Genomic DNA, 115,343 nt, shown 5'->3' with positions numbered 1-115,343 from the left:
TGGACGTGCAGCGCGCCGACAAGCTGATCCCGGGCCGCATCAACGAAGTGCATCTGGCAAGCGGCGCGGTCCTGAAGGCAAAGACCATCATTCTGGCGACGGGCGCGCGCTGGCGCGAAATCAACGTGCCGGGCGAGCGTGAATATCGCGGACGCGGCGTGGCCTACTGCCCGCACTGCGACGGCCCGCTCTTCAAGGGCAAGCGCGTGGCGGTCATCGGCGGCGGCAATTCCGGCGTCGAAGCGGCCATCGACCTCGCGGGTGTCGTTGCGGCGGTGACGCTGATCGAATTCGGCAACGAGTTGCGCGCCGATGCCGTGTTGCAAAAGAAGCTGCGCAGCCTGTCGAACGTGACCATCGTCACGAGCGCGCAGACCACGGAAATCACCGGCGACGGCAAGAAGGTCGACGGCCTGAACTACACGGACCGGGCGACGGGCGTCTCGCACCGCGTGGAACTCGAAGGCGTGTTCGTGCAGATCGGTCTCGTGCCGAACACCGAATGGCTGAAGGGCACGATCGAGCTGTCGAAGCATGGCGAGATCATCGTCGATGCGAAGGGCGCGACGTCGATCCCCGGCGTATTCGCTGCCGGCGACGTGACGACGGTGCCGTTCAAGCAGATCGTGATCGCGGTCGGCGAAGGCGCGAAGGCATCGCTTGGCGCGTTCGATCATCTGATTCGCGCGTCGGTCGAGGAAGAAGAGACGGTGGCCGCGTAAAGCTTGCCTTGCGGCGAAGGGGAAAGGCGAACGAGCGCTGCTCGTTCGCCTTTTTTTGTATTGCGCTTGCGGTGGAATTGGCGCTTGAAGCACGCGTCAATTCGGCTCGCTTTTCCAGCGCGCTGCCGAAATAGACGGCTGTGGCAATGAGTTGGCGAAGTTGGCAATGACGCTCATGAGCAAAAACCCGCTCATGCCGAAAACACCGCCCCACCGTCAGCTTGCCGACTTCGCTTTCGGCTCGAGCACCAGCGGGAAGATCACTTCGAACACGCTTCCATGTCCTTTCACCGACTGGAAACGCAACTCGCCCTCGAGCGCACGCGACAGTTCCTTCACGATGGCAAGCCCAAGCCCCGTTCCGGGAATATCGTCCTCGGCCGCGCGCTCGAATTCCTCGAACACGCGCTCCTGATCCGCCGTACCGATGCCCGTACCTGTGTCCGTCACGCGCAAGCGCCAGCGGTCGTCCGCCACGGCGTCGATCGTCAACACGATTTCGCCCGCCGACGTGTACTTGATCGCGTTCGAGAGCAAGTTGATCGCGACCTGCTTCACCTTTAGCCGGTTCGATGTCACCGTGCCGAGCGTCGGTTCCAGATGCCCGACGAGCTTCAGCCCCTTTGCTTCGGTGCCGACGCGGTTCAACTGCATTAGTTCGTCGAAGAGACCGACGAGGTCGAACGCTTCGACTGTCAACAGCGAATCGTCGCCGAGGACCTTCGAATATTCGACCATTTCATCGACTAGACTCGCCATGTCGGACACTTGCCGGTTGGCGAGCCCAAGCGCCGTCTCGCGTTTCGCGGGCGAGCGGCCGAGCAGTTGCAGCGCCGTCGAGAATACGTTGAGGAAATTGCGCAGATCGTGCGCGACGCGGCGCGTCACCTGCATGCGCGTTTCGTAAAGTTCGCTGATCAGCTCCTGACGCAGCGTGAGCTCGTAATTCGCGCGCTCCAGCATGCCGGTGTATTCGTCGATCTTGCGATCGCGCTCGCCCACCGCTTCACGAATCGAGGCCAGCGTGACGAAGCTCACCACTTCATCTGTCATGAGCCGTGCGTGTTCTTCGTCCGTGCGCGAGAGATCCGTGTGCGCGGCGGCGTAATCGCCAATCGCCTGAAGCAGAATTTGGCGGAACAGGTCGAGCTCACGCACCAGTTCGTCGATGCGATACCCCTGCTGCCAACGCCATTGCCCGTGCTGGCGCGCGTTTTGTTCGATGACGCCTTCCTGATCGCGCAAATTACGCGATTCGAGCACGACGCAGATTTCCTCGAAGACTTCCGGCAAGTGGTCCGCCAGTTGCCGGTACGTGAGCTGATCCGAGTGTTCGACTTCCTGATCCCCGAACACGAGCTTCATCCATTTTTCAGTCAGCGCGGTCCGCTGCTCGCGCAACGAAGCCACGAGACCGTCCAAGCCGTTGGCTGCCGTTTCGGCCATCTGCGATTCCTCGATTGCAACGCCCAGTTGCCGCTCGTGCGGCGCGTGGTGCTCGTATGGAAGTGCTGGTAAGGAAGTGCTGGGGTGAAACCGCCGTGGAGCGCGAAGCTCGAAGGCCGCGATGCCACGCCAGTATAGGCCCAGCTTCAGGCAAAAAGTTCGAGTACCCGACTATCGTAAACGGGCAAAATTGCTAACGCATTCGCTAATTGACAAGGTGGACGGGCGCGACGCACGCCTCAATGCGGGCGACCTTTTTCACGCAGCATCTGCACGAACTGGCGCGCGGCAGGCGACAGCGCGCCTCCCTTTCTCGTCACGATGCCATACGTCTGCGACTTCGATTTCATGCGGATCGGCAAGATGCGCAACATGCCGTAGCGCTCGAAAAGTTTCGCGACGCTCGCCGGCAATATCGCCACCATATCCGCGCTCTGCTGCAAAAGCGTGACCGTCACGAGCGGCGACGCGGTGGAGATGGGGTTCGCCGGCATCGGCAAGCCGGCGAGGTCGAGTTCGCGTTCGAGCAGCGCGCTCATCGGCAGATAACTCGGATACGTCACCCAGCGATGACCCGCCAGTTCCGCGAGCCCGACTTCGCGTCCCGCCGCGCGCGGATGGTCCTGTCCCACGACAATGGCAAGCGGTTCGTCGGCGAGCGGCTGATAGTGGTACTTTGTCGGCTGGTCCGACACGCTTGCGCGGCCGATCACGAGATCGACATGGCCGTCGTCCAGCATGCCGAGCATGCGCGCGCTGGTGTCCTCGACAATTTCGATGGCAAGGTCCGGATGCTTCGCGTGCATCTCGCCGACGATCGGCGCGACCACGCCCGGCACCGCGCCCATGATCGTGCCGACCGTCAGCCGCCCGCCCGTGCCCGCGCGAATGTGCGCGACTTCCTGGCAGAGCGCGCTCAGATCGGCGGCCAACAGACGCGCATAGCGCACCACGGCGCGGCCGAACGGGTTGGGAATCACCCCGCTCTTGGCGCGCTCGAACAAGGGCGCTTCCAGCATCGATTCGAGTTCGGCGAGCGCCTTGGAAGCGGCGGACTGAGTCATCGCCATGGCGCTCGATGCTTTATGCAGCGATTTATGGTCGTCGAGCGCGATCAGCAACTGCAATTGCTTCATGCGCAGCCGCGACATCAGGACATCCAGGGTGTTTTTCATGCGACAAACGATGCGGAAGAAAAAGGCGGGGTGATTCCATAAAGCGATCACTCGATGGAAAGGATTCACTATACAGCGGCGCCTCTCGCGCCGTATAGTCGGCGCAGCGCGACGCTCGCATCCGCCGCAGTCGCTACGACTCACTCAAGTCAAGGACGAGACACCATGCAACTCACAGGCAATCTGCTCATCGGCCAGCAATCCATTTTCGGCAGCAACGGCTCGATCAAGGCCGTCAACGCGTCGACGGGCGCGGCCATCGAACCGGCATTCGGGGGCGCCACGCTCGCCGATCTCGACCGCGCAGCCGCCCTCGCCTGGGCCGCGTTCGACGTATATCGCGAAACCGCGCCCGAAGCGCGCGCGAAATTCCTCGAAACCATCGCGCAAAATATCCTCGACATCGGCGACGATCTGGTCGAGCGCTGCATCATCGAAAGCGGATTGCCGCGCGGACGGATCGAGGGCGAACGCGGCCGCACGGTCGGTCAACTGCGTATGTTCGCGGAAGTGGTGCGTAACGGCGACTATCTCGGCGTGCGCATCGACCCGGCGCAACCCGAACGCAAGCCGCTGCCGCGCGTGGATCTGCGTCTGCGTCACATCGGCGTCGGCCCGGTCGCCGTGTTCGGCGCGAGCAACTTCCCGCTGGCGTTCTCGGTCGCGGGCGGCGATACAGCTTCCGCGCTCGCCGCCGGCTGCCCGGTGATCGTCAAGGCGCACTCGGCGCATCCAGGCACGGCGGAACTCGTCGGCCGCGCGGTGCAAAAGGCCGTGAAGGACTGCGGCATGCCCGAAGGCACGTTCTCGCTGCTGTTCGACAGCGGTCGTGACATCGGCCAGGGCCTCGTCAAGGACAACCGCATCAAGGCAGCAGGCTTCACGGGCTCGCGCGGAGGCGGTACGGCGCTGATGAAGCTCGCCGCCGAGCGTAAGGAACCCATTCCCGTCTATGCGGAAATGAGCAGCATCAACCCGGTCGTGTTGTTCCCGGCCGCGCTCAAGAACCGTGGCGAAGCCATCGCGAAGGCATTCGTGCAATCGCTCGTGCTCGGCGCGGGCCAGTTCTGCACGAACCCCGGCCTGATCCTCGCCGTCGATAGTCCTGACCTGGACAAGTTCATCGCGGCGGCATCGGCGGCGCTGACGGAGACGGCTGCGCAGACCATGCTCACGCCGGGCATCCACAAGGCGTACGAAGGCGCGATCGACAAGGCTTCGAGCCAGGCGGACGTGAAGACGCTCGCGCGCGGCGTCGAAGCGAAGAGCGACAATCAAGGCCAGTCGGCGCTGTTCTCGACCACGGCTGCGAACTTCCTCAAGAACCACGCGCTGCAGGAAGAGATTTTCGGCGCGTCGTCGCTGGTGGTGCGCTGCCCGGATCAGAAGACGATGCTGGAACTGATCGAATCGCTCGAAGGCCAGTTGACGTCGGCGCTGCATATCGACGAAGCCGATTACGCCGAAGCGCGCGATTTCCTCCCGGCGCTCGAACGCCGCACGGGCCGCATTCTGGTGAACGGTTTTGGCACGGGCGTCGAAGTGGGCCACGCGATGGTTCACGGCGGCCCGTATCCGTCCACGGCGGATGGCCGTTCGACCTCGGTCGGCAGCCTCGCGATCAACCGCTTCCTGCGTCCGGTGAGCTATCAGGACCTGCCGGATGCGCTTCTGCCCGACGCGCTGAAGACCGAGAATCCGCTGGGTCTGAATCGCCGCATCGACGGCAAGTTGCAACTGGCTGACTAAGCCGGTCGCATAAGCTGCAAATCGAGGCCGCGGCGCTGAACTTCCGGGTTCGCGTCGCGGCCTTCCGCTTATCGCGAATTGCTTCGGATGGCTAAATTGTCCGCACTTTCGCCACGCACGGCGCAAACGTTCGCGCCGGCGCGCGAGGCAGTTCGTATCCGCCATGCAACGTGCGAACGGGTTTCATTTCGGGCCCTAACCGCTTTTGCATCAGTGGGTTATCGCGCGGTCGTTCGCCCTTGTCGGTTATTGGCTAAGGATTGGCGTCACGAAACCGCCGCCGCGCGCCCAGAATGTCAAAAACATTGTGAGAGAGCGATGCGTGGCGCTTGGCCGCGAAGCCCTGAAACGGCGACGCGGGCGCACCAGTCCCGGCCGCGTTTTCGTATCGACACGAGGGCCAGCGCCATCAAAAGGCGCGGTTACGAGGCGCGCTGGGAGCACGGAGTTTCGCGTGCCGCCGGCGCGATGATGTAGTCGCTTAAATTCAGGCGGCCCGAGGTAGGTGCGAAACGCGATTGACGTCCGAACTCGCTTCAACGATATTCGGACTTTCGTTTTTCGGACGCACGCAGTCGATGTTCATTCGACATACATTCGCGCCCGACAAACGATACGAAGGATTGTTGCCGCAGGACTTCGCGCGCGCGATTGCGGGCGGTCCGAAGCCAGTATAGGCACTCAAGCGGCCACGTTATCGCACATGTCCTTCGAGGGCTTAAAAGCATGACCACGCGTCTGACGTTTCCTGCATCCATGTTCTCCGTCGTCTGCCAGCGTTGCGGCAGCACGATGCGCAAAAACGCCGACAGTTGTCCAAACTGCGGCGCGGATCGTAACGCCGCGTCCGCTCAACCGCGCCAGGCCGCCGCACCGCAAGAACGGCCGCGCGTCAATATGTTCGAGCAGACGCTTTCCAAACCGCTTCCGTCGATGTCGACCTCGGCAACGGCTTCCGCCGCCGCATCGGTTGGCGCCGGCGCCTCCGCTTCCGGCGCGCTGCCGGAGGAGCCCGCAACCGAACGCGGCTGGCCCGCGGGTTGGGACCCGAAACGCGCGAGCGAACGTATCGCGCAAAAGGCGGCGGAGCATCGGGCGAAGCGCCTGGAGGAATCCGCGCGCAGCGCTTATGCGAACACCGGCCGCGATCCCGACGCGCTGCCCGGCTCCGAATCCTGGTCGAAGCGCAAGACGGTCATCGCGGGCGTTTGTTCGGTCGTGCTCGCGCTCGGCGCAGCCGCTTATCTGCAATACGGCGATTCGAACGATGACGACGCCTCGCCGTCCGCCGATCACAGTGTCTCCGGCGCGATCGATTCCAGATTCAGCTCGCTCGTGCCGGGTACCGCGCCGAACGTGAACCCCAATGTGGCGACAGGCGCGGGCAATGCCTCGGCCGATGCCCGCGCGTCCGTTTCCGGCGATACGCTGCGCAGCGTGCGCCTTGCGCTGGATCAGCACGACCTGACGCTGGCGCGCGCGCGCCTCAAGACCGTTCCCGCGTCATTGCAGACGCGCCCCGACTACGATTCGATGAAAGAAGAACTCGCGAAGCGCGAGTTGCAACGCGACGCCGCGCTGCAATTGGCGCGGGCCTGCGAGCGGACTTCGGCATGGTCGTGTGTGCAGCAGAACGCGGGCGAAGCGCTCGCTATCGATGGCGGCAATGGCGAGTCGCAAGCGATGCTAGAACGCGTCATCTCGCACGCGGGCTGGATGGTCGCGACGCCTGCGGGCGCGAAGAAGCCGCTGCCATCGGCGGTGACGGCTGCTGCCCCGGCGCCCGCCGCGCCTGCCAGCGTGGTTGCCGCCAATGTCGGCAAGCCTGCGACCACTGCGAACGTCGAAGTTGCGACGCCGCCAGTCAAGACCGTGACCATCGCGCCGAAGAACGTGGTTGAGCGGCACGCCGCGCAGCGCGGAACGGCAGCGGCGGCACGGCGGGATGCCATCGACGAAGCGCGGGATGCATCGACTGATTCGCGCGCGGAGAAGATCGCGCGGGCTCAGGCGGCTACGAATGCCATTACCGCGGCGACGGTTGGGCCTGCTGCTACGGCTAATGTTGCCCCGGCCAATGCGCCTGCGACTTCGGCCGTTGAATTGCCTGCCGCGAAGATGTTCGCACCGTCCGCTGCGACGGCGACTGTGGCACCCGCGACTTCCGGCAATGCCTTGCCTGCCGCAAGGACTACGGCAGCGACGACAGCGCCTGCCGTGCCTTCTTCCACGACGCCCGCGCCTTCCGCTGTTGCAGGCACGGCCGCTCCTTCGGTTGCTGTGCAGACGCCCGCGCCCGTGACGACCACGGCGACGCGCACGGCGCCCGCCAACGCTGCGCCGCCTCCGGGGACGAGTCGCACCGCGCCCGCCGCCGTGGCAGCCAACACGCGGCCCGCGCCTCAAACCGGCGCGACGCGCAACACTGCGTCGACCGGCCTGTACGATGCCTCTTCCGCCAATCACGCCAACGCAAGCGATGAGATGTACGTCGCGCCGCAGAATCGCGGAGCGACCGCGACGGGCGGCGGCGCATCGAATAACGGCATGTACGATGCGACGTCCAATCGCGGCGGCACGTCCAACGGGATGTATGTTGCGCCGTCGGCGTCGGGTGCCGCACCGCATGCATCGACGTCATCGACGGCGACTGGCGCGACGCCTGTCGCCGTGCGCAATACCACGCCGCAAGCTCAACTCGCCGCCGCGCCCGCGATCAGCCCGCCCGCAGCAAGCCCGCGCGCTGCCGCGTCGTTTGGCGCATCGAACGTATCGGCGCATATGGACGCGGACAAGACCGAAGAACTGGAACGCGCCATCAAGCAATACGGTTGGACGAGCGGCGGCGGGGCTTCGAAGTCGGCGCCGTGAAGATGGGGAGATAGAAACATGGAAGAGCGCATTGACTGATAATTCGGCGCTCTGCGGGTGAAAGGCAACCACGCAAGCAAAGCGTCTTGCGAAATTGAAGCGGCTCCAAAGAGAGCGCTTCAGAAATAGAAAAGTCTCGGGTAACGACGCGAATCTGAAGAAGCCCGACTCGGGAAACGAAGCACCTTTGAAGGAGCGAGGTCTCGAATATCAAATCGCTTCCAAAGCGGCGATGTCTCGGGAGACGAGACTCGACGGAAGAGACGACGCACATCGGCGGGTGTGCGAGCAAGAAACAAGCATCCAAAGAACGAAGCAAATCAGGAAAAAAGCATTTACGGAGACAAAGCTTTTTTGGCACAGCAACGTGCCCGGAAAGAACCCGGCATCTCGCGAACGGAAAGAGTCGCCAGAACAAACTGCATCGGCTAAAACTAGCCCGCGCGCAGAAACGCATAACCGATTTCGCACGATGCGACGCTCTCGCATCGCGCGTGTTCCACAGCACCCGTCCAACTCAAGAATCGAGGGTCAATCATGTTCTCCACGAAAATCATGCGGAACGCCGCGCGAGGTGCGCTCGCCCTCCTTGCCGTAATCGGTCTCGCAAGCGTCACGGGGACGAGCTTCGCCGCCGACGCCGTGCCCTACAAAATCACTACCGGGCCGGATCGCGGCACGTATATTCAGATCGGTCAGGACCTGTCCAAGTACGTGGCCGACCCAGCTGGCATGGAGTTGGAAGTGCTTTCTTCCAAGGGATCGGCGGAAAACGTGCAGCGCATGCGCTATGAACCCGGCGTGAAATTCGCACTCGTTCAGTCGGACGTGTATCAGGCTTACGTCGATATGGCCGCGTCCGGTAACGCCGATGCCGGCAATATCATCAAGCCGCTGCGCCTCATCATGCCGCTTTACGACGAAGAGATTTACTTCGTCGTGCGTTCGGATTCGCCGCTCAAGTACATCCAGGAAATCAAGGACAAGAACATTAGCGTCGGGCTGCTCGGAAGCGGCACGGCGCAGTCGTCGGCGACGCTGTATCGGCTGATGTTCGGTGAACCTATCGCCGATCAGAACGCGCAGCACTATAGCAACGAGGACGCGCTCGCGAAGCTGATCGTGCGCAAGATCGACGTCGCGGTGATCGTCGCGGGACAGCCTGCCAAGCTCTTTCAGGACATGAACCCGGAACTGCTGCAGCAGATCAAGCTGTTGCGTCTGGACCCGGCCGCGCCTGAAACCGCGCGCGCCAAGCAAACGTATTTCCCGGCGACGATCCGCACATCGAGCTATCCGAACTGGATTCAGGAGGACACGCCAACGCTCACCGTCAAGGCGTTCCTCGTGACGTATGACTACGGTCTGCGCGGCACCGTCGGCGCGATGTCGAAATTCGCCGATTCGCTCTGCACGAACTTCGACACGCTGCAGGCGAGCGGGCATCCGAAGTGGAAACAGGTGCATCTCGAACTGCCGCCGCTGACGAAGGGCTGGAAATACTATCCGCCGGTTGAAAAGCATTTGCGGTCGTGCATCGCCAAGCGCGCGGCGCTCGCGCAGCAATCGCAAGGCGGCGCGCAGACGGTATCGGCGCGTTCGACGGATGGCGCCGCGCCAAAAATGAAGAAAGCAAGTTGCACCGCGCAGGAGAAGGTGTTGTTGCTGTGCGATCAATGACGTGAACGCACGCGCTGTTGTCTGCATGACGACAGCGCGTCGCGCGATACGCAAACAAGCGCCTACGCCCCCATCGCCGCCATAACCCCCGCCAGCCGCTTCAACCCACGCTCGATAGCCGGGACGCTCGTCCCGCCATATCCAAGCAACACGCCTTGCAAGAGCGGCTTGCCCGCATAAAACGGCGCGATGCCGTACAACCCCACTTGCGCCTCGCGCGCCGCCGCGACCACGCGCGCTTCCTGCCACGGCTCTAAAAGCCGCGCGACCAGATGGATGCCGGCCGTCGATGGCATCGGCTCGAACCAGTGCGCAAGAGCGCCCGTCAGATGCGCGATCAACGCGGCACGGCGTTGCGCATACGCCTTGTGCATGCGGCGCAAATGTTTCGCATATTCGCCATCCAGCATGAAGGCGCCGAGCGCTGTCTGCGTGAGCATGCAGCCGTGCAGATCGCAAACTTGCCGCGCGTTCCAGAGCGGCTCGGAAAGCGTCGCGGGCGGCACCACGTAGCCAATCCGCAAATCCGGAAAAAGCGTCTTCGAGAACGTGCCGACATACGCGACCAACCCTGCATGATCCAGGCTCTTCAGCGACTCGACCGGCCGCCCTTCGAAGCGAAACTCGCCGTCGTAGTCATCCTCGACGATCACCGCGCCGCGTTTGGCTGCCCATTCGAGCAGTTCGATCCGGCGCGCGAGACTCATCGGCATGCCGAGCGGAAACTGATGCGACGGCGTCACGTAGACGAGCCGTGTATTGCGCGGCAACTTGTCCACGACGATCCCGTGCTCATCGACGGGAACGTGCGCAATGCGCGCGTGCAGCGCCGAGAAGATGGCGCGCGCAGGCGGATAACCCGGCTCTTCCATCGCGACGACATCGCCCGGCTGGACCACCACGCGCGCGAGCAGATCGAGCGCCTGCTGGGCGCCTTGCGTCACGAGGACGTCCTGCCAGTTGCACACCACCGCGCGGCTGAACGCCAGATAGCGCGCAATGCCGAGCCGTAGCTCCTGCTCGCCGGCCGGATCGCGATACGACGCCACGCCGCCGCCCGTGCGCGCCTGCGTGCGCAGCGCCTGGTTGACGCAGCGGCGCCAGGCATCGAAGGGGAAAAGCGTCTTGTCGGTCACGCCGCCCTTGAAATCGCAGTCGAGCGTGATGTCGGCGGGCGGCATGGGCATCGACATGCGTTCGGGCATCTTGCGCCAGATGCCGGTGGCGCGGGCGCGCGCCGAGGTCGGCTCGGCGCGGGCGGCGGGCAGACGCGTGAGGCCATCGGCGACGAAGGTGCCATCGCCGGCGCGAGTGCGAAGAAAACCTTCGGCGATCAGGCGATCGAATACATCGAGCGTCGTCTTGCGAGACACGCCGAGCTGCGCGGCGAGACCGCGCGTGGACGGCAGGCGCGCATGAGCGGCAAGCCGCCCCTCGATGATGCCCGCGCGCAACTGGCCGTAGATCTGGCCCGTGAGGTCGTGACGGCCGTGCAGGGTGATGTGGATGTCCAAGGTGAAGCACCGATTGAGCGTGGCTACCTAGGATGAATGGATTTCGATGCTTTCACAAGACCAGCGCCGCGTTCGCCTCACCCTTCCGCCCCAAACACGGCCGCACACAACGTCACCCCTTCGGCGCTCAACCACGCACTTCCCGCGCCCTCTTCCGTGATCGACATCTCGATCAGCCCCGCATCCGCGAGCCCGGTAAGCTGCCGCCGCAACGCGCTCATCGGCAAATCGGACTGCTTCGCCAACTTCGCAAGCGACCACGGTTTCTCCGGGCTCTCCCGACGCGCGCGCCAGAGTTGCGCCAGAACGGCGACGAGTATGGGATCGATGTCATCGCTCATCTATGTCTCCTTTTCTATGTCGTCTCGTGCCGCGCGCCGATCGATTTCGCCGACGAGTTCGCCCAAACGCTGCAATGCCGCCTCGCTCTGCGCGGTCCACGGATAGCTGTAGTTCAAGCGAATGAAGTGGCTGAAGGCATTGCGCGTCGAGAACATATAGCCCGGCCCGACCGTGATACCGCATTCGAGCGCCGCGCGATAAAGCTGCATCGAATCGACGCGCTCCGGCAATTCGACCCAAAGCACATAACCGCCCTGTGGCGCGGACGTGCGCGTGCCCGCCGGAAAGAAGCGCTCGACCATCGCACGCATGATGCGCGCCTGTTGCTGATAGAGCTTGCGCACGCCGCGCAGATGCCGGTCGTAACCGTCCTGACGAAGATAATCGGCGACGGCGACTTGCGGCACCGAAGGCGTGGTCAGCGTGTTGAGGAACTTGAGCTTCTCGACTTGCGCGCGAAAACGTCCCGGCATCGCCCAGCCGATTCGATACGACGCCGTGAGACTCTTCGAAAACGACGCGCAGTGAAGCACGAGCCCCTTGGTATCGAAACTTTTGAGTGTCGTAGGCCGCGCATCGCCGAAATAGAGCTCGTGATACACGTCGTTTTCGATCACCGGTATCTCGTGCTCGCTCAGCAATTCGACGAGTTGCCGCTTGCGCGCATCCGGCATCAGAAAGCCGAGCGGGTTCTGGAAATTCGGCATCACCATGCAAGCAGCAATCTTTCTTTTGCCGATGATCTGCGCCAGCGCCTCGATGTCGATGCCATCGACGGCATGCGTCGGCATCTCGATTGCGCGCATGCCGAGCCGCTCGATGGCGTGCAGCATCGCGTAATACGTTGGCGACTCGACGGCCACGGTATCGCCCGGCTTCGCGACCGCCTGCAAACTCAGATTGATCGCTTCCGTTGCGCCGACCGTAATCACGATTTCGGCCGGGTCCACGCTCACGCCGTTCTCCGCGTAGCGCCGCGCGATCTGGCGGATGAGCTCGGGGTTGCCGGGCGGCAGATCGTCGATGAGATTCCAGCTCGTGTGCCGCCGCGCGATGGCGTTCGCGTACTGGTTGATGCGCCGCCAGGGGAACGGCTCGGGATCGGGATACGGCGAGCCGAACGGCACGGCGTCGTGCGCGCGGATGCTGCGCAGCGTGGCGAGCACGAGCCGGCTCACGTCCACTTCGGAAGCCACCGCCACGGGACGCGCGCGGCGCCTCGTCTCGTCACGCGGCGTTTTGGCCTTGGGTCTGGCACGCACGAAATAGCCGGATTGCGGACGCGTTTCCAGCACGCCGCGGCCTTCGAGCAACGCATAGGCATGCAGCACGGTCTTGATGCTCACGCCGTGCTGCTGGCTCGCCTGCCGCACCGACGCAATGCGCTCGCCCGGCGCGAACACGCCACGGCGCACGGCGGCTTCGATCTCATCGGCGAGCTTTTCGTAGAGGGTCACGGCGGCGGTCGTGTCGAAACAAGGAGGACGTTCAGTCTACCAACTGTATCCCTCCTATTTCACGTTTTCTGTGCGCCGCGCGCCATTTGGGAAACAGTAGGATCGACGTACCGAATCGTCCTGTGCGTCGACACGCCACACCATGAAGAAGCCCGAAGCTCGCATCGAACCGTACACGCACCCCGCCGCAGGCTGGGGCGCGCTCAAACAGGTGGCTATCAATCTCGTCAAGGAGAAGGTCGCGGGCGGCACTTACCGGACGCTCTTCAAGCAGAATCAGCCGGATGGCTTCGACTGCCCCGGGTGCGCGTGGCCGGACCGGGCGCATGCATCGACATTTGAATTCTGCGAAAACGGCGTCAAGGCGGTTGCCGCCGAAGCCACGGCGAAGCGCGTCACGCCCGCGTTCTTCGAGGAGCACACGGTGACTTCGCTGATGGCGCAGTCGGACTACGAACTCGAACAGCATGGCCGCCTGACCGACCCGCTTGTCTACGACGCCAAGCGCGACCGTTATGTGCCGATAGAATGGGACGCGGCGTTCGAGTTGATCGCATCGCACATCAACAAGCTGGACCATCCGGACAAGGCCGCGTTCTACACGTCCGGCCGTGCAAGCAACGAAGCCGCTTTCCTTTATCAGCTCTTCGTGCGGATGGTCGGCACGAACAATTTCCCCGACTGCTCGAACATGTGCCACGAGGCAACGAGCCGTGGCCTGCCGCATACCGTGGGCGTCGGCAAGGGCACGGTGACGCTCGACGACTTCGAACACGCCGACACGCTGCTGCTCTTCGGTCAGAATCCGGCGACCAACCATCCGCGCATGCTCGGCGAGTTGCGCGACTGCGCGAAACGTGGCGCGACCATCGTGTCGATCAATCCGCTGAAAGAACGCGGCCTCGAACGGTTCGCGAGCCCGCAGCACACACTCGACATGCTTTCGCCCAAGGGCGTGAAGATCAGCTCCGTGTTCATCCGCCCGAAAGTGGGTGGCGACTTCGCGCTCATCAAGGGCGTGGCAAAACGCGTGATCGAACTCGACGATGCCGCGCTCGCCAATGGCCAGGCCCGCGTGCTCGATGTCGATTTCATCGCGCAACACACGGTTGGCTTCGACAGCTTCGCCGCCGACTTGCGCGCCGAGAACTGGGAGATGATCGTCGCGGAATCGGGCGTGGCCATCGACGACATCTTGAAGCTCGCCGATATCTACGCGCAAGGCCGCGCCGTCATCTCGACGTGGGGCATGGGCCTCACGCAGCACAAGAATTCAGTGCCGATCGTGCAGTTGCTGTCCAACCTGATGATGATGCGCGGCAATATCGGCCGGCGCGGCGCGGGGCTTTGCCCGGTGCGCGGCCATTCGAACGTGCAGGGAGATCGCACGGTGGGTATCGAGGAAAAGCCGACGCAGGCGTTTCTCGACAAGCTCGGCGCGGCATACGACTTCGAGCCGCCGCGCGAGCACGGTTACGACGTGGTCGAATCCATTCACGCGATGCTCGAAGGCCGCGTGAAGGTGTTCATCGGCCTGGGTGGCAATTTTTCGATCGCCACGCCCGACACGCCGCGCACCTGGGAAGCAATGCGTTCGTGCGACCTCACCGTGCATATCACGACCAAGCTGAATCGCAGCCATCTCGTGCATGGCCGCGACGCGCTCATTCTGCCGACGCTCGGCCGTACCGAGATCGACATGCAGAACGGCGTGGCGCAAGGCGTGAGCGTGGAAGACTCGATGAGCATGGTCCACATCTCGTATGGCATGAACAAGCCCGCTTCGCCGAATCTGCTTTCCGAGGTGGCGATCATCGCGCGCATGGCGCATGCGACGCTCGGTTCGGGCAAGGTGGACTGGCTTGCGCACGCGAACGACTACGCGCTGATTCGCGACGGCATAGAAAAAGTGGTCGAGGGCTTCGAGCGCTATAACGAGCGGTTGAAGCAACCCGGCGGCTTTCATTTGGGCGTGGCTTCACGCGAGCGCGTCTGGAAGACGCCGAGCGGCAAGGCGCAGTTCATCGTGCACCCCATTGCCGTCGATACGCCGATTCACCGCGCCCGCGCCCTGCACGGCGAGCGCCTGATGACGCTCATGACCACGCGCTCGCACGATCAGTACAACACGACGATCTACGGACTCGACGACCGCTATCGTGGCGTGTACGGACAGCGGCGTGTGCTCTTTGCGAACCGCGAGGATATCGACATGCTCGGCTTCGAACCGGGCGACCTCGTGGATATCACGAGTGTCTGGGATGACGATGTCGTGCGCCAGGTGGACGGCTTCACCCTCGTTGCGTACGACATTCCTCGTGGATGCCTGGGCGCATACTATCCTGAGACCAACCCGCTAGTGCCGTTGTCGTCCACTGCTGATGGTGCCGGGACGCCGACTTCGAAGTCCATTCCCGTGTTGCTGAGTTCCGCGAACGAAATCCGCCAGAGCGCTGCTGCTTGAGATCGAAGTTGATGCCGCACCGGGCCACCGCGTTGTGACGCGCGCGGGCGCGTGCGTTCAGGCGGCGCTCCAGTGCATCGGGACCCGTGCACCAGCGGTGAATGACGGCGCCGAGCGCGCCCAGAATGCCGACGCCCGCCATCCAGCCGAGCGCGATGCTTTGCAGCGTGGCCGACACGTAAGCGCCGCCCAGCATGGCCGCCGCGAACACCACCACGACCATTTTGTAGGGCGGACTGTCCTGATTTTCGGTCCGTTGGCGGGTTGCGGCGCCCCATTCGGTCTGATAGCCGCTGACAGAATATCCTTGCGTAGTTTGTTTCATTTTTATCTCCAAACCGTCCTCAAGTTTGCGTTTTCGCAAACTTACGCAGATGGAGACGCAAGCGATATACGACTTTTCCTAACTATCGGCCGGATGGCAGAGGTTGACTTTTAGCGACGATGACGGACCGTTACTTGGCGCCAGCAAACTCCTGCACCTCGGCATCGGTTTCGCCGGCGAGCGGCACGACGCCTGACGGTCCCATCGCCAAGGGCTGCAACAGCAACGCGACGAGCCCGCTCCAGCCGGTCTGATGCGATGCGCCCACGCCGCGTCCGTTGTCGCCGTGAAAGTATTCGTGGAACAACACGAGATCGCGCGAACGCGAGTCCGCCTGGAGTTGCGGATACGCCGCCATCACCGGACGTTCGCCGTTCTTGTCGAGCAAGAAGAGCGTGGTCAGACGGCGCGCGAGTTCGTCGGCGATCTGTTTCAGCGAAAACTTTTGTCCCGAGCCGGTCGGATACTCCACGCGAAAATCATCGCCGTAATAGCGATGAAATTCGTGCAGCGACGCAATCAGCAGATAGTTCACCGGCATCCAGATCGGCCCGCGCCAGTTCGAATTGCCGCCGAACACGCGCGAGTTCGACTCGGCCGGCAGATACTGCACCGAGAAGCTGTCACCGTTGTGATAGAACACGAACGGATTGTCGCGATGCACCCGCGACAGCGCGCGCACGCCGTGGTCGGAGAGAAACTCGCTTTCGTCGAGCATGCGTCTGAGCAGCGCCTTCATGCGATGCCCGCGCAACAGCGACAGCAGCACGCTATTGCCCTGCCCCGCGATATTCCAGCGCGACACGAGCCGCGCGAGATCCGGCCGATGTTCGAGGAACCAGTGCAGCCGGTCGCGCAGTCCCGGCAGCGCCTTGTGCACGTTCGGTTCGAGCACGTGCACGGCGAACATGGGAATGAGCCCGACGATGGACCGCACGCGCATCGGTACATTCGAGCCGTCCGGCAGACGCAGCTTGTCGTAGAAGAACTCGTCCTCGCCGTCCCACAAACCCGTGTCGCAGTCGTCCTCGCAGCTCACGGCTTCCGCGATATACAGGAAGTGCTCGAAGAACTTCACCGCGATATCCACGAACACCTTGTTCGCGTAGGCCAGTTCGAGCGCGATACGCATGAGGTCGAGCGCGTACGCGGCCATCCATGCGGTGCCATCGGCCTGATCGATATGACCGCCTGTCGGCAGCGGCGACGAGCGATCGAAGATGCCGACGTTATCCAGCCCGAGGAAGCCGCCCTGGAAGATGTTGCGGTCGTCGGCGTCCTTGCGGTTGACCCACCACGAGAAGTTGAGCAGCAGCTTGTGGAACGCGAGTTCCAGGAAGTCGCGGTCGCCCTTGCCGGTGATCGCGCGGTCGATCTCGTAGACGCGCCACGTCGCCCACGCGTGCACGGGCGGATTGGCGTCGCCGAAAGCCCATTCGTAGGCGGGCAACTGGCCATTCGGATGCTGATAACGGTCCTTCACGAGCAACAGCATCTGGCGTTTGGCGAACTCCGGATCGATCAATGCGAAGGCGGCCGCATGGAACGCGAGATCCCACGACGCGTACCACGGATATTCCCACTTGTCCGGCATCGACACGATGTCCGCGTTGCACAGATGCCGCCACTCCGCATTGCGCCCGCGACGGCGCGATTGCGGCGGCGTAGGTTGCAGCGGATCGCCGTCGAGCCAGCGCGTAACGTCGAATTGGTAATACTGCTTCGACCACAGCATGCCAGCGAGCGCCTGACGTTGCACGAGCCGCTGATCGGCGTCGGTGATGTCGTGCTGCAACGCGCCGTAGAACTCGTCGGCTTCCGCGATACGGCGCGCGAAGAGCGCGTCGGCATCGAGCGGCACGGTGTCGGGCGCGGATTCGGGACGCCAGCGCATGAACACTGTCGCCGTCCCGAATGGCGCGATCTCGAGATGCGCGCGAGCCGTCGCGCGCGTGCCGGTGTCGCGGCGAATCGCGTGTTCGTCCTCGTGGACGATGTAGTCGTTCACGCCATCCTTGAACGGACCCGGACCCTCCATGTTGAAAAGACGCTTGACGTTGGTGTCGTTCTCGCAGAAGAGCCATTCGACATCGGGCGTATCCGGCGACCATGCCGTGAGTACCATCTGTTCGTGTGCGCCGTGTTCCGCCGCGACATAGGTCACGCCGTTCACCGTCTGAAGTTTCAGCGAGGGTTTATCGGACACCTTCTTCCACGACCACGTATTGCGCGCCCACATCTGCGGCATGACGTCGATGGTAGCGGCGCAGTCCGCGCGATTCTCCACTTTCACGCGCATGACGATGTCGTCCGCCGTGTGCTTCGCGTATTCCACCTGCACGTCGAAGTAGCGGCCATCGTCGAACACGCCGGTATCGAGCACTTCGTATTCGGGCTTGTCCGCGCCGCGCCGCGCGTTTTCCTCGATGAGATCGGAATAAGGAAACGCCGCATGCGGATACTTGTAGAGCATGCGCATGTACGAGTGCGTCGGCGTGCCGTCGATGTAAAAGTACAGCTCCTTCACATCCTCGCCATGATTGCCCTGCTCGTTGGTGAGCCCGAAAAGCCGTTCCTTGATGATCGGATCGGCGCCGTTCCACAAGGCGAGCGAGACGCACCAGTTGAGCTTGTCGTCGCCGAATCCGGCGATGCCGTCCTCGCCCCAGCGATACGCCCGGCTGCGCGCGTGATCGTGCGGAAAGTAATCCCACGCGGTGCCGTTATCGCTGTAATCCTCGCGCACCGTGCCCCATTGCCGTTCGCTCAGATACGGTCCCCAGCGTTGCCAGCGCGGGCAATCGCTCGAATGCAGACGCGAGCCTTCGACGGTGTCGATCTGATTGACGGCGCGCGATTTCGGCATGGATATTTCTCCTGATGAGCGGCGTTCGATGCCGCGGGTAAGACTCGTAATTTAGCGTGTTTCGGTCAGAAGCTTTTCTATGCGCAGCAATTCGCCGAGCGACCACGCCTGGAAAGGTGTGCCGCCAGGCGTATGGGGTGCATTGCCGTCGGCGACTTCGGACAGATGATCGAGACCGTACCTGTCCAGATGCGCTTCGAGCGGCGCAATGAAGCGCTCGCGCGCGCCCGCTGCGCCATGCACACGAATCCACGCCTCGATGAACGGCCCGATGAGCCAGGGCCACACGGTTCCCTGATGATAGGCGCCGTCGCGTTCCAACACGCCACCCGCATAACGCGGACGATACGCCGGGTCGGCCGGCGCGAGCGTGCGCAAGCCGAGTGGTGTCAGCAGTTGGGTTTCCACTTGCGCGAGCACGGCTTGAGCGATGTCGCCATCGACGAGCGCGAAAGGCAGACCGCCCAGCGCAAAGATCTGATTCGGACGGATCGAACGATCGAGCTTGCCGGCTTCGTGATCGGCATCGACGACATCGTACAGCGCGCGTGTGTCGGGATCGACGAAGCGCGCGAGGAAAGCCGCGCGCGCAGCGTCGCGCGGCGCGGTCCAGCGCGCATTCCACGCGCTTGCTATCGACAGCGCGTTGAACCACAGCGCCTCGACTTCCACCGGTTTGCCGATGCGCGGCGTCACCACCCAGTCGCCCGCCTTCGCGTCCATCCACGTGAGCTGAACGCCCGGGACGCCCGCGCGCAACAGACCGTCCGCGTCCGCCGCGATGCCAAAGCGCGTGCCGCGCGTATAGCCTTCGAGAATGGAGTCGACCGCGTGTTGCAGGCGGCTCGCGGTCGCGGCGCTGGCGTGGCCCGTCGCCAGGTAATCGTGCACCGCCACGGCGAACCACAGCGAGGCATCGACCGAGTTGTATTCGGGCATGCCGCCGCCGTCCGGGAAGCGGTTGGGCAGCATGCCGTCCGAGAGCGTATCGGCCCATTCGAGCAGAATCGATTCGGCATCGGCGAAACGGCCCGCCGCGAGCAGAAGACCGCGCATCGAGATGAAGGTGTCGCGGCCCCAGTCGGTGAACCACGGATAGCCCGCGATGACCGTCTTGCCAACGTTGCGATCCACGATATAGGCGTCGGCGGAACGCGCGAGCCGCGAGCCGAACGCGGCGCGCCTTTGGCTCTCTCGCGTGGCGAGTCGGGTGGCAAGCGCTACCGCATTGCCCTCGTGCGCCTGTTCGCGGCCGGTGTCGGCATGAAAGATCAGCACCGCATCGCCGCGTACGAGATCGAAGCTGAAGACGCCGGGTGCGGCGAGGTCTTCGGTGAAATCGAGCCCGCGGTCGCGCTCACGCGCATAGCTGAAGTTGCGATACCAGTCCGGCGCGTGCCGATAAGCCCCGTTCGACGTCGCGCCGATAGCCGGCAGATCGGCGTACGGACGCCAATGCACACGCTCCACGTCGACGGTTGCATCGATGGAAAACGCGCCGTTCTCGTGATGCAGCGCGTGATAGTCGCGGCCCGAAAGAAGCGGCCGCACTTCGAGCGTGGCTTTCGGCACGGGCGTTTCGAGCCGCCAGCGCAGCACCGTCTCGCCGCTGTCCTTCACGACGAACACTTCCGCGCTCGCCACCGTTTCGTCGCCAATGCGAAAGCGCCACGTGGGCCACGGCGAAGTATCGAAGGAGCGGAGGCTGGCGGAGATGTCCGGGTACAGCACGTCGGGCGCGTAGCGTTGCATCGTGAGCGCGTGGCGCTTTCCGTTTACATCGAGCCATGCCTCGACGCCATTCACCAGCACGACGCGCCCGGCGGGCGGCGCGGTGGCGGCGAGCAGCAACGCCTGATAGCGCCGCGTGCGTAACGTGCCGACGGTGCCCGACGCGAAGCCGCCGAAGGCATCCGGTTCGAGCCATTCGTCTTCCAGGCGCGCGGCGTCGAAAGGCGCGTCCCGATTCGCTTCGATACGCGTCATGTCGCCGCCTTGTTCCGATAATCGCTGAGCGCGCGCCGCGCCTTCTTCTGGATCGTCGCGCGCATTCGCGGTGTCCAGCCGAGCAGCAAACCGCTCGCGCCGAGCGCCTGACGGCTCCAGCGCCAGAGATCGAAGGTGTCGATGTGTTCGACGATGAAGCCATCGCGGATAGCAAAGCGCGACTCGATACGATTGACGACCGGCCGGCCCGTGGCCGAATAGGTATAACGCGCGATGGCGACGGCGCTCGCGGTCTGCCCGATCGAGCGGATTTCATCCACCGTCAGCGAGAAATCCGCCGCGCGGCCGAGCAACATGCGCCACATGTCGCCGACCTCACGGCCGTGCAGCAGGCCGAACGCGGGGTCCTGAAAGCGGATGTCGGGCGCGTAACACGCGGCCATCCCCTCGGCGTCGCGCTCCTGAAAGGCGCGGTAGAACCGCTCGATGAGTTCGGTGTTTGAATTGGGCATGAGCTTCCGGAAGGGCCGCTGGCGCGTGCAAGTTCGCATTCTCTCCCGGCTCGCGCAATGCTGCAGCGCTAATTCTTCGCGACTGCGTGCTTTGTTCGGCGTCTTTTAAACGCGATAGATGCGAAAAAGCAGGATTTCAGTCGAGTGATATTCAACTTGTCTTCAAATGCATCTGCAAATGACTACCCACCCATGCACACCCCCCGAAAAAAGGCGAAACCATAATTGACGCCGAAAAATTGTTTATCTAAATTCGTGTCACTTCCTACTCTCTTTAGAAACCTTCGTTCTAGCCGATACAGCATCGCAATGAAATTGCGGTGAAGCGTCTACACGCTTATTTGGTTTAGTTTCCCGTTTGCGCTTCCAAAAGCCGATCATTTCACAACCGCCCGCTCTCGAGGCAGTCATGCGATTCCGAACACCAAGAAATGCGCTGGTCAATGGGCAGGCCGAGTCCTTTCTCATGGATACCCGAAGCGGCTCGATTATCCGGTCGATCGATAATACGGATTCTGATTGCGTTACCTACGTGCTTAAAACCCGCGAGAACACACATTATTGCGCGTTATTGAATAAACTCGATCACCCCTACCGAAACGCATTACTGCAGCTTTCAATGGCGCTTGGCTTGCCGGTATCGATCAATGCTAATTGCCAACGATTTATTGACGTTGTTTCCGTAGGCTTGAAACACATGCGGTTATCCGAGACCTCGCTCTTCAAATGGAACCTGCTGAACGACGTCAGGACCGGACTCATCGTGCAGATAGACGATGCCGACAGCCTCGGAACCTTCGGCTATATTCTGCGCTGCCCCGACGGTTCGCATTATTGCGCGCAAATGACGCCGGATGATAACCGCAATCGCCATATGCTGATGCTCATGGCGTTCAGATCGGGCTTGCCGGTGACTATTCGCGCCAGCGCGGATTATTACGTCACGGGCGTTTCGATCGGCTCACGGCGCTTCGGTCCGAATATCGAGTGCACGGCCGAGCCGCTCGGCAATACGCCGCGTACAGGTTTCATCGAAGAGATAATCGATACCGAAACCTGCGACACGCTCGGGATCGTTCTAAAAAGCGTGGATGGCGCGCGTTATCACGCTCGTCTGGAACGGCGACCGGACGCTGAAAAACTTGGGTTAATGATAATGGCAGTGGGTGCCGGCCTGCCACTTACCGTATATGGCAATGAATACCATTATGTCACCGGCCTTTCAATCGGCACTTATCTCGCCGAAGAAACGCCGCCGCTGATCTGTTTCAGTCTCAGGCTGACCGAAACGCGTACCGGCTTTCTCACTCGCATAATCGATTACGACATGCTCGATCGAGTCAATTACCTTTTGCGCGCGTGGGACGGCCGCCAATATTGCGTGCAAATGAACGCGAAGATCTGCCCTCACCGCCACCACATGTTGGTCCGCGCGCTGGCGTGGGGGTTGCCGGTCAGTATCACCGCAGACGTCAATTCCGTCGTAACAGGCGTCGCGGTCGGCCTGCCGCGCGCGGGCAGTCCCAGTTTTCATTGTGGTGACGAACGTCATGCCGGCACGAAAACGGGCAATGTCACGCGCTTGATCGATGCCAACTGCGCCGGCGACCAGCCGAGCTACGTGCTCCAGACACCCGACGGCATGGAGTGGCGCGTGCGGACCGCCGCGAACGCCGACGCGAACCGCAACGCGTTGCTGGAAATAGCGCTCACTTCCGGCTTGTCCGTGACCATCGATGACGCCGGCGGCAGGCGCTCCGCCGGGCGTCTGAGCGTGGAGCGGCGATAAAGCGTCAGGCCGTAAGAACCGTTACCGCATGAATCAGCAGCCCGACCGCGCCGCCCACGAGCGTGCCGTTCACGCGAATGAACTGCAGATCGCGGCCGATATTCAGCTCGACATCGCGCACGAGCGTGGCGTCGTCCCATTGCTTGACGGTCGCGGCGATGTGTTTCGCGATCCCCTCGCGCAACTCCGGCGCAAGCGCTTTCAGCGCGTCGCGCATGTGTTCGTTGATCGAATCGCGCAAGGCCGGATCGCCGCCCAGCGCCTGCGCAAAGCTGCCGGCCACCGCCACGACGCGCGCGTGCAGCGTCGAGTCCGGGCGCTTGAGATCGGCGTCGAGCCAGCCGATGAACTCGTCCCAAAGACCGCTCACGTAGCCGCGCAACTCCGGCCGCGCGAGCCACTCGCGTTTGTGGTCGTCGATACGCGACTTGAACGCCGGATCGCTCCTAAGACGCTCGATGAAGCGCGCGACCGCTTCGTCAAAAGCCTTGCGACGCTCGTGTTCCGGGTCCTCGCTGACATCGTGCAGCCATTGATTCGCGCCGCGCACGAGACCTGCCGCGAACTTCGCGCCGAGTTCCTCCGCGTTCAGTCCGACGAAACCCAGCATGCCGATGAGCTTCGGATACTCCTCGCCCGCCACGCCGACGATGCGCGCCGCCAGCATCTCCTGCACTTCGGGCTTGTCGAGCCACGCGGCCATCTGCTTCAGGCCTTCGTCGAGCAGCAACTGATGACGGCGATCCTCCGTCAGCGTCGACAGTACTTCGCCCGCCGCGCCCGCGAGATCGAATTGCTCGGCGCGGCGGCGGATGGCTTCGTGAAGCATCGACTTGACACGCTCGTCGTCGATCAGGGACAGCAACTGACCGACCGCCGTCACTGCCTTGTTGCCGAGCAACGCGGCGTTCTTGGGCTCGGCGAGCCAGAGCGACAGGCGGCTTGCCGGGTCGAAGGCGTTGACGCGCGCGACGAGCGCATCGGTGCCGAGAAAGCGGTCGCGCACGAATGCGGCGAGGTTGTCCGCCACCCGCGCCTTGTTCGCGGGAAGGATGGCGGTATGCGGAATCGGTACGCCGAGCGGATGCCGGAACAGCGCGACGACCGCGAACCAGTCCGCGAGCGCGCCGACCATCGCGGCTTCCGCGAACGACGAGACCCACGCCCACGCGCCGGCATCGTGCTGACTTTTGGCGAGCGCGAAAAGCGCGCCCGCCGCGACGAGCAGCGCGGCTGCGAACCACTTCATGCGCTTGAGCGCGACGGTTTTATCCTGCGTATCCATGCTGTGCTATCGAGTTGGCGGGTTTGACGAGGGCGCAAGCTTATCAGCACTTCGCTGCAAGGCTAAGAGGGTGTCGATTGCGCGCCCGGCATGCTCCACCGGCACGAAGATGTGATCGTGATAAGCCGCCGCAAGCACATTGCAACTGATGCCCGCGTCGCCGAGCGCCCGCGCGAACGCAGCCGTCAGCCCGACTGCGGCGAGGTCCGAATGCACCGTGAGCGTGATCCACGCGGCGCGAAACAACGGCGCGATGTTCGCCGCTTGCGCCGCCGCTTCCTCCATCACGACGGTCATGCCTTCGCGTTCACGGAACGTGGCGACGATGCCCGCGCCGCTCACCACCGCATCGTGCGGCAGGGACGCGAACACATAGACGCCGGGCTGAAGCTCGGGACGCATCGAAGCGAGCAGCGTGTTCAGATCCGAAATGGCTTGAGACATGATTGCTCCACCCAATGCGACGGCGCGGGCTTGACTGCAAGCCCGCGCCAGATCGCGATTTTCAGGCCGCGTTTTCCGTCGCGCGCGTTCGACCGAGCACGGGCCGCAGCGCCGTTCCGGTGTGACTGCGCGGATGGCTCGCCAGCGTTTCCGGGTCCGCCGCCGCGACGATCGTGCCGCCGTTCACGCCGCCTTCGGGTCCAAGATCGAGCACCCAGTCCGCTTCGGCGATCACATCGAGATCGTGCTCGATGACGATCACGCTATGCCCGCCATCCACCAGCCGATGCAGCACGCGAATCAGCTTGGCGACATCGGCCATATGCAGACCGACCGTCGGTTCGTCGAGCACGTAGAGCGTGTGCGGCGGCTTCTGGCCACGCCGCGTGATGTCGTCGCGCACCTTCGACAACTCGGTGACGAGTTTGATGCGCTGCGCCTCGCCGCCCGAGAGCGTCGGCGACGGCTGGCCGAGCGTGAGATAACCGAGGCCCACGTCCTTCATCAACTGCAACGGATGCGCGATGCTGTTCATCGACGCGAAGAACTCCACGGCTTCGTCGATCTCCATGGTCAGCACTTCGCCGATATTCTTGCCGCGCCAAGTCACCGCAAGCGTCTCCGGATTGAAGCGCTGGCCGTGGCAAACATCGCACGGCACCTTTACGTCCGGCAAGAAGCTCATGGCGATAGTGCGCACGCCCTGGCCTTCGCACGCCGGGCAGCGTCCGTCGCCGGTGTTGAACGAGAAACGCGATGGCGTGTAGCCGCGCGCGCGGGCTTCGAGCGTATCGGCGAAAAGCTTGCGGATGGTGTCCCACATGCCGATATACGTAGCCGGACACGAACGCGGCGTCTTGCCGATGGGCGTCTGATCCACTTCCAGCACGCGATCGATCGACTCGAAGCCGGTCACGCCCGCGCAGCCTTGCCACGCGTGCACGACATCGAACTTGGGGCGCGGCGCTTCGCGTGCCAGCACGGAAGCGCGCGACTTCGCGGGCGCATCGGTCTGCACGGCGCGGCGCGCGCGCCGCACGGCGGGCGACGAAAGCACCGAGCGGCCGACGGCATCGAGCAGGTTGGTCATCAGCACGTCGCGCGCGAGCGTGGACTTGCCCGAACCGGAAACGCCCGTGATGGCGACCAGACGATTGAGCGGCACGCTCGCCGTCACGTTGCGCAGATTGTGTAGCGTCGCCTTTTCGACCGTGAGCCATTGCTCGGGCACGGCGGGCCGCTTGCCCGCGGCCGCGCGCACTTCCCGACGCGGCTGCAACGGATGCACGATCGGGTTCGCGAGCATCTGACCCGTGAGCGAGTCCTTGTGCGCGGCGAGGTCCGACACCGTGCCCTGCGCGACCACCGTGCCGCCGCGCTTGCCCGCGCCCGGCCCGATATCGATGACGTGATCCGCGCGGCGAATGGTGTCCTCGTCGTGCTCGACGACGACGAGCGTATTGCCCTTGTCGTTGAGCTTCTTGAGCGCGGACAGCAGGATCAGATTGTCACGCGGATGCAGTCCGATGGTCGGTTCATCGAGCACGTAACACACGCCTTGCAGGTTGCTGCCAAGCTGCGCCGCGAGCCGGATGCGCTGCGCTTCGCCGCCCGACAGCGTGGGCGCGGCGCGATCCAGACTCAGATAACCGAGGCCCACTTCCTCGAGAAATTGCAGACGCCCTTCGATCTCGCTGATGACATCGCGCGCGATGTCCGCATCGCGGCCTTGCAGCTTGAGCGCCGCGATCCATTCGCGCGTGTCGGTCACGGTCCAGCGACCGACCTCCGTGATCGGATAATTGCCGAACGTGACGGCGCGCGCCACGTCGTTCAGACGCGTGCCTTCGCACTCGGGACACGGTTGATCGACGATATCGTCCGGTTCCTGATCCACCGAACCGATGCTCTGTTCGCGGCCGCGATCGTCCTGCGCGAAGACCGTATCGTCGAATGCGGCGCGCTGTTCGCGCGTGAGTTTCACGCCCGTGCCCACGCATGTGTTGCACCAACCGTGCTTGCTGTTGTACGAAAACATACGCGGATCGAGTTCAGGGTAACTCGTGCCGCAACTGGGACATGCGCGCTTGGTCGAGAACACGATGGTCTCTTCCTTGCCGCGCTTCTTGCCATTGGACAACGCGCCGTGCAGATCGTCGAGCGGCGCGCACAAATGCATCACGCCCTTGCCGAGTTCGAGCGCATCGTCCAGCAGGCGGCGCAGTTCCGCTTCGTTATCCGCCGATACCACGAGGTCCGCCACGGGCAGTTCGATCGTATGTTCGCGGAAACGATCGAGCTTCGGCCACGGATCGACGGAGAGGAATTCGCCATCCACACGCAGATGCGAGTTGCCGCGCGCCTTTGCCCATTTCGCGAGATCGGTGTAGACGCCCTTGCGATTCACGACGAGCGGCGCGAGCAGGCCGACGTGCTGACCCTTGTAGTCGCGCAAAATCTGCGCGGCTATCGACTCCGAACTTTGCGCCTGCACCGGCGTGCCGTCGTTGACGCAGTGCTGTATGCCGAGCTTCACATAGAGCAGCCGAAGGAAGTGCCAGACTTCCGACGTGGTCGCGACCGTGCTCTTGCGGCCGCCGCGCGAGAGACGCTGTTCGATTGCCACGGTCGGCGGAATGCCATAGACCGCATCGACTTCCGGCCGGCCTGCGGGCTGCACGATGGAACGCGCATACGCATTGAGCGATTCGAGGTAACGGCGCTGACCTTCGTGGAAAAGAATGTCGAAGGCGAGCGTCGATTTGCCCGAGCCCGACACGCCCGTGACCACGTTGAACTTGTTATGCGGGATATCGACATCGAGCGACTTAAGGTTGTGTTCGCGCGCATTCACGATACGCACCACGTCCTCGCCCTGCAGAGCACGGCGCGCGCTCGCCACTTCCGCGGCTAGTTGCAGCGGCACGCCCGCGCGCTTGTCGGCGGCGCCGGGCGTCATCGCTTCTTCATAATCGACGAGCGCGCGGCCCGTGTGCGAATGCTCGCACGCGGCCACTTCATCCGGCGTGCCGACACATACCACCTGACCGCCGCCGTCGCCACCTTCCGGACCGAGATCGATGATCCAGTCGGCCGCGCGAATCACGTCGAGATTGTGTTCGATGACGATCAACGAATGCCCGCGTTCGAGCAGACGGCCCAGCGCACGCATGAGCTTGGCGATGTCGTCGAAATGCAGGCCCGTGGTGGGCTCGTCGAACATGAAGAGGCGGCCGTGCTTCGCTTCGCTCTTGCTCGCGGGCGACGCGGTTTCCGCCAGAAAACCCGCGAGTTTCAGGCGCTGCGCTTCGCCGCCCGAAAGCGTGGGCACCGGCTGACCGAGCTTCACGTATTCGAGGCCGACATCGACGATAGGCTGCAACACACGCAATACTTCCGCATCCTTCGCAAAGAGCTCGACGGCTTCGCTCACCGTGAGTTCGAGCACGTCCGCCACGCTCAGATGCCGGCCGCCGCGCTCGATCTTCACATCGAGGATTTCCGCGCGATAACGCCTGCCGTCGCAATCGGGACACCGCAGATAGACGTCGCTCAGAAACTGCATCTCGACGTGTTCGAAGCCCGAGCCGCCGCAAGTCGGGCAGCGGCCATCGCCGGAATTGAAGCTGAACATGCTTGCGCTATAGCCGCGCTGTGCGGCAAGCGGCGCTTTCGCAAAGAGCTTGCGCAACTCGTCGAACGCGCCGACGTAACTCGCCGGATTCGAGCGCGCCGTGCGGCCGATAGGCGATTGATCGACGAAGACCACATCGCTCAGTTGCTCCGCGCCCTTCAACGCGCGAAATGCGCCCGGCGTCTCGGTCGCCTTGCCGAAGTGACGCATGAGCGCGGGCGCGAGCACGTCCTGAATCAAGGTCGATTTGCCCGAACCCGATACGCCTGTCACGCAGACGAGGCGTTGCAACGGAATCTCGACCGTCACGTCTTGCAGGTTGTGATCGCTCGCGCCTTCGAGCACGAGACGCGGCGTCTTCGCGTCGGTCGCGCGACGATTCCAGTTCGACGCGTGCGCCACTTGCTTGCGGCCGCCGAGATAGGCGCCGGTGAGCGTGTCGCTCGACTCGATATCGCCCGGCGTGCCGTCATAGACGATCTGCCCGCCGCGTTCACCCGGCCCCGGACCCATGTCGATGAGACGATCCGCCGCAAGCATCACCGATGGATCGTGCTCCACGACGACGAGCGTATTGCCCGCATCGCGCAGACGATGCATGGCCTCGACGATGCGGTTCAAATCGCGCGGATGCAGCCCGATGCTCGGTTCATCCAGCACGAAAAGCGTATTGACGAGCGAAGTGCCGAGCGCGGTCGTCAGATTGATACGCTGCACTTCGCCGCCCGACAGCGTGCGGCTCTGCCGGTCCAGCGTGAGATAGCCGAGCCCGACATCGCAGAGATACTTCAGACGCGTGCGCACCTCGGCGTGCAAGAGCTTGAGTGCTTCATCGAGCAAGGTCGAGGGCAGCGTGAGCGAATCGAAGAAGCGGCGGATGCGCTCTATCGGCATCAGCATGAGATCGTGCACGGTGAGACCGGGCAGCGCTTCGAGCTGCTCGCGTGTCCAGTCGACGCCCTTCGGCATGAAGCGACTGGCCGGCGCGAGCACGGCATCGGCCTGCTCCTTCGTGCCGAGACGCCACAGCATGGATTCGGTCTTCAGACGCGCGCCGTCGCATGTCGGGCACGTCGTATAGCTGCGGTACTTCGAGAGCAGCACGCGGATATGCATCTTGTACGCCTTCGACTCCAGATAGTCGAAGAAGCGCTGCACGCCGTACCACTGGTTCTGCCACTTGCCGGTCCAGTCGGGCGATCCGTGGATGACCCAGTCGCGTTCCTTCTGCGTGAGTTCGTTCCATGGCACGCCGAGACGAATGCCCGCCTTCGCGCCGTAGCGCACGAGATCGTCCTGATTTTCTTTCCACGCGGGCGTTTGCAGCGTCTTGACCGCGCCCTCGCGCAGCGTCTTCTTTTCATCGGGAATGACGAGGCCGAAATCCACGCCGATCACGCGGCCGAAACCACGGCACGCTTCGCACGCGCCGTAGGCCGAATTGAACGAGAACAGCGCGGGCTGCGGGTCCGCGTAACGCAGATCGCTTTCGGGGCTATGCAGACCGGTCGAGAAGCGCCAGATTTCCGGCTCGCCTTCGTCCTTCAGCATGTACACATTCACGCGACCGGTGCCGCGCAAGAGCGCGCTTTCGATCGCTTCGAGCGCGCGCGAGCGTTCGGTGTTGTGCAGGCGAAAACGGTCCGCGACGACGTCGAGCAACTGGCGCTTGCCGCTTTCGGTTTCGATGTGACGTTTCGCCTGAACGCGCGTATAGCCGCTCGCGGAAAGCCATTGGGCAACTTCGTCATCGCTTGCGCTGTCCGGCAATTCGACCGGGAACGTGATCGCGAGACGCGGGTCGTCCGTGCGCGTGCGCTCGAGCAGTTCGGCGTAAATGGTTTCCGGCGTGTCATGACGCACGCGCAGCGCGGACTTCTTGTCGAACAGTTCGGCGGCGCGGGCGTAGAACAGCTTCAGGTGATCGTTCAGTTCGGTCATCGTGCCGACGGTCGAGCGCGAGCTGCGCACCGGGTTCGTCTGGTCGATGGCGATGGCGGGCGGCACTCCATCCACGCGATCCACCTGCGGCCGGTCCATGCGATCGAGAAACTGCCGGGCGTAGGCGCTGAAGGTTTCGACATAGCGCCGCTGGCCTTCGGCATAAAGCGTGTCGAACACGAGACTCGATTTACCCGAACCGGAAGGGCCGGTGACGACCGTCATCTGGCCGGTGTGCAGGTCGAGATCGAGATTCTTGAGATTGTGTTGCCGAGCGCCGCGGATGCGGATTGCGTTGTTCGATGCCAATTTTTCAACCGGTTCAATGAGTTGGACGGCTGTCACGAGCCGCTTGCAGCGGCGCGTCGATTGCCCGAAACGCGCCTCTTGCAGCGAACAGTACTGTACACGCATACAGTATTCGCTGCCAAACGTCGCGGAAGTGTCAGCCGGGGTGTTGGGTAGTGTCGCAAAGTTCTCGCCCGGCGATCGGCGAAGAGAGCGGCCGCTGTTCGGTTGCGTTCGGCCTGCGAGCAAACATCTTAGTGTCATTGGCGAACGTCGTCGGCGCCGGGGTGGGTTGCGCACTATGCGGGAAAGTCCCAACCCGACGCTGCCTGACTTTACTTGACCAATGCCTGACAACTTCGATATCGTAAATCAGGAAAACGATTTCCCGAAGCTTCGTCTTGATCCATTTGCTGCAGCGCAAGCATCCGGTTAACCGTTCTACGAAGACTTCACCGAATCTACAAAACCGGCCGCGACCGGATCCAGGAGACAACAAATGAAATCCCCAAAACCGTCAGCAGGTTCACTATCACGACGTTCTTTCGTCAAACTCGCGGGCGTCTCTGTAAGCGCCCCACTTTTCGGCGGAATCAGCGCAATGAGCCTTCTTAGCGCCTGCGGCGGTCATGACGATTCAGCGCCCCCCACCGTGCAAGACGCGATCTGGGGCCCGTCCGGCTCCGCCACGCAAATCGTCAATGCGCTCAAGGGTGTATCGACGTCGATGGTGCCGAGCCGCCAGTTCCTGGTCACCGATTACGGCGCGAAGCCATGCGCTGTCGTGGCGGCGGTGAATCCTTATACGGATGCCACGAAGTCGCCCCTGAGCAGCGGCGCCGATCAGACGCAAGCGCCCGGCTCGTTCGATTCGCGTCCCGCCTTTTTCGCGGCCATCGCGGCGTGCAGCGCGGCGGGCGGCGGACGCGTCGTCGTGCCAGCGGGCAACTGGTATTGCGCGGGGCCGATCGTGCTGCAATCGAACGTCGACTTTCATCTGAGCGCGAACTGCGAAATTTTCTTCAGCCCGAACCCGGCCGATTACGCGAAAGACGGCCCGATCGACTGCGGCCCGAACGGCAAGTTGTTTTACAGCCGCTGGCAGGCAAACGATTGCCTCAACTACGGCCCGCCCGTCTATGCGCGCAATCAGACCAACGTCGCGCTCACGGGCGAAGGCGATACGTCCGTGCTCAATGGCCAGGCAATGACGCCCTTTGCCGGCAGCGGCAATACCGCGACGAGCTGGTGGACGTGGAAGGGCAATAACGGCGTGTATGGCTGCGTCAATTCGTCGACGCCGTCACAAGCGTCGAGCAACTCGAAGAACGTCGATCTCAAAACGGCCGCGCCCGGTATCTCCGATGCGCTCTACGCCGAACTCACCAACCCCGCCACGCCGTGGCAGCAGGACCAGAACTATCTGCCCGCGCTGTCCGAGGCGGGTGTCGCCATCGAGAAGCGCATCTTCGGTCTCGGGCATTATCTGCGGCCTTGCATGGTGGAGTTCATCGGTTGCACGAACGTGTTGATGGAGAGCTACCGCACCATCAATACGCCGTTCTGGCAGCATCATCCGACCGACTGCAAGAACGTGGTGATGCGCAGCGTGACGGTGCACAGCATCGGTCCGAACAACGATGGCTTCGACCCCGACGCCTGCGACATGGTCCTGTGCGAAAGCGTCGTGTTCAACACGGGCGACGACTGCATCGCCATCAAGTCGGGCAAGGATCTCGACACGCAATACGGCCCGGCGCAAAACCACGTCATTCAAAACTGCACGATGAACAGCGGCCACGGCGGCATCACGCTAGGCAGCGAAATGGGCGGCGGCGTGCAGAAAATCTATGCGCGCAATCTGCAGATGCTCAACAAGTTCTGGGCGACCAACTCGCTGAACATTGGGATTCGCGTGAAGACGAACATGAATCGCGGCGGCTTCGTGAAGGACTTCTACGTCGATAACGTGACCTTGCCCAACGGCGTCAGCCTCACGCCGTCCGGTTACGGCAGCAGCCTGCTCGCGGGCAGTCCGATCAACGCGACCGTGCCGCTCGGCGTGGCGACGGCCAGCGCGGCGAATCCATCGGCGGCGCAGGGCGGCATCATCACCTTCGATTGCGATTATCAGCCGTCGAAAGACGCCATCCGCACGCGTCCCGCCCTCGTGCAGAACGTGAACATTTCCAACGTGAAGGCGAGCAACGTCACGGCGAACGGCGCGACGGGATCGTGTTTTCAGGCGATCGTCGCGCAAGGACCGGTCGCGTTCGATTACAACGGCCCCGCGCCGGTGCCGGCCATTCTGGCCATCACCGGGGTGACCATCACCGATTGCGATTTCGGCACGCCCGTTGCGGCCGGACCGGCGACGGCGGCAACGCCCGGGCCGATCTATGCGTACAACGTGCATGACATCGTGTTGAAGAACACGGTGATCGCGGGGCAGACGTTGAATCAGACGGTGAGTGACGCGCGGTAAGAAGCTTTGGGCTGCGGGCTTCGAGTCCGCAGCCGCTTGCCGTTATGTGCCCATTCGCGGCATGTTGAAATGCGCGCCCGCTTTCATCTGGTACGACGATGCTGTTCGACGGCATGAATAAGGCTGCGCCTTACTCGACATGCAAATGCTGCGCGAAACCGAGCGCCCTGTGTGGACTCACCGACTTCTCGCGCGGTGGCGCGGATCATCTGGATGGATATAAAGTCGATCCGTATTTCGGCACATCGATCTACTACTATCGTTGCGAGCAATGCGGATTTATCCACGCGCCCGCCTTCGACGACTGGACGCCGAACGACTTCAGCGAACACATCTATAACGCGGCTTACGAACGGCAAGATCTTGACTACACCTTCGCGCGGCCAAATGCCAACGCACGAACGATCGCCGAGTTTTTTCCCGGCCTCACGCAAGAAAAGCTTCTCGATACGGCGCCGGATCAGGGATTCTAGAACAGCAACTTGGCTTCGCGGGTTCGAACGAATACGCTCGTACGATCCCTTTGGCGAAGCGTCCGACCATACGTCACTGATCGACCGATACGGCGTCGTGCTTGCATTCGAAGTCTTCGAGCATCACGTCGAGCCGCTTAGACTCGTCGATACATCGGCAAGCCTTATCGACGGCAACGGCGCAATGCTCATCAGTACGCTGTTCGTTCCTCAAAGCAATTTGCGCGATGATCGGACAGTGGTGGTATTGCATGCCTCGCAACGGCCATGTGTCGTTTTATACGGCGTCTGCACTGCGCTACTGGCATTAGTGAACGGTCTCAAAGCCGCGACATTCAGCGAAGGCCTGCATCTTCTTTATCGCGGCGAATTTCCGGATTGGGCGAGGCACGTCCACCACACGCTCTTGCACTAACCCACCTCACGCCCCGATCAACACCCCCGTCCTGAACGCCGTCTGCCCCGTCACCCGCCCCATCGGTGCACCGGCCTGCGCGAAACGGATCGCACGCCGCATATAAAACACGCCATCGTTTTTCGTCGCGACCGTGGTCACGGCATCCGTCAGTGGATCGACGATATCGAACACCGCGTCGCCAGCCTTCAACCTCGCCCCGACCGACGCGCGATACACGACGATGCCGCTCACCGGCGCAATCAATTGCTCGCTGCCCGCAAGCGGCGTAGCGCCGAGTACGAGCGACGGCAACGCGCGCGCCTCGCCTTCGATCACGCCGCGCGCGATCAGAAAGTCAACGATGGCATCCGCATCGTGTTGCGCCGTCTCGTAGCTCACGTCGCGCTGCCCGCGATGCTCCACCGTCGCCGCGATGTTCGGCGCACCGAGCGGCACGTCGCCGCCGAGCAACGCACGGACTTCGTTCCACAAGAGCGCGTGGATTTCGTCGAACGACTGCCCGCCCGAATCCGTTGCGAGCAGCACGCCGTTCGCGCCGAGATAATGTGCAAGCGGTTCCAGCGCGGGCCAGCTTGCCGGGCTCGTGTAGAGATGCATCGTGGCTTCGAGCGAACAATGCAGATCGAGCACGATGTCGGCATCGGATGCGAGCGTCAGCAGCGTCAGCCGCAGCGACTCGAACTCGTTCTTCGCGCGCATTTCGCCGAGCATGTCCCGCACGGCGCGACGCAAGAGGCGCGCGTTGTATGCGGCGTCGCTGCTCGACCACGCCATGCCGATACGTTCGATCAACGCCTGCGCGGGCGGCATCGGAAAACCGCGGTTGAAGTTGTGGCCGCTATTCGCATCGAAGCGGCCAAGGAATTGCCCGAGCACATGCTGCGACAAGCCGACAGGATTCGCCACCGGCACGAGGACGATCTCGCCACGCAAGCGCCCTTCCCCTTCGAGTTGCAGCAGACGCTTCTTCAGCTGCCACGCCGTGAGCATCGCGGGGGTTTCGTCGGCATGCAGCGAGGCCTGGATGTAGACCTTCTCGCCGCTTCGTTCCGCACCGAAATGAAAGCTGACGAGTTCGCGCGCCGTACCGAGCGTCGTGGAAACGAGCGGCGTGTGTCGTGTTTGCATCAATGAAAAAGTCCGTGAAAGATGGGCTCAGTCGCCGTAGACGTCGAAGTCGAAGTACTTGTGCGCGATCTTCTGATACGTGCCGTCCGCGCGCATGTCGGTCACGGCCTTGTCGACCTTCGTCTTCAGCGCGGCATCGTCCTGGCGCATGCCCATGCCCACGCCGTGGTCGCCCATGGAAAGCGGCGCGCCGACGAACGCGAAGCCCGCGCCGCGCGCGGTCTTCAGGAAGCCGTGCTCTGCTTCGACGGAGCCGAGCAACGCGGCATCGAGCCGGCCCGCGACGAGATCGTTGAACACACCCTCCTGACTCTGATACGCAACGATTTCCACGCCGCCCGGCTGCCAGTTCTTCATGGCGTAGGTCTCGAACTGACTGCCGCTTTGCACGCCGACGCGCTTGCCGGCGAGACCCTGCGCGCTCGGCGCGAGCGACGCGCCGCTCCTTGCGATCAGACGTGAGCGGAACTGGAACAGCTTCGTCGAAAATGCGATCTGCTTCATGCGCTTGTCGGTGATCGCCATCGACGACATGATCCCGTCGATCTTGCGCGCTTGCAGCGCCGGAATCATCCCGGAGAATTCCAGCTCGACCCACTGGCAGCGCATCGCGATGCGGCGGCAGATTTCATCGCCGAGATCGACGTCGAAGCCCGCGACATGGCCGTCGGGCGTCTTCACATCCATCGGCGGATAACCAGGGTCGATGCCCAGGCGCAAGGTATCGGCGTCCTTTGCGCTTGCAACGAACGGAGACATGGCAAGCGTGGCGGCAAGAGCGCTGCTGAGCATGAACGTTTTGAACATGGGTCGGCGGGATATTTTCGGGGTTGGAGCGCTCATGCTAAGCGGACAAAGCGCCCTTAAAAAGAGGCATTTTAATTATCATGATCACTTTTCGAGATCGCCGATGGAATTGACGCTGACCCAATTGCGAATCTTCGTGGCCGTTGCAGAGGCGGGCAGCCTGCGCGCGGCCGCGCGGCGTCTGACAACTGCGCAGAGCGGCATCACTCAGCAGTTACGCAAGCTGGAAGCGCTAGCGGGCGGGCCGCTTTTCGAACGCGATGTACGTGGCGTGCGGCTGACGAGCGCCGGCGAACGCCTGCGTGTGCGCGCCGATCTAATACTCGGCGAATGTGCGAAGACCGAAGAAGAGATGCGTCAGATGCGCGGCGAATTAACCGGCAGCGTTGCGCTTGGTCTGGCAGCCGATGCGACCATGCGGCTGTTTCCCGCGCTGCTCGCGAGCTTTAGAGAGCGCTGTCCGCGTATCGATGTGCATTTGACGAGCGCGACGTCGCGCGTGCTGACGTCATGGGTGCGCGAGGGACGGCTCGATTTTGCCCTCGCACTCATTGCGCCCGACGCGGACATCCATGATATGGAGACGACACGGCTTTTCGATTCCAATGTCGCGGTGATCGCGCGGAAGGGGCATCCGCTTGCACGCGCGCGCAAGCTTTCGAGTCTCTGCAATGCCGAGTGGGTGAGCACGCGTCACGCGGGCAACAAGCTGTCCGCGCTATTCGATACGGCCCGGCTCACGCCGCCCAACGTCGCGGTAACCACCGAAGCGGTCTTCGACACGCTTCATTGCATTACCGCAAGCGACTACCTCGCGCTCGAACCGGCGAGCCTCGTGGCGCATCCGTTTTTTCGGGAACACATCACCGTGATCCCGATTGCCGAACGCGCCGCGCCGACGCCCGTCTGCCTGCTTCGAAGAGCGGGCGTGCCGCTCACGCCCGCGGCGCAAGAACTCGCGATGATGGCCGTATCGTTCGCGCGAATGCTCCCGCGCGCGGCGGATCAACGTGCCGAGTGACGCGCAGATGAACCCTTCGATGCAGCGCTGGCGTTCTTGCGCCGCGTTGCCCAGCCCTTCTTCGCGGCAGCCGAGCGATCCGCCGCCGAGCGCCGGCTTGCGCTTGCATGCGCCTGCCGCGACAGCGACTTGTGCGATGCCGCCTTCGTGCTTTCGCGCTTCAGCACGCGCGTGGACGTCGCGGAACGCTTTGCCTTCGACTCCGTGCTCGGACTCTTTCTCGTGCGATGCGCGGCTTTCGTGTCTTGTGCGGCTTTCTTGCGCGTGGCCTCGGACGTGGTGGCCTTCTTCGGCGTCTTGACCTTTACGCCGGAGCGGCGGGCTTCGGATAGACCGATGGCGATGGCCTGCTTCGCGGACTTCGCGCCATGCTTGCCCTCGCGGATGTGATCGATCCGTTCTTTCACGAAATTGCCCGCCTGGGTGCTGGCGGACTTGCCTGCGCGCTTCGCCTTGGTGGCGTTTTCGACGGTTTTCTTTTCGGGCATGTCGGTACTCCTTGGGAAGTTGACTTGCACCGGGGAAGGCGAGCAACGCACGTGCCCGCCAAGGTCCATTAGAAGACGCCCGCGATCAGCCTGTAACGCACGCGCTTCGCATATGCGAGATAGGTATCGTCTTTCGAAAGCAGCCGCTCTTCGTTGATGATCCGTCCCACTTGAAGACACCAGTGCACCGCTAGCACGATGACATTCTGCAAGCCGAAGTTCGGCAGCAAAAACCCGATGTCTTTCACGAGATAACCGAAGTACATGGGATGGCGCACGAGCCGGTAAGGTCCGTGCATGACCACGCCGCGATTGGCGGGCAGGATACCGAACGAGCGACGCAACGAAAGCTTCGCGCTGATCTGAATGCACATACCGGTCACTTGCAACCCCACCGCCAGCCATTCCGGAATGAGATGCACGCCCGGTTCGATGCGAAACGCGAGGAAGTAAAACGTCGCGCACGTGGCCATCAGAACGCTCACGATGTTCCAGTCACGCACGCGCGGCACGCGCGAGATCAGCGACATGGCGATCGTCACCACTTCCGAAAGCACGAGCAAGAGCAGCGTGACGCGCGACGGATCGCGCGAATACTGCACCAGTGCATTGACGAGAAACGTCCCGAGCAACGTCACGGTTGCTCCTCGAATGGCCACCTCGATTACTACCTGCCCGCGCGTGAGCGCGGGCTCTCGCGGTTCGCTCGCTTGCTTATCCGCGACGAGCGACGGCACCGTTACTGTGTCCATGGAAGTCATCTCCCGGCCTCGTTGGGTTGCGTGTGAATGACGCGACCGGCGCATGCGATCGCGTCCAACGTTCATTGCGTCAGGCGCAGCACGCCAAGATTTCCGGCGATCTGCTGGAAAATCTGGTTAAGCGTGGCGTTGTCCGGCGCATGGTAATAGTTGCCCGAGCTTGCGCAGTTCTGCATAGTCTGCTGCGCCGAAATGCTCGTCGAGTCGGTGCCATAGGTGCCGAAAGTGATTGCGTAGATAGTGATTCCGCTTTGCTTCATCGCCGAACACACGCCGAGTTGGAACGTATTGATGTCGTCGGGACTGGCCATCGAGCCGTTGAGGCCCAGCGCCGACGACTTGAGCGATGCGTTGCCCACCCCGGAAAGCTGGTTGAAATACGGCGGAGGCATGACGCCGGTCGTACCGCCCGGATCGTTCTCGCCGTCCGTCAAGATGATCGCCACGCGCTGCAGGCCTTGCGTCGTTTCAGGACGCGGCAGCGTGTTGTCCGAAGAGATCCAGCCGTTGCCATTGGCCTTGGAGTTAGACCAGTCTGACGACAACATGCGCCAGCCCCAGAGAATGCCGGTCGGAATCAGCGTCGAGCCGCTTGCCACCATGTTGTTGATTGCCGTGGTGAGCGCGTTCGTGTCCTTGGTGAGGAACACGGCGGGCTGGATCGAACACGGTCGGTTGCCGCTTGTATCGCTGCCGTTCTGATCCCACGAGATGGTAGTCGCCCGGCTGTAAGGCACTTGGCCCCAGTAGTTCGCCGGCTGTGGCGTCGTTGAGCTCGAGCAGTAGGACGTCGTGCCGTTGCTGGTATAGCTCATCGGCACACCTCTGTAGACCGTCGTACCGGTGACCTTGCATTGGCTGCTGCCGTCGTAGGTCGTCACCGTGAAGCCGCTCTTCGGCACGTTGTAGTAAAACGGTGTGAAGCCCGGCGAGCTTGCAGGCGCGTATGCTGCCGCCGTCACGTTGCCTGCCGCGTCATGTGGCTCGACTGCGCATCCGCCCCACGACTTCATGGACATGCCGGTCGTGTTGTAGGCAAACTGGGTATTGGTGGCTTGCGACATCCAGCTGCCGGTTCCGTTGAGCGCGGAGCCGACGTTGACCATCGTCGTAAACGGCACGAGGCCGATGTAGGAGTCGTTGCCGGTAACACCGAAGATGTTCGTGACGAAGGTCTGCGCCGCGCTTTTCAGGCCGTCCAGCTTCGTGCCTTGCGACTTGCTGGAACTGGCGTAATCGGCCATGGAACCGGTGTTGTCGAGGACCATCACGAGTTCGAGCGTGCTCTTCGGCACGCGTACCGCCGTATTGCTCGCGCTGACGACTTGCGTGGTCGCGGGACTCGAACTCGACCCGCCGCCCGAACCCGAGCCGCTGCCCGAACCAGACCCCGATCCGCTCGTTGTCTTGTTGGCCGAGAGAAAGACGGGCGCATAGAGCGACAACGTGCCCGACACCGAAATCTTGATGGTCTGCCCCGTTGCCGGGGTGCCCGACACGGTCGCCTGGAAATTGCTGTCCGGCATGACAAGGCCCATGTAACCGGCCGGCACGTTGGCGTTGTAAAACGCGCGTGCGTCGGCTTGCCATTGCGCGAGGTCGGCGCCGGTGGTCGTGGCGTAGTGCGACAGGCTCGCCGCTGCGGACAGTGCCGCCACGTCGGCACCCATCTGCATACGCGTCTGCGTCTGCGCCTCGTCGATCGTGTCCAGCGCCGTGCAGAGCGTGCCAATCATCATGCTGGCCGTCACCGCGAAAATCACCGCGACGGCGCCTTCGCCACCCGCCACGAGATTCATCACCGTACGCGACGCCGCAGGCCGGCCGAAGTTCCTAAAGAACGCCTTGTCCCTGCGCATTTTAAAGATGCGTGGCTTCATGACGCCGCCACCAGTTGCAGAGTTTGGCCCGAACGCGAGCGCACGTAAACGCGCTGATAAAGCGTCTGCGTGCCCGGCGCATTCCTCCAGAACGCGGCGGTCATCGAGAACGGGGTGTACTGATAAAACACTTCCACGACGATGGCCGAATCCCCCACCCGGAACGGCCACGTAGAAGGCAGCACGCTGGTCTTCGTCACCTGCGACGCGAAATTGGAAAGCGTCCACGGCGCACTCTTCTGCCAGAGGATCGAAGGCGTGCCCGCAGTCATCGATGCCGTCGAGGGTGGCGTGCCGCACGGCGAAGTCTTGCTGTCGCACACGGACGTGATGATCACGCCGCCCCTGCTCGACAGCGTGTTGGGTGCGGCGAGCAGCGTGGCCGCATTCCAGATCGAGCCGAGATTATTTGAACTGCTCGTCGTGTTGTCGTTGACCACTTGCTGCATCTGGCCGATGGAATCCGCCAGCGCGAACGCCGTATGCTCGAGCACGCTGACCGCGCGGACATACGCATAGATTTCGACGAAGCCGCTCAGCACGAAAAGCATGAGCGGCACGATGATGATGAACTCGACGGTGACGCTGCCGCGCTCCGAACGCAACACGCATGTCAGCAGTTTCCGCGTAAGACGCCGCGGTGCGAATCGGCGAATGTTCATTTTTCGTTCTGTACGATGTAGTTGCGCTGAAAGACCATCTGCTGAATGCCAAAGAGCTTCGGAAGTCCGGTGAAGCCTTTCGGCATCGTGACGGCGATGTTGTACGACACGACATCGCCGTATCCGCCCATGCCAGTCGTGACGTTCGTCGTACCTATGTTGGAGTAGGTGCCGTAGGTGAGCATGGTGATGCTGAGCGTGGTCCCGCTGATGTTGGTCCAGCCGCCCAGAATCGTATTGACGATCTGTTGTGCCTGGTCGGAGCGCGAGCCGCTCGACGGCGCGGATGTGGTAAGACCGACGCGCGAGGCCGCCTGCGCCGCGATCTGCACGGAGGCGTCCACCATCATGTCGAGCGCGAGTTCCACGGTCGCAAGAATCAGAACGAACACAATCGGCGTGAGCACGACAAATTCGATTGTCGATGCACCACGGTCGTCCAGAGCGAAGCGCGCGAAGCGGGCAAGGCGCGTCATCTGATGCTCGCTGCCGTCACGCGCGTCGCCGCGAGCGGCGTGACCTGCGCCGCGGAACTTGACAACCCGAGCTGCTGACGCTGGATCTCATAGAAGCGCAAATTGTCCTGCACCGATGCCTTCGGCAAATCGCGGCCCAGGATTTCCGCCGCCGCCTCGTCGTTACCGAGCAAGCCGTAGGCGAGCGCAAGATTCTGACGGGCTTGCGGCGGCGCGGCCGGGAACCGCGTGACGTCCAGCAGCACGTTGGCGCCGTCACGCGGATTGCCGGCCATGGTGAGCGAAAGCCCGAGGTTCACCGACAGCGCGGTATCGCCGGGATTCTTCCGGAGCGCATCACGCAAGACGGTCTGCGCCGCCGCGTGTTCGCCCTTCATGTCGAGCGCGGCGCCCAGCCCCGCCGATGCCAGAGGATCGTCCGGGCTGATGGCAAGCAAACGCCGATAGGTCGAAATAGCGTCGTCGAAGCGCCGCTGATGAATGGCCACGCGTGCGAGACCGATGAGCGGCGCGGGCGCGGCTGCGTCGACCTGCGTCGCCTTGCCGTAGTAAACACCCGCGCGCGTGTAGTCGCCGACCGCGTAGAGCGTATTGCCGAGGCCCGTCAAACCCTGCACCGAACGAGGGTCCGCCTGCACGATCTTCTCGAACAGCGAAGTCGCCATCTCGATGTTGCCGGACTCGAGCGCGGTATCCGCGATGCGAAGTTCGCTCATCGTGCTCGGCGCGCTGTTTCGCGTGACCGGCCGCACTTCCGAACTCGGGTGCACGGTGGTCGAGCAGCCGCTCGCCGCCATCGCCACTGCGACCGCACAGAAGAGCACACAGGCGCGGCGGGAAAAGATGTCGAAAGTCTTCATTTGGAATGGTCGATGAAAGCGAGTAGCTGGATAACGGCCGGCCCGGCGGCAATGGCGATGATCGCGGGAAGGATGAACATCATCATCGGCACGACCATCTTTGGCGCGAGCTTGGCGGCCTTTTCTTCGAGCGAGACGATGTGCGCCACGCGCTCCGTGCGCGAAAGCGTGCGCAGCGCTTGGGTAATCGGTGTGCCGTAGCGCATCGACTGCGTGAGCGTCGAGATGAGCGCGCGGATGGACGGCAAATCGATACGCTCGGCCAGTCCATACAGCGCGCGCGTGCTGTCGCCAGAAAGCTTCAGTTCGTCGGCGGTCAGCGCGAACTCATCGGAGAGCGGCGGGCAGATGGTCTTCAATTCGTCCGCCACGCGGCGAATACTCACGCCAAGGCTGTTGCCCGCGTTGGTGCAAATCACGAGCAGGTCGAGCGCGTCGGGCAGGCAGCCCGCCATCTCGCGACGGCGGCCGGCAGCCACGAAGCCGACGACGTACTCCGGCACGATCATTCCGACGATGAACACGAGCAGCATGGCCACGCCGCGCACGGCCGGATAAGTACCGATGAATGGAATGTGCGAGCCGAGCATCACCGTGAGCGTCGCGAAGATCAGGCCCATGCAGAATTTGGCGGCAAGCAGAATCGACACCGCGTGATTGCTCCGGTAGCCGCTGCGGATCATTTCCTTCTTGAGCTTGAGACGATACTTCGCGTCGAAGAGCGGCAGCTTGTCGCCGATGCGCGCGAGACGATGCATCAGGCGTTTGCGCAGGCTCACGTCTTCTTCTTCGATATCATCCGACACGTCCGTACGATGGCTGAGCGCCGCAAGTCGCGCGCGTTCCGCGATGCGTCCGCGCTGGCCGCCATGCTTGGTCATCCACCAGATGGCGAGACCCGCGAAGAGCGCGAACAGCATCAAGAGATTGATGATCGTCTGGAATAGTTCGGGCTTCATCGCGAGGTATCAAGACTAGAGATCTTGTTGATCACCATGAGCCCGATCCCGATTGAGATCACGCCGAAGGTCATCAGTTTCTGACCGGCTTCCGAGTCGAATAAGATCATCAGATAGTCGTGGTTGAGGAAGTACATGCTGAACAGAATGCACACCGGCACCGCGGCCAAAATCTTGGTCGTGATACGCGCTTCGCCCGTCAGTGCTTTCGTCTTGGAACGAATCTCGCGACGCGTACGCACGATCCCCGAGAGGTTCTCCAGCGTCTCGCCAAGCTGGCCGCCGGTTTCGCGCTGCAGCAACAGACACACGCAGAAGAACGAAAAATCCGCGATCTCGATGCGCTTGACCGCTACCGCCAGCACTTCTTCCAGGTCCTGACCCACTTGCAACGAGTCGCTCATCATCTGGAATTCGGTCCGCAGCGGTTCCGGGCATTCGTCGGCGGCCGTGCTGATGACGTGTGTCACCGGCACGCCGGCACGCACCGCGCGCACGATGAGATCGATGAGATCGGGAAAACCTTCGAGAAAGCGCCGGCGAAAGCGATCGACCAGAAAGCGATACGACTTAGCCAGCGTGAAGATCGGCAAACCGACGATCAGAAGCGGCTTCACGAAACTCGGCAAGGTAAGCAGATGCGTCATCGTCAACGCAAGCACCTCGCCGAAAATGGCCGAAACGATCACAATGCGCAGGCCGCCCGCCCCCGCCACCGTCTTGAGCCGCGAAATCTTCGGTCCGAAAAAGCGCGTGAGCAGGTTGTCGCGCTTGCTCACCTTGAACAGGTCCGAATCGATATCGCTGGCTTTCTTCATGTTCAGGCCGTGCGAAACGAACGATTCCGCCATGCGTGCACGAATGCGCGCGTGCGGCTGATTGTTGCGCATGTCCTGAATCGTGAGCAACATGACGCCGGACAAGATTACGACGACGAACGCGCAGACGGTGATGAGGTTGATCAGGTTCATGGCTTCATCGCTTCGAGCAACGCGTCTTCGAGACCGTAATATTGCGCGCGCGCCGAGAACGCCGGCCGCACCGCCGCCGATTCGTAGACACCCTTCACTTCCTCGCTATACGCGCTCGCGTCATAGCGGAACGTGAAGAGATCCTGCGTGATGATGACGTCGCCTTCCATGCCCACCAGTTCGGTGATGCGCGTGACGCGGCGCATGCCGTCGCGCATCCGCTCGATCTGCACGATCAGATGCACCGCACTCGCGATCTGGCGACGAATGGAAAGCAGCGGCAGGTTGCCGTTGGCCATCATCACCATGCTTTCCAGACGCGTGATGCCATCGCGCGGCGTGTTCGCGTGGATCGTGGTCATCGAGCCGTCGTGGCCCGTGTTCATTGCCTGAAGCACGTCGAAGGCTTCAGGACCGCGCGTTTCGCCGAGGATGATGCGGTCGGGCCGCATCCGCAGCGCGTTTCGCACGAGGTCGCGCTGATTCACCGCACCGAGCCCTTCCGCGTTTTCAGGCCGAGTTTCCAGACTCACGACATGCGGCTGTACGAGTTGCAGTTCGGCGGCGTCTTCGATCGTCACCGTGCGCTCGCCATGCCCGATGAAATGCGACAACGCATTGAGCAACGTCGTCTTGCCCGAGCCCGTGCCGCCGGAGACGATCACGTTGAGACGGCAGGTGCTCGCCAGCTTGAGCACGGTCGCCATGGCGCCCGACATGTTGCCCTGCTGGGCCATGCGGTGCAGCGTGATGTTGCGTTTCGAGAACTTACGAATGGAGATAGATGCGCCGTGAATCGCGAGCGGCGGCAGTACCACGTTCACCCGGCTGCCATCGGCAAGGCGCGCATCCACCATCGGACTGCTTTCGTCGACACGCCTTCCCACGCCCGCGGCGATGCGCTGCGCGACGTTGGTCACGTGTGCGTTGTCGCGGAACTTGCAGTTCGTGAGTTCGAGCCGGCCGTGACGCTCCACATAGACCTGATCGGGACCGTTCACGAGCACGTCGGTGATGCTTTCATCGGCAAGCAACGGCTCGATGGGACCGAGGCCGAACATGTCGTTGAGCAATTCGCCGACGATCTGCATCTGCTCGGAAATGGTGATGTTCAGCCGCTCGCGCTCCGCGATTTCCACCACCAGCAATTCGATGCCCGGCTTCATCTGTTCACGCGAACGGCCGACCACCGCCGACGCGTTCATCGCGCCGAATACGCCGGTGCGGATGACCTTGAACAGGTCCGAGCGCACGAGCGTGTCGTTGCCCTCGGCCGCCGATGCGCGCGCGGGCGCGTCCGGCACTGGCGCGGCAGGCTCCGCGACCGCAAGCGCGGCCTCGTCGGAAACGGCGGTCGGTCGGGCGACTTGCTTCTGGCCGAACATCAGCCTCTCCTCAGCTTGAACTTCTTGAACAACGCCCGTTCGACCACCGCGTGCTGCCCGGTCAGATCGCTCGCAATACGTGCGATGGCCTGGCTAAATCCGTTTTGGGCTTTTTCCTTGGGTGCTTCGCCGAGGTTTTCCGCGGTCGCGAGCGCCTTGGTCTCGAACTGGACTTCGTGCAGCACCGAGCGGCCCACGGCCGAGATGAAATCGGTAGACTGCACCTTGCCGGCCGTCGCGGCGTTAGGGTTGTTGAGCAGAAGCGAAGTCGGCGGATTGTTGTCTCGGTCTTCGATGTGACGCAAGAGACGGATGGTTTCACGCGTCGAATGCACCGACCGGTCCGTCACGAGATACACGCGCGATGCGTGATCGAACGCTTCCTGTGAGATCGGCTCGCTGGGATCGCCGATGTCGATGATCACGTAGTGGAAACTGTCGCAAAGCAGTTCGATGACGCGTTGCAGCGCGCCCTTCGCATAGGATCGCGGCGCGCCGTATTCGAGGTCGGCGGTCAGCATGAAGAGCCGGCTGCCATTACCGACGAGCGTGCGTTCGACATATTGCGGGTCGAGCCGGTGCTCGTTTTGCAGCACATCCGAAAGTCCGTTGTTGCTCTGCATGCCGAGCATGCTGTTAGCCGCGCCGCCCGTGAGGTTCAGGTCGACGTAGGCGACCCGCCGATGCGTGTCCTCCGCCAGATGGCGCGCGAGATTGAGCGCAAGCGTTGTCACGCCGACGCCGCCGCGCGAGCCCGCGAAAGCGATGGTCTTGCCTGCGCGCGCCAGCGTCACCGGACTCACACGACCTTCCGAAACGTTCACCGTGCGCTTGAGCAGTTCCACCGTCACCGGCTTCACAAGATAGTCGCGCACGCCGATCTTGAGCAGGCTGCGGAACAAGCCGACATCGTTTCGCTCGCCGAGCGCGACCACTTGAACCGACGGCTCGCAGACTTCGGCCAAACGGCCAAGATCGGACAGCGGCATCACCGAATTGTGCAGGTCGATCAGGAGAAACAGCGGCGAACGCTCGAGCTTGGCGAGGTAGGCGATCGCGTCCTCCACGCTGCCGACGGCGATATGCGCATGCGGCATTGCCTGCTCCAGCACGAAGCTCTTCAGAACCTGCTCGGTCGCCCGGTCGCCGACGAACGCGATGAAATCCGCGGCGCGGACGCCGGACTTTCCTTTGATCAGCGTGAATTCTGTGGTGCTCATGGTCTATGCGCTGCTATGTGATGTTATTTGCTGTTGCGGGACGTTGCTGTATCGAGCGGAATGACCTGCCCGGTTTCGTAGCGATGCACCGCGCTCGCGGCAACGGCGGCATCCGCCGGACCAAGCGTGCGCGGATGCACGAGGTCTTCCGGACGCGCGAGTTGCGCCGCGAGATTCGTATAGGTGGCGCAGCCCCATTGCATCGACGGGCGACGAATACCGGCGTCGGTCAAAAGCGACGGACGTGCGAGGCTGTCGCAATCGGGCGGCAGCGCATTCTTGCCGTCGAACTGGATGACGGTCTCGTCGGGCATGCCGCGCGGCGGCTTGAAGCAACCGGTGAGCGGCAGCGCAAGCGCGCACACCACGAGGAGCGGCGTGACGGATCGGCGTTTCGGAGAGTGGTTCATGGCGTGAGACTCAATAGACATAGCCGGCTGCGCCGACGAGACGCGGCTGACCCGATGCCGAGGCTGCGGGCGTGGATGCGCTTGCGTCGCTTCGCTTCGAGAAGCTGTATTCGACATCGCTGCTAGGCGACACCAGCGATTCGAGGGGCGTCCGCAACTTCGCCGGATCGGTCGGCTCGACGATATACGGCGTCACCATGATCACGAGTTCGGTCTTGTTATTGATGTAATTGGTCGAAGAAAAGAGCTTGCCCAGGATCGGCAGCGAGCCGAGGCCCGGCACCTGCGAAACAATGTCGCTCGTGTTGGTCTGCAACAGTCCACCGATGGCGAAGCTCTGACCGCTTCCGAGTTCCACGGTGGTATCGGCGCGGCGCACCGAGAGGCCCGGCACCGTGACGCCGCCGGTCGTGACGCTCGCGGATGTATCGATCTGACTCACTTCCGGACGCACCTTTAGGCTGATGCGGCGGTCGTTGAGCACGGTCGGCGTGAAGTCCAGCTTGACGCCGAACTGCTTGAATTCGATGCTGATTGCGCCGTTGATCTGCGAAACGGGAATCGGGAATTCACCACCCGCAAGGAAGCTCGCCGTCTGTCCCGACAAGGCGACGAGATTCGGCTCTGCGAGCACGGTAAGCAAGCCTTCCTGATTGAGCGCATCGACGAGCGCGCGAATATCCGTGCTGCCGGTCTTGAAAGCGCCAAAGATCGAGTAGGCATTGTTGGTCGGCAGATTCACGGGATACGATACTTGCCCCGTCGAACTCGTGAGCGGCTGGTTGTAGTTGTAGAGTTGCCGGCCGCTAAAGACGCCGCCATAGAAGTTGCCCACGGTGTTACCCAACGCCTGCCAGTTGATGCCGAGCTGCTGCGTGATATTGCGGTCCACCTCGGTGATACGCACGCGCAACTGCACTTGCAAAGGCCGGTCCACCGTCATGCGATTGATCAGGGCTTCCTTTTCGGCGAGCATCGGCAGGACGGCCTGCACCACGGCATCCGCATCGGCTGCGCTGTGCGCCTGGCCGGTCAGCACGAGCGAACCGGGCGCGCCGCTTACATCGACGTTCATATTTGGAAAGCGCGCCTGAAGCATTGCGCGCAACGCGATCGTGTCGCGTGTCACTATCACCGTGCGTTGCAACAGTGGACGATTGTTCGCGGCCATCGCGTAGAGCGTGGTCGAGCCGCCCTTCTTGCCGAGCACGTAGACCGTGCGAGGCGACGCCACTTGCACATCGGCTACCGCTGGATCGGCGACGAATACCGAGACCGCGTCCTCCGACAGATGAAGCATCGTGCCCTTGCCCGCATCGAGCGTGAGCATGCCTTGCGGCGCATCGGCTGGCGTAACGCCGGGCTTCTGCGCGGCATTGAGCGGACGCGCGGCGACATGGACCACGGCGGGTTCCGCGCCTTCCGCGAGCGACGTCAGCGCGAAACCCGCGAGACCGCCGGCCGCGACAAGCGCACGCCACGTTTTCGATCTCGGGCTGAACTGCGTTTTCATGAGATTCTTTTCCTTGGTCGCCGGGTCCGTCGGACGGCTCGGCATTAACGCTGAACGGGGACGGTCGGCAGCGGGGGAGCGTTTTCAGTGACGACGCCGCCGGCTTGCGCGACGCTCGTCTGGCCGTCGCTCTTTTCCGATCCGCGATAAACCGTGACCGTGCGCGGCAGCGGCGCGGCGCTGACGCCAGGCGCGCTTGGTTGCGGCGCGCGGGCATGCGGCAGAGCACGCACGGCGCGGGAGATATCGCCCGCCCAGATCGGCGGACGCTCGGCCGAGGGCGCGCTAGCCGCAGCAGCGTTCGCCGGATCGCGGCTCGCCGTGGCAAAGCTGCGCAGCGCGAGCGATAGGCTGCCAAGACGCGCGGCAACAGCCACGACTTCGCCCATGCGCGGCGTGACTTCGAGCGTGACGGTGCGGGCGCGCGTGACGTTATCGGGGGCGTCGCTATTCGCCTTCGGACGTTTGATTTCGGAGCCGACAGCCAGCACGCGGACATGCTCGACCACGGTTTCGCTCGACACGGCGAGGTCCGGCGAATCGGTGCGGCGGTCCATCTGCTGAGTGAGAAGCAGATCGACATAGTCACCCGGCTGTATCAGACCCGCGTTGCCTGAGACGTCGTCCACGGCAACCGACACGGCGCGCATTTCAGGTTTGAGCGTCGCGGCAAGAAAACCCGGCGCGCTGGGCAGGATCACATCGTCGGTGACGAGGATCGCGCCGCTATCAACCGGATGGCGCAACAGCGCCCCTTTCAGTTCCGGCGCGTTTGGCGCGCCGGAAACAATGGCGTTTGGCGGAATCTGGTTAGCGGGCGTCGCCTTCCAGGTGATGTCCTCGTCGCGCAGCAAAAGGCCTTGCGGCAGAGCGGCGGCGCTGACGAGAACCTTTTCGGTGGTGATCGCAGGCGTGGATGGCGCGGACGCGTTCGCCACGACCACACGCACGATCAGCGCGATAAGGAGGGCGCCGACGAGCAGCACCGCAAATTTGATGATGTTGGACATGGGAGCGTTGTCCTATCGCGTCGATAACAAGGGCAGCGCGGCCGGAAGCACGATCACGAGACCGCCGCCGAATGCGAGCGCTACACCGTAGGGCACACCACGCGTGCCGGAGAACATTGCTAGTGCGCGCATGGGCCGCGACGATTGTTCGGGATTCATGTTGCGAGTCACGAGACTGACCAGCGAGACCACCGTGCCGATCACCGAAATGAACGTGAGCGCGGGCAAGGAAAGGCTGAGTCCTGTCCACAGGAAGATGACCGCCGCAAGCTTCGCATCGCCTCCGCCGAGCATGTTTGCGGCGAAAAGCGCGGCGCAGACCGCGAACACGACACAGGCCAGCACGAGATGCGCGATAACATCGTCGATCGGGCGTTCGAGCAGTACAGCGTCGATGAAATAGAGCGCGCCGATCACCATGACGATCCGGGTTGGCAGGCGGCGAGCGCGAACGTCGACGACGGCGAGCCACAGGAGCGCACACAGCACGACGAGACGAATGGCGAGGGAGGCGAACTGCACGGTCGATGGCTTCTGAAAGAGGGAGGAACGAGAAGGAGATCCGCGCGACTCACGCGGATCTCGGCCGCTCGCTTAGCCAGCGTTGCCGGTCGCGGTCGTGACCTTCGCATTCAGGCCCGTGAACCAGGTCTGGATGTTGCCGCTAAAAGTTGCAGCCATCGCTCCGAGCGCGACTGCGACGATCCCAGCCAGAATCGCGTATTCCATCGCGCTGACGCCACGTTCGTCGCGGATGAATTTCTTGAGAAACTTGGTCATTTTGGTCATTCCTTGTTTTTGCATTGAGTAGGTAGGTGCGGCCCGGCATTAGGGGTACCGGGTACAGCAATCCTAGCTAGAGCCACAAGGAATTACTTCGCCATTTAGAGGCCGGAAATGGCCTTAATTCGACGTTTTAAAATGAATGAACTAGACCGCTGTCGGCAAACGACGCTAAAACTTTATAGAGAGAAATTTTTCTTTTAGCGTGTTTAAAGCGTGTCTTGAAAGCGAGCGCGCGACTCTCCGTGCCTTTGCATTTTTTTCAGAAAACGTTTGCGAGGCGTTCGGGCTCCGCCTTTGCATGCCGGGGCTTCGACGGCGTTCGAGGCCGTCGCTCCGACCGATGCCGCTTATTATTCAAGCATCGCTAAAACCGGATATCGCGCTGTAAGGTTAATGCTACAACCATTAATACCTGCTTGTCACGCGCTTTAGCACGTTCTGCAAACTTTTTGTTTAACCTTAAGCGCGACTGTCATCGGGCGCAATATCCAACTATTTCTTTTCCTTGCGTCGGGCATCGTTCGGGAAAATCGGCATGTCGATATCCTTGCTCGCCGAGCGCAAGTCGTCACGCGCTTCCTCCGCCAGTTTTGCATAGCGCTTACGAAAAATGGCCAGGTCTTTCTCGTCGAGTTCTTCGAGGTCGAGTAAAGCGTTATGCGCGTTGTCCACTGCACGGATCAATTCATCGAGCTTGATCTGCATAGCGGCGGTATCGCGGTTCTGGGTGTTCTGGATGAGGAACACCATGAGAAACGTGACGATGGTCGTCGACGTGTTGATGACAAGCTGCCATGTGTCGCTGAAGTGAAAGATCGGACCGGAGACGGCCCACACGATCACCAGCACGACCGCAATGATGAACGTCGACGCATGTCCCGCCACGCGCGAGAGACCATTCGAGAACTTGAGGAACCAGGAAGACTTCATGTGAGCATCTCTCCGTCGTTATCTTGTGCGCGGTTAGAATACCTTCTGTGAAAGCCAAGCCCACACTCCATTCTGCTATCGACTTCAATGCCGCGTCGGACATCGTGGCGCGGCAGCTGATCGGCGCCATCGTCACTTTCGATGGCGTCGGTGGACGTATCGTCGAAACCGAAGCATACGACCGCGAAGATCCCGCTTCGCATACTTTCTCGGGTCTCACGCCGCGCAACGCGGTCATGTTCGGACCGTCCGCTCATGCTTATGTCTATCGATCCTATGGCATCCACTGGTGTCTGAACTTCGTTTGCCGCGAAGAAGGTCATGGCGCCGGCGTGCTGATTCGCGCCATCGAGCCGCTCGTCGGACTCGATCTCATGCGCGAACGACGCGGGCTCGAACCCATCAAGCTGCTTTGTTCCGGCCCGGGCCGCCTTGCGCAAGCCCTGGGCATCACGCATAAGCAGAACGGCATGTCGCTGCTCGAAGCGCCGTTCTGCGTCGAAGCACCGGACGATGCAGTCGATATTGTGAGCGGGCCGCGCATCGGCATTTCCAAGGCAATGGACGTGCCCTGGCGCTTCGGCCTCGCCGGGTCGAGGTTCGTGAGCAAACCCTTTCCATCCTCTTCTTGAAACATCATCCACTCGATTGAGACGCGCGAGCATCTTTCCGAGCCTGGAGAGCATTCACGCGATTCCGGCAAAGACATACAGTGCATCCATGCCACGACACATGGCAATCAACCAAAAGGAGCACACCATGTCCCGCATTTCCAAAGTCGATGTGAACGAAGCCACGGGTGACACCGCCGAACTCTTCGCCAAGATCAAGAAGGCCGCAGGCCGCGTACCCAATGCGTATGCAACCGTCGGCACGCATAGTCCCGGCGCGCTCGCGGCATCGCTCGCCAATGACGCGACGCTCGCTAAAAGCAGTTTGAGCAAAGCCGATATCGAAGCCGTGAAGCTCGCCGTCAGCGGACAGGCAGGTTGTGACTATTGTGAAGCCGCGCACACGGTCGTCGGCAAGCTGGCCGGTCTCACGCAGGAAGAAACGAAGCAGATTCGCGCGAGTACCGCCACCGGCAACGATAAACGCGATGCGCTCGTGCGCTTCGTGCGCGAAGCCACCGGTTCACGCGGCACGGTGAAAGCCGAAGTGCTCGATGCCGTGCGCGCGGCAGGTTACAGCGACGCGCAAGTGATCGACGCGCTCTTCGCCGCGAGCGTCATCAACTTCACGAATCTCTTCAATCGCGTGAACGACACCACGCTGGACTTCCCCGCGCTGGTTTAACTCTCGCGGCCACCCTTGCCGATCTTGTCGAGCACCGCGCTCACGATATCGATCGGTATGGGGAAGACGATCGTGGTGCTCTTGTCGCTGGCGATCGTCGTCAACGTCTGCAAGTAGCGCAGTTGCATGGCTTGCGGCGCCTGCGCCAGCATCTGAGCCGCTTGCAGAAGTTTCTCGGATGCCTGCAACTCCCCTTCCGCATGAATGATCTTCGCGCGGCGCTCGCGCTCGGCTTCGGCCTGGCGCGCGATGGCGCGGATCATCGTCTCGGCGATATCCACGTCCTTGATCTCGACATTCGATACCTTGATGCCCCAGGCATCGGTCTGGGCATCGAGCACGCGCTGAATGTCGCTGTTCAGGCGCTCGCGTTCCGAAAGCAGATCGTCGAGTTCATGCTTGCCGAGTATCGCGCGCAAGGTGGTCTGCGCGAGCTGACTCGTGGCTTCCAGAAAACGCGCGACCTGAATCACCGCTTTCTCCGGGTCGACGACGCGAAAGTACACCACCGCATTCACCTTCACCGAGATGTTGTCGCGCGTGATGACATCCTGCGGCGGCACGTCGAAGACGACGGTGCGCAGGTCCATCCGCACTACTTGCTGCACCGCCGGAATGATCAGCACGAGCCCCGGCCCCTTCACTTTCCAGAAGCGGCCGAGCGTGAACACGACGCCGCGTTCGTACTCGCGAAAAATGCGCACCGACGAAAGCACGAGAATGATGACGAGCGCAATGACAATGCCGCCAAACCCAAAAGTAAGCCCCATTTTTAATGCCTCGTTAGTGTTGATGCGATTGCCGGTCGCGCTCCAGCGCTTCGACCATGAGCGTCAGTCCGTGCCGCGACAGCACACGCACGAGCGCGCCCTCGCCTGGAAGTTCTCGCGAAGAAGCCGTCTGCACGCGCCAGCGTTCACCGTGCACACGCGCCCAGCCACTTGCGGGCGCGGCGCCGGTTGCATCGAGCATCACGCCGATACTGCCTGGCATCGCTTCGCTGCCGCTCACCACGGGCCGCTTGCGCGCCTTCAAGGCGACGCTCGACACGCCGAACACGAAGAGCGCGGCTACGATAGCGAACCCCGTCAAGAGGCTCAAGGGCATGCCGAAGGCAGGCACTCCGTTATTGACGAGCATGAGCGCGCCGGTCGAAAACACAATGATTCCGCCGATGCCGAGCGCGCCGAAGGTCGGCAGGAACATTTCCGCGACGAGTAAGCCGAGCCCCAGCACGACGAGACCCAGACCGGCGGAGTCGAGTGGCAAGAACGTGGCCATCAGCGACATATGACTGAGCCACTCGCAAAGATGGGTTTTCATGGGCGACGACCGCCGGGGACGATGCTGCTTTCAGCTTACGCGCGAATTGCGCGCTCAGGGCTGCGTTGTCGTCCGGTCGATGATCTTTTCGACATCGGCGGTCTCGCCTAATTCCGATACGAAGCGCGCTTTGTCGAAATCGCGCGTGACGCAGCCGTCGAGATAGATGAAGCGGCGCTGGATCGTGAGCCACAGGCTGGTGTGCTCGCGCCACTGCAGCGACGCGTTGAGCGCGTTGAGGCGGCGCGTCGTGCTCTCGGCGATTTCCCGGTCGTACGCGTAGCTGTTCGAGAGGCGGCAGCGTCCCGCGATCCAGCAGCTATTGCCGCGCTCGATGCGGTAATGCGCTTCGTCGCGCCATTCCTGTTCGGTTTCGACGGGACCGCGCGGGGTCGGGCAATTCGCGATTGCTTTCGATACTTGCATGAACGGGTCGTCACCGCGATTGACGCGTGCGTCGTCGGCGAGTGCCGCAAGCGTGACGGGCAGCAGGCACGCCAACGCGGTCAGATAGCGCCATCCGGGCGGGACTTTCGATGTCATCGCTCTTTGCTCCCTTGCCAAAAGCATAGCCGGTAGACTGACAGAAGCATCTTCCCGCATCTTTCGCATCTTTTCGAACGGGACCGACATGAAACAGGCACTTCAACATCTGACGGTTGCAACCGGCTCGCGCGGTTTGCACGAAGTCACGCGCGCCATCGACCGCTGGGTCGATCATCAGGATATCCGCACCGGCTTGCTGACCATCTTCTGCAGACACACGTCCGCGTCGCTCTTGATTCAGGAGAACGCCGATCCCGACGTGCGCACGGACCTCGAACGCTATTTCGAAACCGTCGCGCCCGAAGCGCCGGGCCGCTATGTCCACGACGCCGAAGGTCCCGACGACATGCCCGCGCATCTGCGCACCGCGCTCACCACCGTCCAGCTCTCGATTCCGGTCGAAGCGGGCCGCATGGTGCTCGGCACGTGGCAAGGCATATACGTATTCGAGCACCGCACGGCATCGCATGATCGCGAACTGGTGTTGCATCTGATCGGCGAGTGACCTAATATACGCTCCGTGTACATTCAAGGAGCGACGACCGTGAGCCAGCAACAGACCGTGCTTCGCGACGCCATGCGGCGTCTGAACATGACCCGCGATGCCTTCGCGGCCCGCATCGGCGTGTCGCGGCGTGCGCTGGACACATGGCTTCTGCCGGACGAGTCGCCGGAATCGCGCGCCATGCCGGAGATCGCCGCGCGCTATGTCGGCGAGATTCTGGACGGCATGCCCGAGGGTGGAACATCTACGCAAAGCGTATATCCGTCGATTGCATACGAAAGCCGCCCGCAGCTCGTCTCCATCGATCAGTTCTCGCGTGAATCGGCCGAAGCGCTCTTTCGCACAGCGGACATGATGCAGCCCATCGCGCGGCGCCGAAAAATCACGCGCGTGCTGGAGGGCGCGGTGCTGGCGAACCTGTTCTTCGAGGCGAGCACACGTACCCGTGTGAGTTTCGGCTCGGCGTTCTGTCGGCTCGGTGGCTCGGTGGTCGACACGACCGGCTTCACGTTCTCGTCGATGGCGAAGGGCGAATCCATCTACGACACGAGCCGCGTGATCAGCGGCTATGCGGACGCTATCGTCGTGCGGCATCCCGAGCAAGGCTCCGTCGCGGAGTTCGCGCGTGCGACCAACATTCCCGTGATCAACGCTGGCGACGGCCCCGGCGAGCATCCGAGCCAGGCGCTGCTCGACCTCTACACGATCCAGCGCGAGTTTTCGCGGCTCGGGAAAATAGTTGATGGCGCGCATATCGCGATGGTCGGCGACCTCAAATATGGCCGCACCGTCCATTCGCTTGCCAAGCTGCTCTCGCTTTACAAGGGCCTCAAGTTCACGCTGATTTCGCCGGGTTCGCTGGAAATGCCGGCGCATATCATCGAGCGAATCGCGCGGGGCGATCATGTTATCGAACAGACGAGCGATCTGCGCGCGGGTCTTGCGGGCGCGGATGTCGTCTATGCCACGCGCATTCAGAAAGAGCGTTTCGCGGACGAGTCCATCGAAGGCTATACGCCGGACTTCCAGATCAACCAGGCGCTCGTGAACGAAGCCTGCGGACGCGACACGCTCATCATGCATCCGCTGCCGCGCGACAGCCGTCCCGGCGCGAACGATCTCGCCACCGACCTGAATCACGATCCGCGTCTTGCCATCTTCCGGCAAACCGACAACGGCATTGCAGTTCGAATGGCGATCTTTGCCGTTCTGCTGGGCGTTGAGCATCAGGTGCGGCATTCCATGCGCGACGCGACGTGGAAATCGCCGGCTTCCATCGGCCCGGACGACGCGGTTTTTCAGGGCTTCGATTGATGAGATTTTTACGCGCCGCATCTGTTTCCTGATACGGCGTTGACAAGGCCCCGCGTATGCTTATATCAAGAAAAGACGCGATGGAGCCCGATCATGGATATGACACTTGCGCAGTTTGCCGGCCATCACGGCGGCGCTTGTCAGCGGTTACGGATCATGGCGCGCGCCCGCATGGCGAACGACGATGCATCTTGCGAGCGCATCCGCCAGTTGTTTCACTCGCCTCTCGGCGTATATGTCAGTCAGGCGCAGCGCGAAGGATGCGCGCTAAGGCTCGAATTCGATGTAGCGAGCGAAGACCTTGCGTTCACATTACGCACTTTGCGACGGGTCATGCCGGAAGCGCGGGTCGAAGGCGTCGGTCCGCGAGTGTTCGCGCATCGAGTGATAAGCCGTGAAGCGCATTGACCCGTTGCCGCGCGACTGACTGGGGAAGTCAGTCGCACAAGCAGGACGTCAACGCGGCGGCGTAACTTGGTTTGCGGTTAATTCACCGGACTGGCTGTCTGCCCAGCGCATGGCGGCTTCGAACTCGGCGTCGGACATGACGTAGGTGTCAGGGTCCATCTGAATGCCCCGTTCGATCTCCGCCTCCTCTTCCGGCGTATTGCGGTAAAACCTGTACGATGCTTCGCTCATATCTCTCATTCTCCCGGTTATTGGCGCGACGCAAGCTGATGATTCGCAATGCGCCGCCTCGCTGCGTGAACACCACGCAATGTACTTTCCCTTCTATCGGCACGAAGCCGACCTCGCGTACCTCGCCGTAGTCGCGACGAGCGTCTGCGTGACACATCACCTCTCGCCACGCGATTTCCCGCGTACGTTCCAGCGACATGCCATGACGATTGACGTTCGCCGCGTCCTTCTGCGGATCGAACAAGATGTCGATGTGCATTATCGTGACTACATGAAAGAAGTTTGACAAGAGGCGTTCAAGCGGCGTCACAAAATTTTTCTTCGTGATCCGAATGAAACAGCCTGCCGTCATTCTTGCTCTTTCGTCACGGTTTCTCTATAGACCGATCGGCTAACGCGCACGTGTGATCCTGCAGTTCTTCCGACGAAGCCCAGTCGCCCGGTTGCACATGATCGTTGAGAAGAAAGAATCCGGGCTTGCCATCGGGCAACCATGCGCCGGCCAGCAACAGCGTCTGGTCGCCCATCGTTTGTCCGCGACGCGCCGCGTAAGGCGCGAGCAGCGCAAAAGGATCGGTATGCGTAAGATCCGCGTCGTCGATCCGCATGGCGTCGTACCGATGCCCGCGCAAGCGCACCGGCAACGGCGCCCATTCGCGGCCGATGCCCGGCCCGACTTCGCGCAACGTCTGCGCGACGTCGGACGCGAGGCAGTCGATATGAATATGCAACTGGTTCTGCGTGCGCCCGCTTGCCGAGTTGATTGCAAACGACACTTGATCGCGTGGCAAGGAGCGGCGAAGCTTGTCATCGACATAACGGCGCGCTCGCCATGCGTCGCGCCAATAATTCGGCGTCTGCGGCTCCAGTATCAAGGGACTTTCGATGCCGCTCACACGCGCCGTCGGAATCAACAGATATTGCGCGACGCCCACGATATCCTTCAGCACCGCGTAGCCGTCCGTGAGGTTTACGTCGGCGCATTTCTGCTTGACCGGCGCGCCCTCGGCGGCGGGCTCGCAATAGTCGTGGACGATTTCCCACAGCGCGTTCGGATTCGCCGCGCGCGCAGTGGAAAGCGTCGTGCAGAAGGCCGTCGTGACAGCGAGAAGGCAAAGCTTGTGGAGGTTTCGCATCGGCATGATTCGGGCAGCGCTGGATAAGAGGACAGCGTGCCGGATTATGCTTGCAAGCGTGTGAACATGCTTCGGATGTGACCAAGCCCGGTGCAGCGTCGAGCCACACGAGGCCGGTTCGAACCACTCAGGCGGCCTTCATTGCCTTATCCCCCGCGCGCTCCACCGGATGCTGCTCCTTCAGCTTGTTCTGCACGCGCGCCGCCTCGAAGTACGACGAATTTGGCGGACGCTTCAGGTATTGACCCGCGCCGCGTACCGCGCGCAAATCGCCATCGGTCCAGGCGAGTTCGCCGCGCGTGAGCGTATGCGTGGCCACGCCTTGCACCGTCATGCCCTCGAACACATTGAAGTCCACCTTCTGATGATGCGTCTTCACGGAGATGGTCCGCGTCGCCGCCGGGTCCCACACGACGAGGTCCGCATCCGAACCCACCTGCACCGCGCCCTTCCTCGGATACAGATTGAAGATCTGCGCCGCGTTGGTCGATGTCACGCGCACGAACTCGTTCGGCGTGAGACGCCCCATGTTCACGCCGTGATGCCACAACACCGACATCCGGTCTTCCACGCCGCCGCAGCCGTTTGGAATCTTCGTGAAGTCCTCTCGCCCCATGGCCTTTTGCGATGCACAGAACACGCAATGATCCGTCGCCGTCGTGTGAAGCTGCCCGGACTGCAGCCCGCGCCACAGCGCCTCGCGATGCTCGCTCGTGCGAAACGGCGGGCTCATCACGTGCGCGGCGGCACGCGTCCAGTCGGGATCGCGATACACCGATTCGTCGATCACGAGATGCCCCGGCAGCACTTCGCCGAACACACGCAGGCCGTCGTTGCGAGCACGCGCAATGACATCGACGGCATCTTTCGCCGATACATGCACGATATAGATAGGCACGCCGAGCACCTGCGCGATGCGAATGGCGCGATTGGCCGCCTCGCCCTCCACTTCAGGCGGGCGCGAAAGCGGATGCGCCTCCGGTCCCGTGAAGCCCTTCGCAAGCAGTTGCTTCTGCAACTGGAACACGAGCTCGCCGTTTTCCGCATGCACGGTCGGCAGCGCGCCGAGTTCGAGCGAGCGCGTGAAGCTGTTCACGAGCACTTCGTCATCGGCCATGATCGCGTTCTTGTAGGCCATGAAATGCTTGAAGCTGGAGACGCCGTGCTCATGCACGAGCAGGCCCATGTCGCGATGCACCGATTCGTCCCACCACGTCACCGCGACGTGAAAGCCATAATCCGCCGATGCCTTCTCGGCCCAGCCGCGCCACTCCTTGAACGCTGCCATGAGCGGTTGCTTCGGGCTCGGAATCACGAAATCGATGATGCTCGTCGTGCCGCCCGACAAGCCCGCCGCCGTGCCGGTATAGAAGTCGTCGCTGGCGGTCGTGCCCATGAAAGGCAGTTCCATGTGCGTGTGCGGATCGATCCCGCCGGGCATCACGTACTGTCCGCCCGCGTCGACGATCTTCGTGCCCGCCGGTACTTCGAGATCCGGCCCGATCGCCAGGATCGTGCCGCCGGACGCGGCGTCGGCGCACAAGACATCTGCGCGATAGCTGCGTTCCGGATCGATGATGGTGCCGCCGCGAATCAGGGTTGGCATTGTCTTCTCCTTGCGAATCTTGGGCTTCGAAAATTCCTTCGGACGCTCATGCGCTCAGAACCCCGGCCTGCGGGCTGCCGCGCAGCTTCATCCACGAACCATACACGAGCGCGGCCAGCACGAGCCCGACGAACCAGGCATACGTATAAAGCATGTTGAAGAACGCCGGCACGTTAGGGAACGACGCGGGGAACGCCGTATGCAGGAAGCCCGGCAGATTGGGCAGCACGCCGACGAGCAGCGCCACCACCGCCGCGATATTCCAGCCGCCGCTATACGAATATTCGCCGTGTTCATCGAAGAGTTCGTGGTGATCGAGCCGGGTGCCGCGAATCAGGAAGTAATCGACCATCAAAATGCCCGCGACGGGCCCGAGCAACGCCGAGTAACCGACGAGCCAGGTAAAGATATAACCCTGCGTGGTGGCGAGAATTTTCCACGGCATCATGACGATGGCGATCGTCGCCGTGATCATGCCGCCCGCGCGATACGAAATGCCCTTTGGCCAGAGACTCGAAAAATCGTAAGCCGGACCGACGAGATTGGCCGCGAGATTGCAGCACATGGTGTCGAGCGTGAGGATGACGAGCGCAACGCCCACGCCGATGCCCGTCATGCGGCTCGTCAGGTCGATCGGGTCCCAGATCGCCTTGCCGTAGATCACGACCGTCGCCGATGTCACCACCACCGAAATCACGGACAACAAGGCCATCGGCGCAGGCAGACCGATGGACTGCCCGATCACCTGATCGCGCTGCGAGCGGGCGAAGCGCGTGAAGTCGGGAATGTTCAGCGCGAGCGTCGCCCAGAAGCCGACCATCGCGGTAAGACCCGGCCAGAACGTCGCCCAGAAGAGTCCTTCCTTCTTGCCACCCGCGACGAACTGCGACGGCGCCGACAACATGTTGCCGATGCCGCCCGCCTTGCTCGTCGCCCACCAGACGAGCGCGATGCACATCAGCACCTTGATCGGCGCGGACCAGCTTTCGAGCCAGCGGATCGAATCGGTACCATGCACGATGAAGTAAATCTGCAGCGCCCAGAACACGAGGAAGCACGCAAGCTGTCCGGCAGAGATGTCGAGAAGCGGCAGCGCCTCGCCGTGCAGCGCGTTGCCCGTGAGAATGTTGAGCAGCGTGTAGATCGCGCTGCCGCCGAGCCACGTCTGAATGCCATACCAGCCGCATGCGACGACGGCCCGCAACAGCGCCGGTAACTTCGCGCCCTGCGTGCCGAACGACGAGCGCACCAGCACCGCGTAAGGAATGCCGTGCTTCGCCCCCGCGTGACCGATCAGGAGCATCGGCACGAGCACGATCAGGTTGCCGAGCAACACCGTCACCACCGCCTGCCACGGCGACATGCCCTGCTCGGTGAGCCCCGCCGCGAGCATGTAGGACGCGATGTTCATCACCATGCCGACCCACAGCGCCGCGAAGTGATACCACTTCCACGTGCGCTGCGCGAGACCCGTTGGCGCGAGGTCGTCGTTATACAGGCTGCTCGCCTGCAAGTTGGCCGCGAAATTCGGATCGACAGATTGCGCTGTCTGCTTCATCGGACGAACTCCTGTTGATCGTTGCAATGACTTCAGGCGGCTTTGGCGGCTTCTTCCGCATCGACACGCGCCGGATTGTTCGGATGCGTGGTCCAGTTCGCGTACTCGCCGGCATCGACGCGTTCCATCGTGATGCATTGCTCGACCGGGCATACGTGCATGCACAGATTGCAGCCGACGCACTCGGCATCGACGACTTCGAAGTGACGCTTGCCGTCCTTCTCCTTGAGAATGGCCTGATGCGACGTGTCCTCGCACGCAATATGGCACAGCCCGCACTTGATGCACTTGTCCTGATCGATGCGCGCCTTGATGTCGTACTTGAGATTGAGGTACTTCCAGTCCGTCACGTTCTGCACCGCGCGCCCGCGAATGTCGTCGAGCGTGGCGTAGCCTTTTTCGTCCATCCAGTTCGAGAGGCCGTCAGCAAGATCGGAGACGATGCGAAACCCGTAGTGCATCGCCGCCGTGCACACCTGCACGCTGCCCGCGCCGAGCACCATGAATTCGGCGGCGTCGCGCCAGGTGGAGATTCCGCCGATGCCCGAGATCGGCAAATCGGGCGTTTCGGGGTCGCGCGCGATCTCGGCGACCATGTTGAGCGCAATCGGCTTCACGGCCGGGCCGCAGTAGCCGCCGTGCGTGCCTTTGCCGTCGACGGTGGGCATCGGCGCCATCTGGTCGAGGTCGACGGAGACGATCGAATTGATGGTGTTGATGAGCGACACGCCATCCGCGCCGCCCTTGAACGCCGCGCGCGACCCCATGCGAATGTCGCTGATATTCGGCGTGAGCTTCACGAGACACGGCAACTGCGTGCCTTCCTTCACCCAGCGCGTGACCATCTCGACATACTCCGGCACTTGCCCGACCGCCGCGCCCATGCCGCGCTCGCTCATGCCATGCGGACAGCCGAAGTTGAGTTCGACCGCATCCGCGCCGGTGTCTTCCACCTGCGTGAGAATCCACTTCCAGTCTTTCTCGTTGCACGGCACCATCAACGAGACGATCAGCGCGCGGTCCGGCCAGTCGCGCTTCACTTGCGCGATCTCTTTCAGGTTGATGTCGAGCGGGCGGTCGGTGATCAGCTCGATGTTGTTCAGCCCCGCCATGCGTTGCCCGTTCCATTGCACGGCGCCATAACGCGAACTGACGTTGACCACATGCGGGTCGAGTCCGAGCGTCTTCCATACGACGCCGCCCCAGCCCGCTTCGAACGCGCGGTTGACGTTATACGCTTTGTCGGTCGGCGGCGCCGATGCAAGCCAGAACGGATTCGGCGATGTAATGCCAGCGATAGTGCAGCGAAGATCGGCCATGTTTTTAGCGGCTCCGTATCGAATGCGTTGCGGGGTTTTTACGCGGCCTTGATCGCCGTGAGTTCGAAAGACGCGCCAATGGACGCCGCCGCGAGCTTGCCGTCCTGCACGGCCTGCACGGTGAGATCGAGTCCTTCGTGCGTCGCGCAGTCGCCGCCGGCCCAGACTTTCGCGAGCGTCGTCTGACGGTTCTCGTCGGTGACGATGCGCCCGCCATCGAGACTCAACAATTCCCGGTCGATACCCACCGGCACGAGCGTCTGCCCGATGGCCTTCAGCACCATGTCCGCTTCGATGATCAAGCGCTCGCCCGCGCGGTCGAACTCCACGCCCGTGACGTGTCCGTCCGCGCCGATCAGACGCACGGGGTTCGCATGCGTCACGATGGTCACGTTGTTGTTCTGCGCGAACTCCTGTTCCGCCCAGGTCGCGCCCATGTTCTCGACGCCGCGCCGGTACGCCATGGTCACCGAGGTCGCGCCGAGCTTGCGGCTTTGCACGGCGGCATCGACAGCCGTATTGCCGCCGCCGATCACCACCACACGCCGCCCGACCGGCACGCTCGCGAGGTCATCGGCCTGACGCACTTGCTCGATGAAATCCACCGCGTTCATCACGCCTTCGAGCGACTCGCCTTCCAGCGCCAGCTCACGCACACCCGCCAGACCGAAGCCGATGAACACCGCGTCGTATTGCTTGCGCAGTTCGTCGAGCGTCACATCGCGGCCGAGCGCCACGCCCGTTTTGATTTCGATACCGCCGATCGAATGCAGCCATTCGATCTCGCGTTGCGCGAAGTCTTCCACCGTCTTGTACGCCGCGATGCCGTATTCGTTGAGACCGCCGGGTTTGGCGCGCGCATCGAAAATGATCGCCTGATGGCCGGCCAGCGCGAGGCGATACGCACACGCAAGTCCCGCCGGTCCCGCACCGACGATCGCGATTCGTCGTCCCGTTTCCGGCGCGCGCTTGAACAAGGGTTCGCCGCGCGCCATCGCCGAATCGGTTGCATGGCGCTGCAACGCGCCGATTCGCACCGGCTCGTCAACCGGATGATTGCGCACGCAACTACCTTCGCACAGTATCTCGGTCGGACACACCCGCGAGCACATGCCGCCGAGCGGATTGGCCGAGAGAATATCGACGGCCGCGCCTTTGAGATTACCGTGACTGATCTTGCGGATGAAGCTCGGAATATCGATCTGCGTGGGACAAGCCTGCACGCATGGCGCGTCATAACAGTAATGACAGCGGCTTGCCGCGGCGGCGGCGGCAGTCGCATCGAGCAAGGGCGCGACATCCGAAAACTCGCATGCGAGTTGTTCCTGCGTGAGCCTGTGGCCCGCAATCTTCATGGTCATACGCGTTCCTTCTTCGATATGAGGACGTAGCGATTCCCGCCGTTCGCGCGGGACGACGCGAACGGTGCTTTGGAAAAAATCGACGAATAGCCGTTAAGAGACGGGTTCCGACGCGCGCTCGAGCATGGCGTGCAAAAGCACGTTCGCGCCCGCTTCGATCCATTCCTGCGAGGCGTCTTCTACTTCGTTATGGCTGATGCCGTCGACACAAGGAACGAATACCATCGATGTCGGCGCGACTTGCGAGAGGTAGCACGCGTCGTGGCCCGCGCCCGACACCATGTCGCGATGCGAATAGCCGAAGCGTTTGGCTGCCGCGCGCACGGAGTCGACGCACGCGGCATCGAACTTGACGGGTTCGTAGTAGAAGATTTGCTCGAGTTCGGTTGTGAGGCCGATGCCGCCCGCAATGCGCTCGACGCCTTCGCGCAGCGCGGCGTCCATTTTCGCGAGCACGGCGTCGTCGGGATGACGGAAGTCCACGGTGAAGAACACGCGGCCCGGAATCACGTTGCGAGAGTTCGGATAGACCTGCATCATGCCGACCGTGGCGCAGGCGAACGGCGCGTGATCCAGTCCGATGCGGTTGACGAGATCCACCACGCGCGATGCGCCGAGCAACGCGTCTTTGCGGCGCGGCATGGGCGTCGGGCCCGCATGCGCTTCCTGACCTGTCAGTGTGATCTCGTACCAGCGCTGGCCTTGCGCATCGGTGACGACGCCGATTGTCTTGTCCTCGGCTTCGAGAATCGGGCCCTGCTCGATATGCAATTCGAACGCCGCGTGCAGCTTGCGGCCGCCGCACGGAACGTCGCCTGCATAACCAATACGTTCGAGTTCTTCGCCGATGGTCTTGCCATCGACGTCCTTGCGCGACAACCCGTAATCGAGCGAGAACACGCCTGCGAATACGCCCGATGCGACCATCGCCGGCGCGAAGCGGGAGCCTTCTTCGTTGGTCCAGATGACGACCTCGACGGGATGCTCCGTCTCGATCGCGTGATCGTTGAGCGTGCGGATGACTTCGAGGCCGCCGAGCACGCCGTAGATGCCGTCGAAGCGGCCGCCCGTCGGCTGCGAATCGGCGTGAGAGCCCGTCATGACGGGCAGCGCGTCGGGATGACGGCCCGCGCGGCGCATGAACACGTTGCCCATCTGGTCGACGCTCACCGTGCAGCCCGCTTCTTTCGCCCAACTCACGATGAGATCGCGCCCTTCCTTGTCCAGATCGGTCAGCGCGAGCCGGCAGACACCGCCTTTGGGCGTTGCGCCGATCTTCGCCATCGACATCAGGCTGTCCCACAGACGTTGACCGTTGACCTTGATGGACGTGTCGAGACCAGCCTCTCTCATTGCATCCGTAACCGCGTTCATGCGCCTCGCTCCTTACGATGAGCTTCGTATGTCGGGGACTGCTTTTCGTGCATCCGGCGCGCGGCGGGTGCAGACTTGCACGCGCGCGGTGCATGCTTTTACTTGTACGATCGATGCTGCATTCGAGCCATTCGGCTTCGCTTCAAATCCTGTCCGACTGGACAGGTTGTAGCCGATTAAAATAAGCAAATCAACGTCTTTCGTGTTGAAGCGAACAGAGCGAGAAGCGTGCCATTGCGCTGCAGCATCACTTGGTCGAACTTGCTGAGGCATGCAGAATTGAGAACAGCGCGGCATGCACGAACGCCGCAAATCAGGCACGATGCGGCACACGAGGCCTACGGAAGGAACAATGAGACACGACGAAGCGTCGCCCGGCATCGAAGAAAGCAGTAACGCCGTTCCGCCTTTGCGGCGGCGCAAGGCACAAATTCGCGAGACCAACGAGGCTCACCTTTTGGCTTGCGCCGAAGCCGTTTTCGCCGAGAAAGGACTCGAAGGCGCGAGCACCGCGATGATCGCCGAGCGCGCCGGCCTGCCGAAAGCCAATCTGCATTACTACTTCCCGACCAAGCTCGCGCTCTATCGACGCGTGCTCGAAGACCTCTTCGAAGACTGGCATCGCGCGGCGGATACGTTCGAATGCAGCGACGATCCTGCAGAAGCGATCGGCGGCTATGTGCGCGCAAAGATGGAGTTGTCGCGGCGCCGGCCGCTCGGATCGAAAGTCTGGGCAAGCGAGATCATTCACGGCGCGCATCACATGCAAGACGTGTTGAACGAACGCGTAAAACCGTGGCTCGATACGCGCGTCACGGTAATCGAAGGATGGATCGCGCGTGGACTGCTTGCGCCTGTCGAACCGCAGACCTTCATGTTTCTGATATGGGCGATCACTCAGCATTACGCCGATTTCGACGCGCAGATTCGCGCGCTGAAGGGCAAGCGCGCGCTGACTCGAAAGGCGTTCGACGAGGAGACCGAGGAAGTCGTGCGGCTGGTGCTTCGCGCGTGTGGCGCGCGTTCGCCGGGCAACGAAATCCGATAGCCGCCTAGGTGGCGGCCAGCGTTATTTCAAAAACAGTGCAGGCACGCCTTTTTTCACTTCGCGCGAGTTTAATTCGACGACCTTGCTCGTGTTGTTTTTAATGCAGATCGCAATTTCAGGCGCCTTCGCGGCAATTTGCTGCTTGACGTATGCGTCGATGGAATTTATCCGGAGTTTATTAACGTTGTCGAGATAGATAGCGCCAACGGACTGCGGCGTGCAGGCACTTCCGGTAGGTGGCTTGTTTTGATCGTCCCAATTGGTTGCGGCGGCGAATAGGTACAAGTAGACCGCCGTGGAGTCGGTGACGTCGCCGCCCTGAGTCTGTATGAACGCGGTTTGATAGGTATAGTCCGTGATTACAGGCGTTGGAAACTTCATGAAAATAATGTCGCCCGGACCTACGCGCAGTTTCTCGTCTGCATTGTGCGGAGTGCCGCCGGAGTCAAGCCACGTATCCGAACTGGACTTTACATAGTAGGTCGGAATATCGCTGCTGCACGCGGTGTTTCCATTATTGGAACAATTGTCGGTTGCGTATTGAAGGCTATCCGGCTTCCATGCATTGATAAAGTCGGCGTGAGCGGTATATAAACTTCCCCATTGCGGCGTCAGCACGCCGTTCACCATGATCGGGTCCATCGACAACTGCGCGCCGTTCAGATCGCCGTTATTGCCAAGCGTGTATTGCAAGTTTAATTGCAGTTGCTGAATCTTGATCGGATACGCTTCGGGACATGAACCATCTTTGTTATTGTGGTAAGCCATGTTCTGAACGCCCGAGGAGAAATCCGGTTTAATGTGCTCGCCGTCCCAACAGTCCGGAAAATAGATCACGATGTCAAACTGCGCGTTGCCGTTCACAACGGGACAACTCGTCGGCGGATTCGCCATGTAGCCTACATTCTGGCAAAAATATGCAATAGCCGGATTTGCCGCGGTTCCGTGGTGGTCGCCGGCGAGCATCTCCAGACCTTGTGGGATAGCGGTAACGACCGGGAGCTCGGTGTTCTTTTGGTAGTAGGTCTTCTGGAAGTCGGGGACCACTATTCCGGCGGCGCGCTTCAATTGCGGCACCCAATAAGCGGACGCATCGGCCGTAATGTTACACGTCGTGGCTTTATTCACATTCAGCTTTGCGAGGTCGCTAAAGGCATCGGTCGACCGGTTACCGAAAAAATCGTGCTGCATGGCGAGTCCGGGTAATCCGTAACGAACAATGGAATCGTCGGGCTTCGTGTGAGAATACGCGCACTGTACGCTGAACTGACCGGCATAAACGCCGGTTGTCGTAGCTGCTAGGAGGATTAGCAATAGAAGTCGCAGCAAGGACGTGGCTTTTTTCATGACTATTCTCAGCTCTCTCGATAAAGTGAAATGCTCGCCGCAAGCATTGATTCACGTTGAATATCGACCGTTGAATTTATTGGCCGTCGTTCTGCCACATGAATTCTAGGATACCGGGACATCGAGAGAGCCTCGTTTTATTATTTTATTGACGCTCCTTTGCAAGTACGCGCGATATTTAACTCGTGCACATAAGCCGACTCATTTCGAAAGTGAACAAAACTGATCTGCGTTTCTTTTTTCGCGCCGATTAAATCGAGCGATCGCCACATTAAACAACGCGTCGAAATAAAAACGCCGGCCGCAAAAATCGCGGTCGGCGTTCCTGGTGCTGCTTACTGCAGAACTGCTCTACTACACTTCTCGCAAGTTACTACGCTTTCTGCCATCTACCTCACCTTCAACTGCCACTGCTACTGCCACCACCACTGCAACTTGCCGTTATTCGATCTCTTAATGACCGAAGTAGACCGAGTTACGATCCGACATCGACGCTGACGGACGTGCGCCCGCTTGCGACGAACCCGCAGTCGATGCGCCGTACGACGACGTACCTTGCTGTGCATCCACGCGCGCTTCGGCTGCCTGGAAGTTTTGCGGGTAGAACGCGTGGTCCGTCGACGGGTTATAGCCAGCCTTTTCCAACTGGACCAGCTCGGCGCGAACTTCTGCGCGGGTCACAGGGCCGTTGCTTTGTGCAAAGGCGAAAGTCGGAGCGGCCAGAGCCGAAGCAATAACGAGAGCCGGAACGAAAGACTTGATCATGATGAACCTCCTGGAATCTTGTTTTGAAATCGAAGACGAAGCCGGAAGCTTTTAAACAGTTTCTGATTTCGTTTCGCTTGAAAACAGTGTAGGAGGGACGCGACTTAGGGGAAACCCCAATTTGCAGGAAACATATTTGTCGAAGTCGCAACAATCGGGGATGCACAACTGCATGCCTTCGGCAGTTCAACATACATTAAGCCATTGTTTATATTGATCTTTCCACGCTAAAGAGTGCAATACAACCAGTGCTGCCCAAAAACATCATTACAGCGGCGTCAGACAATGGTCATCCTGACGCCAGCTAAATTCAGGGCGCTTTCACATGCTCCAACGCCGCGGTGACCAACTCCCGCAACAAGGGCTGAACGTCGCTCGCGCGCGCCTCATCGTAGGAATAAGGCGGTGCCTCGTTCATGTAAGTGGCCTGCGTGAGCTCCAGTTGCACCGCGTGAATCCCGTTGGCCGGCTGACCGTAGCGACGCGTTATGTAACCGCCCTTGAAGCGCCCGTTAGCCACCGTTGTGTAACGTCCGTCCGACTCCACGACCTGCGCGAGCCGCTCGGCCAGTCCAGGCGCCGCCGATGCTCCATCCGCCGTGCCGAAGTTGAAATCCGTGAGCCGGCCATTGAAGAAGCGCGGCACGACTGAGCGAATGGAGTGCGCCTCCCACAGCAACGCGTGCCCATGTTCCTCGCGCAAGGCGGCAAGTTCGGAAGCGAGCGCATCGTGATAAGGCTGCCAGTAGAGCGCGCGGCGCGCCTCGATCTGTTCGCGTGAAGGCTCATGACCTTCGAGATAAAGCGGCTCTTTCTCGAACGTATCGACGGGACAGAGGCCAGTCGTATCGCGGCCCGGATAAAGATTGGCGTCATCGGGCGGACGATTCAAATCGATGACATAGCGCGCGAATTGCGGCAGCAGAATCGACGCGCCCATCTCGCGCGCAAAGTCATAAAGCCGTTCGAGATGCCAGTCGCAATCATCCACTTTCCGCGCGACTGGCGTCATTTCTTGCGCGAGCCCGTCGGGTATACGCGTGCCGCGGTGCGGGATCGAGATGAGCAACGGCGCCGTGCCGCGCTCGAGCGTGTAGATCGCACAATCGTCCATGTGATGCCTCGCGTTTTATTAGTCGATGAGTGAACGCAATGCGTCTTCGTCCGCCTGACAACTTGCGTCGAGGATCTTGCATCCGCCGACGAAGACGTCGCGTTTCGGCGATTCACCATGCTCGCAGAAAACCGTATCGGAAAGCCAGCTTTTGGAGCCGCGTTCCTCCGTTGAGCGCAGCATCGAAAAGACAGTTGGCGCGATGCCGCACGCGTTGGCCGTCTTCCATCCATTCGAGCGTCATGTTGCGTCGCCAGCCATCGGGCATCTGGCGCGATCCACGCGTTCACGGCGTATGGATGCCTATCTGCAACCACGACGCATCTTGCGATGCTTCGCACGCGACGCGTCCGTCCGCCCTTTCGATACGCAAGCTGTCGCTCGCTGCGAGCGCGATGCGTTCTCCATGGGCCAGCACGACGTTCACCATGCCGCGCGCGCAATGCAAAAACGTGACGTCGTGGTCCGGCGTCCATTCATGCGACTCGAAGCGGCTCGTCACCGAAGCATGCGCGCGACCGCGACGCGTCATCACGTTGAAGTCGCGCGTCGGACCTTGCACGAGCGCCGCGTGGATGGGCGTTTCGCCGGCAAAGCGCGCCATCGCGAGCGGCTCGTTCAACGTATGCACATAGTCGGGTTCGGCGAGCGTCATGCCCGCGCCATCGAGCAGGATCAGCACGCGATCCACGCCCGCGAAGCTCGAAAACGCGCCATCCGCCGACACATCCGCGATGGAAAGCCGCCACGCGAACGTATCGATCGACGCGCCTTCCGGTCCCGCCGCGAGTTCGCGCGTATAGCCGCCGCCGTTCTTCCACGGCACGGCTGCGAGCGATGATGCGCGCAGAACGGTTGCCATGATCAAAAGTGGCCGGTGAACTGATAGCGGTCGCCGGGATGCCACAGATTCGCGACCGACGCCACCGTGTCGCGCGACCATGTTCGCCGATGCAGCAGCAGACACGGCTCGTGATCTTTCATCGCGAGCGCATGGCGAATCTCCGGCGATGGCAACGACGCCTCGATCCGATATTCGACCCGCTGCAAGGGCGCGGCAACCATCAGATATTGATTCGGCGTGATCTTCGTGAAGTCCTGACGCGCGTACTCGGGCGCAATGGCCGGGTTCACGTAGCGCTCTTCGAGTTGCACGGGCTCGTCGTTTTCGAAGTGCAGCACGCGCGAATGAAACACGGGACTGCCGAGCGCAAGCTGCATTTCGGCGGCTAGCGCTTCATCGACGATAGAGGCACCCAGATGCAGCACCGCCGCGCGATACGCATGCCCGCGCGCGACGATTTCATCGGAGATACTGCGAATCTCGACCAGTGTCGAAGCGTGTTTCGGCTGCGCCACGAACGTGCCCGCGCCCTGCACACGCGTGAGCACCTGTTCGGCCGTCAGTTCACGCACCGCGCGATTCACCGTCATGCGCGCCACTTTGAACTCGCGCGCGAGCTCGTTCTCGGAGGGCACCTGATCGCCCTCCTTCCATTCGCCGCCGTGAATGCGCTCGAGGATGTAGTCCTTGATCTCCTGATACGCGGGCGTGCTCATGCGCTTCGATCCGCGCTCTGTTCCGAGGCAAAGGAAAACGGACTGTGCTTTGCAATCTCGCCCGCCTGCACGAGCGTCGCAATGGCGGCGATATCGGGCGCGAAGTAATGATCGAGGTCGTAATGCGCGACTTGCGCGCGGATGGTCTGCATCACGTCGATAAGTGGCGCGCTCGTGCGATGCGGCGCGCGCAGATCGACGCCTTGCGCTGCCGCAAGCAGTTCGATGGCGAGAATATTGGCCGTGTTGCTCGCGATATCGCCGAGCTTGCGCGCGGCAAAGGTCGCCATGGACACGTGATCTTCCTGATTCGCCGAGGTCGGCAAGGAATCGACGGAAGCAGGATGCGCGAGCGTCTTGTTCTCGGACGCGAGCGCCGCCGCCGTCACATGCGCGATCATGAAGCCGGAGTTCACGCCGCCATCGCGTACGAGAAACGGCGGCAAGCCGGAAAGCGTCGAGTCGATCAGAAGCGCGATGCGGCGCTCGGCCAGCGCGCCGATTTCGGCGGCGGCGAGCGCGAGGTTATCGGCGGCGAAGGCAACGGGTTCCGCGTGAAAGTTGCCGCCTGACAGCACTTCGCCGGTGTCCGGGAAAATCAGCGGATTGTCGGAAACCGCATTCGATTCGATCAAGAGCACGTCGGCCGCATGACGCATCTGATCGAGACACGCGCCCATCACTTGCGGCTGACAGCGCAGGCTGTACGGGTCCTGAACCTTCTCGCAATCGGCGTGCGACAGGTTGATGCCCGAGCCCGCCAGCAACGTGCGATACGCCGCCGCCGAATCGATCTGCCCGCGATGTCCGCGCAACTCATGGATACGTGCATCGAACGGCACGACGGAGCCCGCGGCGGCGTCGACGGACAGCGCGCCCGCAACGAGGCCGGTGCGGAACAGGTCCTCGATGGCAAAGAGGTTGTAAAGCGCGAGCGCCGCCGATGCCTGCGTGCCGTTCAACAGCGCGAGCCCTTCCTTCGCCTGCAGCGTGAGCGGTTCGAGCCCGGCGAGCTTGAGGCCATCGAGCGCGCTTGCGCGTTCGCCGCGCACCATGACTTCGCCGATACCGAGCAGCACCGTCGACATATGCGCGAGCGGCGCGAGATCGCCCGACGCGCCGACCGAGCCTTTCACGGGGATGACGGGCAATACATCGGCGTTGAAAAGCGTGACGAGGGCGTCGATCACTTCGCGGCGAATGCCCGAATGGCCGCGCCCGAGACTCGACAGCTTGAGGGCCATCAAAAGACGCACGACCGGTCGCGACATCGGTTCGCCGACGCCGACCGCATGCGACAGCACCAGGTTGCGCTGCAGAAGTTCGAGCTGATCGGCGGGAATGTGAGTGTTGGCGAGCCGCCCAAAGCCCGTATTGATGCCGTAGGCCGGATCACCCTTGGCGGCGATCGCGGCGACGGCGCGCGCGCTCGCGTCGATGGCGGCGAAGCTCGCGGGATCGAGACTCAGCGAATCCGATCCGCGCGCGATGCGGCGCAATTGCGGCAGCGTGAGCTTGCCAGGCGTGAGCGTAATCATGTTTCTTCCTGTCTATACAAGTTAGGCACAAGTCTAAACGGGCAGAAAGGACGAAACAAGGGGCTATCCGGGATTACACCGAGGCAATCCCGAACATAGCGCTTGACTTGTCTATACAGCTACAGCACTTTCTCCATCACGAGTTGCGCGAAGCGCTGCCCCCGCACCTCTACAGCCCGCGCAAGCAGCATGGTGAAGCCGCAATACTCGAAGAACGGCTGCGAGCCCAAGCTCGCATACGTGTGCAGCACGCGCATGCCGTTTTTCTCGGCATGCTCCTCGATGGACGCGAGCAGCGCGGTGGCCACGCCTTTGCGCTGATGCCTCGGCTCGACGAACATCATGTCGATGAGCCCGTTTTCGTGGACATCGGCGAAACCGGCGAGCTCGTCGTCCGTGAATGCCACCCAGGTTGGCCGGCTGAGGCGGGCGGCATGCCACTCCTCGCGGTCGGTTTGCGCCCAGGCATCGATTTGTGCCGGGCTGTAGTACTCGGACGCGCTTTCACGGACGGCGCGCACGAACAGATCGATCACGCCGTCGAGGTCACTCGCCTGGTACGGTCTGATGTCAACTCTCGGGAACTGGGACTCGAACTCGAACTCGACCATCTCATCACCTTCGTATTGCAGTCAAAAGAAACAAGCCGCGTGCGCGAAGCAGCGGCGAAAGAGCGTGAAGACACGCGGGAAAAAAGTAGGAGTTCATGCGGAACGCGGCGCTGCGGCAACGTGCGTGGATCAGCTGACCCAGGCCACCGTCGCAATACCGAGCGCGGTCATTGCGAGCGACGCGCCGACGTGCAGCGCGATCTCCGCGAGCGCCCAGCCGGGCCGCCCTTGCTGAAGATGCGCGACCACTTCGGCCGAGAACGTGGAGAAGGTGGACAAGCCGCCCATTAGACCGGTCGTTACGAAGAGACGCCATTCGACGGAGATGTCCGGCAAGCGCGCAAAGGTCGCGACCGCCACGCCGATGATGTATCCGGCAATCACATTCGATGCAAAGGTGCCGAGCGGCAGGTTTGGAAAGATTCCATTGAGGCGCAAACCGAGCGCCCAACGAAGCAGCGATCCCAGCCCGCCGCCTATTCCCACCGCGATGATCGACAAATACATAAATAAAATCGATTTGATTGAAAGGTTGTCCGCACTCGGGATGCGCTCAGGCGTCAGTGGCAAGCCGCTCGATCAGCGCCGCGCGGCTCGTCTCGACGATCCACTGCTCGGCGTGCCGCAGCCGCGCCGCCCATGTGCCATTGCGCCGCTCTTCCCAGCAACCGGCTTCGTGGCCGTCGATGAAAAGCGAGCCGCGCATGACGAGTTGCGGAGCGGCGGGATCGAGCGTCACATCGTCGTTGTGTTCGAGCTTCACGTCGTGCATGAAAGCGCCTGCAAAAAATCGTTGAAGAAAGTACCGTGCCGATGACCGATCAGCTAAGACCTCCATTCTAACGATAGTTCCTCCGTTCACCGTAACATGAAGGACATTGCCGAAAGGCAATTGAGTGTGCGTACGACCTGTTCGATGCCGGGCGCATCGAAGGCGAGCGTGACGGCATCGAGCCGTTCGAGCGTCGGCCACTGACAGAAGAGATCGGCATAAGCGGAGCTTTGCGTGCGCAGTTCGCAACGGCGTGAGTCCGGTGCATGGTGTGCGCGTGAACTTGAATGACGCGAGGCCTCGACAGTCTCCTTCGCCGCGCGCCTGATCGATGCGCACGCGGCTTCTGGCGTATCCGTAACGCCGCTCGAATAGCCGTGCGCCGTCTTCACGCAAACGAAGTTCGCGTCCGGGAACACGGGCAAGGTCTCCGCGCCGAACACGTCGTCGCCCGTGATGAGCGCGACGCGTGCGCCGCGCGCCTCGGCAAGCTGCCCATAGAGCGCGGCCTCGCCAACCTCTTCTCCGTCGAGCATCACGCGCGCAAATGCAGCGCTGTTGATGGTATGCGCGAGAATCCCGCGACTCTGCGCCCGCGCGTGATAGCCGACCATGAACACCAGTTCCGGCGATGCTTCCAGTCCCGCCATCATGCCGAGCGTGCGCGGCTTGCCGAGCACGAGACGCGCGCGCGGATCGAACGCGTTCGGCAATAGATTACGAAAGCCGCCGTGAGAATCGTTGACCCAGACTTCGGTCGCGCCGCCATCGAAGGCACCGAGCACGGCGGCGTTCGCTTCGTTCGTCATGAAGCGGCGCGCCTGTTCGTATTCGCCGTTGCCCGCGCGCGTTTGCTCCGGATGAAACACGCCCGCGACGCCTTCGATATCCACCGACATCAACACTGTCATTGGCTTTTCCACACTTCGTTGAGCGACGCGCGACGATGCCCGTCGCGGCCCGTGACGCTTTCGGCGCTGAAGAGCGCGTCGAGAATGGCCTGTTCGGTGGCGTCCGCGACGCATTGAAACAGCGAGTCGAGACGCGCGTCCGGCAGCAAGCGCGGCAAGTCGATGAACTCGGCGTCGTGAGGCACGGTGTACGCCGTCGAAAACGCCAGCGCAATGTCGCCGCTACCATGACCGAAGACCGAACCGGTGCGCGCGAGCCCGGCTGCGGCGCGCATGGCGAGACGGCGAAGCTGCCGCGCATCGAGCGGTGCATCGGTGGCGATCAGCATGATGATCGAACCTTGCTCGCGTTGTGGCGCCTGCGCTTGCAGCGTGCGTCCAATGGCATCGCCGGCAATTGTGAGTTGCGGCAAGCGTCCGAAGTTGGCGAGCACGAGCGCGCCCGTGGTGTAGCGTTCATCGCCGATATCGACGACACGCGAGGCCGTGCCAATCCCGCCCTTCAAGTCGAAGCACGACATGCCGCGTCCCGCGCCCACGGCGCCGCGCGCGAAGTCCGGCGAACACGAAGCGAGCGCATGCCGGTATTGCGCTTCTTCGACGGCGAACGCCTGCATGTCGTTCAGAAAGCCGTCGTTGCATTCGAGCACTAGCGGATTGACGCTCGGCCAGTCGCGGCCAATGCGCGGATTGCCTTCGAGCGCCGCGCGTATCTGCGCGTTCGCCACCGTGCCCGCCGCGAAGGTGTTGGTGAGCGCGACAGGCGTTTCGATCACGCCGAGTTCATCGATCTGCACGAGCCCGACGCTCTTGCCGAAGCCGTTGATGACGCATGCCGCCGCTGGCGTCTTGTTGCGATACGCATCGCCGTCATGCGCGCGCACCACCGTCACGCCGGTTTGAATCGCGCCATCGGCGAGGGTGTAATGGCCAACGCTCACGCCCGTCACGTCCGCGATACTGTTGCGCGCGCCCGCATCGAGCACGCCGATATGCGGCGGCTTCACGGCCGGTCGAGCTTGGGATCGAGCGCGTCGCGCAGACCGTCGCCGAGCAAATTGAACGCAAGCACCGTCAGAAAGATGGCGAGGCTCGGGAAGATGGCGACATGCGGTGCCATCGCCATGTCGGCGCGGGCTTCGTTGAGCATCGCACCCCACTCGGGCGTCGGCGGCTGCGCGCCGAGGCCGAGAAACGAGAGACTCGCCGCCGTGATGATCGACGTGCCGATACGCATGGTGAAATATACGACGACCGAGGAAATGGTCCCCGGCAGAATGTGCCGCATGATGATGGTCCAGTCCGACGCGCCTATGCTGCGCGCCGCCTCGATATACGTCAGGTGCTTGAGCGCGAGCGTGTTGCCGCGCACGAGCCGCGCGAACGCGGGAATGCTGAAGATAGCCACCGCGCAGATCACGTTGATCATGCCGTTACCGAGAATGGCCACCACGCCGATGGCGAGCAGAATGCCGGGGAACGCGAACAGCACGTCCGAAATACGCATGACGATGCGGTCCCACCAGCCTTCGTAGTAGCCCGCGAGCAGCCCGAAGAACGTGCCGATCACCGCGCCGATCACGACCGACAGCAAGCCCGCCGAGAGCGAAATGCGGCTGCCGACGAGAATGCGGCTCAAAATGTCGCGGCCGAGCGAGTCGACACCGAACCAGTGCGCTGCCGAAGGCCCCGCGTTGAGCGCGTCGTAATCGAAATAATTTTCCGCGTCGTAAGGCGCGATATACGGCGCGATCACCGCGATCAGGATCAGAAGCACGACGAACACGGCCGCCGCGAGCGCCACGGGCTGACGCTTGAGCTTGCGCCAGAACTCCGTCCACGGCGTGCGGATCTCCTGTTGCGGCGCGACCGCGACCTTCGCCTCTGTGGCTGTCACACTCATGCGGTCCTCACTTGAAACGAATGGTCGGGTTGATGACCGCGTAGAGGACATCGACCACCAGATTGATGACGATGAATTCCAGCGAAAACAGCAGCACTTCGGCCTGGATCACGGGATAGTCGCGCATCTCGACGGCATCGACGAGCAGGCGCCCGAGCCCCGGCCAGTTGAACACTTTCTCGACCACGATCGAGCCGCCCAGCAGGAAGCCGAACTGCAGGCCCATCATGGTGACGACGGGGATCATCGCGTTACGCAGGCAGTGTTTGACGATAACCATCGGCTCGTGCACGCCCTTCGCGCGCGCGGTGCGCACGAAGTCCTCGCCGAGCACTTCGACGAACGACGCGCGCGTGAAGCGCGCCATCACGGCGGCCACGGCCGCGCCGAGCGTGAGCGACGGCAGCACGTAGCTCTGCCACGAACCATCGCCGACGATAGGCAGCCAGCCGAGCTTCACCGAAAAGATTTCCATCAGCAACATGCCGAGCGCGAAGGCGGGAAACGAGATGCCCGATACCGCGATGGTCATGCCGAGCCGGTCCGGCCACTGGTTGCGCCAGACCGCCGAGACGATGCCTATCGCCATGCCGAACGCCACGGCCCACGCCATGCTCGCGAGCGTGAGCCAGAGCGTCGGCATGAAGCGCTCGCCGATCTCCGTGCTCACCGGCCGCTTGCTGCGCGTGGACATGCCGAAGTCGAAATGCACGATCTTGCCGAAGAAGCTCGCGAATTGCTGCGGCAAGGGCTTGTCGAGACCGAGATCGGCCCGCACGAGCGCAACCGTCGCCTGATCCGCTTCGGGCCCGGCGGCCAAACGCGCGGGATCGCCCGGCAACATGTGCACGAACAGAAACACCAGCACCGCGACGATGAAGAGCGTCGGCAAGAGCCCGAAGAGGCGTTTGGCGAGGAAGGTAAGCATCGTCGAGGCGCTTTACTTGATCGCGATGTCGTCGAAATTGAACGAGCCGTCGGGCATGACGTAAGCGCCCGTCAGACGCTTGCTGCGCGCATACACCACTTTCTCCGTGACGAGGAAAATCCACGGGGCGTCGTCCCAGATGCGCTTTTGCGCGTCGGCGTAAAGCTGCGTCTTCTCCTTGCGGTCGGTCGTGGTGAGCGCCTTTTGCAGATCGGAATCGACGGTATCGTTCTTGTAATAGGCCGTGTTGAAGAGCTTCGGCGGAAACGACGAACTCGCGAGCAAGGGCGAGATGGCCCAGTCCGCTTCGCCCGTCGACGACGACCAGCCGACGTAGTACATGCGCACCGGCGCGGTGGCCGGCTCCGGCGCGCTTTCCACGCGCTGCACGCGCTGGCCGGCTTCGAGCGCTTCGATCGTGGTCTTCACGCCCACTTGCGCCAGCTGCTGCTGCACGAACTGGATGATCTTCTGCGCCGTCGTGTGGTTATAGCCCGACCACAACACGGTCTCGAAACCGTTCGGATAACCCGCTTCCTTCAGCAGCTCGCGCGCCTTGGCCGGATCGTATTTCCACGGCCCGAGCTTGGTCGAGAAGTCCACGCCCGGCGGCGCCACGCCTTCGGACGGCACCGCGTAACCGGCAAACGCGACCTTCACGAGCGCGTCCTTGTTGATCGCATAGTTGAGCGCTTGACGCACCTTCGGATTATCGAAAGGCTTCTGCGACGTGTTCATGCTCACGTAGCGCTGAATGATGGAAGGCGCCGCGATCAGATCGACCTTCGGGCTCGCCTTGAGCGTCGCGGCCTGCTCGAACGGAATCGAAAAAGCGAAGTCCGCTTCGCCCGTTTGCATGAGCGCGGCGCGCGTGTTGTTATCGACCACCGGCTTCCAGTCGATCATGTCGATCTTCGGATAGCCCTTCTTCCAGTAGCCCGCGAACTTCTTCACCTTCAGGTCGTCGGTCTGCTTCCATTCGACGAACTCGAACGGTCCCGTGCCGACCGGATGAAACGCGATGTCCTTGCCGTATTGCTTCAACGCGGTGGGCGAAATCATCACGCCCGCCGGATGCGCGAGCACGTTGATGAACGCGGAAAACGGCATCTTGAGCGTGATCTTCACCGTGTACGGATCGATCACTTCGGTCTTCTCTATCTTGTTGAAAAGACCGTAGCGCTTGAGCTTGTTGTTCGGGTCCGTGACCCAGTCGAAGGTTGTCTTCACGGCTTCGGCGTTGAAGTCGGTGCCGTCCTGAAACTTCACGCCCTGCCGCAGCTTGACCGTGTAGACCTTCGCGTCCGGACTCGCTTCGTAGCTCGTCGCGAGCACGGGCTGAATCTTCATGTCCTTGTCGAAGCCGAAGAGCCCTTGATAGAACGACTTGGCGACCGCTTGCGAGAGCGTGTCGTTGGCATCGTAGGGGTTCATCGTCGTGAAGGTCGAGGCCACCGCCATCACGGCGGTGCTCTGGGCAAACGCGGGCGCGGCGGCAAGCGCGCTGAATACGCATGCGCTCGCGGCTAAAAGCGCGCGCATGGAGCTGGATTTCGTTGACGGCATCGTTAGACTCCTTTGACTTGACTGATCTTGACTAGCGCTTAATAAGCGCCGCCGACATGATGCTCGGCGACATAATGGTCCGGGCCGACCGCAACGAGTTTCGCCACCACCGGTTCGTCGCCGAGTTTGCGAATCGGGCTCGGTATTTCGTCGGCGGCGAGCATGCGTTTGGCGTGACGGCGCGCGGGATCGGCCACCGGCACCGCGCTCATCAGCTTTCTCGTGTACGGATGACGCGGCGCTTCGAACACCGCCGCGCGCGGCCCGATCTCGACGATCTGCCCGAGATACATCACCGCCACGCGATGACTCACGCGCTCGACCACCGCCATGTCGTGCGAGATGAAGAGATACGCGACGCCGAGTTCGCGCTGCAGATCGAGCATGAGATTGACGATCTGCGCGCGCACGGAGACATCGAGCGCGGAGACGGATTCATCGGCGATCACGACTTTCGGGTTCAATGCAAGCGCACGCGCAATGGCGATCCGTTGACGTTGCCCGCCCGAGAATTCATGCGGATAACGCTGCGCGGCTTCGGGCGGCAAGCCGACTTTTTCGAGCAGCCAATCCACGCGTTGTTGCGCTTCCCGTCCGCTTGCGACGTTGTGGACGAGGAGCGGTTCCATCACGGAAAAGCCCACGGTCAAACGTGGATTCAGCGAGGCGAACGGGTCCTGAAAGATGAACTGGATATTGCGGCGCAGCGCCTGAAGTTCGGGGCCTTTCAGCGCGCTGATGTCGCGTCCGTCGAATTCGATGGAACCGCTCTGGCTTTCGACGAGCCGCAAGAGCGAGCGCCCCGTGGTCGACTTGCCGCAGCCCGATTCGCCGACGAGCGCAAGCGTCTCGCCCGGACGCAGATCGAAACTCACGCGCTCGACCGCATGCACCGCCGCCGTCGTGCGTCCGAAGATGCCGGTCTTCACCGGAAAGCGCGTGACCAGATCGCGCACGCGCAAAATTGGCCGCGCGGTTTCGTCGATGGCGGGCTGCGTCTCTCTTTCGACCGCCGCGGATGGCCGCAGCGCGCTGGCATCGTCGGGGGCGAGTTCGGCAGGCTCCACTTCGAGAATCGGAAACTTGGCGGGGCGATCGGTGCCCTGCATCGCGCCGAGCGTCGGCACGGCGGCGAGCAGCGCCTTCGTGTACGGATGCCGCGGACGCGCGAACAGCGCGTCGGATTCGGCTTCCTCCACCTTCTCGCCGCGATACATCACCAGCACGCGATCCGCCACTTCCGCGACCACGCCCATGTCGTGCGTGATGAAGATCACGGCCATGTTCATCTCGTCCTGCAGGCCGCGCACGAGTTGCAGGATCTGCGCCTGAATGGTCACGTCGAGCGCGGTGGTCGGTTCGTCGGCAATGAGCAGCGCGGGCCGGCACGAAAGCGCCATGGCGATCATCACGCGCTGCCGCATACCGCCCGACAACTGATGCGGATAGCGCCCGAACACGCGGCGCGCCTCGGGAATGCGCACGAGATCGAGCAGACGCAGCACTTCGTTCTTCGCCTCCGCGCGGTTCTTGCCCTGATGCAGCGCGATGGCTTCCGCGATTTGATCGCCCACCGTGAACACCGGATTGAGCGAGGTCATCGGCTCCTGGAAGATCATCGCGATATCGGCGCCGCGCACGCCGCGCATCGTGGCGGACGAGGCTTGCGCCAGATCGAGCACTTGCCCGCTGCGTCGCCGGAACGCCATGCTGCCTGCCGTCACCGCGCCGCCGCCGTGTTCGACGAGACGCATGAGCGCAAGCGACGTCACCGACTTGCCCGATCCCGATTCGCCGACAATGGCGAGCGTCTCGCCACGATCGACGGCAAAAGACATGTTGCGCACCGCTTCGACCGTGCGCGAGCGCGAGCGAAAAGTGACGGAGAGATCGCGTACGTCGATGACGCGTGCGTCGGGTAACGTCGTCATGTGCGGTAGATCGCCGTGAAGGGTTGCTCGCCCACGCGCGCGAATCCGCGATACATCCCTTCGGTATTGAACGGCAGCGTGACATTGCCCTTTGCATCGACGGCGATGAGTCCGCCGCGTCCATCGATACGCGGCAGCTTGTTCATCACGACATCGCGCGCGGCGACTTCGAGCGGCAGCCCGCGATATTCCATCTGCGCCGCCACGTCGTAGGCAGCCAGCATGCGCATGAACATCTCGCCCGTGCCCGTGGTCGAGACCGCACAGGTCGCATCGTTCGCGTAGCAGCCCGCGCCGATCAACGGAGCATCGCCGACGCGGCCGATCTGCTTGTTGGTCATGCCGCCCGTCGATGTCGCGGCCGCGAGATGACCGTGCGCGTCGAGCGCCACCGCGCCGACCGTGCCGAACTTCTTCGCGGGATCGAGCGGATCGTCTTCGCCCGCGGCGAGCGTCGCGGCGTCGTGATCGAGCATCGTGCCGGATGCGCCACGCGCCTTCTGCCATTGCTCGTAGCGCGCATCGGTATGAAAGTACGACGGCTCGACGAATTCGAGGCCTTGCGCCGCCGCGAACGCTTCCGCGCCGGCCGCCGTAAACATCACGTGTTCGCTCACGTCGAGCACGCGGCGCGCGGCGAGCACCGGGTTCTTCAAGCGCGTCACGCACGAGACGGCGCCTGCTTCGAGCGTCGCGCCGTCCATGATGGATGCATCGAGTTCGTGCGTGCCCGCGGACGTGAAGACCGCGCCGTGACCTGCATTGAAAAGCGGACAATTTTCGAGCAGACGCACGGCTTCGGTGGCGGCGTCGAGTGCGCTGCCGCCATCGGCGAGCAGGCTTTCAACCGCGCGCAGAATCTCCGCGAGCGCCGCGTGATAGCGCGCTTCGGCGTCGCTCTTGAGCGCGGCGCGTACGATCGTGCCGGCGCCGCCGTGAATGGCAATGACCGGAATGGCGTTCATGATTCGCGCGGCTCCGTGTGGGGATGTCGAGTCTGCCGGCGGCGCGGTGTTTGCACGCCGGACGCACTCTTGAGGATAGAAGGTGCGACGAGCCACGGCAGCACGAATTCGGTCAATCCGGATGCCGCCTCGACCGAACGCTTCGCGCGATGCGCAACGGCGTCGCACAAGGCTTCGATGACGGCAAGCACGGCGGTGTCGCAATTCGCGGCGAGCCGCCGTTCCGCGCCGATGGTCAGCACGAGATCCGCGATACGCGCGAGCGGCGACGCGATGCTGTCGGTGAGCGCAACCACGCGCACGCCATGGTCGCGCGCTTGCCGCGCAAGCGTGATGGTGTCGTCGACATAGCGCGGGAAGGCGATGGCAACGAGCAAATCCTCGCGCGATGCCGTGAACAGACGCCGCGCCGCATGCGATGGCCCGCCCGTCAGCGCGAGCGACTGCACGTTCGCGCAATAAGGCGTGAGGCCATGCTCCATGAGACCGGCGAGGAACGCGCTCGCGCCGTAACCGAGCACGAAGACCTTGCGCGCCGCGAGAATGGCTTCGACGACGGCGACGGCCTTCGCGGCATCGACGGAAGTCTGGGCAAGACGCAGATTCGCCGAGGCCTGCGCGAGCGAGGCATCGAAGACATCCGCGCCGCTCGCGGGCGATTCCAGCGCGGAGCGCAATCGTTCGACCGGCGCGATGGTGGCTTCGAAGCCGCGCACCAGCGCCTCGCGAAACGCGGGATAGCCGGAAAAACCGAGCGCGCGCGCAAAGCGGTTCGCCGTGGCAACCGATGCCCCGACCGCTTCCGCCAGTTCGTCGATTCGCATGGTGGCCGAGCGAAACAGGTTGGCGAGCACGAACGCGCCCATGCGCTGATGGATCGGCGTCAGGCCCGGCATGGCCGCCGCGATGCGCGCGGAGATCAGATCGTCGGCATCCGTCGACGGATGGACCGCTGGTAAGCGTGACATGGGCGCTGGAACAACTCCCGCTGTAAGCAAATGCAATGAAAGTATATTTACCCAAAACAATCGCCGAAAAAAATTCATTTTCATCGAACGCGGGTTTTCGATAAGACGGTCATCGAGCAAACCGTGCGCGCGGAAATGGTGCGCGTTCATGCACAATACGGGGCGCCTTGCATTCGCCCTTTCGTGGAAGCCATGAATCTCGATTTTCTGCCCGACCAGTTGCAACAGCATTTGCCCACGCATCCGTGGGCGCAACTGGTCTTCGGCATCGTCATGCTGGCGCTCGTCGCGCTCTTCGTGCAGTGGGTGGTCGCGCGCATCGTGCTCGTGATCGCGCACCGGCTGCTCGTGCTGGCCGGACACACCGCGTGGGATCAGGCGTTCATCCGCCGGCGCGCCTATCACCGGTTGTGGTACGCGGTGCCGTTTGCGACCATTGCGCTCGGTATCGACGACGTGCCGCATATCGGCCGCTGGGCGACGGTCATCGAGCGTGTGGCGCACAGCGGCGCGTGGGTGTGCGTGTTCCTCGCGACGGGCAGCGCGTTATCGGCGTGGCAGGACGTTTATGCGTCGAGCAAGGAAGCGCAGACGCGCTCCATCAAGGGCTATGTCCAGATCGGCAAGCTCGCGCTCGCGCTGGTGTGCAGCGTGCTCGTGCTGTCCATTCTCATCGACCGTTCGCCGCTCTGGATGCTCTCGGGTCTCGGCGCGTTGTCCGCCGTGCTGCTGCTCGTGTTCAAGGACACGCTGCTGTCGCTCGTCGCGAGCACGCAGCTCACGTCGAACGACATGCTGCGCATAGGCGACTGGATCGAGATGCCGCAAGCATCCGCCGATGGCTTCGTGAAGGACATCGCGCTGCATACGGTCAAGGTGCAGAACTGGGACAACACGGTCACCACGGTGCCGACCTACAAGCTCTTTTCGGAGAGCTATCGCAATTATCGGCACATGTTCGAATCGGGCGGGCGGCGCATCAAGCGGACCATGCGTATCGACGCGCAATGCGTGCGCTTTTTAAGCGACGACGAAACCGACCGTCTCATGCGCTTTCGCCTGCTGCACGATTATCTGCAGCAAAAACAAACGGAAGTCGAACAGGCCAACCGCAATCTCGGCGAACTCGCCAACGAACCCGCGAACCGGCGCAGGCTCACGAACATCGGCACGTTTCGCGCCTACGCGCTGGCTTACTTGCAGCGGCACCCCGAGATCCGGCAGGACATGACGATCATGGTGCGCATGATGGAGCCCGAATCGCAGGGCATTCCGGTGGAGGTCTACTGCTTCACCGCGACGACCGCCTGGACGCAGTACGAGCGCATTCAGGGCGATGTCTTCGACCATCTGCTGTCCATTCTTCCGGAGATGGGATTGCGGCTCTACCAAGCGCCGTCGGGCGCGGATATGTCGGGACTCTCGGGCCGTCTGCGCGGCGAAATGCCGACGCTTTGATTACGCCTTCGCACGGCCGCGGGAAGAATCGGGCAAGAATCGTCCAGTTTTGTGTATTCACGCAAGGGTTTCGAATCCTTACGATGTGATCATCGCCGATGTGCCTTGTTTCCCGCCGCTTCGCCTGCCCGGTCAAGCGGCGGTGTGTAGTGGCGCGCATCGCCTTTCCATCGTCGGAATAAGGAAAACTCAACGTGATCGATCGCGTCCATGCCATGCGTGTCTTTACGCGTGTCGTCGATACGAACAGCTTCACGCGCGCTGCCGAATCGCTCGGCATGCCGCGTGCAAGCGTCTCGACGACTGTGCAACAACTCGAAGCATTGATCGGCGTGCAATTGCTCGCCCGCACCACGCGCCGCCTGAACCTCACGGTCGACGGCGCCGCTTATTACGAACGTTGCGCGCAGATTCTCGCGGATATCGACGAACTCGAATCCGGCTTCGGCGCGGGCGAGGAACGTCTGCGCGGACGGTTGCGCGTGGAGATGCCGGACACCGTCGCGACGTCCATCGTCGTGCCCGCGTTGCCGGAGTTTCATGCGCGTTATCCGCAGATCGAACTGTCGATCGGCATCGGCATGCGTAATGTCGATCTGGTCGGCGAAGGCGTCGATTGCAGCGTGCAGCTTGGCGAATTGCCTGACTCGGGGCTCATCGCGCGGCGGCTTGGCGTGCTCGAACAAGTGACTTGCGCGAGTCCCGCGTATCTGGAAAAGCACGGCATGCCCGCATCGGTCGATTCACTCGCGCAGCACGTCGCGGTGAACTGCGTGTCGAGCAAGAATGGCCGCCCCGCCGATTTCGATTTCGACGTGGACGGTGAAGCCGTCACCATGAAGATGCGCGGCTTCGTCCAGGTCGCCGATGAACACGCGTATCTCGCGTGCGGCATAGAAGGGCTCGGACTGATACAGCCGTTGCGGATCGCCGCGCAGCCGTATCTGCGCTCGGGGCAACTGGTGGAAGTGCTGCCGCGATGGAAGTCGCCGCCGCTGCGGGTCTCGGTGGCGTTCTTGAAGAGCCGGCAGGCGACGCCGCGCGTCTCGGTATTCGTCGACTGGCTCGCGGACCTCTTCGAGCGCACCCAGCAAATGGACGATACGCTCACGAGCCTTTATCGCGCCGCACGCCGCGACGCGCCCGCACGCCGCGACCGGCCTTCGGAAGAAACCGCCGACGTCTAACGAACGGGCGTGGCCGCGTCCTCGCCCACCACGGTGTTCCACTTGCGCACTTGCCAGCGTTCGACGAGACCGTTCACCACGTAAGGATCGTTACGTGCGAACGCCTCGGCGGCCGCGGGCGAGTCGCCCTGAAACAGCAATATGGCGCGATCGGCGGGCGCATCGAGCGCACCGGCCAGCACGATCTCGCCGCGCTCGGCTGCCTGCCAGGCGAGCTTCAGATGCGCATCGCGAAATTCCGCGCGCCGCTCGAGATAGTCGGCGCTGAGTTCGTAGATCATCAGGTAATGCATCGTCTGTCTCCTCGATGTGATTGCGAACGTGCGAAGTATCCTATTTTGCATGCTTTCGGAGTTATTTTAAGACTCCAATCAGAAGCGTCCGATCGCGTTCCCCGCAAGGATCAAACATCATCGACAGGTTAAGTCAAGGACCCGTCATGAAGCGCGATCAACCTCCCTGCAGTAGCTGCTCGAAGCACGAATGCCGTGCTTGCGTGTGGACCTCACCTCTCGATGCGTCGTATCGCGCGTTCGTCCATTCGAACCCAGTCTACGCCATCCTCGCATCGAACGTGCATCAGCACGAACCCATGCCATCCGAAGCATCATGGCTCGGAATCGCCGCCAAACGCGTGGCCCGCTTTTTCTCGGATTCTTCCCTTCGGGCACGCTGATTCGAGCTCATGCCCGCTCAACCGTGACACGAACGTAACGGTTTCTGTAAATAAGTTATCTCGAAAATATTTTAGGATAGCTGCGCATATAAAATGCGTCGCGTCAATGCGCCTTCATCTGGCGCTACAGCATATAGGATAGACCGTCGATGAGCATCAATCTGGTCCAGGCAGTCAGGTCCGCGATTACGGACCAAATCGCGGAACAGCTATCGCAGAAATTCGGTATCCCTGCGCAAATCGTTCAGCAGCTGGCCGCACGCGCAGTGCCTGGTCTCGTTGCATCTCTCATGGAACGTTCGGCTTTTGCTGATGGCGCGAACGCGCTGTACACGGTCGTCATGTCGCCGGACGCGAACGCTTTTATCGCGGATCAGTTGAGCAACGTGATAACCACGACGAGCGGCCTCAAACACCTCGAAGCAAGCGGACATTTGATGGCCGCGCGCGCGACGGGACAACGCATCGACGCTCTGACAGATGCGGCTTCCATTGAGACCGGCGTGCCGGCACAAGCGACATCGGCCCTCTCGGGCATGCTGTCCGCCGTGTTGTTCGGTGTGCTGAAGCATTACTTCCTGCTCTCGCAGGTTTCGGTACATGCGTTGCCCGCGCTGTTGCGCGATCAGGTAGCCGAAATCCGCGCAACGCTTTCGAACGGAATCGCGGCCGCCATTGGTCTTGGCAACACGGAAGGTTTTGCCAGCAATATCGCGGGCCGTCTGGATGCCGTCGGTGCGACGCTGGAACCGGCACTTGAGCCCGCTATTGCAACCATTCCAGCAACGGCGGCCATTGCGACGGCAACGCCACCGGCGCCGCGAGCCATTGCGCCTATCGCACCCGCACCCGCGCCCGCACCCACGCCCACGCCTGCGCCTGCTTCCACTCCCGCCCCCGCTTTCGCGGCCGCAACGACCCAAATGCGAGCACCCGTGCGCAAGCCCGCGCCGAAAAAGTCGCACAAATGGATTTGGCTCCTGTTTGCCATGCTCGCCGCGATTCTCGCGGCGGTGTACTACCGTGGCTTTACGAACGGCGACAAGTTCGACCTGAGAGCGTCGACCGCTGCATCACCCGTCACGCAGGTCACACCGGCTGCATCTTCGGTCGATACACAAGTCAATGGTTCAGACGCGCTGCGCACGGACACGGCATCCGCAACGACGATAGCTTCCTCGGTCGATGCCGCAAGCGGCATCGCGGCGGCTTCCGTACCCGATGCAGCACCGGCGAAGTCGAAAGACGCCAGCTTGCTGTTCCACGTGAGTTCTGCCGGCGTTCCTTCGATCGAGGCAACCGTTGCCACGGACGCCGAGAAGCAACGTCTGATCGATGCACTCGAACAGCACTTTGGCAAGAACTACAGCGCCAACGTTTCCGTCGATGCACAAGCGCGTCCCGCCACGTGGCTTTCGCACGTGACGGATCTCTTGCCGCTAATGGCCGTGCCGGGCGCGGAAGCGAAAATCGCGGGTTCGAAGGTTGAACTGAGCGGCACGGCCGCCGAAGCGAAGTTCGGCTGGATGGATCGCTTGAAAACCACCTTCGGCGACATGTTTCAGGTCAGCTCGTTCAACGTGGACAGCGCGGTCGCCAATGCCACGCAATCGTTCCGCAGCGCCATGAAGACACTGCTCGCCGCGGAAGATTCCTGTTCCGGCGACAAGCTCTCGAAGGTGCTCGATCTGCAGGTGGTCAACTTCGGACGCTCCAGCGCAACCGTGCCGCAAGACGCGTATGCCACGCTGGATCAGACTGCCGCGTTGCTGAAAGACTGCGCGGCCAAGGGTTCGATGGTCAAACTCGAAGTCGCGGGATACTCGGACGCAACAGGTGTTCCGTCAGCCAAACTGGAAATGTCGAGGGAACGCGCTCAAGCCGTGCGCGGCTATTTGATGAAAGCCGGCGTGCCTTCGAATTCCCTCACGTCGAACGGCTACGGCGACGCAAACCCTATCGCCGATAACGCCACCGCAAGCGGTCGTTTCGCCAACCGTCGTATCGAGTTCGTCGTGAAATAAGCTGCGGGTCGGTGACTCGCTGCTCGTTGTCTGCAAGCCGTCGCAAATGCGACGGCTTTTTTATTGCGCTGACGCTTTTCGAGCGCCGCTCAATGCGGCGCCGCGTAGTCGTTCTCGGCCCAGCGTTCGGCGCTTGTCTTGCTCAGCTTGAACGCAGGCGACACGCGCACGTGCGCGAGCTGCGTGCCAAATGCATCGAAGGCCTTCAGGTTGGCGTAGGGGTCGTCATCGTCGGGGACGATTTCAAGCGTGACGGTAACGTCTTCGCCACGTACGTCGATGGAAACGTTCTTGTGCAGCATGGCATGCCGCTGCTGCTCGTGACGGCGCAATACCTCCGACGCCGTCTTGACCAGCGTGCGAAAAGCGTTCGCGTCCAGCGGCTTCGGGTTCTTCTTGTCGCGGCCCATGGTCCACGGGCCGACGAGCGCGGGCTCGGCCTCGCCCGCCTGGATCATCGCGACGGCCCAGCCATCGTCGTCTTCGTTCTTCATGACGCGAGCGGTCCAGCCGTCGTCGCGCCAGAGGCGGTCTTCGTGAATCGGGTCGTCGGTTGCGGGGAAATCGGAATCGGTCATGGCGGCGCCGTGCAGGCAAAGTGATGCAGAACACGGATTTTACCGCGTGAGATGACGTGGCATCCCACGTGCTAAGGAGACTGGCCGAATGGCCAATCCCGGCCAAGTCGCGCGGCGTGTCATATCCAAACGCATTGTCGCGTGCTACTTTGGACGTGCCGGAATGCGTCCGGAGCAATCTCAGCCAACGAGCAGCAATTCAGAAGGAGCTACCGCATGTTTGCATTCATCGGGACTTTGATCGTCGGACTGGTTATCGGGCTCATTGCGCGCGCCGTCAAACCAGGCGATGACAGCATGGGCTGGATCATGACCATCGTGCTGGGGGTCGTCGGTTCGCTGGTGGCGGGCTATGTGGGACGCGCGCTCGGCTGGTATCAGCCCGGGCAGCCCGCCGGATGGATCGCCTCCGTGATCGGCGCAATCATCTTGCTCGTCGTGTGGGGCATGATCCGCAAGCGCAGCGTGTGATTCTTATCGGTTGTCGAAAAACGCCTCGTGCTTTTGGACGAGGCGTTTTTTTATTACCTTAACGCCGTAAGGCCGTATTGCCAGACAGAAGTCGTCACTACTTCGCCGTTTCGCACCACGCAATTGGGCAATGAACCGCCCAACCAATAAGCCAGCTCGGCCGGCCGACCGATTTTCCACGCGACGAAGTCCGCCGCCTTTCCCGCTTCCAGCGATCCATGCGAGCCGTGCAGGCCAAGTGCGCGCGCCGCATGAAGGGTCACGCCAGCGAGCGCTTCTTCCGGCGTCAGACGAAAGAGCGTGCAGCCGAGGTTGAGCATCATCCGCAACGAAAGCGCGGGCGATGTGCCGGGATTCAGATCGCTGGCGAGTGCAACTGGAACGCCGTGGCGCCGCAAGGCATCGACGGGCGGTAGCTGCGTTTCGCGCAGCATGTAGAACGCGCCAGGCAGCAACACGGCGACGGTGCCAGCGCTTGCCATCGCCGCGGCATCATCGTCCGTCATGTATTCGAGATGATCGGCGGAAAGCGCCTGATAGCGCGCCGCGAGGGTCGAACCATGCAGCGACGACAACTGTTCGGCGTGCAGCTTCACCGGCACGCCGTGTTTTTGCGCGGCGAGAAACACTCGCTCGACTTGTTGCGGCGAAAACGCGAGATGCTCGCAAAAGGCATCGACGGCATCGACCAGGCCTTCATCGATGAGCTCCGGCAACATTTCATCGCAGACGAATGCGATGTAATCGTCCGCGCGATTCGCATACTCGGGCGGCAATGCGTGAGCTGCGAGACAGGTCGCGCGCACGGTCAAGGGCAGCGTTTCGCCAAGGCGCCGCGCGACTCTCAGCATCTTGCGTTCGTTCGCGAGATCGAGCCCATAGCCGGATTTGACTTCAAGCACGGTCACGCCATCGCGCAGCAGGCCGACGGCGCGCGCGCGGGCGCTTTCGAACAGCGCGTCCTCGCTGGCTTCACGCGTCGCGCGTACCGTGCTTGCGATACCGCCGCCGCGCGCCGCGATCTCCGCGTAACTCGCGCCTTCCAGACGGGCCTCGAATTCGCCGCTGCGGTCGCCGCCGAAGACGAGATGCGTATGGCAATCGATTAGACCCGGCGTAACCCACGCGCCTTCGAGATCGATACGCTCGCAATCGCGCTCCGGCGCGGCGACGCGCGGCCCGATCCATTCGATACGCCCGCCATGCGTCAGGATCGCGGCATCTTCGATGATCGAATACTTGCCGCCCGTCATGGTTGCGACGTGGCAATGCTGCCAGAGCTTGTTCATCGCTTGCCGTTCGCTCCGTCGATCATCGGCAAGTCGAGGCCTTGCTCGCGCGCGCAGTCGACGGCGATGTCGTAGCCCGCATCGGCATGACGCATGACGCCGGTGGCCGGATCGTTATGCAGCACGCGGGCGATACGCGCGTCGGCTTCGACGCTGCCATCGCAGACGATCACGACGCCCGCGTGCTGCGAAAAGCCCATGCCGACGCCGCCGCCGTGATGGATCGATACCCACGTTGCGCCGCTCGCCGTGTTGAGCAGCGCGTTGAGAAGCGGCCAGTCGGACACGGCGTCCGAGCCGTCCCGCATCGACTCGGTCTCGCGGTTGGGGCTCGCGACCGAACCGGAATCGAGATGATCGCGGCCGATCACCACCGGCGCGGACAGCTCGCCGTTGCGCACCATCTCGTTGAACGCGAGGCCGAGCTTCGCGCGTTGCCCGAGGCCGACCCAGCAGATGCGCGCCGGCAAGCCCTGGAAGCTGATGCGTTCGCGCGCCATGTCGAGCCAGCGATGCAGATGCGCGTCGTCCGCGATCAGCTCCTTCACCTTCGCGTCGGTCTTGTAGATGTCCTGCGGATCGCCGGAAAGCGCGGCCCAACGGAACGGTCCGACGCCCCGGCAAAACAGCGGCCGGATATAAGCGGGCACGAAGCCGGGGAAATCGAACGCATTCGTGACGCCTTCGTCCTTGGCCATCTGGCGGATGTTGTTGCCGTAATCGAACACCGGCACGCCTTGTTCGCGGAAGGCGAGCATTGCCCGCACGTGTTCGGCCATCGATTGCTTCGCCGCCTTCACCGTGCCCTGCGGATCGCTTTGCGCGCGATCGCGATACTGCGTCCACGTCCAGCCGTTCGGCAGATAGCCGTTGAGCGGATCGTGCGCGCTCGTCTGATCGGTTACGAGGTCCGGGCGCACGCCACGGCGCACGAGTTCGGGCAGAACATCGGCGGCGTTCCCGCAGAGTGCGACTGACACCGCGCGTCCTTCGGACGTGTATTGCTGCATGCGGGCAAGGGCATCGTCGAGATCGGTGGCTTGTTCATCGACATAACGTGTCTTCAGACGGAAATCGATCCGGCTCTGCTGGCATTCGATATTGAGCGAACACGCGCCCGCGAGCGTCGCGGCGAGCGGCTGCGCGCCACCCATGCCGCCAAGTCCGGCGGTCAGCACCCAACGTCCCTTGAGATCGCCGCCGTAATGCTGCCGACCGGCTTCGACGAAGGTTTCATACGTGCCCTGCACGATTCCCTGGCTGCCAATGTAGATCCAGCTTCCCGCCGTCATCTGCCCGTACATGGCGAGACCCTTGGCGTCCAGTTCGTTGAAATGCTCCCAGTTCGCCCAGTGCGGCACGAGATTCGAATTGGCGATGAGCACGCGCGGCGCGTTCTCATGCGTCTTGAAGACGCCAACCGGCTTGCCCGATTGAATCAGCAGGGTTTCATCCGCTTCGAGCCGCTTGAGCGTTTCGACGATCTTGTCGAAGCTCGGCCAGTCACGCGCCGCGCGGCCAATTCCGCCATAGACCACCAGTTCGCGCGGATTCTCGGCGACTTCCGGGTCGAGATTGTTCATCAGCATGCGCAGCGGTGCCTCGGTCAGCCAGCTTTTGGCATTGAGTCGTGCGCCGCGCGGGGCGCGAATTTCAGTGTCGCGATAACGAGAAGATGAGGTCACGAGGCAGGCTCCTGCGCGTCGGAAGATTGAGCGAACGGACGCGGATTTCTCGCAGGCCCGAATTCGAGTTCATATTCTTGTATATACAACTTTCATTGTATTAGGGATTTCCCCACGCCAATTTCTCGTGTTTGGCAGCGCCTTGTATAGACAATACAACCCGCACGTCAAGTCCCCAGCGGCTTCAAGAACAATTCATGCTTCGGCGCGAAGTGTGCGTAAAGCGGCAGAATGGCGCCGCCCATCGCGCGTGCATCGGCGCCGATCTGTCCTTCCACCAGACGTGGACGCGTCATGCCTTGCCAGTCGAAATGGCCGAGCGCTTCATCCGTACGCCGGATGATCTCGCGCAGCAAGCCGCGATCGATTTCGCCGTCGATCACGACCGCCTCGAGATCCAGCAAAGCCGACGACGACGCGATGCTCAACGCAATCGCCGGGCACGCGTCGTCGAGCCACGCCTCGGACAGCGGCCGCAGCGAAGCCGACCATGCGCGTTCGTCGTGAGCGGCGGCGGCGGGCGCGCCGGCCGCCGCGAACGCCTTTTCGAGCACATAGACCGACGCGGTGTTGAGCAACTGCGCCGCACCGTCGCGCTTTTGCAGCGGCAGCGAGCCGATTGCTCCCGCGTTGCCGCCCGGCCCCGCGTGCAAGCGGCCGTCGATGACCAGCCCGCCGCCGATGAACGTCCCGATGAACACGTACAGGAAGTTGCGCAACCCGCGCCCCTGCCCCATCACGAGTTCGGCGGCGCAGGCGGCCGTGGTGTCCTTTGCAAACTCGACGGGCAAGGCCGTGAGCGCCTGAATGCGCCCGCGGATATCGATCTCGTTCCATGCGGCGAGCACGTCGGGCGGCGTATCGAAGAAATCGCGCCAGCCGCCGAGCCACAACGGCGCTGCCACGCCGATGCCCGCGATCTTGCGCGCGTCGTCGCCGAGCGCGTCGATGGCGCGCGTGAGCCGTGCGGCAAGTTCCGTGAAAAGCGTGGCGGGATCGGGATAGGGATAGTCGAGCGTGTCGCGCGTGCGAATGGCGCCGGTGAAGTCCATCGACAGCACGTCGAGGCTGCGTCGCCCCACTTTCACGCCGATGGAAAACGCGCCGTCCGCTCGCAGCGCAATCGGCACCGATGGCTGCCCGAGGCGCCCCGGCACACGCGTTCGCGCTTCCTTCACGAGCAGACCGTCGTCGATAAGGTGATCGACGATCATCGACGCCGTTTGCATGGAAAGGCGCGTGAGGCGCGCGATGTCCGCCTTCGGCAGCGCGCCATGCAGACGAATGGCCTGCAGCACGATGCGCTCGTTGAATTGGCGCATGCCGAGCTGATTCGAGCCGACCGAATGAATAGACGCTTGGCGCGAGGATCGATCAGGCATGCGCGCCCTCTTCGCAGCGCAAACACGCGCCAGGCGAAGCGCGCTCCAGGTCGTTCATAAGCGGCTCCCGCTTCAAGTCCGGCGCGTTGATCGATTTGAGGCATTCGCGCCGATTCTAGCAAGCTCCTGTAAGGAAACGGCCGCGTGGAAAGTTTCGCGCTGCAATATGTTTCGCGATTTTTATCGGGTTATGGTGACGCCGACGTTCCCTATTCACCGGCCAGGCCACGCAACATGAGCACACTCGAAGCCCTTCACGCGATTGTCAACGACGACAACGCCCCGCAGATCATTCGCGATCACATCGTCGATTCCCTGCAGTTCGCGCTGCGCAATCATCCCGGCTATTTCACGCAAAAGGAGATTCAATGGCTCGCGCAATGGGACGACACGCGCATTCCCATCGCGGCGAACAAGATTTTGAGTGAATCGAAACCCGCCTGAACGGGTTCGAAGATAGAAATTAATGGGTGCCCGCGGCGCGGGCGCGCCATTCATAGTCGAATGCGAGTGCCTGCGCCGGCGCGGACAGGCACTCGACAAAACTCACCACTTCCGGATCTTTTACGAAACTCGCAGCGGAAGTCGCCGAAAGAATGGCGACGCTGTCTTGCGGTTTCGCGACTAAAAAACCCTGCACATAATCGACGCCGATTTCCTGCAATGCGCGCAGGGTATCGATGTCTTCGACCCATTCCGCCACGCTGCGCATGCCGAGATTGCGCGCAAGCGCGACGATGGCTTCGACAATGGCGATATCCGCCGGATGCGCACACATGGAGCGCACGAATTCGCCGTCGATTTTCAGCGCATCGGCGGAAAGTGCCTTCAAATATTTGAACGAGGAATAACCCGCGCCAAAGTCGTCGAGCGCGATTTTGCCGCCCATGTCATGGACGCGCGCAATAAAGCGCTGCGTGTTCTCCAAATCGTGGAGCGCCACGCTTTCGGTGATTTCGAGGCAAAGGTAATGGACCACTGATTGATGCCGCGCGAACAACGCGAAGATATCCTCCATGAATTGCTCGTCGTTGAGCGAACCGCCCGAAAGGTTCACGCAAATGAATTGCGTGTTCTTCAATTCATGGCGATGCGCCTCGATCCATTCGAGCAACGTGGTAATGACCCAGCGGTCGATTGCAGCAATATTGCCGGACTCTTCCGCCGCGACGATCACCTTGCCCGCAGGCAGCGTCGTGCCGTCCGGCGCGCGCATGCGCAGAAGTACTTCGAAATTAAGCGATTCCGTCGGCGCCGATAACGACATGATCGGCTGCATCACGAGAAAAAGGCCCGGCGGCAGACGATTGCGGCCGAGCGTCTCGACGAGTTTCAATTCTTCCGCGCGCTCCTCGAACGCCGCCGCGCCCTTGCGGTACGTGACGAGGTGAGTATGCGCGACCTTCTTCGCTTCGCGGCACGCGCGATCCGCATGCGACAGCGCGTCCTGCACGCGCACGCCCTGCGAGCATTCGACGAGACCGATCGAAGCCTTCACCTGAAACGCGCGATTGCCGACCTGATAGGGCGCGTCCGAAAGAATGGAAATGAGTTCGCGGCATTGCGCGATGGCGTCTTCAATCGACGTGTCGTGCATGACGCAGACGAACTCGTCGCCACCGATTCGCCCCACTGCGTAATTGCGCGCGAAGTGCGCCCGCGTGCGTGCCGCGACCTGTCGCAAGACTTCGTCGCCACTGCGGTGGCCGAAGAGGTCGTTCACGAGCTTGAAGCGGTCGAGGTCGACATAGGCAAGCGCCCACGGCAACATTTCATCGCTTTGGGCGGAAATAGCTTTCTCGATACCGCGCCGGTTCAGCGAGCCCGTCAGCGGATCATGCTCCGCGAGAAAGCGCAGACGCTCGACAGCGCGCGAACGTTCGGTCGTGTCCTGCAGCGAGCCTTCGATCCAACCATTCGAGCGGATAGCCTTCAATAGATAGCGCCGCTCGCCCGTGCCGCGCGCGGCGGAACCGCCCATTTCGAGCTCACCGTCACTGCCTTTCGATGCCAGCGCCTGCAGCGCGCCCCACGCGCCGGGCTCGAAGTAATCGTTCCAGTGGCGGACTTTGTATTCCGCTTTCTGCAGGTCGAGCATCGAGCGCAGCGCCGGATTGGCGCGCACGAAGCGGCCGTCGGTATCGAGCGTGAAGAGACCGATTGGCGTGACTTCGTAAGTGTTGCGTAATTCCATCTGCGCCTGACGGCGGAAGTCGCGCTCGGCGCGCATCTGCTCGGCGATGGCAAACGCCGCCATCATGCTCGACGACAGCGCGGCCATTACCGTGTTCACGCCGCCGACCAGCACCTTGAGGCCGAACGCCGCGCCAAGTACTTCGGAGAACGTGGAAAACAGCACGATGGCGAGCGACGCCACATACCACATGACCGTGCGCGAACGGGCCATCCACACGAGCCGCACGAGGAAGAACAGCAGCACGCAGATACCGAAGCCGGCAATGACCCACAGCGTCGGAATGAACAGCGAATACGGCAACGCCACGGCTGCCCCAAGGAGCACGATGCCGACGTACTGAATGACGCGCAAAAGCCACCGGTAACCGACCACGCGCAATTCGCGGCGGAACAGCTGCTGGAATAGCGCGGCGGTCAGCAAGTAGTACGCGGCGAACGTGATTTGCCTGAGCGGCGTCATGAAGTCGGCTGGCAGTACGCGGCCGAGCCACTGCATGTCCCAGCCCATGGCGTTGGCGCACAAACGCAGATTGCCGACGAGCCACACCGCGAAAATCACGTACGTCCATTCGTGATTGATCAACGCGGTGACGAAAACGAATACCGCGAGCGTGAGCAAACCGCCCGCGATCAGCCCGGAGCTTTCCTGGAAGTCGAGCGCCGAGCTTCGGAGACCTTGCCATTCCCACGCAAACGCGTTGATCTGCGCCGGGCCCGAATAAACGCCGCGGCAAATGACGGACAACGGTGCCTTGATGCGCCCCACCTGCACGAAAAAACCGGCCTTGACCGGATGCATCTCGCCGCTCACGCTTTCGCGATCGGCGGTGCCGAGCGGCTGGAGGTTACTGGCGTTCCAGCATGAAAGCGACTGCGCGTGGCGCGAAGGCAGTTCAATTGCAGTCGACGACTCCGTGCTCATGACGGGCGCCGTGATGGAAAACCAGACGGGTTTTTCGGAGAGATGCGTGTTGTAGCGCGTGGTGGCCGGTGCGGCGCGCAGGGCTTCGCGCGCGGCTTCTGGACCGAGCGAGTCGCCATGATCGGCGAGAACGTGGAGCTCGAGCGGGACCGCGCCCCGCGTTTCGTACTGGCGGGGTAAAAAGAAGAGCGTCGCTAGCGTACCGAGTGCGATCAGAAACGGGACCGCGTAGACGGCGACCGCGTACAACGCGCCGTCGATCCACGAGCCCGAGCGTCTGAATCTCGATAAGGAAGCTGGAATAACCGACGCCATACCTGAATAAGCCCCCCGTTTGCGCCGATCTTGCCGGCGAGAGGCGCGGCGGAGCCGAGCTTGCCCCCGCCACCGCACTCTTTGGCCAACCGGACCACTTCGGGCCCGGCTTTTTTGCTCTTGCTTTCGTTACCGCAGCCCTTCTTCTACCGGCCGTAAGCCATCAGCGGAGCCTCAGGGCATCGTACCGGTTCCCAGTCAAAAGATAAATCTACAGATTGCAAATCGATGTCCGGATGATGCGTATTCACCATGTAGTTGAACAATGGGTGACGCGCCTCTTCCCAACGCTGCCGCGCGACAGCCACTTCCTTGGCCAGCACGCGATGCGGCATGCCGCCCACGTGCGCCATCGGCAGATACTCGTTTACGCCGAACACGTCCTTGAACAGCATGGCTTCGTATTCCCGGTCGAGCGGCGCACGCGCGGTAATCACCATCCAGTCGATCTCATGCAGTTCGCAGAACATCCACAACGCCTTGCACAACGCCACCTTCACGACTCTTCCCACCATGCCGCCCGCCACGCCAAGGCGCGTCGCTTCCGCGAGACGGCTTTCGGCGAGATGACCCGGCAGCTTGATCGATTGCTCGACCGCGAGCGGCGCATACGCATTGGTCTGAATGCGCATGGTGCCCAACGGCGCGCCATCGAGTTTCGATTCCGCGAGCAAAACCGCGGTGCCGCTATCGCGATCGGAATGCTCGAGCGTCATTTTCTCGGCGAATTCGGGCAAATGCCGACCATACGCAGAACGCCTGATGCTTACGGCTTTCTGGAGCCCGTCGTCGTCCTGGACGATACGGATAGTAAACGGCATGCGTTCCGTTTTCTGAAGTGCGGGCACTACCGTGAGTGTCGGACGAAGCGCCGTTTCAGATTGGTTAGCGGCGGCATTCGTGGCAAGGTTCAGACGTTCCATTTTGTAAACCCCATTTTTCTTGGCGATTAGGAAATTGCCGCGTGATATGGGCGTTTTAAGGTTGTGCCCTCACACGGCGAATCGAGCCTCTCACGAAGTCAAATAACGGGGTGCGCGCTTGCCACTGTTTCTCAGCAAAATTCAGGCTAAACAATTAGAACTTTTATTCTAATTGCCGAACTAATCGCCGGGCAACTGCTGCAAAATTAAATATGCATAGCCGGTATTCGAATATGCATGCACAAGAAGAGTGAAAAGAAACGAGGGCCAACAGCCACCAAATGCCGTGAGAGGTATTCAGGAGAATAGCCGTCTGTCAAGCAATACGAAATATCGAGTAATCACGTCAAAAGACTAAAAAAAGGGGACACGGTAACGTTTGCGCTTCACGCAACACTCGAAAACAGAAAACGGCAACAAATGGGATCGTTGGGGAAATGAGCTGACACAAAAACGCGGATGCCTCGACTTTTGGCATCCGCGAATCTCACAACATGTTGAACAAATCAAAGACGGGGTAATCAGTCTTCTTCGTCGAGCCAAGGAATGTCGACGTCGGTAATGAAGGCAACCATGGCAAGCGGGCGTCCCTCCTGACGGCCGAGATTGCCGTCGGCACGCTGCCATTCGCAGCGGAAGATGGTGGCCGGCGTGTCGGCGAGCAAGGTGATCGTGCGAATTTCGTCTGGATCGTTCTCCTCGACAGGGCCGTCGAGCGAAACGAGCAACTGCTGCGGCCACGCGCCGTCGGCGGGATCGTAGATCTTGTCGCCGTCGTGAACGACCACGTGCGCTTCGACGCCGATGGTCGCCGACGCCTCCACGATCATCTTGCCGAGTGCGCGCAACACCGCCGTAGCGCGAGCCGAATTGGCCTGACGGATGGCGAGATCGCCGCGCGTGAGCGCCTGCTCGAGTTTTGGATTGGTTTTCTGTTGCGCCATCGATGTCTCTCAAAGGTTTTGGTGCAAGCTTCGACGAGCCTTGCGCCGCTTAAGTTGCAGCGGGATCGTATCACCGCCTCTTCAAAGATAGGTCGCGGCGCGGGCGCGGGCAAACACGACGCCGCCACTCAAGTTTTCGCACGCTCGGCCGATACTGCCTTGTATCCCCATCTCGCCGCGTGCCATTGCCGTGCCGTTCATCGACTCGTATGTGCATTCTCCCCGACGCTGTGTCCGCATGCAGCCGTCAGGCCTCGGCCGGCGTGGTCCGACGTGTTGACGGCGCACACCGGAGTCGTCGACGGCATCACGCTTCGCACGCATCTGCAGCCGATCTACAGCCTTCCGCATCAGCGCGAAGTCGGTTACGAGGCGCTGTTGCGCGGCGATGCGGGCGATGGCGCGCTGATCGGCCCGTTCGATCTGTTTGGCCGCGCGATCGTCTCGGGCGAGCTCACCGCGCTCGACCGCATGAGTCATCTGGCGCACCTCCGTCATGCCGCGCCGGTGCTGCCGAGCGCGCATTGGCTGTTCGTCAACATGAACCCTGCGACTTTCACGGACCCTGGCTATGCGAAACAGTTCGCCGCGCTCACGCACGCGGCCGGGCTCGCGCCGGAGCGGATCGTGATCGAAGTGCTCGAATCGGGCGGTTCGGATGTCGCGGAAATCGCGCGCGCGACGCGCTCGTTTCGCGCGCAGGGCTTCCTCGTCGCCGTCGACGACTTCGGCGCCGGGCATTCCAATATCGATCGTCTGCTCACGATGCGGCCGGATATCGTCAAGCTCGACCGCAGCCTGGTGCGCGCGCAGAGCGGCAAGCGACGCACGCCGATGCGCGATGCGCTGATGCCGAAGCTCGTCGATCTGCTGCATGAATCCGGTATGTTCGTGGTGGCCGAGGGAATCGAAACCAGCGACGACCTGATGCTCGCGGCGCGCTCCAACGTGGACTTCGTGCAGGGTTATCTGTTCGGTCAACCCGCCGCGCAACTCGCCGAACGCGGCGCGGCCACGCCGCTCTTCGAAAACGTATTCGATTCGCTCGCGCAGACGCGCCGCACCGAGCGCCTCGCGAGCGACTTGCTGCTGATGCCGTATCGCTCGAATCTGGCGCAGGCCGCGACGCGCCTTGCGGGCGGCGCATCCGCCGAGCATGCTTGCGCCGCGTTGCTCGCGCTGCCTTGTACGATCAGTTGCTTCTTTCTCGACCACGCGGGTCGCGAATGCCTGCCGACGCTCGCCGGCGCGTGTGAGCGGCGCTCGGCCGACCGCTTCGCGCCCATTGCGGACGCCTCGACCGGCCGCTGGGACACGCGCCCCTACTTCGTCGATGCCCACACGCGGCCGCAGCAGGTCATCACGAGCGCGCCGTATCTGTCGGTAACAGGGACGTCGCTGTGCGTCACGCTCACCATCGCGACGCAGCGCAACGGACGGCTGATCGTCGCGGGCGCGGATCTCGACTGGCGACGCCTGACCGAAGCGGCGCCGTCGATCCTGTAAGCGTCAGCTTGCCGCGATGGCTTGAGCCAGGGCCACCGCGCCTTTGCGCAATGCCGTCACGTTGTTGGGCTCGAAGGTCCAGTGCCCGGCGACATCCACGATGGCGAGTTGCGCGCCCGGCCAAAGCGCGGCAAGGTCGAACGCCTGATCCGCGGGACACACCATGTCGAAACGTCCGTGGACGATACTGCACGGCAGATGCGCAATGCGCGCGACGCGCTGCAGCAGCGGTTCGGGCGGCAGTTCGTGCGCCATGTAGTGACGTTCGAGCAGCGCCATGGAAACGGCGGCGGAGTTGGCCTCGGCGCTCGGGCGCTTGTCGTCCTGCTTCGGGTCGCTCGAGTCCTTCGCTTCGCTCGATGCTTGCGCTTCACCCGATACTTTCGCCTCGTCCGCTTCCTTCGCCTCCTTCGGCGGCTTGTTGACCACCGACAAGGTGGTCTCATACAGCGTCCACGCGCGCGCGAGCCGCGTGCCGGCTTCATCGAAACGCGCGAGCGGCGCTTCCGTCAGTTGCAGGATCTCCTCGCCGCTTGTCGGACGCTTCCCGCTCGCGGCTTCGATGGCGTCCAGAAACGCGCGATGCGCCTCCGGAAACACGCGCCGCACGTCCCACAGGAACCAGTCGATGTCCGCGCGCCGCGCGAGAAACACGCCGCGCAGCAAGAAGCCCGTGCAGCGTTCGGGATGCGTGACGCCGTAAGCAAGCCCGAGCGTCGTGCCCCACGAGCCGCCGAACAGCGCCCAGCGCTCGATGTTCAACGCGACTCGCAGCTTCTCCATGTCGCCGACGAGCGCATCGATGCCGTTCGCCTCAAGCTTGCCGAAAGGCTTCGACTTGCCGCAGCCACGCTGGTCGAAGAACACGACGCGCCACTTGTCCGCTTCGAGCACCTCGGCCCATTTGAGATTCATGGCGCCGCCGGGGCCGCCGTGCACGACGAGCATGACGGGCGCCTCGCGCGGACCTTGCGCGCGCCAGTAGATGGAATGGCCGTCGCCCACGTCGAGCATGCCTTCGTCGAAACTCACCGGCTCCTGATCCATGTGTTCCCTTGCGATGTTGATATAAGCGGTCGATGACCTGCACGCGCCATTGTTGCATCGCGCGCCCGAAGACGCATGAGCGAAGCGGCGGTTTTTGCCTCGTGCGTTCACGGCTCGATACCGTTATGCTTCTGGGCTTTCCTCCGTCGATCGCACGATTTCAATGCGCAGCACCCTCGTCAAGTGGCTCTTCGCCACCTATCTGCTCGGCAGCGGCACGATCTGGTCGATCCTGATCCTGCCGCTTTTCCCGTTCGTCGGCAGAAACGGACGCTATTGGTTAGCCAGGCAATGGTGCCGCGCGATGGTCACGATGATGCGCGTCATCACCGGTGTGGGCGTCTCGGTCGAAGGACTCGAACACTTGCCGCACGGGCCATGCATCGTATTGAGCCGCCATGAATCGACCTGGGAGACGCTCGCGTTCATGGCGCTCTTTCCGCGCCGCATCAGCTTCGTGTTCAAGCACGAACTCATGCAGATTCCTTTCTTCGGCTGGGTGCTGCGCGGTCTGGACATGGTGAGCCTCGACCGCGGCTCGATCCGTCAGGCGCACCAGGCTGTCACGCGTGAATGCGCCGCGCGGCTGAAGAAAGGCGACGTCGTGGTGATCTTTCCGGAAGGCACGCGCGTGGCGCACGATGCGCCGCTCAAGCTCGCTTCGGGTGGCGTGCGGCTCGCGTGCGCGACCAAGGTTCCGGTCGTGCCCGTTGTCCACGACGCGGGCAAGGTCTGGCCAGCGAAGGGTTGGCCGGATCATGGTGGACATATCCGCGTGATCGTCACGCCCGCCTTGCCGCTCGAATGCGAAATCCCGCAGGAATTGAACCGGCTCGCTCAAGCGCAGATGGATGCGGCGCTGGCGGAGTTGCGCTGATTGGTTAAGCCGCAAGCCTTTGCCTCGTGGATGCCGACTTGAGGCCTTGGTCGTCGCGTTCCGAGATTCTCGTCGAAGCGCAAGCAGCAGCCGTTCAATAAAGCGGCCGCTTCTTTGCGGCACACAGACGGTTCACGGCCGCAACCAGCGTCTCCATCTCGACCGGCTTGCGCAGATACCCGTCGTAGCTCACGAAAGCTGGCGGATTCGGATGCCCTGAAATCATCAGGAAAGGGATGTGCGCGAGCGCGGCGTCGTTCTTCATCGTTTGACAGAGAAGCGCTCCGCCGAGTCCCGGCATCATCCAGTCGGACACGACGATGTCGACCGTCTGCGCGCCGAGTATCGACAGAGCGCCGTTGCCGTCGACGGCGTAGAGCACGCGGCAATCCTCCCCTTGCATGCAGAGGGTCCAGGCTTCGATGGTGGCGGGGTCGTCATCGACGAGCAGAACGGTCTTCATGGAGCGAACGAGTTGACAGCAATGCGGCACCAAGTGCGGGAAATGACGTCGATGCGCCGAAGCGGCACGCGTCGATAAGACCGGCGCCACGAGCGTTCGTTGCAACCGATTCGCTGTCCCGGCGGGCTTACGTCATAGTATTTGTTTCGCGCGAAATCTGCGCGGTAAATGCTGCTCTAGCAAGGTGCGCGCCGCGGCGCACGACCGGTCACTTGTTCCCGGCGCGCGCACGGCCCGCTTCGCGCAAGGCATCGACCAGACTTTCTTCCACGGGCGTGCGCGCGGAGTCGTTGCGACGTATCAAGCCGATCGGCTCATCGGTGCCGGCGAAGGGCATGGGCAAGGCAACGAGCAAGCCGAGCGCGATGTCCTGCGCGACCGCGCCCGCCGGAACGAACCACACGGCGTCATGGTGCAACGCGAGCGCGCGGCCAAGCGAAACCGACAGCGTTTCGATCAACGCGGTCAGCGCATGCGCGCCGAACGCTGTCAGAACGCTTTCAGCCGACTGACGAATCAACGTCCCGAATGGCGGCACGACGATCGCGAAACGCGCAAGCAACGCGGGCGTGAGCGGCGCCTCGAACGTCAGCGGATGCTCGCGCCGGACAATCACCGCTAGCGGTTCACGATAGATCTGCTCGAAGGAAAGCTCGTGCATGGCTTCCGGCTCGGAGAGCCGGCCAACGACCAGATCGACGTCGCCCGCCTTCAGCCGTTCGAGCAGTTGCGCGTTCGAATCCGTGCGAACGGCAAGCGAAATGGCCGGCCATTGCTGCCGGAAAGCAGCGAGCGCGGGCGGCAGCAAGGCCGTGGCGACAGTCGGCAATACGCCGATGGAAATGGTCCCCGGCACATCGCCACGCTCGCGCAGCAGCATGTCCACGCCTTCGCGCAGCGACGCCACGCACGCGCTCGCATGCGGCGCGAAGAGCCGGCCCTCGCGCGTGGGAACCGCGCCGCGCCTGCCACGCTCGAACAAGCGCACGCCTAGAATGGATTCGAGTTCCCCTATGGTCTTCGACACGGCCGGCTGCGTAATCGACAGGCTGTCTGCCGCGCGCTGCACGCTGCCGAGCTGCGTCACGGCAAGGAAACACTGAAGGTGGCGGAACTTGACGCGAGTGTTGGTGAAGTCGATATCCATGACGAGTCGTTATGCAAGCAGGCACGAAACATCATTTTCCATAACTCACTGCATTCGATAAAGTAGTTGCCAGAAATATCCGATTGAAAAACCCGGACACCCTACAAAACAGGAGACACGTCGTCATGACTTCGCCTATTCTCACGCCTCGCGACTGGGATTCCCACCCGCCGTATCTGTCGCCGGGCTACCGGTCATCCGTGCTGCGCAGCCCTTCGCTGCCGCTCATCCCGCTGAAGGAAAATCTGCGCAACCGCCGCGTTCCCGTCTATGGCGCGGACGACCTGGGCACGCTCGATAACGACCTCACGCGCAATGCCGCCAAGAACGGCGAGCCGCTCGGCGAGCGCATCATCGTGACGGGCCGCGTGCTGGACGACAACGGCCGCCCGGTGCGCAACACGCTCGTGGAAGTGTGGCAGGCCAATGCCGCCGGACGCTATGTCCACAAGGCCGATCAGCATGACGCGCCGCTCGACCCGAACTTCCTCGGCGCGGGCCGCTGCCTGACCGACGACGAAGGCCGCTACCGCTTCATGACGATCAAGCCGGGCGCGTATCCGTGGGGCAATCACACCAACGCGTGGCGCCCGAATCACATTCACTTCTCGCTCTTCGGCGACTACTTCGGCTCGCGTCTCGTCACGCAGATGTATTTCCCGGGCGACCCGCTGCTCGACCTCGATCCGATCTATCAAGGCATTCCCGAGCAGGCGAGAAAGCGCCTCGTGTCGCGCTTCTCGATCGACACGACTCAGGAAAACTACGCGCTCGGCTACGAATTCGATATCGTGCTGCGCGGCCCGGACCAGACGCCGACGGAGTGAACGACATGACCACGCTCAAACAAACCCCATCGCAGACCGTCGGACCGTACTTCGCCTACGGCCTCGTTCCCGAGCAATACAACTTCGATCTGAAGAGCCTGTTCACGGCATCGGCCGCGGATCGTGAAGTGCCGGGCGAGCATATCGCCGTGGTCGGCAACGTGTACGACGCGGAAGGCAAGCCCATTGGCGACGCGCTCATCGAAATCGCGCAGGCTGACGCGAACGGCCGTTACGTGGAAAGCGCCGAAGCCGCGCGCGAGTCGGGCTTTCGCGGATTCGCGCGCGTCGGCACGGGCACGGACCCGAAGCTGCGTTTTATCGTCGATACGGTGAAGCCCGGCAAGACCGCCGACGATGCCGCGCCGCATCTCGATGTCATCGTGCTGATGCGCGGCATGCTGCTGCACAGCTACACGCGCATCTATTTCGACGATGAAACCGAAGCCAACGCGAACGACGCCGTGCTCGCCGCCGTGCCGGCCGAGCGCCGCCATACGCTGATCGCCAAGCGCGAAGCGGGACCGACGGGCAAGCCGGGTGTGCCGGGCACGATCTATCGCTTCGACATTCATCTTCGCGGCCCGAACGAGACCGTGTTCTTCGACCTCTGAACGTCCGCTTCAAGGCGAAACGAAGGCGTCCGGCACTGCGCTATAGTGTCGGACGCCTTTTCGTTTCCATTGCTTCCTTTATGACCGACGCTTCCAACCAAAGCCCCAGCCCGCTCTACACCAAGCTGCTTGCCGAAACGGCGCAGATCGGCTGGTCCGAACTCGAACGCTTCTTCGCAAAGGGCGCGCTGATTTGGGTGAAGGGCGACCTGGATCTAGTGAGCGTCGCCGAGGCTGTCGCCAACGACGACACGCAGCAGGTCACGCAATGGCTCTCGGCCGGACTCATCGAGCGCTTGCAGGCGCAGACCGCCGTCGATATCGCCGCGCGCGATCCCGAGTTGTGGGCCGTGGTGGTATCGCCCTGGGTCTGCGTGCAGGAACGCGGCGCGGGCATTTGAATTACGTCACGCGCGGCGCTTCATCGACTTCGTCTTCAATCGCGCACCCAGTCCGTCCATAGCACGACGAGAATCGTCATCAATGCCGGGCCGATGAAAAGCCCGATCAGCCCGAACGTTTCCGCGCCGCCCAGAATGCCGAACAAGACGAGCAGAAACGGCAGGCGCGTGGAGCCGCCGATCAGCACTGGTCGCACGAAATGCTCGGAGATGAAGACCACGATCAGCCCGAAGATCGCCACGCTGGCAGCCGAAATCACGGAGCCTTGCGCGAGCAGCCATAGCGCCGAGCCGAGGAAGACGATCGGCGCGCAGAACGGCAGCATAGCGGCGACCGCGGTCAGCATGCCGAGCAAGGTGGCGTGCGGCACGCCCGTGATGCCATAGGCGATACCGAGCAAAGCGCCCTCGCCCAGGCCAACCACCACGAGACCGATCACCGTGCTGCGCACGGAGTCCGCCATGCGCCGGATGAGCGCCGCACCGTCCGCGCCAAACGCGCGCCGCGATCCCGCGATCAGTTGCTCGCCAAGCCGCGCGCCCGCCTGGAACATGAAGAACAGCGTCATCAGCATGAAGCCGAAAATGACGAGCCCATGCACTACGCGTCCGCCGAAATGGCGCGTCATCGCGACGACCGTCGCGCTATGCAGACGCTTCACGGCAGGGGAAGATTCGAGCGGTGTCGCCAGATTCTCCTGCCACCAGTGCGAAACCTGCTGCGAACCCATTGGTAGATGCTCGACGAAAGCGGGCATCGGAATACCGGTGCGCAAGACGTCGTGGAACCAGCGGAGCATGTCGCTCGCTTCGTTGGCGGTCTGCGCGGCAACGATGGCGAACGGCACAACGAAGAGCAGCCCGACCGCTGTGGCAAGAAACGCCGCGAGCAAGATATTGTGCCGCCTGAACAGCGGACGCTGCTCCAGCCAGTGCAGCGCCGGCCATAATGAAATGGCGATCACGATAGCCCACACCACCGCCGGTATGAACGTGCGCGCCGTGTAGAGCGCAATCAGCACGAGCACCGTGTAAAGCGCCGCCGACGCCGCCCGCTGTACCTTGTTGATGCGTGCGCCCGGGTCCGTATCATGCTCGTTGCTGCGCTCTGGATTACGCGGATATCGCGGTGTAGACATGACGGTGAAAGCTCGCAGGAAGAGAGACGGAAATTCGAATCGATAACCTGAATGGTCGCACGCATTGTAAGCGCGTCGAACGTTCGGACGAAGTTGGCGCCCTGTTGACGCCCAGTTGGGTCTAGGTTGGCGCTCGATTCGCACAAAGCGTTCCGCATAGTTGCGGGCAAGCAGCAAATGTTATTTACAACGGCAAGATTCGGGCTCCGTATAATCAAAGCCTCTCTAAAGAGAAGGGAAAGCACGGATGGCAGGTAGAGCATTACAGTCGGCCGTTGGAACATGCGCGTCGCTTGCGATGCTGGCGAGTTTATTCTCAGGCTGTTCGAGCGGCCTCAGCCGCACGAAGGAAGACAAGCTGAACGCGCAATACGGCATCACCATGCTGCAGGTCAAAGGCGGCGTGGAGATGCGCCTGCCCGACGCGCCGCTCTTCGATAGGGACGAAGCGCGCATCCGCGTGCAGAACATCGCCGTGCTGGACCGCGTCGCGGATGTGCTCAAACGCAGCATGCGGCCTGTTCTGATCGAAGGCCATACCGACGACGAAGGCTCGCTCGCCTACAACCGCGAACTGTCGCTGGCGCGCGCGAATGCCGTTGCGAATGCGTTGATCGCGCGCGGCGTGCCGGCCGAGCGCATTACGACCAAGGGCATGGCTTACCTGCGGCCCATCGCCAATAACGACACGCCGCAGGGCCGCGCGCTAAACCGGCGCGTCGAGATTCTGGTGCGCACCGAGAGCCAGGACACGTTACTCGGCAGGCCCAGGAAGTAACGCGCTTCCAGCTTCCTTCAACTCGTTTCGAGCACCAGCAACTGCGAACCGTCGGCGACCTGATCGCCGACATCGAAGAGAATCTCGCCGATTTTTCCCGCCGTGGGCGCGACGATCGTATGCTCCATCTTCATGGCTTCCATGACGATGAGCGGCGCGCCCCTCGCCACCATCGCGCCTGCCTCCACCAATACCGCGATGACCTTGCCGGGCATCGGCGCGGTGAGACGTCCTTCGTGTTCGGCATCGCCCGCATGAGCCATCAGGTTTTGCCATTCGAACTGGAATTCCGCGCCTTCGAGAAAGACGTGGAAGATGTCGCCTTCGGTGAAGACGGTGCCTTTTAGCAAGTTATCGTCCAATTGCACGGTGTAATCGGTCGCGCCGCCATGCGTCCAGTCGAAGCGCGCGCTCTTGCCATCGAGCGCGAGCCGCTTCTCGCCGTCTTTCGTGTAGACGACCTTGAGCATGTCGTCGTGATCGACCTCGCGCCAGTTCAGGTCCTGGCTATAACCGCCCGCCATGCGCCAGTGCGAGAGCGCGTCCCACGGCGAGTGACCGTGCGCCTCGCCGCCTTCGCGCGTAAGCAGCGCGGCGCAGGCAAGCGCGAGCGCCTTGTTGCGCGGTACGGTTGGCGGCGCGAACAAGGTGTCGCGATGACGCTCGATCAAACCGGTATCGAGCTCGCCTTGCGAAAACGGCTCGCTTTTCACGATACGTTGCAGGAATTCGACGTTCGTATGCAGCCCGACGATCTCGCATTCGGCCAGCGCCCGTGCCATGCGGGCGAGCGCATCGCGACGGTCGCGGCCATGCACGATCAGCTTCGCGATCATCGGGTCGTAAAACGGCGTGATGGCGTCGCCTTCGCGCACGCCGCTGTCGATACGCACGTCGCCGTCGATCGAAAAACTCACCGCCTGCGGCAATGCGAGATGCTTGAGCGTGCCCGTCGATGGCAAAAAGCCCCGCGCCGGGTTCTCCGCATAGATGCGCGCTTCGATGGCATGACCTTGCACCTTCAGCGCGTCTTGCAACAGGGGCAAAGGCTCGCCCGCCGCCACGCGCAGTTGCCATTCGACCAGATCGAGCCCGGTCACCATCTCGGTCACCGGATGCTCGACCTGCAAGCGCGTATTCATCTCCATGAAGTAGAACTGGCCGTCCTGCGTCATGATGAACTCGACCGTGCCCGCGCCGACGTAATTCACCGCGCGTGCCGCCGCCACGGCGGCTTCGCCCATTGCGCGTCGGGTGGCATCGGAAAGACCGGGCGCGGGCGCTTCTTCGAGCACTTTCTGATGCCGACGCTGCACCGAGCAATCGCGATCGAACAGATAGACCGCGTTGCCGTGCGTATCGGCGAAAACTTGCACTTCGACGTGACGCGGGCGCAGCAAATATTTTTCGATCAGCACGCGATCGTTGCCGAAGCTCGACGCCGCTTCGCGCTTGCATGAGGCGAGCGCGGCCGCGAAGTCCTCGCTCTTTTCGACGACTCGCATGCCCTTGCCGCCGCCGCCCGCGCTTGCCTTCAGCAGCACCGGATAGCCGATGCGATCCGCCTCGCGTTGCAGGAGCGCGGCGTCCTGATTGTCGCCGTGATAGCCGGGCACGAGCGGCACCGACGCGGATTGCATGAGCGCCTTGGCCGCGGCCTTGGAACCCATCGCGCGGATGGCTTCGACCGGCGGCCCGATGAAGACGATGCCCGCTTTCTCGCATGCATTGGCGAAGTCTTCGTTCTCGGAAAGAAAGCCGTAGCCCGGATGCACGGCTTGCGCGCCGCTCGAAAGCGCTGCCTCGACAATTCGCTCCATCCGCAGATAGCTTTCGGATGCCGCCGCGCCGCCCACGTGCACGGCTTGATCGCAGACATCGACGTGTTTCGCTTGGGCATCCGCGTCCGAATAAACGGCGACGCTGCCGATATTCATGCGCTTCGCCGTCGCCGCGACACGGCAGGCGATCTCGCCGCGATTTGCAATCAGAATCTTGTTGAACATGGCTTCACATCCGTGGATCAGCTTGAGGTGCGAGACGCGAGTCGGGCGCCTGGGTCCCGACGTCTGGCGTCACATGCGGAATACGCCGAAGCGCGTGTCTTCGATCGGCGCGTTCATCGTCGCGGCAAGGCCCAAGCCCAGCACGTCGCGCGTTTGCGCTGGATCGATCACGCCGTCATCCCAAAGACGCGCGCTTGCATAGTACGGATGACCCTGCGCCTCGTATTGATCGCGAATCGGCGCCTTGAACGCTTCCTCTTCGTCCTTCGACCACGCGCCGCCCTTCTTCTCGATGCCGTCGCGCTTGACGGTTGCGAGCACGGACGCGGCCTGTTCGCCGCCCATGACCGAGATGCGCGCGTTCGGCCACATCCACAGAAAACGCGGCGAGTAGGCGCGGCCGCACATGCCGTAATTGCCCGCGCCGAACGAACCGCCGATGATCACCGTGAACTTCGGCACCTTTGCCGTGGCCACGGCCGTCACCATCTTCGCGCCGTTACGCGCGATGCCTTCGTTTTCGTACTTGCGCCCGACCATGAAGCCCGTGATGTTCTGCAGGAACACGAGTGGAATCTTGCGCTGGCAGCATAGTTCGATGAAGTGGGCGCCCTTCAACGCCGACTCGGAAAACAGAATGCCGTTGTTCGCGACGATGCCGACCGGATGCCCCCAGATATGCGCGAAGCCGGTGACGAGCGTCGTGCCGTAGCGCGCCTTGAATTCGTCGAAAGCGGAATCGTCGACGATGCGCGCGATCACTTCGCGCACGTCGAAAGGCTTGCGGGTATCGACGGGAATCACGCCGTAAAGGCTCTGCGCTTCATGGCGCGGCGGCAGCGGTTCCTTGAGCGCGAGCGGCGGCGTCTTCACGCGATTGAGATTGCCGACGATACTGCGCGCGATGCCGAGCGCATGCGCGTCGTTCTGCGCGAGATGGTCGACGACGCCGGAAAGACGCGTGTGCACATCGCCGCCGCCGAGATCCTCGGCGCTGACTTCCTCGCCGGTCGCGGCCTTGACGAGCGGCGGGCCGCCCAGAAAAATCGTGCCCTGATCCTTCACGATGATCGACTCGTCGCTCATCGCCGGAACATAAGCGCCGCCCGCCGTGCACGAGCCCATGACCACCGCGATTTGCGCGATGCCCGCCGCCGACATGTTCGCCTGGTTGTAGAAGATGCGGCCGAAGTGATCGCGGTCGGGGAACACGTCGTCTTGATTCGGCAGGTTCGCGCCGCCCGAATCGACGAGATAGACGCACGGCAGGCGGTTCTGTTCGGCAATTTCCTGCGCGCGCAGATGCTTCTTCACCGTCACCGGATAATACGTGCCGCCTTTCACGGTCGCGTCGTTGCAGACGATCACGCACTCCTGTCCCGCAATGCGCCCGATGCCCGTGATGATGCCCGCGCCCGGCGCGTCGTCGTTGTACATGCCGTAGGCCGCGAGCTGCGAAAGTTCGAGAAACGGCGTGCCCGGATCGAGCAGTTGCGCAATGCGGTCGCGCGGCAAGAGCTTGTTGCGCGACACGTGCCGGTCACGCGCGGCTTGACCGCCGCCTTCCGCGAGCTTCGCGACTTTTGCCTTGAGATCCGCGACGAGCGCTTCGAGCGCGGCGGCGTTGGTCCGAAAATCTTCGCTGCGCGGGTTCAGTTTCGATTCGATGATCGCCATGACGCGCCTCAAGCCGTCTCGGCGAACAGTTCGCGACCGATCAGCATGCGGCGAATCTCGCTCGTGCCCGCACCGATTTCATAGAGCTTGGCATCGCGCCACAGGCGTCCCACCGGATACTCGTTGATGTAGCCGTTGCCGCCAAGAATCTGGATGGCTTCGCCGGCCATCCACGTGGCTTTTTCGGCCGTGTAGAGAATCACGCCCGCGCAGTCCTTGCGCACCTGGCGCACGTGGCCCGAGCCGAGCGTATCGAGCTGGCGGCCCACCGCGAAGAGATATGCGCGGCACGCTTGCAGCGTGGTATAGAGATCCGCGACCTTGCCTTGTATCAGCTGGAATTCGCCGATGGCTTGCCCGAACTGCTTGCGGTCATGGATATACGGCACGACCGCATCCATGCAGGCGAGCATGATGCCGGTCGGCCCGCCCGCGAGCACGGCGCGCTCGTAGTCGAGACCGCTCATCAGCACCTTCGTGCCGCCGTTCAATGCGCCGAGAATGTTTTCCTTCGACACTTCCACGTTCTCGAACACGAGTTCGCCCGTATGCGAGCCGCGCATGCCGAGCTTGTCCAGTTTCTGAGCGACCGAGAAGCCCTTCATGCCCTTCTCGACGATAAAAGCCGTGATGCCCCGCGCGCCCGCTTCGATATCCGTCTTCGCGTAGACGACGAGCGTGTCGCAATCCGGGCCGTTGGTGATCCACATCTTGGTGCCGTTGAGCACGTAATGGTCGCCCTTCTCGTCCGCGCGCAGCTTCATGCTGACGACATCCGATCCGGCGTTCGGCTCGCTCATGGCAAGCGCGCCGACGTGTTCGCCGGAAACGAGCTTCGGCAGATACTTGCGCTTCTGTTCTTCCGTGCCGTTGCGATGAATCTGGTTCACGCACAGGTTCGAATGCGCGCCGTACGACAGCCCGACCGATGCCGACGCCCGCGAGATTTCTTCCATCGCGACCATGTGCGCGGTGTAGCCGAGATTCGCGCCGCCGTATTCCTCGGATACCGTCATGCCGAGCACGCCCATGTCGCCGAATTTCTTCCAGAGGTCCATTGGGAACCGGTCGGTGCGGTCGATTTCGGCGGCGCGCGGCGCGATTTCCTTCGACGCGAAATGCTGAAGCGTGTCGCGCAACATATCGATGTCTTCGCCCAGCGCGAAGTTCAGGCCCGGCACGGTGCTCATGGGGTGTCTCCTCCAGATGCAATGTTTCGGCGCGTCGCGTTTGAGTTTCACTCACAGCAGATGGAGCGCCGCAGAATGGGCCAATTTCATCCTCTATTCGTCTTTCCGTCAATAGGTTTTTGAGCTACGCTCACATTTCTTGCGCACGCTCTTCCGCTACCGCCATGTCCACGCAAAGCACCGCTTCCAACCGCCGCACGCCGTCGGGCGTCAAATCGCAACAACGCGTGCGCGAAATCCTCCAGGCCGGCCGCGAGGTCTTCGCCGAGAAAGGTTACGACGGCGCCACCAGCGCGGAAATCGCGCAGCGCGCCGGCATTTCGGAAGCCACGGTATTCAGCTATTTCAGCGGCAAGCGGGAATTGTGCGCCCGCGTGATCGCGGACTGGTACGACGAAATCATCGATGCCTTCGAGACCGGCATGCCGCGCGACGGCTCGGTGCGCCAGCAGTTCGCGTTCATCGTGAGAACGCATTTGCGGTTGATGCTGATGAACGGCACCGGTCTGTGCGCGCTCGTGCTCTCGGAAGGCCGCACGCGCCAGCACGATCTGTCGGACACGCTCACCGAATTGCAGCGCCGCTACACCGCGCCGCTCATGGACGTGCTCGCGCGCGGACAGACGCTCGGCCACGTCCGCGGCGACGTTCCGCTGCGTCTTTTGCGCTCGCTCGTTTTCGGGCCGATGGAACACGTGTTGTGGGACGCCACGCTTGCAAAACGCCGCCTGAGTCAGACTCAGATCGAGACGACGGCGAATGAACTGGTGGAAGTGCTGTGGGCCGCGCTGCAACCCGCCGATGCGAAAACGGCGGCGCTAGCGCAGTTTCGACAGGATGTCGAAGACGCATCGCGCCGCTACGAAGCGGCATCGAGCGAAGAGAAGCCGCTTACTTGACGAAGCGGCGCGCGAGACGCGCGAGCATCGGCACGGTGGTTGGGCGCAAGAGCCGCGCGTCGTAACCGCTCATGCGACGCGCGTTTTCCGCGAGACACAGGTCGATCAAGGAAGCGACGGAAACATTGCCCGCCACGGAATCGCCGACGTTGGCCGGGAAGTTGGCATCTTGCGCCGCGCCGCTCGTGTCGAAACCGCGCGCGAGCGAAATGCGGTCGCGAATCAGCGAAATCCAGACGCTCGCGGTTTTGAGCAGGAAACCAGGCTTGCGATACCACGGCAGACTGCGCCGATACCACGCCACCCAGTTGGCAAAAAACAGAATGTGACGCGCTTCTTCCTGAATCACCGGCTCGAAGGTTTCGACGAGCACTTCGGGAAAATAGCCTGACTGGCGCGCCGCCTCGAACAAGCCGAACGCAAAGAAACTGTCGATGCACTCGCTGTAGCCCGTGAGCATCCACGCGCGCAATGCGTCGTCCGGTGCGGGATACGGCGGCTCGGGCGCGAGCTCGATGCCATAGGCTTCGACGAGTTTCGAGAGTACGAGCTTGTGGCGCGCTTCTTCCCCGCCGTTCATGCGCAAGGCTTCGCGCAAATGCGGGTCGTGAACCGCCGCCGCGTAAGTCGCCACGCGAATGGAGGCGCGCCCTTCCGTCTGCACCGCGATGTCCCAGATGGGCAGCGACGTCACGCGCTTGTGCGCCGCCGGGTCCAGCTTCGGCCACTCGATCACGGCCGGTTTGTACGGATTGTGCGTCGTCAGCAACATCTCGCAGAACATCCGCAGATGCTGATCCGAGCCAATCCGAATCTTTCCTGACGATCGATACGTCCAATTACGCATCGCATGATCTGCTTCTACCGGAGTGAGCGTGTCGGACATATTCGAAAATTGAGCGACGATTGGGTACGTTCTGCGGATTTTGGCATACCGGCCGACAATCCGCAGCAATCGCTGCTCAATTCACGTCAATGCGAGATTTTTTCGAGCGCCATGTCGCGCGTACGCGGTCCCATCAGGCCGATCGCCGCCATCACGACGAGCATGGCGCCCGCGATGAACACGAACACGCCGGTCGTCCCGAAACCCTTGAGCACGGCCGCGATGATGAATGACGTGAAAATCGCCGAAAACCGGCTCCACGAATAGACGAAGCCGACGGCGCGCGCGCGGATGCTGGTCGGGAACAACTCGGTCTGATACGCGTGGAAGCTGTACGACATGATGTTCGACGACAGCGTGAGCCCGACGCCCATCGCGATCAGGAACATGGCGTTCGACGACTGGCTGAACAGCAGCCCGCAGACGATATTCGCGCCCGCCATGGCGACGATGGCCGTCTTGCGCTCGATGCGGTCGGCAATCAAGAGCCCGATGATCGGCCCGATCGGCGCCGCGATCGCGATGATGCTCGAATACATCAGGCTCGACGTGACCGTGACGCCCTGCTTCACGAGCAAGGCCGGCACCCAGTTGGCGAAGCCGTAGAAACCGACCGTCTGGAACACGTTGAAGATGATCATCATCGTGGCGCGGCGGCCGTAGGGCGGCTTCCACATATCGGCGAACGAGCCTGCGCCCTGCGCGGCGTCGAGCACCGGCTCGGGCGCGGCGGGCGGCGGCAACGGCCGGCCGTATTCGCGTTCCACCTTGGCTTCGAGCGCCGACATTACGCGATCCGCTTCGGCGAGGCGGCCCTTTTGCGCGAGCCAGCGCGGAC

The 115,343-nt window shown here is 62.4% G+C and carries 100 protein-coding genes and 1 pseudogene (2 of these 101 cut by a window edge); 28 read left to right on the top strand and 73 right to left on the bottom strand.

Translation table 11 applies throughout. The annotated features are described in order from the left end of the window. Positions 1–722: the final stretch of an alkyl hydroperoxide reductase subunit F gene (gene ahpF / locus QCE79_RS26225; protein ID WP_250510166.1), read on the top strand. It extends 853 nt beyond the left edge of the window; only the last 722 of its 1,575 coding nucleotides appear in the window; its start codon lies off the left edge, out of view; the stop codon is at positions 720–722. 216 nt (positions 723–938) lie between these two features. On the opposite strand, the gene QCE79_RS26220 is transcribed toward ahpF, so the two are convergent. Then, positions 939–2,168 carry a sensor histidine kinase gene (locus tag QCE79_RS26220; protein WP_309848830.1) on the bottom strand — a complete coding sequence of 410 codons (1,230 nt, stop codon included), beginning with the start codon at positions 2,166–2,168 and terminating at the stop codon, positions 939–941. 239 nt (positions 2,169–2,407) lie between these two features. Next, positions 2,408–3,343, bottom strand: a complete 936-nt coding sequence (locus QCE79_RS26215; RefSeq protein ID WP_309848826.1) for a LysR family transcriptional regulator — start codon at positions 3,341–3,343, stop codon at positions 2,408–2,410. Positions 3,344–3,508: 165 nt separating this feature from the next. Between QCE79_RS26215 and QCE79_RS26210 the strand changes: the two genes are divergently transcribed. The 3 genes from QCE79_RS26210 (at position 3,509) to QCE79_RS26200 (ending at position 9,643) form a co-directional block, all read left to right on the top strand. Continuing rightward, entirely contained in the window at positions 3,509–5,092 is a 1,584-nt protein-coding gene (locus tag QCE79_RS26210) for an aldehyde dehydrogenase (NADP(+)) (RefSeq protein WP_309848822.1), read from the top strand. A 726-nt stretch (positions 5,093–5,818) separates the two neighbouring features. After that, positions 5,819–7,963: a zinc ribbon domain-containing protein gene (locus QCE79_RS26205; RefSeq protein WP_309848819.1), complete on the top strand. Its 2,145-nt coding sequence runs from the start codon at positions 5,819–5,821 to the stop codon at positions 7,961–7,963. A 537-nt stretch (positions 7,964–8,500) separates the two neighbouring features. Beyond that, positions 8,501–9,643 (top strand): TAXI family TRAP transporter solute-binding subunit, encoded by a 1,143-nt coding sequence (locus tag QCE79_RS26200; protein ID WP_250467323.1) that lies wholly within the window; start codon positions 8,501–8,503, stop codon positions 9,641–9,643. 62 nt (positions 9,644–9,705) lie between these two features. On the opposite strand, the gene QCE79_RS26195 is transcribed toward QCE79_RS26200, so the two are convergent. The 3 genes from QCE79_RS26195 to QCE79_RS26185 all read right to left on the bottom strand — a co-directional run bounded on the left by QCE79_RS26195 (position 9,706) and on the right by QCE79_RS26185 (position 12,956). Continuing rightward, positions 9,706–11,157: a PLP-dependent aminotransferase family protein gene (locus tag QCE79_RS26195; protein WP_309848815.1), complete on the bottom strand. Its 1,452-nt coding sequence runs from the start codon at positions 11,155–11,157 to the stop codon at positions 9,706–9,708. A gap of 77 nt (positions 11,158–11,234) precedes the next feature. Beyond that, the gene (locus tag QCE79_RS26190; RefSeq protein ID WP_309848813.1) at positions 11,235–11,498 is read right to left on the bottom strand and encodes a helix-turn-helix domain-containing protein; all 264 of its coding nucleotides are present in this window, start codon (positions 11,496–11,498) and stop codon (positions 11,235–11,237) included. Next, positions 11,499–12,956: a PLP-dependent aminotransferase family protein gene (locus QCE79_RS26185; RefSeq protein WP_309848808.1), complete on the bottom strand. Its 1,458-nt coding sequence runs from the start codon at positions 12,954–12,956 to the stop codon at positions 11,499–11,501. It abuts the gene before it with no gap. Positions 12,957–13,098: 142 nt separating this feature from the next. On the opposite strand from QCE79_RS26185, the gene QCE79_RS26180 reads away from it, so the two are divergent. Next, positions 13,099–15,420 (top strand): FdhF/YdeP family oxidoreductase, encoded by a 2,322-nt coding sequence (locus QCE79_RS26180; RefSeq protein ID WP_309848805.1) that lies wholly within the window; start codon positions 13,099–13,101, stop codon positions 15,418–15,420. 455 nt (positions 15,421–15,875) lie between these two features. On the opposite strand, the gene QCE79_RS26175 is transcribed toward QCE79_RS26180, so the two are convergent. Genes QCE79_RS26175 through QCE79_RS26165 form a run of 3 tightly spaced genes read right to left on the bottom strand, consistent with a single transcriptional unit; the run spans position 15,876 to position 21,070 of the window. Further along, entirely contained in the window at positions 15,876–18,611 is a 2,736-nt protein-coding gene (locus tag QCE79_RS26175; protein WP_309848803.1) for an MGH1-like glycoside hydrolase domain-containing protein, read from the bottom strand. 51 nt (positions 18,612–18,662) lie between these two features. Then, positions 18,663–20,597 carry an amylo-alpha-1,6-glucosidase gene (locus tag QCE79_RS26170; RefSeq protein WP_309848801.1) on the bottom strand — a complete coding sequence of 645 codons (1,935 nt, stop codon included), beginning with the start codon at positions 20,595–20,597 and terminating at the stop codon, positions 18,663–18,665. Continuing rightward, entirely contained in the window at positions 20,594–21,070 is a 477-nt protein-coding gene (locus tag QCE79_RS26165; RefSeq protein ID WP_250493544.1) for a nuclear transport factor 2 family protein, read from the bottom strand. The genes QCE79_RS26170 and QCE79_RS26165 overlap by 4 nt, the downstream gene beginning before the upstream one ends. Positions 21,071–21,536: 466 nt before the next feature. Here QCE79_RS26165 and QCE79_RS26160 point away from each other — a divergent pair, with 466 nt between their 5' ends. Continuing rightward, complete coding sequence (locus QCE79_RS26160; protein WP_309848798.1) at positions 21,537–22,859, top strand: hypothetical protein; 1,323 nt, start codon at positions 21,537–21,539, stop codon at positions 22,857–22,859. A 4-nt stretch (positions 22,860–22,863) separates the two neighbouring features. On the opposite strand, the gene QCE79_RS26155 is transcribed toward QCE79_RS26160, so the two are convergent. From QCE79_RS26155 to uvrA, 3 genes are all read right to left on the bottom strand, one after another. Continuing rightward, positions 22,864–24,144, bottom strand: coding sequence for a DUF445 domain-containing protein (locus tag QCE79_RS26155; protein ID WP_250493546.1), 1,281 nt, complete (start codon positions 24,142–24,144; stop codon positions 22,864–22,866). Positions 24,145–24,150: 6 nt separating this feature from the next. Continuing rightward, a complete protein-coding gene (locus QCE79_RS26150; RefSeq protein ID WP_250493547.1) occupies positions 24,151–24,588 on the bottom strand; it encodes an ACT domain-containing protein in 438 nt (145 codons plus the stop codon). A gap of 61 nt (positions 24,589–24,649) precedes the next feature. Next, positions 24,650–30,472: an excinuclease ABC subunit UvrA gene (gene uvrA / locus QCE79_RS26145; protein WP_309850592.1), complete on the bottom strand. Its 5,823-nt coding sequence runs from the start codon at positions 30,470–30,472 to the stop codon at positions 24,650–24,652. A gap of 478 nt (positions 30,473–30,950) precedes the next feature. Between uvrA and QCE79_RS26140 the strand changes: the two genes are divergently transcribed. From QCE79_RS26140 to QCE79_RS26130, 3 genes are all read left to right on the top strand, one after another. Further along, positions 30,951–32,936: a glycoside hydrolase family 28 protein gene (locus QCE79_RS26140; protein WP_309848795.1), complete on the top strand. Its 1,986-nt coding sequence runs from the start codon at positions 30,951–30,953 to the stop codon at positions 32,934–32,936. Between the two features lie 98 nt (positions 32,937–33,034). Then, the gene (locus tag QCE79_RS26135; RefSeq protein WP_309848793.1) at positions 33,035–33,409 is read left to right on the top strand and encodes a hypothetical protein; all 375 of its coding nucleotides are present in this window, start codon (positions 33,035–33,037) and stop codon (positions 33,407–33,409) included. Positions 33,410–33,506: 97 nt separating this feature from the next. Continuing rightward, on the top strand, positions 33,507–33,824 hold the full coding sequence (locus QCE79_RS26130) for a hypothetical protein (RefSeq protein ID WP_309848790.1): 318 nt from the start codon (positions 33,507–33,509) through the stop codon (positions 33,822–33,824). Between the two features lie 6 nt (positions 33,825–33,830). Here QCE79_RS26130 and QCE79_RS26125 read toward each other — a convergent pair whose 3' ends face one another. Together QCE79_RS26125 and QCE79_RS26120 are read right to left on the bottom strand one after the other, a co-directional pair. Then, positions 33,831–34,955: a M14 family metallopeptidase gene (locus QCE79_RS26125; protein ID WP_309848788.1), complete on the bottom strand. Its 1,125-nt coding sequence runs from the start codon at positions 34,953–34,955 to the stop codon at positions 33,831–33,833. Between the two features lie 27 nt (positions 34,956–34,982). Then, positions 34,983–35,747, bottom strand: a complete 765-nt coding sequence (locus QCE79_RS26120; RefSeq protein ID WP_250467336.1) for a transporter substrate-binding domain-containing protein — start codon at positions 35,745–35,747, stop codon at positions 34,983–34,985. 118 nt (positions 35,748–35,865) lie between these two features. Here QCE79_RS26120 and QCE79_RS26115 point away from each other — a divergent pair, with 118 nt between their 5' ends. After that, a complete protein-coding gene (locus QCE79_RS26115) occupies positions 35,866–36,783 on the top strand; it encodes a LysR substrate-binding domain-containing protein (protein ID WP_309848783.1) in 918 nt (305 codons plus the stop codon). Here QCE79_RS26115 and QCE79_RS26110 read toward each other — a convergent pair. The 16 genes from QCE79_RS26110 to QCE79_RS26035 form a co-directional block, all read right to left on the bottom strand. Beyond that, positions 36,768–37,271, bottom strand: a complete 504-nt coding sequence (locus QCE79_RS26110; RefSeq protein WP_309848781.1) for a DUF6496 domain-containing protein — start codon at positions 37,269–37,271, stop codon at positions 36,768–36,770. The two genes, QCE79_RS26115 and QCE79_RS26110, sit on opposite strands and share 16 nt — an antisense overlap. Before the next feature lie 68 nt (positions 37,272–37,339). After that, positions 37,340–38,023 carry an isoprenylcysteine carboxylmethyltransferase family protein gene (locus tag QCE79_RS26105; protein ID WP_309848778.1) on the bottom strand — a complete coding sequence of 228 codons (684 nt, stop codon included), beginning with the start codon at positions 38,021–38,023 and terminating at the stop codon, positions 37,340–37,342. A 71-nt stretch (positions 38,024–38,094) separates the two neighbouring features. Beyond that, positions 38,095–39,912, bottom strand: coding sequence for a VWA domain-containing protein (locus QCE79_RS26100; RefSeq protein WP_309848776.1), 1,818 nt, complete (start codon positions 39,910–39,912; stop codon positions 38,095–38,097). Then, positions 39,909–40,574 carry a TadE/TadG family type IV pilus assembly protein gene (locus QCE79_RS26095; RefSeq protein ID WP_309848773.1) on the bottom strand — a complete coding sequence of 222 codons (666 nt, stop codon included), beginning with the start codon at positions 40,572–40,574 and terminating at the stop codon, positions 39,909–39,911. The genes QCE79_RS26100 and QCE79_RS26095 overlap by 4 nt, the downstream gene beginning before the upstream one ends. Continuing rightward, positions 40,571–41,050, bottom strand: a complete 480-nt coding sequence (locus tag QCE79_RS26090) for a pilus assembly protein (protein ID WP_309848770.1) — start codon at positions 41,048–41,050, stop codon at positions 40,571–40,573. The genes QCE79_RS26095 and QCE79_RS26090 overlap by 4 nt, the downstream gene beginning before the upstream one ends. After that, positions 41,047–41,910: a tetratricopeptide repeat protein gene (locus tag QCE79_RS26085; RefSeq protein WP_309848767.1), complete on the bottom strand. Its 864-nt coding sequence runs from the start codon at positions 41,908–41,910 to the stop codon at positions 41,047–41,049. The genes QCE79_RS26090 and QCE79_RS26085 overlap by 4 nt, the downstream gene beginning before the upstream one ends. Beyond that, positions 41,907–42,869, bottom strand: a complete 963-nt coding sequence (locus tag QCE79_RS26080) for a type II secretion system F family protein (RefSeq protein WP_309848764.1) — start codon at positions 42,867–42,869, stop codon at positions 41,907–41,909. Before QCE79_RS26080 ends, QCE79_RS26085 begins: the two co-directional genes overlap by 4 nt. After that, positions 42,866–43,840, bottom strand: a complete 975-nt coding sequence (locus QCE79_RS26075) for a type II secretion system F family protein (RefSeq protein ID WP_309848761.1) — start codon at positions 43,838–43,840, stop codon at positions 42,866–42,868. Before QCE79_RS26075 ends, QCE79_RS26080 begins: the two co-directional genes overlap by 4 nt. Continuing rightward, on the bottom strand, positions 43,837–45,225 hold the full coding sequence (locus tag QCE79_RS26070; RefSeq protein WP_309848758.1) for a CpaF family protein: 1,389 nt from the start codon (positions 45,223–45,225) through the stop codon (positions 43,837–43,839). Before QCE79_RS26070 ends, QCE79_RS26075 begins: the two co-directional genes overlap by 4 nt. Beyond that, positions 45,225–46,445, bottom strand: coding sequence for an AAA family ATPase (locus tag QCE79_RS26065; protein ID WP_309848755.1), 1,221 nt, complete (start codon positions 46,443–46,445; stop codon positions 45,225–45,227). Before QCE79_RS26065 ends, QCE79_RS26070 begins: the two co-directional genes overlap by 1 nt. A 23-nt stretch (positions 46,446–46,468) precedes the next feature. Further along, on the bottom strand, positions 46,469–46,855 hold the full coding sequence (locus QCE79_RS26060; RefSeq protein ID WP_309848752.1) for a CpaD family pilus assembly lipoprotein: 387 nt from the start codon (positions 46,853–46,855) through the stop codon (positions 46,469–46,471). Positions 46,856–46,865: 10 nt separating this feature from the next. Beyond that, the gene (locus tag QCE79_RS26055) at positions 46,866–48,368 is read right to left on the bottom strand and encodes a type II and III secretion system protein family protein (protein WP_404989418.1); all 1,503 of its coding nucleotides are present in this window, start codon (positions 48,366–48,368) and stop codon (positions 46,866–46,868) included. 44 nt (positions 48,369–48,412) lie between these two features. Further along, on the bottom strand, positions 48,413–49,378 hold the full coding sequence (gene cpaB / locus QCE79_RS26050) for a Flp pilus assembly protein CpaB (RefSeq protein ID WP_309848750.1): 966 nt from the start codon (positions 49,376–49,378) through the stop codon (positions 48,413–48,415). A gap of 12 nt (positions 49,379–49,390) precedes the next feature. Beyond that, positions 49,391–49,900, bottom strand: coding sequence for a prepilin peptidase (locus tag QCE79_RS26045; RefSeq protein WP_309848747.1), 510 nt, complete (start codon positions 49,898–49,900; stop codon positions 49,391–49,393). A gap of 72 nt (positions 49,901–49,972) precedes the next feature. Then, a complete protein-coding gene (locus QCE79_RS26040; RefSeq protein WP_309848745.1) occupies positions 49,973–50,158 on the bottom strand; it encodes a Flp family type IVb pilin in 186 nt (61 codons plus the stop codon). Positions 50,159–50,656: 498 nt separating this feature from the next. Continuing rightward, positions 50,657–51,094 carry a low affinity iron permease family protein gene (locus tag QCE79_RS26035; protein ID WP_244829390.1) on the bottom strand — a complete coding sequence of 146 codons (438 nt, stop codon included), beginning with the start codon at positions 51,092–51,094 and terminating at the stop codon, positions 50,657–50,659. A 47-nt stretch (positions 51,095–51,141) separates the two neighbouring features. On the opposite strand from QCE79_RS26035, the gene QCE79_RS26030 reads away from it, so the two are divergent. Beyond that, positions 51,142–51,726 (top strand): DNA-3-methyladenine glycosylase, encoded by a 585-nt coding sequence (locus tag QCE79_RS26030; protein ID WP_309848741.1) that lies wholly within the window; start codon positions 51,142–51,144, stop codon positions 51,724–51,726. Positions 51,727–51,853: 127 nt separating this feature from the next. Next, the gene (locus QCE79_RS26025; RefSeq protein ID WP_309848738.1) at positions 51,854–52,390 is read left to right on the top strand and encodes a carboxymuconolactone decarboxylase family protein; all 537 of its coding nucleotides are present in this window, start codon (positions 51,854–51,856) and stop codon (positions 52,388–52,390) included. Here QCE79_RS26025 and QCE79_RS26020 read toward each other — a convergent pair. From QCE79_RS26020 to QCE79_RS26010, 3 genes and pseudogenes are all read right to left on the bottom strand, one after another. Beyond that, complete coding sequence (locus QCE79_RS26020) at positions 52,387–53,160, bottom strand: slipin family protein (RefSeq protein WP_244829387.1); 774 nt, start codon at positions 53,158–53,160, stop codon at positions 52,387–52,389. The genes QCE79_RS26025 and QCE79_RS26020 overlap by 4 nt on opposite strands. A gap of 13 nt (positions 53,161–53,173) precedes the next feature. Further along, positions 53,174–53,659, bottom strand: a pseudogene (locus tag QCE79_RS26015) (NfeD family protein); the annotation flags it as partial. A gap of 108 nt (positions 53,660–53,767) precedes the next feature. After that, on the bottom strand, positions 53,768–54,256 hold the full coding sequence (locus QCE79_RS26010; RefSeq protein WP_250467345.1) for a BON domain-containing protein: 489 nt from the start codon (positions 54,254–54,256) through the stop codon (positions 53,768–53,770). An 88-nt stretch (positions 54,257–54,344) separates the two neighbouring features. Here QCE79_RS26010 and QCE79_RS26005 point away from each other — a divergent pair, with 88 nt between their 5' ends. The 3 genes from QCE79_RS26005 to QCE79_RS25995 all read left to right on the top strand — a co-directional run bounded on the left by QCE79_RS26005 (position 54,345) and on the right by QCE79_RS25995 (position 56,486). Beyond that, positions 54,345–54,764 (top strand): secondary thiamine-phosphate synthase enzyme YjbQ, encoded by a 420-nt coding sequence (locus tag QCE79_RS26005; RefSeq protein ID WP_244829385.1) that lies wholly within the window; start codon positions 54,345–54,347, stop codon positions 54,762–54,764. A gap of 72 nt (positions 54,765–54,836) precedes the next feature. Beyond that, entirely contained in the window at positions 54,837–56,078 is a 1,242-nt protein-coding gene (locus QCE79_RS26000) for an aspartate carbamoyltransferase (RefSeq protein WP_404989438.1), read from the top strand. Between the two features lie 93 nt (positions 56,079–56,171). Next, the gene (locus QCE79_RS25995; RefSeq protein WP_244829384.1) at positions 56,172–56,486 is read left to right on the top strand and encodes a hypothetical protein; all 315 of its coding nucleotides are present in this window, start codon (positions 56,172–56,174) and stop codon (positions 56,484–56,486) included. 148 nt (positions 56,487–56,634) lie between these two features. Here the strand turns inward: QCE79_RS25995 and QCE79_RS25990 are convergent, their stop codons facing one another. The 7 genes from QCE79_RS25990 to QCE79_RS25960 all read right to left on the bottom strand — a co-directional run bounded on the left by QCE79_RS25990 (position 56,635) and on the right by QCE79_RS25960 (position 65,071). Continuing rightward, the gene (locus QCE79_RS25990; protein ID WP_309848733.1) at positions 56,635–57,069 is read right to left on the bottom strand and encodes a BrnT family toxin; all 435 of its coding nucleotides are present in this window, start codon (positions 57,067–57,069) and stop codon (positions 56,635–56,637) included. Positions 57,070–57,082: 13 nt separating this feature from the next. Beyond that, positions 57,083–57,853 (bottom strand): CDP-diacylglycerol diphosphatase, encoded by a 771-nt coding sequence (locus tag QCE79_RS25985; RefSeq protein WP_309848730.1) that lies wholly within the window; start codon positions 57,851–57,853, stop codon positions 57,083–57,085. A gap of 127 nt (positions 57,854–57,980) precedes the next feature. Next, complete coding sequence (hydA, locus tag QCE79_RS25980; RefSeq protein ID WP_250493564.1) at positions 57,981–59,459, bottom strand: dihydropyrimidinase; 1,479 nt, start codon at positions 59,457–59,459, stop codon at positions 57,981–57,983. A gap of 46 nt (positions 59,460–59,505) precedes the next feature. Beyond that, positions 59,506–61,017 carry an NCS1 family nucleobase:cation symporter-1 gene (locus QCE79_RS25975; protein WP_309848726.1) on the bottom strand — a complete coding sequence of 504 codons (1,512 nt, stop codon included), beginning with the start codon at positions 61,015–61,017 and terminating at the stop codon, positions 59,506–59,508. Positions 61,018–61,049: 32 nt separating this feature from the next. Continuing rightward, entirely contained in the window at positions 61,050–62,336 is a 1,287-nt protein-coding gene (gene preA / locus QCE79_RS25970; protein ID WP_244829380.1) for an NAD-dependent dihydropyrimidine dehydrogenase subunit PreA, read from the bottom strand. A gap of 38 nt (positions 62,337–62,374) precedes the next feature. After that, positions 62,375–63,697 (bottom strand): NAD(P)-dependent oxidoreductase, encoded by a 1,323-nt coding sequence (locus tag QCE79_RS25965; protein WP_309848721.1) that lies wholly within the window; start codon positions 63,695–63,697, stop codon positions 62,375–62,377. Positions 63,698–63,790: 93 nt separating this feature from the next. Next, the gene (locus tag QCE79_RS25960) at positions 63,791–65,071 is read right to left on the bottom strand and encodes a Zn-dependent hydrolase (protein WP_309848718.1); all 1,281 of its coding nucleotides are present in this window, start codon (positions 65,069–65,071) and stop codon (positions 63,791–63,793) included. A 352-nt stretch (positions 65,072–65,423) separates the two neighbouring features. Here QCE79_RS25960 and QCE79_RS25955 point away from each other — a divergent pair, with 352 nt between their 5' ends. Further along, positions 65,424–66,119 (top strand): TetR/AcrR family transcriptional regulator, encoded by a 696-nt coding sequence (locus QCE79_RS25955; protein ID WP_250467350.1) that lies wholly within the window; start codon positions 65,424–65,426, stop codon positions 66,117–66,119. 21 nt (positions 66,120–66,140) lie between these two features. Here the strand turns inward: QCE79_RS25955 and QCE79_RS25950 are convergent, their stop codons facing one another. From QCE79_RS25950 to QCE79_RS25870, 17 genes are all read right to left on the bottom strand, one after another. Beyond that, complete coding sequence (locus QCE79_RS25950) at positions 66,141–67,466, bottom strand: DUF1996 domain-containing protein (RefSeq protein WP_309848714.1); 1,326 nt, start codon at positions 67,464–67,466, stop codon at positions 66,141–66,143. Positions 67,467–67,919: 453 nt separating this feature from the next. After that, the gene (locus QCE79_RS25945; protein WP_309850586.1) at positions 67,920–68,228 is read right to left on the bottom strand and encodes a DUF4148 domain-containing protein; all 309 of its coding nucleotides are present in this window, start codon (positions 68,226–68,228) and stop codon (positions 67,920–67,922) included. A gap of 313 nt (positions 68,229–68,541) precedes the next feature. Next, a complete protein-coding gene (hutG, locus tag QCE79_RS25940) occupies positions 68,542–69,345 on the bottom strand; it encodes an N-formylglutamate deformylase (protein ID WP_309848712.1) in 804 nt (267 codons plus the stop codon). A gap of 286 nt (positions 69,346–69,631) precedes the next feature. Beyond that, complete coding sequence (locus QCE79_RS25935) at positions 69,632–70,207, bottom strand: HutD family protein (protein ID WP_309848709.1); 576 nt, start codon at positions 70,205–70,207, stop codon at positions 69,632–69,634. A gap of 2 nt (positions 70,208–70,209) precedes the next feature. Further along, a complete protein-coding gene (hutC, locus tag QCE79_RS25930) occupies positions 70,210–70,905 on the bottom strand; it encodes a histidine utilization repressor (protein WP_309848706.1) in 696 nt (231 codons plus the stop codon). Continuing rightward, entirely contained in the window at positions 70,902–72,443 is a 1,542-nt protein-coding gene (hutH, locus tag QCE79_RS25925; protein ID WP_250467355.1) for a histidine ammonia-lyase, read from the bottom strand. Before hutH ends, hutC begins: the two co-directional genes overlap by 4 nt. Positions 72,444–72,562: 119 nt before the next feature. After that, entirely contained in the window at positions 72,563–73,054 is a 492-nt protein-coding gene (locus QCE79_RS25920; protein ID WP_250493572.1) for a GNAT family N-acetyltransferase, read from the bottom strand. Positions 73,055–73,183: 129 nt separating this feature from the next. Beyond that, the gene (crcB, locus tag QCE79_RS25915; protein ID WP_244829370.1) at positions 73,184–73,561 is read right to left on the bottom strand and encodes a fluoride efflux transporter CrcB; all 378 of its coding nucleotides are present in this window, start codon (positions 73,559–73,561) and stop codon (positions 73,184–73,186) included. Between the two features lie 46 nt (positions 73,562–73,607). Further along, positions 73,608–73,826 carry a hypothetical protein gene (locus QCE79_RS25910; RefSeq protein ID WP_250510200.1) on the bottom strand — a complete coding sequence of 73 codons (219 nt, stop codon included), beginning with the start codon at positions 73,824–73,826 and terminating at the stop codon, positions 73,608–73,610. A gap of 86 nt (positions 73,827–73,912) precedes the next feature. Next, positions 73,913–74,737, bottom strand: a complete 825-nt coding sequence (locus QCE79_RS25905) for a M55 family metallopeptidase (protein ID WP_309848700.1) — start codon at positions 74,735–74,737, stop codon at positions 73,913–73,915. Beyond that, positions 74,734–75,744 carry a P1 family peptidase gene (locus tag QCE79_RS25900; protein ID WP_309848697.1) on the bottom strand — a complete coding sequence of 337 codons (1,011 nt, stop codon included), beginning with the start codon at positions 75,742–75,744 and terminating at the stop codon, positions 74,734–74,736. Before QCE79_RS25900 ends, QCE79_RS25905 begins: the two co-directional genes overlap by 4 nt. Further along, the gene (gene gsiD / locus QCE79_RS25895) at positions 75,741–76,640 is read right to left on the bottom strand and encodes a glutathione ABC transporter permease GsiD (RefSeq protein ID WP_250493576.1); all 900 of its coding nucleotides are present in this window, start codon (positions 76,638–76,640) and stop codon (positions 75,741–75,743) included. The genes QCE79_RS25900 and gsiD overlap by 4 nt, the downstream gene beginning before the upstream one ends. Positions 76,641–76,647: 7 nt before the next feature. Next, complete coding sequence (gene gsiC / locus QCE79_RS25890) at positions 76,648–77,568, bottom strand: glutathione ABC transporter permease GsiC (protein WP_244829365.1); 921 nt, start codon at positions 77,566–77,568, stop codon at positions 76,648–76,650. A gap of 12 nt (positions 77,569–77,580) precedes the next feature. Beyond that, the gene (gsiB, locus tag QCE79_RS25885; RefSeq protein ID WP_370652206.1) at positions 77,581–79,110 is read right to left on the bottom strand and encodes a glutathione ABC transporter substrate-binding protein GsiB; all 1,530 of its coding nucleotides are present in this window, start codon (positions 79,108–79,110) and stop codon (positions 77,581–77,583) included. Between the two features lie 62 nt (positions 79,111–79,172). Next, positions 79,173–81,065 carry a dipeptide ABC transporter ATP-binding protein gene (locus tag QCE79_RS25880; protein WP_309848691.1) on the bottom strand — a complete coding sequence of 631 codons (1,893 nt, stop codon included), beginning with the start codon at positions 81,063–81,065 and terminating at the stop codon, positions 79,173–79,175. Then, positions 81,062–82,030 carry an isoaspartyl peptidase/L-asparaginase gene (locus tag QCE79_RS25875; protein ID WP_309848688.1) on the bottom strand — a complete coding sequence of 323 codons (969 nt, stop codon included), beginning with the start codon at positions 82,028–82,030 and terminating at the stop codon, positions 81,062–81,064. The genes QCE79_RS25880 and QCE79_RS25875 overlap by 4 nt, the downstream gene beginning before the upstream one ends. Next, positions 82,027–82,998: a MurR/RpiR family transcriptional regulator gene (locus QCE79_RS25870; RefSeq protein ID WP_309848685.1), complete on the bottom strand. Its 972-nt coding sequence runs from the start codon at positions 82,996–82,998 to the stop codon at positions 82,027–82,029. Before QCE79_RS25870 ends, QCE79_RS25875 begins: the two co-directional genes overlap by 4 nt. A 192-nt stretch (positions 82,999–83,190) precedes the next feature. On the opposite strand from QCE79_RS25870, the gene QCE79_RS25865 reads away from it, so the two are divergent. Next, positions 83,191–84,456, top strand: a complete 1,266-nt coding sequence (locus QCE79_RS25865; protein WP_244829360.1) for a mechanosensitive ion channel family protein — start codon at positions 83,191–83,193, stop codon at positions 84,454–84,456. 194 nt (positions 84,457–84,650) lie between these two features. Further along, positions 84,651–85,643, top strand: a complete 993-nt coding sequence (locus QCE79_RS25860; RefSeq protein WP_309848678.1) for a LysR substrate-binding domain-containing protein — start codon at positions 84,651–84,653, stop codon at positions 85,641–85,643. On the opposite strand, the gene QCE79_RS25855 is transcribed toward QCE79_RS25860, so the two are convergent. Then, on the bottom strand, positions 85,640–85,936 hold the full coding sequence (locus tag QCE79_RS25855; protein ID WP_250467363.1) for a YciI-like protein: 297 nt from the start codon (positions 85,934–85,936) through the stop codon (positions 85,640–85,642). The two genes, QCE79_RS25860 and QCE79_RS25855, sit on opposite strands and share 4 nt — an antisense overlap. Positions 85,937–86,468: 532 nt before the next feature. On the opposite strand from QCE79_RS25855, the gene QCE79_RS25850 reads away from it, so the two are divergent. Continuing rightward, positions 86,469–88,343: an OmpA family protein gene (locus QCE79_RS25850; RefSeq protein ID WP_309848675.1), complete on the top strand. Its 1,875-nt coding sequence runs from the start codon at positions 86,469–86,471 to the stop codon at positions 88,341–88,343. A gap of 89 nt (positions 88,344–88,432) precedes the next feature. Here the strand turns inward: QCE79_RS25850 and QCE79_RS25845 are convergent, their stop codons facing one another. Then, a complete protein-coding gene (locus QCE79_RS25845) occupies positions 88,433–88,921 on the bottom strand; it encodes a hypothetical protein (RefSeq protein WP_244829355.1) in 489 nt (162 codons plus the stop codon). A gap of 216 nt (positions 88,922–89,137) precedes the next feature. Between QCE79_RS25845 and QCE79_RS25840 the strand changes: the two genes are divergently transcribed. Beyond that, entirely contained in the window at positions 89,138–89,392 is a 255-nt protein-coding gene (locus QCE79_RS25840; RefSeq protein WP_244829354.1) for a GlsB/YeaQ/YmgE family stress response membrane protein, read from the top strand. 53 nt (positions 89,393–89,445) lie between these two features. On the opposite strand, the gene hutI is transcribed toward QCE79_RS25840, so the two are convergent. The 3 genes from hutI to QCE79_RS25825 form a co-directional block, all read right to left on the bottom strand. After that, the gene (gene hutI / locus QCE79_RS25835) at positions 89,446–90,681 is read right to left on the bottom strand and encodes an imidazolonepropionase (protein ID WP_309848670.1); all 1,236 of its coding nucleotides are present in this window, start codon (positions 90,679–90,681) and stop codon (positions 89,446–89,448) included. Further along, on the bottom strand, positions 90,678–92,366 hold the full coding sequence (gene hutU, locus QCE79_RS25830) for a urocanate hydratase (RefSeq protein WP_309848666.1): 1,689 nt from the start codon (positions 92,364–92,366) through the stop codon (positions 90,678–90,680). Before hutU ends, hutI begins: the two co-directional genes overlap by 4 nt. A gap of 167 nt (positions 92,367–92,533) precedes the next feature. Next, positions 92,534–93,748: an ROK family transcriptional regulator gene (locus QCE79_RS25825; RefSeq protein ID WP_309848664.1), complete on the bottom strand. Its 1,215-nt coding sequence runs from the start codon at positions 93,746–93,748 to the stop codon at positions 92,534–92,536. 234 nt (positions 93,749–93,982) lie between these two features. On the opposite strand from QCE79_RS25825, the gene QCE79_RS25820 reads away from it, so the two are divergent. Next, positions 93,983–94,192: a hypothetical protein gene (locus QCE79_RS25820; RefSeq protein WP_244829350.1), complete on the top strand. Its 210-nt coding sequence runs from the start codon at positions 93,983–93,985 to the stop codon at positions 94,190–94,192. Positions 94,193–94,211: 19 nt separating this feature from the next. Here QCE79_RS25820 and QCE79_RS25815 read toward each other — a convergent pair whose 3' ends face one another. From QCE79_RS25815 to QCE79_RS25805, 3 genes are all read right to left on the bottom strand, one after another. Further along, positions 94,212–97,181 carry an EAL domain-containing protein gene (locus tag QCE79_RS25815; RefSeq protein ID WP_370652191.1) on the bottom strand — a complete coding sequence of 990 codons (2,970 nt, stop codon included), beginning with the start codon at positions 97,179–97,181 and terminating at the stop codon, positions 94,212–94,214. Between the two features lie 146 nt (positions 97,182–97,327). Then, on the bottom strand, positions 97,328–98,002 hold the full coding sequence (locus QCE79_RS25810) for a hypothetical protein (RefSeq protein ID WP_309848659.1): 675 nt from the start codon (positions 98,000–98,002) through the stop codon (positions 97,328–97,330). A 623-nt stretch (positions 98,003–98,625) separates the two neighbouring features. Beyond that, complete coding sequence (locus tag QCE79_RS25805) at positions 98,626–99,048, bottom strand: hypothetical protein (RefSeq protein WP_250493585.1); 423 nt, start codon at positions 99,046–99,048, stop codon at positions 98,626–98,628. 273 nt (positions 99,049–99,321) lie between these two features. Here QCE79_RS25805 and QCE79_RS25800 point away from each other — a divergent pair, with 273 nt between their 5' ends. Further along, complete coding sequence (locus QCE79_RS25800) at positions 99,322–100,554, top strand: EAL domain-containing protein (protein ID WP_244829346.1); 1,233 nt, start codon at positions 99,322–99,324, stop codon at positions 100,552–100,554. A gap of 3 nt (positions 100,555–100,557) precedes the next feature. Here QCE79_RS25800 and QCE79_RS25795 read toward each other — a convergent pair whose 3' ends face one another. Next, positions 100,558–101,601, bottom strand: a complete 1,044-nt coding sequence (locus QCE79_RS25795; RefSeq protein WP_250510210.1) for an alpha/beta fold hydrolase — start codon at positions 101,599–101,601, stop codon at positions 100,558–100,560. 163 nt (positions 101,602–101,764) lie between these two features. Here QCE79_RS25795 and QCE79_RS25790 point away from each other — a divergent pair, with 163 nt between their 5' ends. Then, positions 101,765–102,478 carry a 1-acyl-sn-glycerol-3-phosphate acyltransferase gene (locus tag QCE79_RS25790; protein WP_244829344.1) on the top strand — a complete coding sequence of 238 codons (714 nt, stop codon included), beginning with the start codon at positions 101,765–101,767 and terminating at the stop codon, positions 102,476–102,478. A 94-nt stretch (positions 102,479–102,572) separates the two neighbouring features. Here the strand turns inward: QCE79_RS25790 and QCE79_RS25785 are convergent, their stop codons facing one another. After that, positions 102,573–102,941 (bottom strand): response regulator, encoded by a 369-nt coding sequence (locus QCE79_RS25785; protein WP_244829343.1) that lies wholly within the window; start codon positions 102,939–102,941, stop codon positions 102,573–102,575. A gap of 208 nt (positions 102,942–103,149) precedes the next feature. Then, a complete protein-coding gene (pcaQ, locus tag QCE79_RS25780; protein ID WP_309848653.1) occupies positions 103,150–104,088 on the bottom strand; it encodes a pca operon transcription factor PcaQ in 939 nt (312 codons plus the stop codon). A gap of 125 nt (positions 104,089–104,213) precedes the next feature. Between pcaQ and pcaH the strand changes: the two genes are divergently transcribed. From pcaH to QCE79_RS25765, 3 genes are all read left to right on the top strand, one after another. Next, positions 104,214–104,915 (top strand): protocatechuate 3,4-dioxygenase subunit beta, encoded by a 702-nt coding sequence (gene pcaH, locus QCE79_RS25775; protein WP_244829341.1) that lies wholly within the window; start codon positions 104,214–104,216, stop codon positions 104,913–104,915. 5 nt (positions 104,916–104,920) lie between these two features. Then, entirely contained in the window at positions 104,921–105,529 is a 609-nt protein-coding gene (pcaG, locus tag QCE79_RS25770; protein ID WP_309848651.1) for a protocatechuate 3,4-dioxygenase subunit alpha, read from the top strand. Between the two features lie 80 nt (positions 105,530–105,609). Then, positions 105,610–105,930 carry a DUF2288 domain-containing protein gene (locus QCE79_RS25765; RefSeq protein ID WP_244829339.1) on the top strand — a complete coding sequence of 107 codons (321 nt, stop codon included), beginning with the start codon at positions 105,610–105,612 and terminating at the stop codon, positions 105,928–105,930. 35 nt (positions 105,931–105,965) lie between these two features. Here QCE79_RS25765 and QCE79_RS25760 read toward each other — a convergent pair whose 3' ends face one another. Further along, a complete protein-coding gene (locus QCE79_RS25760) occupies positions 105,966–107,069 on the bottom strand; it encodes an AI-2E family transporter (protein WP_244829338.1) in 1,104 nt (367 codons plus the stop codon). Between the two features lie 247 nt (positions 107,070–107,316). On the opposite strand from QCE79_RS25760, the gene QCE79_RS25755 reads away from it, so the two are divergent. Then, entirely contained in the window at positions 107,317–107,847 is a 531-nt protein-coding gene (locus QCE79_RS25755) for an OmpA family protein (protein WP_244829337.1), read from the top strand. Positions 107,848–107,864: 17 nt separating this feature from the next. Here QCE79_RS25755 and QCE79_RS25750 read toward each other — a convergent pair whose 3' ends face one another. The 3 genes from QCE79_RS25750 to QCE79_RS25740 form a co-directional block, all read right to left on the bottom strand. Beyond that, positions 107,865–109,853, bottom strand: a complete 1,989-nt coding sequence (locus QCE79_RS25750) for an acetyl/propionyl/methylcrotonyl-CoA carboxylase subunit alpha (RefSeq protein ID WP_309848646.1) — start codon at positions 109,851–109,853, stop codon at positions 107,865–107,867. Between the two features lie 69 nt (positions 109,854–109,922). Beyond that, positions 109,923–111,530 carry a carboxyl transferase domain-containing protein gene (locus QCE79_RS25745; protein ID WP_250493592.1) on the bottom strand — a complete coding sequence of 536 codons (1,608 nt, stop codon included), beginning with the start codon at positions 111,528–111,530 and terminating at the stop codon, positions 109,923–109,925. Between the two features lie 8 nt (positions 111,531–111,538). Beyond that, on the bottom strand, positions 111,539–112,720 hold the full coding sequence (locus QCE79_RS25740) for an isovaleryl-CoA dehydrogenase (RefSeq protein WP_309848643.1): 1,182 nt from the start codon (positions 112,718–112,720) through the stop codon (positions 111,539–111,541). A 164-nt stretch (positions 112,721–112,884) separates the two neighbouring features. On the opposite strand from QCE79_RS25740, the gene QCE79_RS25735 reads away from it, so the two are divergent. Beyond that, on the top strand, positions 112,885–113,619 hold the full coding sequence (locus QCE79_RS25735) for a TetR/AcrR family transcriptional regulator (protein ID WP_250467377.1): 735 nt from the start codon (positions 112,885–112,887) through the stop codon (positions 113,617–113,619). Here the strand turns inward: QCE79_RS25735 and QCE79_RS25730 are convergent. Continuing rightward, entirely contained in the window at positions 113,612–114,505 is an 894-nt protein-coding gene (locus QCE79_RS25730) for a ferritin-like domain-containing protein (RefSeq protein ID WP_309848638.1), read from the bottom strand. The two genes, QCE79_RS25735 and QCE79_RS25730, sit on opposite strands and share 8 nt — an antisense overlap. A gap of 86 nt (positions 114,506–114,591) precedes the next feature. Beyond that, positions 114,592–115,343, bottom strand: the 3' portion of a protein-coding gene (locus QCE79_RS25725) for an MFS transporter (RefSeq protein WP_244829331.1). Its footprint extends 700 nt past the window's final position; 752 of the gene's 1,452 nt are visible here — the last part of the coding sequence; its start codon lies off the right edge, out of view; it ends in the stop codon at positions 114,592–114,594.

Origin of the sequence: Caballeronia sp. LZ003 (assembly GCF_031451465.1) — a bacterium.
Lineage (GTDB): Bacteria > Pseudomonadota > Gammaproteobacteria > Burkholderiales > Burkholderiaceae > Caballeronia.
The sequence above is the reverse complement of the archived record's forward strand: the minus strand, read 5'-3'. Positions and strand labels throughout refer to the sequence as shown.

Coding starts and splice junctions, on each gene's coding strand:
- QCE79_RS25790 (WP_244829344.1), top strand. CDS start 101,765: ATGCGCAGCACCCTCGTCAAGTGGCTCTTCGCCACCTATCTGCTCGGC.
- QCE79_RS25995 (WP_244829384.1), top strand. CDS start 56,172: ATGGATATGACACTTGCGCAGTTTGCCGGCCATCACGGCGGCGCTTGT.
- QCE79_RS25740 (WP_309848643.1), bottom strand. CDS start 112,720: ATGAGCACCGTGCCGGGCCTGAACTTCGCGCTGGGCGAAGACATCGAT.
- QCE79_RS26055 (WP_404989418.1), bottom strand. CDS start 48,368: ATGAAAACGCAGTTCAGCCCGAGATCGAAAACGTGGCGTGCGCTTGTC.
- QCE79_RS25985 (WP_309848730.1), bottom strand. CDS start 57,853: ATGCGAAACCTCCACAAGCTTTGCCTTCTCGCTGTCACGACGGCCTTC.
- QCE79_RS26100 (WP_309848776.1), bottom strand. CDS start 39,912: ATGAAGCCACGCATCTTTAAAATGCGCAGGGACAAGGCGTTCTTTAGG.
- QCE79_RS26080 (WP_309848764.1), bottom strand. CDS start 42,869: ATGAAGCCCGAACTATTCCAGACGATCATCAATCTCTTGATGCTGTTC.
- QCE79_RS26105 (WP_309848778.1), bottom strand. CDS start 38,023: ATGGACACAGTAACGGTGCCGTCGCTCGTCGCGGATAAGCAAGCGAGC.
- QCE79_RS26155 (WP_250493546.1), bottom strand. CDS start 24,144: ATGGATACGCAGGATAAAACCGTCGCGCTCAAGCGCATGAAGTGGTTC.
- hutG (WP_309848712.1), bottom strand. CDS start 69,345: ATGGACGATTGTGCGATCTACACGCTCGAGCGCGGCACGGCGCCGTTG.
- QCE79_RS25850 (WP_309848675.1), top strand. CDS start 86,469: ATGAGCATCAATCTGGTCCAGGCAGTCAGGTCCGCGATTACGGACCAA.
- crcB (WP_244829370.1), bottom strand. CDS start 73,561: ATGTATTTGTCGATCATCGCGGTGGGAATAGGCGGCGGGCTGGGATCG.
- QCE79_RS26220 (WP_309848830.1), bottom strand. CDS start 2,168: ATGGCCGAAACGGCAGCCAACGGCTTGGACGGTCTCGTGGCTTCGTTG.
- QCE79_RS26200 (WP_250467323.1), top strand. CDS start 8,501: ATGTTCTCCACGAAAATCATGCGGAACGCCGCGCGAGGTGCGCTCGCC.
- hydA (WP_250493564.1), bottom strand. CDS start 59,459: ATGCCAACCCTGATTCGCGGCGGCACCATCATCGATCCGGAACGCAGC.
- QCE79_RS25880 (WP_309848691.1), bottom strand. CDS start 81,065: ATGACGACGTTACCCGACGCACGCGTCATCGACGTACGCGATCTCTCC.
- QCE79_RS25920 (WP_250493572.1), bottom strand. CDS start 73,054: ATGGTCGAGTTCGAGTTCGAGTCCCAGTTCCCGAGAGTTGACATCAGA.
- QCE79_RS25910 (WP_250510200.1), bottom strand. CDS start 73,826: ATGCACGACGTGAAGCTCGAACACAACGACGATGTGACGCTCGATCCC.
- hutC (WP_309848706.1), bottom strand. CDS start 70,905: ATGAGCACGCCCGCGTATCAGGAGATCAAGGACTACATCCTCGAGCGC.
- QCE79_RS25975 (WP_309848726.1), bottom strand. CDS start 61,017: ATGAAGCAGACAGCGCAATCTGTCGATCCGAATTTCGCGGCCAACTTG.
- pcaH (WP_244829341.1), top strand. CDS start 104,214: ATGACTTCGCCTATTCTCACGCCTCGCGACTGGGATTCCCACCCGCCG.
- QCE79_RS26110 (WP_309848781.1), bottom strand. CDS start 37,271: ATGCCCGAAAAGAAAACCGTCGAAAACGCCACCAAGGCGAAGCGCGCA.
- QCE79_RS26125 (WP_309848788.1), bottom strand. CDS start 34,955: ATGCAAACACGACACACGCCGCTCGTTTCCACGACGCTCGGTACGGCG.
- QCE79_RS25820 (WP_244829350.1), top strand. CDS start 93,983: ATGAGCACACTCGAAGCCCTTCACGCGATTGTCAACGACGACAACGCC.
- QCE79_RS25730 (WP_309848638.1), bottom strand. CDS start 114,505: ATGTCCGACACGCTCACTCCGGTAGAAGCAGATCATGCGATGCGTAAT.
- QCE79_RS26095 (WP_309848773.1), bottom strand. CDS start 40,574: ATGAACATTCGCCGATTCGCACCGCGGCGTCTTACGCGGAAACTGCTG.
- QCE79_RS25935 (WP_309848709.1), bottom strand. CDS start 70,207: ATGGCAACCGTTCTGCGCGCATCATCGCTCGCAGCCGTGCCGTGGAAG.
- QCE79_RS25745 (WP_250493592.1), bottom strand. CDS start 111,530: ATGGCGATCATCGAATCGAAACTGAACCCGCGCAGCGAAGATTTTCGG.
- QCE79_RS26090 (WP_309848770.1), bottom strand. CDS start 41,050: ATGACGCGCCTTGCCCGCTTCGCGCGCTTCGCTCTGGACGACCGTGGT.
- QCE79_RS26140 (WP_309848795.1), top strand. CDS start 30,951: ATGAAATCCCCAAAACCGTCAGCAGGTTCACTATCACGACGTTCTTTC.
- QCE79_RS26120 (WP_250467336.1), bottom strand. CDS start 35,747: ATGCTCAGCAGCGCTCTTGCCGCCACGCTTGCCATGTCTCCGTTCGTT.
- QCE79_RS25805 (WP_250493585.1), bottom strand. CDS start 99,048: ATGGCGCAACAGAAAACCAATCCAAAACTCGAGCAGGCGCTCACGCGC.
- QCE79_RS26210 (WP_309848822.1), top strand. CDS start 3,509: ATGCAACTCACAGGCAATCTGCTCATCGGCCAGCAATCCATTTTCGGC.
- QCE79_RS25750 (WP_309848646.1), bottom strand. CDS start 109,853: ATGTTCAACAAGATTCTGATTGCAAATCGCGGCGAGATCGCCTGCCGT.
- QCE79_RS26085 (WP_309848767.1), bottom strand. CDS start 41,910: ATGAAGACTTTCGACATCTTTTCCCGCCGCGCCTGTGTGCTCTTCTGT.
- QCE79_RS25960 (WP_309848718.1), bottom strand. CDS start 65,071: ATGAACGCGGTTACGGATGCAATGAGAGAGGCTGGTCTCGACACGTCC.
- QCE79_RS26075 (WP_309848761.1), bottom strand. CDS start 43,840: ATGAACCTGATCAACCTCATCACCGTCTGCGCGTTCGTCGTCGTAATC.
- hutI (WP_309848670.1), bottom strand. CDS start 90,681: ATGAACAAGCTCTGGCAGCATTGCCACGTCGCAACCATGACGGGCGGC.
- QCE79_RS26165 (WP_250493544.1), bottom strand. CDS start 21,070: ATGCCCAATTCAAACACCGAACTCATCGAGCGGTTCTACCGCGCCTTT.
- QCE79_RS26160 (WP_309848798.1), top strand. CDS start 21,537: ATGGATACCCGAAGCGGCTCGATTATCCGGTCGATCGATAATACGGAT.
- QCE79_RS26000 (WP_404989438.1), top strand. CDS start 54,837: ATGCGGCGTCTGAACATGACCCGCGATGCCTTCGCGGCCCGCATCGGC.
- gsiC (WP_244829365.1), bottom strand. CDS start 77,568: ATGCTTACCTTCCTCGCCAAACGCCTCTTCGGGCTCTTGCCGACGCTC.
- QCE79_RS26175 (WP_309848803.1), bottom strand. CDS start 18,611: ATGCCGAAATCGCGCGCCGTCAATCAGATCGACACCGTCGAAGGCTCG.
- QCE79_RS25815 (WP_370652191.1), bottom strand. CDS start 97,181: ATGGCGTCGGTTATTCCAGCTTCCTTATCGAGATTCAGACGCTCGGGC.
- QCE79_RS26115 (WP_309848783.1), top strand. CDS start 35,866: ATGGAATTGACGCTGACCCAATTGCGAATCTTCGTGGCCGTTGCAGAG.
- QCE79_RS25855 (WP_250467363.1), bottom strand. CDS start 85,936: ATGCATTACCTGATGATCTACGAACTCAGCGCCGACTATCTCGAGCGG.
- QCE79_RS25955 (WP_250467350.1), top strand. CDS start 65,424: ATGAGACACGACGAAGCGTCGCCCGGCATCGAAGAAAGCAGTAACGCC.
- QCE79_RS25840 (WP_244829354.1), top strand. CDS start 89,138: ATGTTTGCATTCATCGGGACTTTGATCGTCGGACTGGTTATCGGGCTC.
- cpaB (WP_309848750.1), bottom strand. CDS start 49,378: ATGTCCAACATCATCAAATTTGCGGTGCTGCTCGTCGGCGCCCTCCTT.
- QCE79_RS25825 (WP_309848664.1), bottom strand. CDS start 93,748: ATGCCTGATCGATCCTCGCGCCAAGCGTCTATTCATTCGGTCGGCTCG.
- gsiB (WP_370652206.1), bottom strand. CDS start 79,110: ATGCGCGCGCTTTTAGCCGCGAGCGCATGCGTATTCAGCGCGCTTGCC.
- QCE79_RS25765 (WP_244829339.1), top strand. CDS start 105,610: ATGACCGACGCTTCCAACCAAAGCCCCAGCCCGCTCTACACCAAGCTG.
- QCE79_RS26025 (WP_309848738.1), top strand. CDS start 51,854: ATGTCCCGCATTTCCAAAGTCGATGTGAACGAAGCCACGGGTGACACC.
- QCE79_RS26070 (WP_309848758.1), bottom strand. CDS start 45,225: ATGTTCGGCCAGAAGCAAGTCGCCCGACCGACCGCCGTTTCCGACGAG.
- QCE79_RS26005 (WP_244829385.1), top strand. CDS start 54,345: ATGAAACAGGCACTTCAACATCTGACGGTTGCAACCGGCTCGCGCGGT.
- QCE79_RS25760 (WP_244829338.1), bottom strand. CDS start 107,069: ATGTCTACACCGCGATATCCGCGTAATCCAGAGCGCAGCAACGAGCAT.
- QCE79_RS26180 (WP_309848805.1), top strand. CDS start 13,099: ATGAAGAAGCCCGAAGCTCGCATCGAACCGTACACGCACCCCGCCGCA.
- pcaG (WP_309848651.1), top strand. CDS start 104,921: ATGACCACGCTCAAACAAACCCCATCGCAGACCGTCGGACCGTACTTC.
- QCE79_RS25950 (WP_309848714.1), bottom strand. CDS start 67,466: ATGAAAAAAGCCACGTCCTTGCTGCGACTTCTATTGCTAATCCTCCTA.
- QCE79_RS26135 (WP_309848793.1), top strand. CDS start 33,035: ATGCTGTTCGACGGCATGAATAAGGCTGCGCCTTACTCGACATGCAAA.
- QCE79_RS25865 (WP_244829360.1), top strand. CDS start 83,191: ATGAATCTCGATTTTCTGCCCGACCAGTTGCAACAGCATTTGCCCACG.
- QCE79_RS26150 (WP_250493547.1), bottom strand. CDS start 24,588: ATGTCTCAAGCCATTTCGGATCTGAACACGCTGCTCGCTTCGATGCGT.
- QCE79_RS26020 (WP_244829387.1), bottom strand. CDS start 53,160: ATGGGGCTTACTTTTGGGTTTGGCGGCATTGTCATTGCGCTCGTCATC.
- QCE79_RS25875 (WP_309848688.1), bottom strand. CDS start 82,030: ATGAACGCCATTCCGGTCATTGCCATTCACGGCGGCGCCGGCACGATC.
- QCE79_RS25870 (WP_309848685.1), bottom strand. CDS start 82,998: ATGTCACGCTTACCAGCGGTCCATCCGTCGACGGATGCCGACGATCTG.
- QCE79_RS25905 (WP_309848700.1), bottom strand. CDS start 74,737: ATGACAGTGTTGATGTCGGTGGATATCGAAGGCGTCGCGGGCGTGTTT.
- QCE79_RS25755 (WP_244829337.1), top strand. CDS start 107,317: ATGGCAGGTAGAGCATTACAGTCGGCCGTTGGAACATGCGCGTCGCTT.
- preA (WP_244829380.1), bottom strand. CDS start 62,336: ATGGCCGATCTTCGCTGCACTATCGCTGGCATTACATCGCCGAATCCG.
- QCE79_RS26215 (WP_309848826.1), bottom strand. CDS start 3,343: ATGAAAAACACCCTGGATGTCCTGATGTCGCGGCTGCGCATGAAGCAA.
- gsiD (WP_250493576.1), bottom strand. CDS start 76,640: ATGAGTGTGACAGCCACAGAGGCGAAGGTCGCGGTCGCGCCGCAACAG.
- QCE79_RS26010 (WP_250467345.1), bottom strand. CDS start 54,256: ATGACATCGAAAGTCCCGCCCGGATGGCGCTATCTGACCGCGTTGGCG.
- QCE79_RS25965 (WP_309848721.1), bottom strand. CDS start 63,697: ATGACCATGAAGATTGCGGGCCACAGGCTCACGCAGGAACAACTCGCA.
- QCE79_RS25785 (WP_244829343.1), bottom strand. CDS start 102,941: ATGAAGACCGTTCTGCTCGTCGATGACGACCCCGCCACCATCGAAGCC.
- QCE79_RS26190 (WP_309848813.1), bottom strand. CDS start 11,498: ATGAGCGATGACATCGATCCCATACTCGTCGCCGTTCTGGCGCAACTC.
- QCE79_RS26035 (WP_244829390.1), bottom strand. CDS start 51,094: ATGAAGTCTTCCTGGTTCCTCAAGTTCTCGAATGGTCTCTCGCGCGTG.
- hutH (WP_250467355.1), bottom strand. CDS start 72,443: ATGATTACGCTCACGCCTGGCAAGCTCACGCTGCCGCAATTGCGCCGC.
- pcaQ (WP_309848653.1), bottom strand. CDS start 104,088: ATGGATATCGACTTCACCAACACTCGCGTCAAGTTCCGCCACCTTCAG.
- QCE79_RS25735 (WP_250467377.1), top strand. CDS start 112,885: ATGTCCACGCAAAGCACCGCTTCCAACCGCCGCACGCCGTCGGGCGTC.
- QCE79_RS25845 (WP_244829355.1), bottom strand. CDS start 88,921: ATGACCGATTCCGATTTCCCCGCAACCGACGACCCGATTCACGAAGAC.
- QCE79_RS26040 (WP_309848745.1), bottom strand. CDS start 50,158: ATGACCAAGTTTCTCAAGAAATTCATCCGCGACGAACGTGGCGTCAGC.
- QCE79_RS26205 (WP_309848819.1), top strand. CDS start 5,819: ATGACCACGCGTCTGACGTTTCCTGCATCCATGTTCTCCGTCGTCTGC.
- QCE79_RS26060 (WP_309848752.1), bottom strand. CDS start 46,855: ATGAACCACTCTCCGAAACGCCGATCCGTCACGCCGCTCCTCGTGGTG.
- QCE79_RS26065 (WP_309848755.1), bottom strand. CDS start 46,445: ATGAGCACCACAGAATTCACGCTGATCAAAGGAAAGTCCGGCGTCCGC.
- QCE79_RS25795 (WP_250510210.1), bottom strand. CDS start 101,601: ATGGATCAGGAGCCGGTGAGTTTCGACGAAGGCATGCTCGACGTGGGC.
- QCE79_RS26170 (WP_309848801.1), bottom strand. CDS start 20,597: ATGACGCGTATCGAAGCGAATCGGGACGCGCCTTTCGACGCCGCGCGC.
- QCE79_RS25810 (WP_309848659.1), bottom strand. CDS start 98,002: ATGCCGTTTACTATCCGTATCGTCCAGGACGACGACGGGCTCCAGAAA.
- QCE79_RS25990 (WP_309848733.1), bottom strand. CDS start 57,069: ATGACGGCAGGCTGTTTCATTCGGATCACGAAGAAAAATTTTGTGACG.